Origin of the sequence: Streptomyces sp. NPDC051018, from assembly GCF_044456085.1 — a bacterium.
GTDB lineage: Bacteria > Actinomycetota > Actinomycetes > Streptomycetales > Streptomycetaceae > Streptomyces.
Genome location: NZ_JBITFN010000029.1, coordinates 1 through 83205 on the forward strand (window position 1 = coordinate 1; position 83205 = coordinate 83205).

General features: G+C 71.6%; 61 protein-coding genes, 2 pseudogenes and 2 riboswitches. Of the genes and pseudogenes, 26 read left to right on the forward strand and 37 right to left on the reverse strand.

Translation table 11 applies throughout. From position 1 onward, the window contains the following. Positions 1–529 precede the first annotated feature (529 nt). Positions 530–1291, forward strand: a complete 762-nt coding sequence (locus ACIBCM_RS32310) for a hypothetical protein (RefSeq protein ID WP_399249523.1) — start codon at positions 530–532, stop codon at positions 1289–1291. A gap of 484 nt (positions 1292–1775) precedes the next feature. Here the strand turns inward: ACIBCM_RS32310 and glyA are convergent, their stop codons facing one another. Next, positions 1776–3044 (reverse strand): serine hydroxymethyltransferase, encoded by a 1269-nt coding sequence (gene glyA, locus ACIBCM_RS32315; RefSeq protein WP_399249525.1) that lies wholly within the window; start codon positions 3042–3044, stop codon positions 1776–1778. A gap of 98 nt (positions 3045–3142) precedes the next feature. Then, positions 3143–3235, reverse strand: a riboswitch (ZMP/ZTP riboswitch). A 136-nt stretch (positions 3236–3371) separates the two neighbouring features. Here glyA and rocD point away from each other — a divergent pair. Together rocD and ACIBCM_RS32325 are read left to right on the forward strand one after the other, a co-directional pair. Further along, a complete protein-coding gene (gene rocD, locus ACIBCM_RS32320; protein WP_399249527.1) occupies positions 3372–4577 on the forward strand; it encodes an ornithine--oxo-acid transaminase in 1206 nt (401 codons plus the stop codon). Positions 4578–5200: 623 nt separating this feature from the next. Beyond that, entirely contained in the window at positions 5201–6085 is an 885-nt protein-coding gene (locus tag ACIBCM_RS32325; RefSeq protein ID WP_399249628.1) for a hypothetical protein, read from the forward strand. A gap of 171 nt (positions 6086–6256) precedes the next feature. Here ACIBCM_RS32325 and ACIBCM_RS32330 read toward each other — a convergent pair whose 3' ends face one another. Then, positions 6257–8578 carry a chitinase C-terminal domain-containing protein gene (locus tag ACIBCM_RS32330; protein ID WP_399249529.1) on the reverse strand — a complete coding sequence of 774 codons (2322 nt, stop codon included), beginning with the start codon at positions 8576–8578 and terminating at the stop codon, positions 6257–6259. Positions 8579–9083: 505 nt separating this feature from the next. On the opposite strand from ACIBCM_RS32330, the gene ACIBCM_RS32335 reads away from it, so the two are divergent. After that, a complete protein-coding gene (locus tag ACIBCM_RS32335) occupies positions 9084–10490 on the forward strand; it encodes a WD40 repeat domain-containing protein (RefSeq protein ID WP_399249531.1) in 1407 nt (468 codons plus the stop codon). A 96-nt stretch (positions 10491–10586) separates the two neighbouring features. Here the strand turns inward: ACIBCM_RS32335 and ACIBCM_RS32340 are convergent, their stop codons facing one another. The 4 genes from ACIBCM_RS32340 to ACIBCM_RS32355 form a co-directional block, all read right to left on the reverse strand. Next, positions 10587–11006, reverse strand: a complete 420-nt coding sequence (locus ACIBCM_RS32340) for a hypothetical protein (protein WP_399249533.1) — start codon at positions 11004–11006, stop codon at positions 10587–10589. Between the two features lie 115 nt (positions 11007–11121). Then, complete coding sequence (locus ACIBCM_RS32345) at positions 11122–11583, reverse strand: hypothetical protein (RefSeq protein ID WP_399249535.1); 462 nt, start codon at positions 11581–11583, stop codon at positions 11122–11124. Continuing rightward, a complete protein-coding gene (locus ACIBCM_RS32350; protein WP_399249537.1) occupies positions 11561–11830 on the reverse strand; it encodes a hypothetical protein in 270 nt (89 codons plus the stop codon). The genes ACIBCM_RS32345 and ACIBCM_RS32350 overlap by 23 nt, the downstream gene beginning before the upstream one ends. After that, positions 11827–12015 (reverse strand): hypothetical protein, encoded by a 189-nt coding sequence (locus ACIBCM_RS32355; protein ID WP_399249539.1) that lies wholly within the window; start codon positions 12013–12015, stop codon positions 11827–11829. Before ACIBCM_RS32355 ends, ACIBCM_RS32350 begins: the two co-directional genes overlap by 4 nt. Positions 12016–12170: 155 nt before the next feature. On the opposite strand from ACIBCM_RS32355, the gene ACIBCM_RS32360 reads away from it, so the two are divergent. The 3 genes from ACIBCM_RS32360 to ACIBCM_RS32370 all read left to right on the forward strand — a co-directional run bounded on the left by ACIBCM_RS32360 (position 12171) and on the right by ACIBCM_RS32370 (position 13526). Beyond that, a complete protein-coding gene (locus tag ACIBCM_RS32360; RefSeq protein WP_399249541.1) occupies positions 12171–13001 on the forward strand; it encodes a Scr1 family TA system antitoxin-like transcriptional regulator in 831 nt (276 codons plus the stop codon). Beyond that, on the forward strand, positions 12998–13216 hold the full coding sequence (locus ACIBCM_RS32365) for a DUF397 domain-containing protein (protein WP_399249543.1): 219 nt from the start codon (positions 12998–13000) through the stop codon (positions 13214–13216). Before ACIBCM_RS32360 ends, ACIBCM_RS32365 begins: the two co-directional genes overlap by 4 nt. Before the next feature lie 94 nt (positions 13217–13310). Beyond that, positions 13311–13526 (forward strand): DUF397 domain-containing protein, encoded by a 216-nt coding sequence (locus ACIBCM_RS32370; RefSeq protein ID WP_399249545.1) that lies wholly within the window; start codon positions 13311–13313, stop codon positions 13524–13526. Here the strand turns inward: ACIBCM_RS32370 and ACIBCM_RS32375 are convergent. The 4 genes from ACIBCM_RS32375 to ACIBCM_RS32390 all read right to left on the reverse strand — a co-directional run bounded on the left by ACIBCM_RS32375 (position 13502) and on the right by ACIBCM_RS32390 (position 17359). Continuing rightward, positions 13502–14635: a HEAT repeat domain-containing protein gene (locus ACIBCM_RS32375; RefSeq protein WP_399249547.1), complete on the reverse strand. Its 1134-nt coding sequence runs from the start codon at positions 14633–14635 to the stop codon at positions 13502–13504. The genes ACIBCM_RS32370 and ACIBCM_RS32375 overlap by 25 nt on opposite strands. Next, positions 14625–15437 carry a hypothetical protein gene (locus ACIBCM_RS32380; protein WP_399249548.1) on the reverse strand — a complete coding sequence of 271 codons (813 nt, stop codon included), beginning with the start codon at positions 15435–15437 and terminating at the stop codon, positions 14625–14627. The genes ACIBCM_RS32375 and ACIBCM_RS32380 overlap by 11 nt, the downstream gene beginning before the upstream one ends. Before the next feature lie 24 nt (positions 15438–15461). After that, positions 15462–16235, reverse strand: a complete 774-nt coding sequence (locus ACIBCM_RS32385) for a hypothetical protein (RefSeq protein WP_399249550.1) — start codon at positions 16233–16235, stop codon at positions 15462–15464. A gap of 350 nt (positions 16236–16585) precedes the next feature. Continuing rightward, the gene (locus ACIBCM_RS32390) at positions 16586–17359 is read right to left on the reverse strand and encodes a hypothetical protein (RefSeq protein ID WP_399249552.1); all 774 of its coding nucleotides are present in this window, start codon (positions 17357–17359) and stop codon (positions 16586–16588) included. Positions 17360–18119: 760 nt separating this feature from the next. Here ACIBCM_RS32390 and ACIBCM_RS32395 point away from each other — a divergent pair. The 6 genes and pseudogenes from ACIBCM_RS32395 (at position 18120) to ACIBCM_RS32420 (ending at position 27022) form a co-directional block, all read left to right on the forward strand. Further along, a complete protein-coding gene (locus ACIBCM_RS32395; RefSeq protein WP_399249554.1) occupies positions 18120–19409 on the forward strand; it encodes a glycosyltransferase family 2 protein in 1290 nt (429 codons plus the stop codon). Positions 19410–19471: 62 nt separating this feature from the next. Then, positions 19472–20722 (forward strand): glycoside hydrolase family 113, encoded by a 1251-nt coding sequence (locus ACIBCM_RS32400; protein ID WP_399249557.1) that lies wholly within the window; start codon positions 19472–19474, stop codon positions 20720–20722. Between the two features lie 58 nt (positions 20723–20780). Beyond that, positions 20781–21854, forward strand: a pseudogene (locus tag ACIBCM_RS32405) (sugar phosphate nucleotidyltransferase); the annotation flags it as partial. 49 nt (positions 21855–21903) lie between these two features. Further along, complete coding sequence (locus ACIBCM_RS32410) at positions 21904–24330, forward strand: acyltransferase family protein (protein WP_399249559.1); 2427 nt, start codon at positions 21904–21906, stop codon at positions 24328–24330. Positions 24331–24433: 103 nt separating this feature from the next. Continuing rightward, on the forward strand, positions 24434–25024 hold the full coding sequence (locus ACIBCM_RS32415) for a hypothetical protein (RefSeq protein ID WP_399249561.1): 591 nt from the start codon (positions 24434–24436) through the stop codon (positions 25022–25024). A 537-nt stretch (positions 25025–25561) separates the two neighbouring features. Continuing rightward, positions 25562–27022 carry a S28 family serine protease gene (locus ACIBCM_RS32420; RefSeq protein WP_399249563.1) on the forward strand — a complete coding sequence of 487 codons (1461 nt, stop codon included), beginning with the start codon at positions 25562–25564 and terminating at the stop codon, positions 27020–27022. Positions 27023–27248: 226 nt separating this feature from the next. Here ACIBCM_RS32420 and ACIBCM_RS32425 read toward each other — a convergent pair whose 3' ends face one another. Then, a complete protein-coding gene (locus ACIBCM_RS32425; protein ID WP_399249565.1) occupies positions 27249–28238 on the reverse strand; it encodes a malate dehydrogenase in 990 nt (329 codons plus the stop codon). Between the two features lie 391 nt (positions 28239–28629). On the opposite strand from ACIBCM_RS32425, the gene ACIBCM_RS32430 reads away from it, so the two are divergent. Then, a complete protein-coding gene (locus ACIBCM_RS32430; protein WP_399249567.1) occupies positions 28630–29718 on the forward strand; it encodes an epoxide hydrolase family protein in 1089 nt (362 codons plus the stop codon). Positions 29719–30172: 454 nt separating this feature from the next. On the opposite strand, the gene ACIBCM_RS32435 is transcribed toward ACIBCM_RS32430, so the two are convergent. The 5 genes from ACIBCM_RS32435 to ACIBCM_RS32455 form a co-directional block, all read right to left on the reverse strand. Beyond that, positions 30173–31510, reverse strand: a complete 1338-nt coding sequence (locus ACIBCM_RS32435) for an RNA polymerase sigma factor (protein ID WP_399249569.1) — start codon at positions 31508–31510, stop codon at positions 30173–30175. After that, on the reverse strand, positions 31483–31902 hold the full coding sequence (locus tag ACIBCM_RS32440) for a YciI family protein (protein ID WP_399249571.1): 420 nt from the start codon (positions 31900–31902) through the stop codon (positions 31483–31485). The genes ACIBCM_RS32435 and ACIBCM_RS32440 overlap by 28 nt, the downstream gene beginning before the upstream one ends. A gap of 151 nt (positions 31903–32053) precedes the next feature. Then, positions 32054–33403: a DUF2690 domain-containing protein gene (locus tag ACIBCM_RS32445; RefSeq protein ID WP_399249573.1), complete on the reverse strand. Its 1350-nt coding sequence runs from the start codon at positions 33401–33403 to the stop codon at positions 32054–32056. A 322-nt stretch (positions 33404–33725) separates the two neighbouring features. Continuing rightward, the gene (locus ACIBCM_RS32450) at positions 33726–34280 is read right to left on the reverse strand and encodes a DUF3017 domain-containing protein (RefSeq protein WP_399249575.1); all 555 of its coding nucleotides are present in this window, start codon (positions 34278–34280) and stop codon (positions 33726–33728) included. A gap of 434 nt (positions 34281–34714) precedes the next feature. Beyond that, positions 34715–35566, reverse strand: a complete 852-nt coding sequence (locus ACIBCM_RS32455) for a bifunctional methylenetetrahydrofolate dehydrogenase/methenyltetrahydrofolate cyclohydrolase (protein ID WP_399249577.1) — start codon at positions 35564–35566, stop codon at positions 34715–34717. Between the two features lie 366 nt (positions 35567–35932). On the opposite strand from ACIBCM_RS32455, the gene ACIBCM_RS32460 reads away from it, so the two are divergent. Beyond that, positions 35933–36571, forward strand: a complete 639-nt coding sequence (locus ACIBCM_RS32460; RefSeq protein WP_399249579.1) for an RDD family protein — start codon at positions 35933–35935, stop codon at positions 36569–36571. A gap of 186 nt (positions 36572–36757) precedes the next feature. Here ACIBCM_RS32460 and purH read toward each other — a convergent pair whose 3' ends face one another. Both purH and purN read right to left on the reverse strand, forming a co-directional pair. Beyond that, positions 36758–38329: a bifunctional phosphoribosylaminoimidazolecarboxamide formyltransferase/IMP cyclohydrolase gene (gene purH / locus ACIBCM_RS32465; protein ID WP_399249581.1), complete on the reverse strand. Its 1572-nt coding sequence runs from the start codon at positions 38327–38329 to the stop codon at positions 36758–36760. After that, positions 38326–38925, reverse strand: coding sequence for a phosphoribosylglycinamide formyltransferase (gene purN, locus ACIBCM_RS32470; RefSeq protein ID WP_399249630.1), 600 nt, complete (start codon positions 38923–38925; stop codon positions 38326–38328). The genes purH and purN overlap by 4 nt, the downstream gene beginning before the upstream one ends. A 418-nt stretch (positions 38926–39343) precedes the next feature. Between purN and ACIBCM_RS32475 the strand changes: the two genes are divergently transcribed. Next, positions 39344–40105 (forward strand): hypothetical protein, encoded by a 762-nt coding sequence (locus ACIBCM_RS32475; RefSeq protein WP_399249583.1) that lies wholly within the window; start codon positions 39344–39346, stop codon positions 40103–40105. A gap of 379 nt (positions 40106–40484) precedes the next feature. Here ACIBCM_RS32475 and ACIBCM_RS32480 read toward each other — a convergent pair whose 3' ends face one another. After that, the gene (locus ACIBCM_RS32480; protein WP_399249585.1) at positions 40485–42182 is read right to left on the reverse strand and encodes a DUF6350 family protein; all 1698 of its coding nucleotides are present in this window, start codon (positions 42180–42182) and stop codon (positions 40485–40487) included. A gap of 125 nt (positions 42183–42307) precedes the next feature. Between ACIBCM_RS32480 and ACIBCM_RS32485 the strand changes: the two genes are divergently transcribed. After that, positions 42308–43867: a sigma factor-like helix-turn-helix DNA-binding protein gene (locus ACIBCM_RS32485; RefSeq protein ID WP_399249587.1), complete on the forward strand. Its 1560-nt coding sequence runs from the start codon at positions 42308–42310 to the stop codon at positions 43865–43867. 105 nt (positions 43868–43972) lie between these two features. Here the strand turns inward: ACIBCM_RS32485 and sucD are convergent, their stop codons facing one another. The 5 genes from sucD to ACIBCM_RS32510 all read right to left on the reverse strand — a co-directional run bounded on the left by sucD (position 43973) and on the right by ACIBCM_RS32510 (position 52696). Then, positions 43973–44857, reverse strand: coding sequence for a succinate--CoA ligase subunit alpha (gene sucD / locus ACIBCM_RS32490; protein WP_399249589.1), 885 nt, complete (start codon positions 44855–44857; stop codon positions 43973–43975). A 19-nt stretch (positions 44858–44876) separates the two neighbouring features. Then, positions 44877–46058: an ADP-forming succinate--CoA ligase subunit beta gene (sucC, locus tag ACIBCM_RS32495; RefSeq protein ID WP_399249591.1), complete on the reverse strand. Its 1182-nt coding sequence runs from the start codon at positions 46056–46058 to the stop codon at positions 44877–44879. 1003 nt (positions 46059–47061) lie between these two features. Next, the gene (locus tag ACIBCM_RS32500; protein ID WP_399249631.1) at positions 47062–48204 is read right to left on the reverse strand and encodes a VWA domain-containing protein; all 1143 of its coding nucleotides are present in this window, start codon (positions 48202–48204) and stop codon (positions 47062–47064) included. A gap of 638 nt (positions 48205–48842) precedes the next feature. Next, entirely contained in the window at positions 48843–51587 is a 2745-nt protein-coding gene (locus ACIBCM_RS32505) for a DUF5682 family protein (RefSeq protein WP_399249593.1), read from the reverse strand. After that, positions 51584–52696, reverse strand: coding sequence for an AAA family ATPase (locus tag ACIBCM_RS32510; protein WP_399249595.1), 1113 nt, complete (start codon positions 52694–52696; stop codon positions 51584–51586). The genes ACIBCM_RS32505 and ACIBCM_RS32510 overlap by 4 nt, the downstream gene beginning before the upstream one ends. Before the next feature lie 138 nt (positions 52697–52834). On the opposite strand from ACIBCM_RS32510, the gene ACIBCM_RS32515 reads away from it, so the two are divergent. After that, the gene (locus ACIBCM_RS32515) at positions 52835–54184 is read left to right on the forward strand and encodes an SWIM zinc finger family protein (protein WP_399249597.1); all 1350 of its coding nucleotides are present in this window, start codon (positions 52835–52837) and stop codon (positions 54182–54184) included. 26 nt (positions 54185–54210) lie between these two features. Next, a complete protein-coding gene (locus ACIBCM_RS32520; protein WP_399249599.1) occupies positions 54211–55932 on the forward strand; it encodes a DUF5691 domain-containing protein in 1722 nt (573 codons plus the stop codon). Between the two features lie 175 nt (positions 55933–56107). On the opposite strand, the gene ACIBCM_RS32525 is transcribed toward ACIBCM_RS32520, so the two are convergent. Beyond that, positions 56108–56521 carry a cobalamin B12-binding domain-containing protein gene (locus ACIBCM_RS32525; protein ID WP_389267352.1) on the reverse strand — a complete coding sequence of 138 codons (414 nt, stop codon included), beginning with the start codon at positions 56519–56521 and terminating at the stop codon, positions 56108–56110. Positions 56522–56921: 400 nt separating this feature from the next. Here ACIBCM_RS32525 and ACIBCM_RS32530 point away from each other — a divergent pair, with 400 nt between their 5' ends. Together ACIBCM_RS32530 and ACIBCM_RS32535 are read left to right on the forward strand one after the other, a co-directional pair. Further along, on the forward strand, positions 56922–58076 hold the full coding sequence (locus ACIBCM_RS32530; RefSeq protein WP_399249632.1) for an alpha/beta fold hydrolase: 1155 nt from the start codon (positions 56922–56924) through the stop codon (positions 58074–58076). 351 nt (positions 58077–58427) lie between these two features. Further along, on the forward strand, positions 58428–60215 hold the full coding sequence (locus ACIBCM_RS32535; RefSeq protein ID WP_399249601.1) for a peptidoglycan DD-metalloendopeptidase family protein: 1788 nt from the start codon (positions 58428–58430) through the stop codon (positions 60213–60215). Positions 60216–60530: 315 nt separating this feature from the next. On the opposite strand, the gene pcrA is transcribed toward ACIBCM_RS32535, so the two are convergent. Then, positions 60531–63011, reverse strand: a complete 2481-nt coding sequence (gene pcrA, locus ACIBCM_RS32540) for a DNA helicase PcrA (protein WP_399249603.1) — start codon at positions 63009–63011, stop codon at positions 60531–60533. A gap of 650 nt (positions 63012–63661) precedes the next feature. Continuing rightward, a riboswitch (cyclic di-AMP (ydaO/yuaA leader) is annotated at positions 63662–63829 on the forward strand. Position 63830: 1 nt separating this feature from the next. On the opposite strand from pcrA, the gene ACIBCM_RS32545 reads away from it, so the two are divergent. Continuing rightward, entirely contained in the window at positions 63831–65069 is a 1239-nt protein-coding gene (locus ACIBCM_RS32545) for an NlpC/P60 family protein (RefSeq protein ID WP_399249604.1), read from the forward strand. A 131-nt stretch (positions 65070–65200) separates the two neighbouring features. On the opposite strand, the gene ACIBCM_RS32550 is transcribed toward ACIBCM_RS32545, so the two are convergent. From ACIBCM_RS32550 to ACIBCM_RS32565, 4 genes are all read right to left on the reverse strand, one after another. Continuing rightward, positions 65201–65554: a hypothetical protein gene (locus tag ACIBCM_RS32550; RefSeq protein WP_399249606.1), complete on the reverse strand. Its 354-nt coding sequence runs from the start codon at positions 65552–65554 to the stop codon at positions 65201–65203. Positions 65555–65603: 49 nt separating this feature from the next. Further along, positions 65604–67097 carry an alpha/beta hydrolase gene (locus ACIBCM_RS32555; protein ID WP_399249608.1) on the reverse strand — a complete coding sequence of 498 codons (1494 nt, stop codon included), beginning with the start codon at positions 67095–67097 and terminating at the stop codon, positions 65604–65606. Positions 67098–67260: 163 nt separating this feature from the next. Next, positions 67261–67962, reverse strand: a complete 702-nt coding sequence (locus ACIBCM_RS32560; protein ID WP_399249609.1) for a LuxR C-terminal-related transcriptional regulator — start codon at positions 67960–67962, stop codon at positions 67261–67263. After that, positions 67959–69257: a PspC domain-containing protein gene (locus tag ACIBCM_RS32565; protein WP_399249611.1), complete on the reverse strand. Its 1299-nt coding sequence runs from the start codon at positions 69255–69257 to the stop codon at positions 67959–67961. The genes ACIBCM_RS32560 and ACIBCM_RS32565 overlap by 4 nt, the downstream gene beginning before the upstream one ends. A 520-nt stretch (positions 69258–69777) precedes the next feature. On the opposite strand from ACIBCM_RS32565, the gene ACIBCM_RS32570 reads away from it, so the two are divergent. Next, positions 69778–71094 (forward strand): PspC domain-containing protein, encoded by a 1317-nt coding sequence (locus ACIBCM_RS32570; RefSeq protein ID WP_399249613.1) that lies wholly within the window; start codon positions 69778–69780, stop codon positions 71092–71094. Next, a complete protein-coding gene (locus tag ACIBCM_RS32575; RefSeq protein ID WP_399249614.1) occupies positions 71081–71440 on the forward strand; it encodes a hypothetical protein in 360 nt (119 codons plus the stop codon). The genes ACIBCM_RS32570 and ACIBCM_RS32575 overlap by 14 nt, the downstream gene beginning before the upstream one ends. Here ACIBCM_RS32575 and ACIBCM_RS32580 read toward each other — a convergent pair. The 4 genes from ACIBCM_RS32580 to guaA all read right to left on the reverse strand — a co-directional run bounded on the left by ACIBCM_RS32580 (position 71347) and on the right by guaA (position 75215). Beyond that, positions 71347–71877, reverse strand: coding sequence for a DoxX family protein (locus ACIBCM_RS32580; protein ID WP_399249616.1), 531 nt, complete (start codon positions 71875–71877; stop codon positions 71347–71349). The two genes, ACIBCM_RS32575 and ACIBCM_RS32580, sit on opposite strands and share 94 nt — an antisense overlap. A gap of 103 nt (positions 71878–71980) precedes the next feature. Continuing rightward, positions 71981–72781 carry a class II aldolase/adducin family protein gene (locus ACIBCM_RS32585; RefSeq protein ID WP_399249618.1) on the reverse strand — a complete coding sequence of 267 codons (801 nt, stop codon included), beginning with the start codon at positions 72779–72781 and terminating at the stop codon, positions 71981–71983. Positions 72782–72829: 48 nt separating this feature from the next. Beyond that, positions 72830–73456 carry a Uma2 family endonuclease gene (locus ACIBCM_RS32590; RefSeq protein ID WP_399249620.1) on the reverse strand — a complete coding sequence of 209 codons (627 nt, stop codon included), beginning with the start codon at positions 73454–73456 and terminating at the stop codon, positions 72830–72832. A 139-nt stretch (positions 73457–73595) separates the two neighbouring features. Next, complete coding sequence (gene guaA / locus ACIBCM_RS32595) at positions 73596–75215, reverse strand: glutamine-hydrolyzing GMP synthase (protein WP_399249621.1); 1620 nt, start codon at positions 75213–75215, stop codon at positions 73596–73598. Positions 75216–75826: 611 nt separating this feature from the next. On the opposite strand from guaA, the gene ACIBCM_RS32600 reads away from it, so the two are divergent. After that, entirely contained in the window at positions 75827–76168 is a 342-nt protein-coding gene (locus ACIBCM_RS32600; protein WP_399249634.1) for a chorismate mutase, read from the forward strand. An 896-nt stretch (positions 76169–77064) separates the two neighbouring features. Then, the gene (locus ACIBCM_RS32605; RefSeq protein WP_399249623.1) at positions 77065–78162 is read left to right on the forward strand and encodes an LPXTG cell wall anchor domain-containing protein; all 1098 of its coding nucleotides are present in this window, start codon (positions 77065–77067) and stop codon (positions 78160–78162) included. A 279-nt stretch (positions 78163–78441) separates the two neighbouring features. On the opposite strand, the gene ACIBCM_RS32610 is transcribed toward ACIBCM_RS32605, so the two are convergent. The 3 genes and pseudogenes from ACIBCM_RS32610 to ACIBCM_RS32620 all read right to left on the reverse strand — a co-directional run. Beyond that, complete coding sequence (locus tag ACIBCM_RS32610) at positions 78442–80394, reverse strand: GMC oxidoreductase (RefSeq protein WP_399249625.1); 1953 nt, start codon at positions 80392–80394, stop codon at positions 78442–78444. Positions 80395–80426: 32 nt separating this feature from the next. Next, positions 80427–82298: a succinic semialdehyde dehydrogenase gene (locus ACIBCM_RS32615; protein ID WP_399249626.1), complete on the reverse strand. Its 1872-nt coding sequence runs from the start codon at positions 82296–82298 to the stop codon at positions 80427–80429. Positions 82299–82429: 131 nt separating this feature from the next. After that, positions 82430–83205, reverse strand: a pseudogene (locus tag ACIBCM_RS32620) (serine/threonine protein kinase); the annotation flags it as partial.

The window sequence follows — 83205 nt, forward strand, 5'->3', positions numbered from 1 at the left end:
GACGGGTCATGTCATCGATGTACGGCAGCAGGACCCGACCCGCGGCGCCGGAGAAGCATCCGGCTTCGAACAGGCACTCGCCGCGGTCCTGGACCAACCGGAAGGCATACGGGGATCTGGAGCGGGCGCCCAAGGCATACGGGACTCTGGAGCGGGCGCCCGCTGAATTCCCGCCGCGGGAGCCGGTGCCCGCGCTGGTCAGGGAAGGGCTCCCGATGCCTCCCGTACGGATCCCGCCGGGCCCGCGCGCCCTCGCTGCCCGCGGCATCCGGTCGTACGTGCGGTCCGCGGCCCGGCGACGGAGCCAGGCGGCAGGTCGGCCTCCGGCCCGTGCCGACGGCTCTACCGCGTGCACTCCCCGGGGCACCCCGGCCCGGAATGTCCATGTCCTGGAGGTCCCTCTCCCGGCGGTGGGAAATCGACCGGGCCGAAAGGGGAACCCCGTCGCGGTGGGCGGTGTATCAGAGGTGACGCGGTACGGAGGGACCGTACCGGCGCGTCGGTGATCGACCTATCGATTGGGGGAAGTATGCGACTGCTGCGACGACTTGCCGCGCTGGCGGCCGTGCTGGTGCTCGGCCTCGTGTTCGCGCCGGGCGCGGTGGCGGGTGGCCCGACGAGTGTGCTGCTGGTGTCACCGTCGACCGGTGAGACGGCCTCGCTGTATGCCTCCGACAGCAAGTACACGGCCCTTCAGGAGCAGCTCGGCGGTGGCTTCGAGCAGCCTCGGGGCGAGGCGAAGCCACCGGCCGGACTGGAACTGGACGACCAGCCCCGGCAGATCAATGTGACCTGGATGGCCCACGACGTGGAGCCCTGGCGCTGGGACCGCGTCTACCTCGGCTCCGACCGCGTGGTGTGGATCCACTCGACGGTGAAGCACTCGGACGGGGACACCCGGTCCGGGGCAGGCGCGTGGCACCGGGCCGAGGACCCGCGCGCACTGACCGCGCTGCTCCGCTCGCTGGGGGTCTCGACCGAGAAGACCGCGACCGACAAGGGCGGGATAACCCCGGTGGCGCCCACCTTCGAGCCTCCCCCTGCGGAGAACGAGCCGCCTCCGGCGGCGAACGAGAAGCAGGCCGGCGCGGGTGAACCTCTCAAGGCCACCGAGACGGCCGTCGCGTCCTCGGACGCGACGACCAACTGGTGGTGGGCGATACCGGGTCTGATCACGGGGGCGGTGCTGACCGTCCTGCTGCGCCCCCTGCTCTCCCGGCTCCCGCGCCCGCCGTTCAGGAGTCCCGGCCGCCGGAACAAGGAGCCCCGCGCCGAGCTCCTGGACAGCTGACCGCCACCCGGTCCCCGACGCCCGGGCAGGGGCGCCGGGGACCGGTACCGGGCCCCCGCGGGGGAGGGCCCGGCCACGGTCGGGGCTGGCCCGGGTGCATGTGCCCGACCCGGGGGGAGCCGGACGGACCAGGCCCACGAACCCGCTCCCGGCCGAGCCGGACAGACAGGGGACACGGGCACACCTCCTGTCGGGGCCGGAGGGGCGGGGGCTACGGGCCCGCCCCCGGTGAACGGGACGGCGCGGCGCCGCGAGCACGAACCGGTCCGGAGCCCGGTCAGGGCCACGGTCCCGTCCGGGGCCGGACCGAGGACCAAGAGCCGGGTCATGGCGCACCTGCCGGGCCGGGGAAACGGGCCCCAACCACACGGAACCGGACCGGGCCACAGGCCGGACTCCGGCCCCGGGGGCCGAGCGGACGGCCACGGGCCGGGACCGGGACGCGGGCAAAGGGTGCCTGGCCGGGGTCCGCCCGGGCCACCGGCTACGCGGAGAGCCCCGGCGCGGGATACGCGGACAGCAGCTCGGCGACCTCGGAGCGGATGGCGGTGAGCGCTTCCTCGTCGCCGGAGCCCGCCGCGTTCACGCCCCGGTCGATCCAGTCGGCGACGGCTGCCATGTGCTCCGTACCGAGACCGCGCGAGGTGAGGGAGGGGGTACCGATGCGGATACCGGAGGGGTCGAACGGCTTCCTGGGGTCGTAGGGGACGGTGTTGTAGTTGACGACGATCCCCGCCCGGTCCAGGGCCTTCGCCGCCACCTTGCCGGGCACGTTCTTGGAGGTGAGGTCCATCAGGATCAGATGGTTGTCGGTGCCGCCGGACACCAGGTCGAAACCACGGGCGAGAAGCTCGTCGGCGAGGGCGGCGGCGTTGGCGACGACCGCCTGGGCGTAGCTGCGGAAGGAGGGCTGGGACGCCTCGTGGAGGGCGACCGCGATGGCCGCCGTGGTCTGGTTGTGGGGGCCGCCCTGGAGGCCGGGGAAGACCGCCTTGTCGATGGCCTTGGCGTGCTCGTCCCGGGACATCAGGATCGCGCCGCGCGGACCGCGCAGGGTCTTGTGGGTGGTCGTGGAGATCACATCGGCGTACGGCACGGGCGAAGGGTGGGCGCCGCCCGCGATCAGCCCGGCGATATGGGCGATGTCGGCGACCAGGACCGCGCCGGCCTCCTGGGCGATCTCCCCGAACGCGGCGAAGTCGATGGTGCGGGGCAGGGCCGTCCCCCCACAGAAGATGATCTTCGGTCGCTCCTTGAGGGCCAGCTCACGGACCTCGTCGAAGTCGATGAGCCCGGTGTCGTGGCGTACGCCGTACTGGACGCCCCGGAACCAGGTGCCGGTGGCCGAGACACCCCAGCCGTGGGTGAGGTGGCCGCCCATCGGCAGGGCCATGCCCATCACGGTGTCGCCGGGCTCGGCGAAGGCGAGATAGACGGCGAGGTTGGCCGGGGAGCCGGAGTAGGGCTGGACGTTGGCGTGGTCGACGCCGAAGAGCGTCCGGGCGCGGGCGACGGCGAGCCGTTCGACCTGGTCGATGACCTGCTGGCCCTCGTAGTAGCGGCGGCCCGCGTACCCCTCGCTGTACTTGTTCTGGAGCACGGTCCCGGAGGCTTCCAGCACCGCGCGGGAGACATAGTTCTCGCTGGGGATCAGGCGCAGGGTCGCGGCCTGGAGCTGTTCCTCGGCTCCGACGAGCGCGGCGAGTTCCGGGTCCGCGGCGGAGAGTGCGGGGTGGGGCAGGGGAAGAGTCATGGTGTCCTCCGGGCTCACTGAGACGGTTCCCCGGGAGGACGGCGCCCGGATCACCGTCCGGCGGCGGCCCCGGGCGCGCCCACCCGGGGGCGGGTTCGCCGGGGTACCCAGGCGGGCGGCACCTCGTGTGCTCTCCTGCACACACGGCTCCCTCGGGGTTACTTCCCCGTACGCCAGTCGCCGCGCGTACGGTCAACTTTAGCGCTCGCGGACACAGGAAGGTTTCCTCACACCCCCCGCGAGTGACGATAGGAAAAGGGGCAGGGGGCCGTCTCATCCGGACGACTTTGCCCCACCGGACGCCTGTCACACCTGAACGGAGATCCCGTGTCTGCTTCGGAGAGTGCCATCGCCGCCGCGGAGGCCCACAGCGCGCACAACTACCATCCGCTCCCCATAGTCGTCACCTCGGCCGACGGCGCGTGGATGACCGATGTCGAGGGCCGCCGCTATCTCGACATGCTCGCCGGGTACTCGGCACTCAATTTCGGCCATGGGAACCGCCGGCTGCTCGACGCGGCCAGGGCGCAGCTGGAGAGAGTCACGCTCACCTCACGGGCCTTCTACCACGACCGGTTCGCCGACTTCTGCGCCCAGCTCGCGCAGTTGTGCGACATGGAGATGGTGCTGCCGATGAACACGGGGGCCGAGGCGGTGGAGACCGCGGTGAAGACGGCCCGCAAGTGGGGCTACCGCGTCAAGGGCGTCCCGGACAACATGGCGAAGATCGTCGTCGCCGCGAACAACTTCCACGGCCGGACCACGACGGTCGTCAGCTTCTCCACGGATCCGGAGGCACGGGCGGACTTCGGGCCGTACACCCCGGGGTTCGAGATCGTGCCGTACGGGGACCTCACCGCGATGGAGGCGGCGCTCACGGAGAACACCGTGGCCGTGCTGCTGGAGCCGATCCAGGGCGAGGCCGGGGTGCTGGTGCCGCCGCCGGGTTATCTGCCGGGGGTCCGCCGGCTCACCAGCGACCGGAACGTGCTGTTCATCGCGGATGAGATCCAGTCGGGGCTGGGGCGCACGGGGAAGACCTTCGCCTGTGAGCACGAGGGTGTCGTGCCGGACATGTACGTCCTCGGCAAGGCGCTGGGCGGCGGTGTCGTACCGGTGTCGGCGGTCGTCTCCTCCAGCGAGGTGCTCGGTGTGTACCGTCCCGGCGAGCACGGATCGACCTTCGGGGGCAACCCGCTGGCCTGCGCGGTGGCCCTGGAGGTGATCGCGATGCTGCGGACCGGGGAGTACCAGCAGCGCGCGACCGAACTGGGCGAGCATCTCCATCATGAGCTGGGCCTGCTCACGGGTACGGGCGCGGTGGAGACGGTACGCGGACGCGGGCTGTGGGCGGGTGTGGACATCGCGCCCTCGCGCGGCACCGGCCGGGAGATCTCGGAGCAGTTGCTGGACCGCGGTGTGCTGGTCAAGGACACACACGGTTCGACGATCCGGATCGCCCCGCCGCTGGTGATCAGCAAGGAGGACCTCGACTGGGGCCTGGACCAGTTGAGGGCGGTGCTCACGGGCTGACCTCCGCGGAGGTCTCCCGCGGTCCCGGCGCGGCGGCTGCCCCGGAGCGGGCGGCCACCCCGCCCCGGCCCCGGGGCCGGCCCCGCGCCGCGCCCCGGCCGGTTCCGGTCACCCCGGGGCCGTGTCCCGCGACCAGCACCCCGGGGCTCCGCCCGTGAGCGGCCGGCACGTGAGCGGTATCCCGGGTCCGACTCCCGTAGCCATGCCCGGGCCCCGGGCCGAACCGCCCTCCCTTAGCCGTGCCCCGGCCCGGGCGGGACCGCCCTTCCGTAGCCGTCACCCGGCCCGGTCGGGACCGCACTGCAATCGGCCGCCAAAGGCCCGGCCCCCGGGCCGCACCACGTAGGCGCAACCCGGGCCGGCACCCGCGGCCGTCTCCCGGGCCGCGAACCGGGACCCGCCCGCGACCGCCGGACCGGAGCCGGTCATCGGGCCCGCCCGTCCGCTGCGACAGGGCGGGCCTTCAACGCGGTCAGGGGCCTTGGACCCGGCGGGCAGGCGGTCAGGTCAGGCCGGGCCGGTGAGCAGGTGCGCAGGCCAGGCCGAGGGACAGGCGGGGCGGTCAAGACCGGTCGACCGGTTGGGCGAGCGGGCTGATCTACAGTCAGTTTGTGCTCTTTGGGATGATTTGCGCGTTGGCTTCGGCGGTCTGCTACGGCACCGCCTCCGTACTCCAGGCCGCCGCCGCCCGCGCAGCCGAACCCGGAACCGGGTCGGGCGTCGACGCGGCGCTGCTGCTGCGCGCCCTCCGGCAGTGGCGGTATCTCGCCGGGCTCGCGCTCGACGGGCTCGGCTTCGTCCTCCAGATCCTCGCCCTGCGCTCCATCCCCATCTACGCGGTGGGCGCGGCCCTCGCCGCCAGTCTCGCGGTCACCGCAGTGGTCGCCTCCCGGATCCTGCGCGTCCGTCTCAGCGGCGCGGAGTGGGGCGCGGTCGGGGTGGTCTGCGCGGGTCTGGCGATGCTCGGGCTGGCATCCGGTACGGAGGGCTCCGGCACCGGTTCGCCCGCGCTGCGCTGGTCCATGCTGGGCATCGCCCTCGCCGTCCTGGTGGTCGGCGCGCTCGGGGGCCGCCTCCCGGAGGGGCCCCGCGCCCTGGTCCTCGGCCTCGGCGCGGGCGCGGGCTTCGGCGTCGTGGAGGTCTCGGTCCGGCTGATCGACTCGCTCGCGGTGCCGGAGGTGTTCGGCAACCCGGCGCTGTACGCGCTGCTGCTCGGCGGAGGCGCGGCCTTCCTGCTGCTCACCTCGGCGTTCCAGCGGGGCTCGGTGACGGTGGCGACGGCGGGCCTGGTGATCGGCGAGACGATCGGCCCGGCGCTGGTGGGGGTGATCTGGCTGGGCGACCGTACCCGTGAGGGCCTGGAGTGGCTGGCCGTCACGGGCTTCGCGGTGGCGGTCGCGGGAGCCCTGGCCCTGGCACGTTTCGGCGAACCGCCCGCCGAACCGCCCGCCGGGGCGTCCGGCCCCGGGAGGGGAACGCGGGCGAAGGCACCTGACAGCCCGGCCTAGTGCTGTGACCCGAGCGCCGGACCCGCCGCTCACCCCGACGGGACCCGAGCCCACAGACCCGCCCGGTCCGCCCCGCCCCGCGCCCCCGGGCATGGAAGAACCCGACGGCGCAGGGTCAGGGACTGCGCCGCCGGGTTGTCAGGGGAAGTACCCGGTGTCAGGTCTCAGATGTCAGCAGGCACCCAGGTCCTGCCAGACACCCCATTCACCGGTGGATCCGGGCTCCTCGCCCTTCGTCCACCACTTGGACTTCCAGTTGTGGCCCTTGTGGGACACGGTGGTGCCGCCGCCGTACTCGGTACCGGCGTTCCAGGGGGCCGCGGTGCAGGTGCCACCCGTGGTGTTGCCGGTGGTTCCGGTCGTACCGGTGGTTCCCGTGGTTCCCGTCGTACCGGTGGTGCCCGTGCCGCCGCCCGGCTCGACGATCTTCGCGCCGCGCGTCAGGTCACTGGCCACGGCGTACGTCTTGCCGCCGAAGGTGACCGTCCAGTTCGACGGGGTCGAGGTCGGCAGGTAGTACACGAAGTCCAGCTCGACCGAGGCTCCCGGAGCCAGCGTCTGCCACGCGGGCAGCTTCAGCGAGACGCGGTTGAAGTCGCCCTTCAGACCACCCACGTTGTTGCCCGTGTGGTCGCTGCGGACGATCGTCGCGCCGAAGCCCGACTGGTCCTTGGCGTTGGCGGGCGCGGAGGTCGCGTAGTCGAACTGGAACTCCGTGCCGCCGGGCAGCGTCGCCTTGGTGTTGTTGGTGATCTTCAGCTTGGGGCTGATCGGGTAGTTCGAGTCACCCAGGGGGAACTGGCCGAAGTCGAAGTCGACGTTGATCGCCTCGGTCGGCAGCGTGATGCTCGACTTCTTCGCGCCGTACGGGGCCGCCGCCTTGTACTTGTTGTACATCAGCGTGGTCAGGGTGTCCCCGGGCTCGTACTGGCCCTTGGCGGTGTTGTACTGGTAGTCACCCGCCAGCTCCCAGATCATGGTGCCGCCGAGGCCGTTGTTGACGACGTAGTCGGCCTTGGCCCCGATGGACTGCTCGTCCTCGGTGGAGATGAAGACCTTCTTCTGCGCGTTCCAGAGCCACGGCGCGACGAGCGTGGAGTCGTACTTGCGGGCGTACGTGCCGGTCAGCTGGGTGTTGGCAGGCAGCCCGAACTTGGTGATGTAGTCGCCGACGACACCCTTTTCCAGGTTCTTGGCGTGCCACATGGGGTTGAACCCCGCCGGGGCCTCCTGGCCGCTGGTGTCCTTGTCGTGCCAGACGTTGTCGATGCCGACCGCGCCGTCACCGCACTTGGTGAGCCCCGATCCGGGCGGGCAGGTGGTCGCCGCCGCCTTGCCCCACAGTCCGTCCGTGCCGCCCTGGACGTTCTTCCAGCCGCGCGTGTAGTACGGCAGACCGGCGTTGATACGGCCGGCCGGCATCGAGCCGCGGAAGTAGTGGTACGCCCAGTCGGTGTTCAGGTAGCCGATTCCCCCGTACTGCGAGGTCGTGTAGACGCCCGCGGCGGCCAGCTCCGAGTCCTTGCCGTCGTCGTAGAGAGCGGCGTTGGGACCGACGTGCTCGTTCCAGGTGCCGTGCAGGTCGTACGACATGATGTTGACGTAGTCCAGGTACTTCTGGACCTGGAACGTCTCCATGCCGCGCAGCAGATAGCCGGACGACGGCGCGGCCACGGTCAGCAGGTAGTGCTTGCCGTCGGCGGCACTCGCGCGGTCGAGCTTCTCGCGCAGGGTCTTCATCAGGGCCGCGTAGCCCTTGACGAGCCCGGGGCGGCGGGCGTTGGCGACCGGCCAGTCGACCGGGTTGCCCGCGTCCTTCATCGACGTCGGGTACTCGTAGTCGATATCGACGCCGTTGAAGCCGTACTGCTTGATGAACGCGACGGCCGAGTCGGCGAACGTGTCGATACCGGCCTGGTTCACCGAACCGTCGGCGTTGGTGGCCATCTTGTAGAAGCCGCCGCTGTCCGCCCAGCCGCCGACGGAGATCAGCGTCTTGACGTTCGGGTGAGCCTTCTTGAACTTCGTCAGCAGGTTGAAGTGGCCCTTGTAGGGGAGGGCCGGGTCCATCTCGGCTCCCGCCACGCCCGGCCAGGTCATCCCGGTGTTGGCGTTCTCCGGACCGTCGGCGCCCACGCTGATCTTGTTGGCCGAGTCGATGCCCGCGAACGCGTAGTTGATGTGGGTGATCTTGTCCCACGGAATCTGGTTGGCGAGGTAGGCGGGCCTGCCGTCCTTGCCGGTACGCCAGTTGGCGAAGTAGCCGATGATGCGGCGCTGGTGGTCCGCGCCCATCTTCTCGCGGCCGTCGGTGTCGTAGACCGAGCAGTACGGCACATCGACACCCGGCGTCGAGTACAGACCATCGGGGCGACAGGCCTCCTGCGAGGCGGCCTGTGACACGCCTGACGTGAGCGTCCCTGCCAGCAGTCCGCCGACGGCGGCGGCGCCGGCGGCGAACAGCAGCACTCTCGTTTTCTTGGGGGACAGCACGTTCGGATCCTCCAGGTGGGGGGTCCCGCGCCCACCGGGGCGCAGGGTGTTCTGCCTCGCACGACTTGCATGGGGGGTGGGCGCGTTGACACCGGGTGTGCGTATGTCCCGGAGCCGGATCCGCAGAGGTGTCGCAGACATTAAGAGGACTAGACCAGTCAGTCAATAGGTCTGGACCTTGCCGCCGCGTTTTCTCATGTCCGGATCACGTGGCCGGTTCCGTTCCGTCCGAGGTGGCCGACCGGGCGGGGGGTCGTACGGCGCTTCCCGCCGCGAAACCTCCGGTGAGAGAACCCTCACCGGAGAATGAGCCGAATGAGCACGGCGCCCTCCGTTCCTCTCATCCACTGCGTGCCTCGGCACGGAGACGGCCGGGGCGCAGCGTGATACCGCCGACGATCGGCCGGATGTCGGACCTCCCTGGAAACATCGTCGGTGTCCGGGAGAAAGCAGCCGCCCCGCCTGTGCCGGACTCCTCTGCGGGTCACCACTTGAAAGGGCGACGATGTCGACCGACACGTACGGCGTACGGGTTCTGGACGTCGACCCGGACCGGCTCCGTATCAGATTCAAGGTGTTCACCGTCTGCTACGACACCGAGTCGCGTATGCACATCCCGCTGCCGGGCGAGGAACCGGGCACCTTTCTGCACTTCCTCTGGGAGAGCGCGAGGGGCTGGATGAGCGGCGATGACGACGACAAGGGGCCCCTGGGCAGGGTGCTCAGCAGCGACGACATCATCAACTACGAATGGGTCGACACCCACGCACGCCGCTTCATCTCCGAGGTCCGGTGCACCGAGACGCTCAACGACCCGCCCACAGAGGAACAGTGGACAGAGCTCCACGACTTCTACTACGCGCGGGACGGCGCCTGGAAGGACGAGGACCTGCTGGTCCAGCGCGAATACGAGATACGGGTCACGGACCGCCGGTGGCTGGAGCACCTGAGCGAGGGGCAGGCGTGGGGCTCGGCCGCCTTCCCGCTGAACGGCGACACATGGACGGCCGACGACGCGCCGCACATACCCGACCTGGACCGGCCGGCTGTCCGCCTGCGGCCGTTCGAGACGACAACGGGCAGCGTCGAGTACGAGGCCGTCCAGCGGATGGAGTTCTCGGACGACGGCAAGTATCTGGCGGTGTGCAGCCAACAGGGGCGGGTGTGGGTGTACGACACCGCGCACTGGAGCGAGACGGTGCACACCCACGCCGGCGAGTGGAACGTGCCGCAGATGATGTGGGCGCCCGGCGGGCATGTGCTCGTGGTCAAGGGCTACCACAGCGGGCGCGAACCCGAGGAGGAATCGCAGTGGGCCTATGACGTGGACCAGGGCACGGAGGTCGAGGTGCCCTTCCAGCGCGGGCTACGGCGCTCGGGTGACGGCGCGTACCGGATCAGCGGGAACGACGCGGGCGAGGGCGGTTTCGACCTGCACGGCCAGGAGCGCGAGCCCTACCGGCGGGTGTCCCATGCCGGTGCCTGGGACCCGATCCAGTGCCACACCTTCGCCGGTGACTCCTCAAGGCTGTTCCTCGGCGCTCAGCAGAACCTGTACGTGGTCGCCCCGGCGAAGGGCGAGGTGGTCGACAAGGTCATCGACGCGTCGGAGCGGTTGTTCAAGCTTGCCTCCAACCCGGACGGGAGTTACCTGGCGATCGCCGGTTTCAGCCGGAAGCTGGGCTATCTGGGATTGAGCGAGCACCGGCCGCACGAGTTGTGCGTCTGGCGGATGGCCGACAAGAAGATCATCGTCGGCCACCAGTTCAGGACGTACATCAACGACCTCGCCTGGTCACCGAACGACGGGCGCTTGCTCGCCGTCGCCCTGGAGCCCATCGGCAAGGGGAAGTTCCACCGTGGCGGAACCGAGATCGCCGTCTTCCCGATGGGGCCGGACGCGAGCCGCTGAAACAGGGTGACGCCGGGCCCGTACGGCACAGGCGGGGGACTGCGGCCCCTCGCACGGACGGGTCCCCTGGAGTGCTGCCCGGGTCATGGGCAGGGTTCATTCCACCCAGGTGATGGCGTTGCTCTCCCGTTCGACTCCGTAGGCGAGCAGATCACACAGGGCGCGCAGGACCGTCAGCACGGTCTCGGGGGGCGGGCGGTCGTCCTCCACGAGTTGGGGGTGCAGCACGACGTTCCCCGTCTCCATCACATCGGCGATGGTCAGCGGGAGCACGCCGAGCAGTTCCACCGCGCCGGCCACCGGCAGCGAGCCCCGCCCCTGCACCAGCCAGTCCCGGACGGCACCCTCCGTCCCCTGCGCGCACACCGTCGCGGCCACGCTCATCCATGTCGGCTCGCGTACTCGGATGACGCCGCCGATCACATACGGCGGAGTGCCGAACGGAAGGTACTCGTCGAAATCCATACCCTCCAGCCTCAGATACCGCCACTGGTGCCAGCAGTCAATCTTCATCACAGCACCGAGGGAAGCACCCGAGCGGACGGAACCCAAGGTTCAGCCCTCCATCACGGCTCCCTCGCCCACGCGAACACTTCCGCGTGGGCCGGAACCAGCGCTCCGAACGGGCAGCCTATTCGCCCTCGTTCCGCCCAGGGGGCGCGGAAAGGCGCTCGTCCCATTCGGCTGTGAACCGCTCGTATTCGGGGCTCACGCGAACAGCGTCGTACTCCGGGTCCGAGAACTCGAAGCAGTGTCCTCCGGGATGCGACGCGAAGAGCGTGCAGGCGTCCACTTCCGCGCCCGGCCGGGAATTGACCGCCGGGCAGTCCGGCAGCACGACCACCGAATCGGGTTCCTCGTCGTGCTCCCAATGCACCCACACCTCGCCCCGGCTCGCGTCCTTCAGTTCGCGTACGAGATCGAAATGCGGCCCGCTCCCATGTGCTTCGAGACCGCACCGGAGTCGGGTGACTATCTCCATCGGATGTACGTCGTCGTCGGGGACGATGTCCAGTACGAGAACCAGCGTGCGCAGCGGCAGACTCGCCGTCGCGGCACAGATGTACCGCTCACCATCCGGGCGACCGGACATCGCACCTCCCCCGCCTGCTCAGCGCGTTCGCCTCCGCCACGGCCTCGCTCATCGCGTCCGACTGGGCCGCCGGGCGCAGATCCGAGGGCAGCGCGTCCCACTCCCGGCCCCCGTTCAGCGGTCTGAGCTGCACTCGCGACCCCATCCGGTCCATCACCCGGCCCACCTTGCGGGTGGCAGCGTCGTGCACCACCTCACCCGGCTCGGGTTCATACGGATGCTCCCGCGCGGTCTCCTCCGTACTCACGCGCGCCACCTCCGCAACCCCGCCGCTACGGCCGCCAGAATCTCCGGCGTCGCCTCCGCGTATCCCCCGCGCGGCACCCATTCCGGAGCGATCCCCCAGAATCCTCCGCGCCGTAACAGCGCGACCAGCTCACCCGTCTCACCGGCCCCCGGCGTTCGCCCGGAGAGCTTTTCCCGATCGGTCATGGTCCCTCTTGCCGCCGCCCTCGTATCGCTGTCCGATTCACCATTCGCATCGTCAATTACCGTGTGAGGTCATATCGTTGCGTTCGGCAGCGCGGGAGCGGCAGTACTTCATGTCCCGGCCCGCGTCACGGGAAACAATCAGGGAGGCAGCAATCGTGGTCGCACGTTCGCGCGAATTGACACCCGACCGCTCGGCGCGGGATCTGTTCGGCTCGGAGATGCGCCGGTTACGCACGGCGGCGGGCATGAGCCTGGAGCGTCTCGCCGACGTCCTCAAGTACGGCAAGAGTTCCCTGGCCCGCTTCGAGACAGCGGAGGCGATGATCCCCCCGGACCTCCCGGCGAAGCTGGACGCGGCGTTCGGGACGGATCAGCTGTTCGAGAAGTTGTACGGTTTGGCGCGGAAGGAGATCCATCCGGACGAGTTCCGCCGTCGTATGGAACTGGAATCCCAAGCCCGGCTGATCCAAGAGTTCAGCGGGCAACTGGTCCCTGGCCTGGTGCAGACGGAGGCCTACGCCCGGGCACTGTTCAGAACGTTCAACCCCAAGGTCACTCCAGAGCAGGCAGAGGACCTTCTGACTGCCCGCATGAGCAGGCAAGCTGTCCTAAGCGGCGAGAACCCCCCTGACCTCAACGTCATCATCGACGAAGGCGTACTCCACCGCTTGCTCGGTGGGCCGGGCGTCGTACGGGAACAGCTCGCCCACCTCGCATCGCTGACCGAAACCCCCAATTCCTTGCTGCAGATCTTCCCGTTTGAGCTCGGGGGATACTCGCTCATGGGCGGGTCAATGGCGACCTTCACGCTGGACAACGGATCACAGTTCGTGTGGGAAGAGAGCATTTCCACGGGCAGACTGTTGGACGATCAGGACACCGTGACGGCGCGCCTACGGGCATACGATCGCTTGAGGGCATATGCCCTGTCGCCGACGGACTCGGCGGCGATGATTCGCTCCGTGATGGAGGCATTACCAGAATGATCAGCCCACCCGCCCTCTCCAATGCCAAGTGGTCCAAGTCCACGTATAGCGGCAACGGAGGCGGCAATTGCGTCGAGCACGCCCCCTCGTTCGCCGCATCCGGCATGGTCCCGGTCCGGGACAGCAAGGACCCCCAAGGTCCGGCGCTCGTCTTCTCCGTCAATGGATGGCGTGGCTTCATATCCGCCGTCAAGGACGGCACATTCGACGCCTGACCTGCCCCGGCCCCGATGCACGCCCCGCCGCCTCCTCTTCTTCGGAGCGGCGGGGCTCCCCTCTCACCCGGTCCCTTATGGAGGCACTACTGACATGAGCGCCGAACTGAACCTCCCCCGCACCGCATGGGTCAAGTCGTCCTACAGCGGCGACGGTGGCGGGAATTGCGTCGAGTGGGCCCCCAGCCACGCACAGGCCCACGGTCTCGTCCCCGTGCGGGACAGCAAGGTCACCGACGGGCCCGTACTTCTGCTCTCTCCGCGCAGTTGGGGGGACCTGGTCGGCTACGCCCGGGGCAGCGGGATGTGACCCGCCACCGGTGACGGCATGGGGCGGAGATGGCCCCACTTGTGGATCCGTCCGGTCGTGAACGGGACATCGCGTACGGAGCGCAGGGCCGCGTCGAGGCCGTGCCGGGCGTACGCGGTAGGGACGTCGACGCCGGTGAGCAGGCGCAGCTCCTCGGCGACGGACGTCCGCAGGAGCTCTTCGTCGGTGAACTCCTCGACCAGGTCGGCCAGGGTGATGGGCACCCCGAAGCGGTGGCAGACCGCCGGGTCCAGGGTGTCCCGCAGCTCCCGCCACCGTTCGTCCGCGAACGGCAGGTTCTCCGGGTCGCCGCCGAGCGCGAGGCCCGCGATGTCGCCGAAGCGGATGAGGGCGTTGTAGCGGACCTGGTCGTCCAGGTCCTCCCGCGCGCTCCGAAGGAGCAGGTCGGCGGCGGCGGGTGACCCGATGAGGAAGACGGGGTCGACGGCCTCCCGGCGCACTTCGATGCCGGGGTCGGCCAGCGCACGGGCGAGCAGGCGCAGCGAGTCCTCGTCCAGGACCAGACGGTACGCGCCAACGGCCATCGCGCGGGCGAGCTCATGGGGGCTCGCGAGGAGGGAGCGGAGGGCCGCCGCGCCGCTGTGGTCGCCCGTCGTGGCGAGGGCGACGGCCGTGGCGACCAGCAGCAGGGGCCACTCCGGGTTCTCCGGCTCCCGGTGCTGCTCGGCGAGAACCTCGCGGAGAACCTCGCCCGCCGCGGGACGGGCCGCCCCCTGGAGGGCTTCGGCCGCCGCCGCCCGGGTCGTGTACAGCGCCGTGCGGTCGGCGAGGATGGCCTCGACCTGGTCCGGTCCCTCGTCCCCGTCGCTGCGGGCCAGTGCGTACAGGACGGCCGCCTCCAGAGCGTGGGGTCCCGCGCCGGTATGGGCGAGCAGCACGGGGACCGCCTCGGGACCGGTGCTGCGGCGGACGACCTCGTACAGCGACGGGTGGTGGCGGTCGGCCCGTTCGACGGCGGCTGAGAGGACGCAGCGCAGCGCCTGCGGTCCGGCGGCGAGCAGGTCGTGGACGGCACGCTCGGCACGCTCGGATTCGTCCGCGTCCTCGGCCGCCAGGGCTTCCTGAATCAGCAGCTCGTCAGATGTCATACCGTGCCGCTTCCTCTCCCTCGCCGTCGAGGCGTTCCCCGTCGCCGTTCAGCAGTTCCTCGTCCTCTTCGTAGAAGGCGTCTCCCCCGCCGAACTCCATGTCATTGCGGCCCGCGTAGAGCGTGATGTCCTCGATCTTCCAGCTTTCCTCCGACAGATAACTGTCCGGGATCTGCTCCACGCCCTCGGCCCAGCGGAAGTTCAGCCCCCCGGGCCCCAGAAGCGGTTCCTCCAGGCGGGGTGCCGTGCGGGCGATGGCGTCCCAGTCGAGGGACAGCCTCAGTCGGACGCCCTCGTCCTCCAGCCCCGAGAAGTCCTCTTCGTCGATTTGTTCGAGAAGTCGCTCGTACTCGGCCCGCACCGACTCCCCCGGATCCGCGCCGGGCGCGGTGACCTTGTCGTGCAGCGTGAGGAGGCGGGTGGCCAAGGGCAGGGGTTCGCCGCGCAGTCCGCCGATGAAGGACTGCTTCAGGATCGCGCCGATCTGGTTCCAGGGATCCTCGGGGTACTCCGGTGTACGTCCGAGGTTCACGCAGCCGGCGAGAGTCCGGTCGTGCTCGGGGCTGCCCGTGCGCAGGAACGGGTGCAGATCGATGCCGTGGGTGATCTCACCCCGCCGGACCACCCACAGATGCAGGACCACCGGCTGGTGGAGGAGCACCAGATCCAGATCGATGTCAACGGGCTGTTCCCGGAGCCCGGCCAGGGTGCCATGAGCGTACACATCGGCCCGGAACTCGGGGTTGGGCGCCACCGAGAACTCCAGGAGGTAGCAACTGGGTTGGGGCTCGTCGTCCGTCACGGGGTGTCCTCTACTCGGCTTCCGTCAGGAGGAGAAACGGTCGAGGCCCTTGTCCTCCTCGTAGAGACGATCGTCGTCGTGCCATGCCAGGTCGGTCCGGCCCGCGTAGAGCCTGACGTCCTTGTTCCCCATGCCGTTCTCCGAAAGGTAACTTTCCTCGTTCTGCTCCACACCCTCTGCCCAGCGGACATCCCATCCGCCGGGCCCGAGCAGCGGTTCCTCCAGCCGGGGTGCCACGTCGGCGATGGCATCCCAGTCGAGGAACAGATCATCGTCCTCGTCGTCGTCCGGCTCCGGAAGGTCCCCGTTCCCGATCTGTTCGAGAAGTCGCGCGTACTCGGCCCGTACCGACTCCCCCGGATCCGCGCCGGGCGCGGTGACCTTGTCGTGCAGCGTGAGGAGCCGGGTGAGCACGGACAGTCCGGCGCGGAAGATCCCCCAGTCCCAGTAGAAGTTCAGGACATCCGAGATCGCCTTCGTGGGCTCGTCCCTCGGCACCTCCGTACGCCCCACCGCCAAGACGCGTGGCAGCATCCGGTCGTCCTCCGGACTGCCCGTCCGCAGCAATGGGTACAGGTCGATGCCCTGCGTGATCTCACCCCGCCGGACCACCCACAGATACAGGAACGGAAAGCCCATGAACACATCCTCCGCGGGCAGACAGGGGGACTTCTCCCACTGCTCCCGGAGGCCGGCCAGGGTGCCATGGGCGTACGCGTTCGCCCGCGTGCGTTCTCGGGCCGAATGCACCACGTACTCCAGCAGATAGAAACTGGGCAGGCGTTCGTTCTGTGTCACCGGTGTCCTCCGTCCTCGGCTTCACCGCGGACGACACCCTAGGACCGGGGTCCGACATCACCCCGGCTATCACGTGACATGGCAGACAGGGGAAGGCCACCGGCATCGTGCCGCAGGGCACCGACACAGGGTTCACGGTCGGCGGACGGCTAGGACGATGACGTGACTCCTGAACACGCGGGGCTTCCCGTCCCACGCCCGTCGTCCGCAACCCTCTTTCCTCATTGGAATGAACGCTCTATCCAATCCACAACACCCCCGCCGAACGACGGACATACGGCCCGCCGACCGCAGGGCCCCGGAGAGCGAGGTCGTACGGAGGACCCGGGCGGCTCCCCGGCCGACGGCCCTCACTCCAGGTCGTCGTCCTCTTCGTAGAGGCGTTCGTTGTCGCCGTTCTCCAGGTCGTTCCGGCCCGCGTAGATCATGGTGCCTCCGTCCTCCCCGACGGCGGCGAAGTAGCCGTTGGTGAGATAGCTGTCCGGGTGCGGTACGACGCCCTCGGCCCATCGGACGGCCACCCCACCGGGCCCCAGGAGCGGTTCCTCCAGCCGGGGTACGACGGAGGCGAGGGCGTCCCAGTCGAGGTCCAGCCCCTCCCAGGGGGAGCCATCGGCTGACGGAAGGTCACCCTCCCCGCCGTCCTCCCCGCCCCCTCCGAGGGGTCGCGCGGGCCCCGACAGGTCGTCCGGCCCGGATTCCCTACCGGCCCCGGATTCCGCGCCGGCCCCGGTGGCGCCGTCGTGTGACGCGAGGAACCGGGTGAGCAGCACAAGCGCCGCGCGCGGATCGTCGGGGTGGCTCTCCAGGATCTCCAGGACCTGGGGCGAGTCCCGCGCCTCCCCCGCCAGCAGGCGCGCGAGCGTGCGGTCGCTGTCCGGGCTGCCCGTCCGCAGGAAGGGGTGGAGGTCGATGCCCTGGGTGATCTCCCCCCGCCGGACCACCCACAGGTGCAGTACCGCGCCGTACGTCACCAGAAGGTCCAAGTCGACGAGAGGCGTGGCCTCCACACCCTGGAGACCGGCGAGCGTCCCATGTGCGCAGACCTCTCCCAGCCGGGCGCCGCCCGGTTTCACCGAGAACTCCAGGAGATAGCAACTGGGTTGCGGCTTGTCGTGCGTCACGTGTGTCCTCCGCTCGGCGGCTTCCATCGGGGGAGACACCGTAGGGCTGAGGCCCAAAATCGCCCCTTATCACGTGATACGAAGGCAAGGGCATCACGGGGGGATCCGGCGAGTACGCGCCCGACGGCCCCCTGAATGCGGGGCGCCCGCGAGGCGACCGGGCGGCGCATGGACAGCCGGACGAAGGAGGCCGGAAGCGCTCATCCGGTCGCACGGATCACGTACGGCAGCGTCGACCGGCGACCACGAAAGCGCCCGAGATGACCGTTTTAGGGGAGGTATTCATCCTAGCTTTTGGCTTGAAGTGCCCTTGCGTCAAGGCCGGACAGCCTGTCCGCCCGGGCCGGCGCAGGGCACCATGGACTGCGCCGCGACGACGCGTGCGACCACCCCCGACCACCCCGGCGATCCACTGGTGACGAAACCCACACAACCGTCACGGTGCGGACACATCCTTGGCCATGGCTTTACTCTAGGTTGGTTGGCGTGTGAAGATACACGGCCTATTCGCCGAAACGTAAACAGGGTGCCGGGGGCTGAGCGAGTACGCAGTTCTCACCACACAAGGGGACCCGCTACTCAGGGAAGCTGAATCTCAATGGCATCGACAACGGCCCCCATAAGCCGCTCCCAATCGCGTCAGGACGCGAAGCTGGCGCGGCGGACCGCCGAATGGAAGCCGGGTGTTCTCCCCTTCCTGCTGCCCTTTGTGATTCTCCTCGCATTCGGTCTCTGGGCTTATCGGCCGAGCAGTTCCCCGATGAGCTGGGCCCTGTCCGTCGTCTGGTCGCTTCCCGTGGTCGGTGTGCTCGTGGGGATCCAGGGGGCCTGGCTGATCCGAAGACGGGTCCGCCGCAGCGAACGGATGGTTCCGCCCGCGCCGGCCGAGCAGGACTTCCTGATCGTGCTCGTCCCGACGATCGGGCGGCATGACACCTACCCTGCGCTGAAACGTTCCGTCCTCTCCTATGCCGAGCATCTGCCGGAGTACTTCCCCCATCTGCGCATCGACGTGCTCACCGAGGAGGGCTGCGAAGCCGCCGAGTCCATCGACGGACTCGCGGCCTCCAACCCGCTGATCCGCGTGGTGACCGTGCCGAAGGCGTATCAGACCCCCAACGGGACGCGCTTCAAGGCACGCGCCAACAACTACGCGCACGAACTGCGGATCGAGGAGGGCGAGGCCCTCGACCATGTGTGGGTCCTCCACATGGACGACGACACCGGAGTGGGCCCGGACACGGCCGCCTCGCTCGCCCAGTTCATCAACCGTCAGCGCAGGGCCCATCCCGACCAGGCCAAACACATGGCCCAGGGCATCCTGACGTACCCCCGTGAGAACGCCGTCAATCTCTTCACCTGGCTCGCCGACGCCGTCAGGCCCGCCGACGACATCGCCCGCTTCCGCGCGCTCACCGGACTCGGTACGCCGGCCGCCGGAGTGCACGGGGAGCTGCTGGTCCTGCGTGCCTCGATCGAGGCGACCATCGGCTGGGACTTCGGGCCGAAGGCCATCGTCGAGGACGCCCAGCTCGCCCTCACCTTCTGCCGCCGCTACCCCGGCCGCAGCGACTGGTTCAACGGGCGCTGCTACGGCGCCTCGCCGGCCACCACCAAGGACTTCGTCAAGCAGCGGGACCGCTGGGCCTGGGGGCTCGTGGCGCTGTGCTTCAACCGCACCATCCCGCTTCGCTACCGCTGGTTCCTCTCGGTCTGTGTGGCGACCTGGATCCTCGGACCGTTGCAGCACATCGTGGCCGTTCTCTGTATCGGCCTGATGACGGGTGATCTCAACACCTCGCCCGTCACCCAGTCCATCGTCGTGTTCTGGTCCCTGAACTTCGCCTATGTCATCTGGACTTACTGGGAGGGGCTGCGGCTCAACGCCATCGCGTCCGCCAACGGCAGGCGGAAATGGTGGGAGCCGATCGTGGTGGTGGCACTCATCCCGGTCTTCTCGGTTCTGGAGGGCCTCGGAGGCTTCAAGGGATTCCTGAAGTTCGTCCGCCGCGAAGAGAACAAGTTCGTCGTGATCGCCAAGCCCGCCTGACGGCCCGGCCCGGCCAGATCCCCCACGAACCGGTCGCACGACTCAGCAGGAAAGCACCCCACATGAAGCGCTCACGATCCCGGCTGCCGCTGCTCGCGGTCTTCCCCCTCTCCATTCTCCTCGTCGTTGTCGCGACTCCCCTCGTCCTGGGCGACCATCCGGTCCGCTGGGAGTCCGGCTCCGCACTGCCCGAGATCGTCTGGCGGGAGGACGAGGAGCGCCCCGCGACCGATGTCCCCGGCACTGTGCCGGGGGACACCGCCGGGAAGCCGGACGCCACGGCGCCCGCCGCCCCGCCGGTCGACCGGGTGGCCAAGAAGTGGAAGCCGGGCATGCCCCAGTGGGGCGTACAGATCTACTGGGAGGAGAACCCGAAGCACTCCGACCGGTTCATCGAGGGCCAGGCGCGCAAGCACGCCCGTTACCTGGTGGGGCTCGGAGCGAACTCGGTCTCGGTCTCCTTCCCCTTCTACACCGGGGGAAAGACCTCGACGAGGATCACGGACGGGCCGAAGACCCCCTCGCCGCAGCGCCTGGAGCGGGTGCTGACGGTGTTCCAGGAGGCGGGGCTGCGCACCACCGTACGCCCGCTCATGGACGAGAAGTCGCTCGATCCGCCCGAGGGCTGGCGGGGCAACATCGAGCCGTCGAGCAGGACGGCCTGGTTCACCTCGTACCGGAAGTTCCTCACGCCCTACCTCGAGGTCGCCGAGAGGCGGAAGGCGACCACCTTCGTGGTGGGCACCGAGCTGAACTCCATGGAGGGTGCCGCCGGGTGGAGCGGTCTCGTGGCAGCGGCCGAGAAGATCTACTCGGGTGAGATCTCGTACGACGCGAACTGGGACAGCTATGTCAGGGGCCGGATCGACATGCCGGTGAAGCACCTCGGTGTGGACGCCTACTTCCCGGTCAAGGTGCCCGACAGCGCCTCGGTCGACACCCTCGTCGACGGCTGGGACACCTGGCTGGACAAGAAGGCCGCCGGGCCCCTCCCGAAGATCGTGATCGCGGAGGCGGGCATCGGCGCCATGAACGGCGCCTACCACGCCCCCGGTGACTTCTACAACAAGCGCAGGCTCAACCCCGCAGTGCAGGCCACCTGGTACACGGCGGTCTGCCGTGTCGTCGAGGAACGCCGTATGGCCGGCGTCTACTGGTGGTCGATCTACTTCGAGGACGACCCCTTCACGGCGCCGGACGACCGCACGGCCTCCCGCCTCGACTTCGCGGGCCGGCCGAAGTCCGAGAAGGCCATCAAGGACTGTTTCACCTCCGACTACCGAGGGCCCGGCAGCACCGCCGCCACCCCGTGAGGGGACGCCCTCCCCGTCGGCCCGTCATCTCCTTCCCGCGACCCAAGATGGACCTTTCATGTCTGAAGCGATCCTCCTCGTCGGCGGCCAGGGCACCCGGCTCCGGCCCCTGACCAGCCATACCCCCAAGCCGCTGCTCCCGGTGGCCGGAGTCCCCTTCCTGGCACACCAGTTGGCGCGCGCGGCCGCCGCCGGTGTGACCCGGATCGTCTTCGCGACGTCCTATCTCGCCGCGCACTTCGAGGAGGCGTTCGGCGACGGCCGGGGCTTCGGCCTGGAGCTGGTCTACGTCACCGAACGCGAACCCCTGGGCACGGGCGGCGCGGTCCGCAACGCCGCCGGACACCTCACCTGCGGCCCCGGCGAACCGGTGCTCGTCTTCAACGGCGACATCCTCTCCGGAGCGGACATCGCGGGCCTGCGGGACACCCACCGTGACTCGGGGGCCGATGTCACCCTCCATCTGACCCGTGTCGAGGATCCGCGCGCCTTCGGTCTGGTGCCCACGGACCCCGACGGCCGGGTGACGGCGTTCCTGGAGAAGCCGACGACGCCGGAACAGATCGTGACCGACCAGATCAACGCGGGCTGCTATGTCTTCACCCGCTCGGTCATCGACCGCGTACCGGCGGGGCGGGTCGTCTCCGTCGAGCGCGAGACCTTCCCGGAGCTGCTGGCCGACGGCGCCGTGCTCCGGGGCGTCGTGGACGACACGTACTGGCTCGATCTCGGCACCCCGGCCGCCTTCGTCAAGGGGTCCGCCGACCTCGTACGGGGTCTGATCGCCTCCCCGGCCCTGCCCGGGCCGACCGGGGACGCCCTCGTGCTGCCGGGTGCCCTTATCGACCCCGGGGCGGTGCTCGGCGGGGGCACGACCGTCGGGGCGGGCGCGCGGGTGGCGGCGGGCGCGGTGGTGGAGGGAAGCGTCGTGATGCCCGGCGCCCGTATCGCCGCCGGTGCCCTGGTCCACCGCTCGGTCGTCGGCCGTGACGCCGGGATCGGGGCGGACACCACTCTGAACTCCGTGGTCGTCGGTGACGGCGCGCGGATCGGGGCGGGCAATGAGCTGCCGCCCGGGCTGCGCATCGGCTGCGGAGCCTCCGTCGCCGACGAGAGCGTACGCGTCTCCGCCGCCCCGACCGCGTGCACCGTCCACACCATCCCGCACCCAGGAGTACCTCATGCATCGTCAGCCGCCCACTGACTCCTCGGGGCACCACGGCGACGAGCGGCGGTACGGAGACGAGCGCGGTCACGGGGGCCCGGACGCATACCGCCCGCAGCCGTACCCGGGCGGTCCCGGTGAGCCGGCACCGCAGGCGCGGGCGTACCCGGGGCCGTACCACGAGGACGGGACCCAGCCCTACGTCCCGGAGCCGTACCACGGGGACGGAACGCAGCCGTACACCCCCCGGCCGCACCAGGGCGGCGGGACCCAGCCGTACACCCCGCAGCCGCACCAGGGCGGCGGGACCCAGCCCTACGTTCCGCAGCCGCACGTGCCCAGGCAGCGCCACGACGACGGGACGCGGCCGCACGTGCCGGAGGCGTACCACGGGGACGGAACGCAGGTGTACGTCCCACAGCCGTACCACGGGGACGGGACGCAGCCGTACGTTCCCGAGCAGTACCACCAGGGCGGAACGCAGCCGTACGCGCCCAGGCAGCGCCCCGAGGGCGCACCGGCCCCGGAGCCGGCACCCGCGCCCGTGGCGGAGCCGGATCCCGGGCCCGGACCGGAGCCGGAGCGGGAGCCGGAATCCGGGCGGGGGTCCGTGCCCCTGAAGTCCCGGTTCGCGGCCGTCGACGGACTGCGCGGTATAGCGATCCTCTCCGTGCTGCTGTACCACACCAACTGGTTCAGCAACGGCCTGTTCGGCGTGGACGCCTTCTTCGTGCTCTCGGGCTTCCTCACCACCCTGCTGCTGATCAGAGAGGTCCAGCGCAACGGCCGGATCCGCATCGGACGCTTCTACCGGCGCCGCGCCAAGCGGCTGCTGCCCGGCCTGATGGTCACGCTCGGCGCGGTGGTGGTCATCTCCTATCTCGCCAGCCCGCTCAAGGAGGCCCGGTCCGTCTCCGAGCAGGCCCTCGGCTCGCTGCTCCAGATCGCCAACTGGGCCCAGATCGCCCGCGGGGACGCCTACTGGGACCACTTCGGCAGCATCCAGCCGCTGTCGGCGATGTGGTCGCTCAGCATCACCGAGCAGTTCTACGTGGTGTGGCCGCTGGTCATGGTGGTGGCGTTCGCCGTCTTCCGCAGGCGGGTTCTGCCGGTGGCGGTGCTCACCGTGATCCTCTTCGGCGGCTCCGCCCTGGTGGCGCCGCTGCTGTGGAACGGGAGCAACAGCGATCTGCTGTATCTCGCCACCCACACCCGTGCCGTCGCGTTCATGGCGGGCGCCGCCGCGGCCTTCGCCGTCCATCTCGTCCAGGTGCGCGTGAGCGAGCGCGGCCGGGGCGCGGGCAGCACGGGCACGGCCCTGGCCTCCGTCGTCTCCATCGTCTGCCTGGCCGCCATCCTCTACGTCAGCGTCAAGGTCAGCACCTACCACGAGCCGTGGCTCTACCAGGGCGGCCTCGCCGTCGTCGCGCTCCTGGTCGCCGTCCTCGCCGCCACGCTGTGCACTGACCGGGGACCGCTGGCCAAGGTGCTCTCCTTCAAACCGCTGATGGAGATCGGGCAGATCTCGTACAGCATGTATCTGCTGCATCTGCCGGTGTACTGGCTGCTCCTGATGGCGTGGCCGGAGCTGAAGCCGTACTTCCTGTTCGTCCTCGGTACCGGTTTCACCTGGCTGCTGGCGATGATCATGCACTACTCGATCGAGCAGGTCCGGGTCAGGGACTGGCGCCCGTCGCGCGCCGTGCCCGCGCTCACCGCCGCGGCTGCCGTCATCGGCGCCGGCGCGTACTACCTGCCGGTCTACATCGCCGACAGCATGCGTCCCGACGGCAAGCAACTGGTGCTGACGCTCGGCGACTCGATGGCGGAGGACTTCGCCACGGTGCTCAGCAGGCACGGGAACGGTTACGCCGTCATCGACGGAGGCCAGCGGGGCTGCGGGGTCATGTCACCGGACGCGATCCGCGACCGCGAGGACAAGGTGCTGGAGAACTGGGACGCGTGCCGCGCCTGGCCGGAGTTCTGGAAGGACCAGGTGGAGGCCGCCGAACCGGACGCGGTGCTCATCCACGTCGGCCGGGACGCGGCCGAGCAGCGCATCGGGGGTGCCTGGATGACCGCGTGCGACCCGGCGTACCGGACCCGGTATCTCAAGCAGCTGCGTTCCTCGGTCGCCATCGTGAACCGGGCCGCGCCCGAGGCCAAGGTGCTCCTCCTGAACACGCGCCGGACCACCGGAGCCGTCACCGCCGACTGGGGCAAGTGCTTCAACGATGTGGTGGGCGACTACGTCAAGGCGTCCGCGGGCAAGGTCGGGCTCGTGGACCTCGACGGGTTCCTGTGCCCCGGCGGCGGCTGCGCGAGCAGCACACCGGAGGGCAAGCGCCTGTACCCGGAGGCCGACGGGGTGCATCTCACCGATGCCGGTATGGGATATGTGCGGCCCTGGCTGGAGAAGGAACTCGCCTCGGCCCTGAAGTGAGCGACGGGCCGCCCCCGTACCCCGGCGGGCGTCTAAGGTTCTCGCCGGGGGCGCCCCGGGGCGCCGCTCCTTCACAGACGGCTGGGGGCCGAGCATGGCGGAGATGACGGTCCGACAGCGCCGGAGGCTCGCGCGGGGGCTCGTCGCGGCCTCGGGGGTCCTGATGGCGGCCATGGCGGTCGGCTGGTGGTCCAGCTGGTCCGGCGGGCTGCTGATGGTGGCTCAAGTGCTGCACCATCCGCTGCTGTTCGGCCTGTCGGTCGTGGCGGCTCTGACGGCCGCCGTGTTCCTCGGCGTCCGGAACGTCGTCATCCGGGTCCTGTCGGCGGTGACGGCGGGCCTCATCGCCTTCTTCGCGGTGCCGCTCGCCCTCTTCGCCTCTTCCGGTCAGGAGGTGACGACGGACGAGGCGGCGCCCGGCCGCTCCGACCGGCGGCTCGTGGTGGAGGAGGGGGCCGATCTGATCGACCCGTTGTGGTGGGTCTATGTCGACGAGGGCTCCGGGCTCGCCAAACGCCGCTGGCAGGTGGGCTACTTCAACGGCGACGTAGGCGCCAACGTCCTGGTCGAGGCGGCCTGGGAGGGGCCCGACCGGATACGTCTGGTAACGGGCGAGGAGGAGGAAGCCCGGGTCCACCTCGTCGATCTGCGCCCGGGGACGGGTGAGCCGCTGCGCACGATCTCCATGGACTGACCCACGGGACCAAAGGCTCCCGGGCCCGGTCACCCACGCGCGAACCCCCGGTCTCCAGCACGCGAACCCCGGTCGCCAACGCCCGGGCCGTGTTCTCCCGCCCCCGGACCCCCGGTCACCCGCGCCCGAACCCCGGCTCACTCACGGCCGAACCCCTGTCCGCCGCGCCCTGGAACCCCGGGTCGCCCGCGCCCGAACCCCGGCCATCCGCGCCCCCGGCCCGGGTTGCGCGTGGCGCAATGGCGGTACCACCGGCCGGAATCCGAGGGTCCGCACCTACGGCCATGCCGTCGTGGCACCGGCGTGACCTGCGCGAACTCCAGCGCGCCGAACGGACACTGGCGCGATTCGCATCGATCGGGGACCCGCTCACAACCAGCCGGGGGAAGGGGCGCACAATATGCCCTGCAAGTTGCTCGGAACAACCAGTGCAGTCGGCCGGTAGCGCACCACGGACGCGTCCGGCCGGGCGGTCGGGCCTTGCCTCCGGACGCACCCCGGAGGGCCGATCGCACCCCCCACGATACGGAGCAAGCAATGCGCAGAGCGCTCACCGGACTCTTATCGCTGGCCGTGCTACTGGGCACGGCGACGGCCACGGCGGCAGGAGCCATCAGCCCGGAGTCACTTACCCCGCCGGGCATGAGCACAGCACAGCCGACGGACATCAAAGACCTCATCCTCGCGATACCGGGGATGCGGCTGATCAAGGAGACCCCCCACGAGGAGTACCGTTTCTTCACGCTGAGCTACCAACAGCCCGTCGACCACCGGGACCCGTCGAAAGGAACATTCCAGCAGCGGCTGACGCTGCTGCACCGCGACACCGCCAGGCCGACGGTCTTCCACACCAGCGGCTACAGCCTCTACCCGTCCCTCTACCGCACCGAGCCGGCCCGGATCATCGACGGCAACGAGGTGTCGCTGGAGCACCGGTTCTTCTCCCAGTCACGGCCCGAACCCGGGGACTGGACCACTATGACGATCCGTCAGGCGGCCGATGACCAGCACCGGCTGTTCACCGAGCTGAAGAAGATCTACAGCAGGAAGTGGATCTCCACCGGTAGTTCCAAGGGCGGGATGACGGCCGTCTTCTACGAGCGCTTCCACCCGAAGGACATGGACGGCGTGGTCGCCTACGCGGCGCCCAACGACGTCGACAACGGCGAGGACTCCGCCTACGACCGCTTCTTCAGCTCGATCGGCACCCCGGAGTGCCGTGACAGGCTCAAGAGCCTCCAGCAGGAGGCGCTCGTACGCCGGGTGCCGATGGAGAGGCGGCTGGACGACTGGGCGGTGGCCAACCGCGCCTCGTTCAAGACGCTCGGCTCTCTCTCGGAGGCGTACGAGGCGGCCGTCCGGGATCTGGCCTGGAACTACTGGCAGAGCGGGGCGCGGGACAACTGCGCCTCGGTGCCCGATCCCACCACCGCGTCCGATCAGGATCTGTACGAGGCGATCAGCTGGATCACCCAGTTCTCGTCGCTCTCCGACCGGGGCCTGAGGGACACCAGCCCGTATTACTACCAGGCCGGCACGGAACTCGGCTCCCCCGCGCTCGACCTCCCGCACCTCAAGGGGCTCACCCACTTCGCGCCCCCCTCGCCCAGGACGTTCGTACCGCGGCACATCCCCATGGCCTTCAAGCCGGGGGTGATGAAGGACATCGACCGCTGGGTGCGGCACAACGCCCGGCGGATGCTGTTCGTCAACGGTGAGTTCGACCCCTGGAGCGCCGAGCCCTTCCGGCTCGGGGAGGACACGGAGGACAGCTATGTCCTGACCGCGCCCGGCGCCAATCACTACACCGAGATCTCCCGGCTGAAGGCCGGGGACAAGGCCCTGGCGACGGCCCGGATCCAGAAGTGGGCGGGGGTCGCGCCCGCGTCGGAGAGCGACGACACGGCGGAGGCCGAGGCCCTCGCACCGTACGACGCCGCGCTGGACCGGCGGGTCCCGGATGACCGGCACCGGGGGTCCAGGCTGCTCGGGCCGTGACGCGGACCGCCCCCGGGTGCGGTGGGAGCACCCGGGGGCGGTTCCTGCCGTACGAACCCGCCGTACGAGACGCCTTACCGACGCCCTACGAAACACTGTGCCGACGCCGCAGGCACGCCGTACGAAACGCTGTACGCACGCCGTACGGGCGGAGGCGGTCCGCCCGGGCGGGCGCCCGGCCCGGGCGGGCCGCCGTCTCACCGGGCGGGCGGGGCGGACGGGGAGATCAGATGAGGCCGAGCGCGCGGACCGCCTCGCGCTCCTCCGCCAGCTCCTGCACGGACGCGTCGATCCGGGCGCGGGAGAACTCATTGACGTCCAGGCCCTGGACGATCTCGTACACCCCGTCCTTCGCGGTGACCGGGAAGGAGGAGATCAGGCCCTCCGGCACACCGTAGGAGCCGTCCGACGGGATGCCCATGGAGGTCCAGTCGCCGTCGGCGGTGCCGTTGACCCAGGTGTGGATGTGGTCGATCGCGGCGTTCGCGGCGGAGGCCGCCGAGGAGGCGCCACGGGCCTCGATGATCGCGGCGCCGCGCTTGGCGACGGTGGGGATGAAGGCGTCGGCGAGCCACTTCTCGTCGTTCACGACCTCGGCGGCGTTCTTGCCGGCGATCTCCGCGTGGAAGATGTCCGGGTACTGGGTGGCCGAGTGGTTGCCCCAGATCGTCAGACGCTTGATGTCGGAGACGGCGGTGCCGGTCTTCGCGGCGAGCTGCGAGATCGCGCGGTTGTGGTCCAGCCGGGTCATCGCGGTGAAGCGGTCGGCCGGTACGTCCGGGGCGGCGGCCTGGGCGATCAGGGCGTTGGTGTTGGCCGGGTTGCCCACGACGAGGACCTTGACGTCGTCGGCCGCGTGGTCGTTGATGGCCTTGCCCTGGGGCTTGAAGATGCCGCCGTTGGCCTCCAGGAGGTCACCGCGCTCCATGCCCTTGGTACGGGGGCGGGCACCGACGAGCAGGGCCACGTTGGCGCCGTCGAACGCGACGTTCGGGTCGTCCGTGATGTCGATGCCGCGCAGCAGCGGGAACGCGCAGTCGTCCAGCTCCATCGCGGTGCCCTGGGCCGCGCCCAGCGCCGGGGTGATCTCAAGAAGACGCAGCTTGACCGGCACGTCCGGGCCGAGGAGGTGGCCGGACGCGATGCGGAACAGCAGCGCGTAGCCGATCTGGCCGGCCGCGCCGGTCACGGTGACGTTGACGGGAGTGCGGGTCATGGCGATCTCCGTAAGACAGCTGTCGGTGGGGGCCCTGCCCCTGGGGTGGGAGCCCCTTCGCGGTTCCTCGCGGGGGACGGTCACGCGCCGCCGATCACACCGATCGCCGATCACGGATCGCCCTCACGAATCTTGATGTGAAGAGACATCCGCGGTCAGGCTATCCGACCCACGGCGCCGCCATCCTTCGCCCCCTCGTTGGGCGCCTCACGGCTGGTCACCGGTCGGTTACCCGGTGGTACCGGGCGGGCGGCGGGTTCGGGGGCGCCGGATGCGCGCCCCGGGTACCGGCAAAAATCATTAGTGACACCAACGAATATGCTACCGTTAGCCACTCAAACGTTAGGTGACTCAACATTCGGCGACCGAACGAATGGGTGGGAGCAGAGCCATGATCAAACCGTTCCGTATCGACATCCCCCAGGCCGACCTCGACGATCTGAACGACCGGCTCTCGCGCACCCGCTGGCCCAACGAGGTCACCGGCGCCGGGTCGGACTACGGCTTCCCGCTGGCACGGCTTCGGGAACTGGCCGAGTACTGGCGCACCGGTTACGACTGGCGCGCCCACGAGGCCGAGCTGAACGAGCTGCCGCACTTCACCACCGAGATCGAGGGCCAGAACATCCACTTCGTCCACGTCCGGTCCCCGAAGCCGGACGCGCTCGCGCTGATCCTCACCCACGGCTGGCCCGGTTCGTTCCTGGAGTTCCTCGATGTGATCGAGCCGCTGTCGCGCGACTTCCACCTGGTGATCCCGTCCATCCCGGGCTACGGCTTCTCCGGGCCGACCCACGAGCGCGGCTGGGACATCGTCCGGGTCGCGCGCGCCTGGGCCGAGCTGATGCGCCGGCTCGGATACGAGCGCTACGGCGCGCAGGGCGGTGACTTCGGCGCGGGCATCTCCACGGCGCTCGGCGCGGTGGCGCCCGGGCAGGTCGTCGGAGTGCACGTCAACTACCTGCCGACCGCGCCGGTCCAGGACGCCGGCGTCGAGCTGTCGGAGACGGAGGAGGCCCGGCTGGACAAGGTCAGACAGCTGATGGCGAACCGTCCACCCTACCAGGCTCTCCAGGCCCTCACCCCGCAGACCATCGGCTACGCGCTGACCGACTCGCCGGTCGGCCAGCTGGTCTGGATCGCCGAGCGCTTCGCCCAGTGGACGGACCCCCGCACGCCGGTCGGCGACGACCGGATGCTCACCGACGTCTCGCTGTACTGGCTGACCGCCACCGCGGCTTCCTCGGCACGGCTGCACCACGACGGCCCGGGACGGATCGAGCCGTGCCCGGTACCGCTCGGCGTGGCCGTGTTCGCGCACGACATCACACAGTCGGTGCGACCACTGGCCGAGCGGCTGTACGACATCAGGCACTGGTCGGAGTTCGACCGCGGCGGCCACTTCGCCGCGATGGAGGTCCCCGAGCTGCTCGCCGGGGACATCCGGGACTTCTTCCTCACCCGCCTCAAGGACGGCTGAGGGCTCGCAGGGAATCAAGGTGTTGCTTCCCTGCAAGCCCTTAAGGCTGGAAAGGACGGCAAGTGCGGTGACCGGAACGGTCCCGCCGGTGAGCCCCGAGACGACCGGTGCGGCGCGAGGCGGGCCGTGCAGCCCTACGCGCCGTGATCCCGGTCCCACAACGCCGCTCGGGGCGCCCCCGGCCCCGCGGGGTGCCGTACGGAATCCCCCAGCCCGGTGAACGCTCCCGGTCACCGCACCGGGAGTCCGCCACGGGCAGCGGACTCCCGGTGCGCCCGGAATCCCACGGCGAACAGGCGGTCCCCACCGCCCGGCCGCCGCTCCCCGGATACCGGCCCCCCGGTTGCGCGAACGGGGTTGCCCGCCCTCCGCGTCACCGCCCCCTGGCCCCCGGGTCCTGAACTCGGCCGCGGGGCCGGTCCGCCTCCCCGGGCAGCGGGGAGGCGGACCGGTGTCACTCCAGCGCCGCCGCCTTGCGCAGCAGCACCGACCGCTCGCGGACGTTATCGCACAGCCGGGCGGCGAACTCCAGCTCCTCCCGGGCCTCGACGGTCCGGCCGAGGCGCGCGAGCAGTTCGCCGCGCACGCTCGGGAGCAGATGCGACCCCGACAGACGGCCGGACGCGGCCAGCTCGTCCACGAGGTCGAGCGCCATCAGGGGCCCGTTCGCCATCGCGACGGCGACCGCCCGGTTGAGCTCGACCACGGGTGAGGGAGCCACCCGGCCCAGCGCCTCGTACAGGATCACGATCCGTTCCCAGTCGGTCTCGGCCACCGAGGGCGCCGAGGTGTGGCAGGCCGCGATCGCCGCCTGGAGACCGTACGGCCCGAGGCCGCGCCCGGCGGCGGTCGCCCCGCCGAGCGCGGCCAGGCCGCGGCGGATCGCCGCCCGGTCCCACAGACGCCGGTTCTGGTGCTCCAGGAGCACGGCCTCGCCGTCCGGGCCGGTACGGGCCGGAAAGCGCGCAGCCGTGAGCTCGAACAGGGCGACCTGCCCGTACACCTCCGGCTCGTCCGGCAGCAGGGCGGCCAGCATCCGGGCCAGCCGGATCGCCTCGTACGCGAGATCGGGGCGCAGCAGAGTGTCGCCCGTCGTCGCCGTCGAGCCCTCCGTGAAGATCACGTAGAGCACGCTGAGGACCCCGCCGAGCCGCTCGCGCCGTTCCCCCGACGGTGGCAGCTCGAACGGCACTCCCGCAGCGGCGATCGTCTTCTTCGCCCGGGTGATCCGCGCCTGGACCGTCGGCACGGGTACGAGGAACGCCCTGGCGATCTCCTCGCTCGACAGTCCGCCGACCACCCGCAGCGTCAGGGCCACCCGGGCCTCGGGCGAGAGCACCGGATGACAGGCCACGAACATCAGCGCGAGGATGTCGTCGTCGACCCGGTCGGGATCCCACAGCAGGTCCTCCGACCGGCCCCCCGTGGCCGTCTCGTCCCCGGCGGACCGGTCGGCGATCAGGGCGTACCGCTCGTCGAGTGCCGAGCGGCGGCGGAAGCCGTCGATGGCACGCCGCCGGGCGGTCGCGAGCAGCCAGTTCACCGGGTTCACCGGCTCGCCGTCGCGTGCCCAGGTGACGAGGGCCTCCGCCAGCGCCTCCTGAGCGACATCCTCGGCGAGCCCGAAGTCCCCGGTGTAGCGGGCCAGCGCGCTGACGATCCGCGCGGACTCGATACGCCAGACGGCCTCGACGGCCCGCCGCGCCGACTCGGCGCCCGGCCGCGCCGGCCCGGTGGCCGACGGGCCGCCGGCGCCCGGAGGGGTCAGAGCTGGCCGGTCCGCTCGCGCCACGCCCGCTCCTTGATGACCCACTCGTTGTCCTGGGGGAACTCGTCGATGCCGGGCACCCGGCGGACCTCGCACTTCGCGCCGGCCATCGCCGGGATCCGCTTGGCCCACTCGACCGCCTCCTCCTTCGAGGCGACCTCGACGACGTAGTAGCCGCCGAACAGCTCCTTCGTCTCGCCGTAGGGGCCGTCGGTCACCACCGGCGTCTCACCGCTGTAGTCGACCACCACACCCTGGGCCGGATCCTCCAGGCCCTCGGCGGCGACGAGCACTCCGGCGCGGATCATCTCGTCGTTGAAGCGGCCCATCGTTTCGAGCATCTGCTCGAAGGGCGTGTCCTGCATCTTCGCGAGGCACTCGTCATTGCCCCGCATGATCAGCATGTACTTCGCCATCTTCGATCTCCTTGACATCGGATCGCTTCCCGACCCTCTCACTCCAAGGTCGAACGGCGCGGGCGCGGATCGACACGGCCGGCAGACGGACCCGTTTCTTTTTTCATCCTGTCGGGTCACCCCGGGCAGAGCCCGGCCGGGGGCGCGGCGCTCACGGCTCCACGGCGGTGCATGCGGTCGCCCCCGAGGCCAGCGTGGCGCACGCCTTCGCGTCCGTCCCCTTCTTCGACGGGGTCATCGGTGTGTACGCGTCGCTGTCCGCGTTGACCAGCCCCTTCTGGAGGCCCTTGCCGCCGACGCTGATCCGTACGGAGTCTCCCGGCGCCGCCTTGGTGATCCGCGCCCAGGCGGCCTGGCAGACCTGGCTGAAACGGACCTCCACCCGGGCCGTCCCGACCGTCGCCCGGGACACGGTCCTGGCGAACTCCCCGCCGCAGCCCATCGCCTCCGGGTCCTGGCCCGCGCAGGTGTCGCCGGTGCACTTCACCCCCGGGGGCGGGACCGGGGCCGTGGTGGTCGGGGCCGGGGGCGGCGTCCTCGCGACGGGCTGGGTCTTGTCACCGCCGGAGCCGCCCAGCTCGGTCAGGAAGACCGCCGCTCCGATGACCACCAGGGCACCGACCACGCCCGACAGGAACATGATGATCCTGCGCTTGCCGCCCTCGGACCCCCCGCTCCCGGCAGGCGGGGACGGCGGACCGGGCCGGGCCGGGCGGTGCCCGCCGCCGGACGGGGCGCCCTGCCCGCCGGACTCGCCCGGCACGGACCGGGACGCCCGGGCCTTCTTCGGTCCGCGCCCCGGACGGGAGCCGCCGGGGCTCCGGGTTCCCTGCCCGGCCGGGAGCCCCGGTCCCTCCGGGGATCCGTGCGCGGTCCGGGTGCCGGGACCCGCCGGTGCGCCCGGCGCGGTGCCGCCCGCCCGGGGCGCTCCCTGGCCGGGAGCGGGGTACGGGCCCTGGGGCGTGGTCAGCGGCCCCTGATCCCCCAGGACGGCGTTCCAGCTCGGCTTCGAGGTGCCCGGGCGCGCTCCGCCGCCCCCGGAACGGTCCCTGTTCTCGCCCCGGGAACGGTCCTCGTCCCCGCCCCGGGGGCCGTCCTCGTCCCCGGCTCGGTCGCGGTCCCGGTCCCCGCTGCTGCCGTGCCCGTCCCCCACGGGCTCGTGTCCGGCCGCCTTCCCGGGGCCGGACCTGGGTATGTGCAGTTCCTCGGTCACCTGGTCGAGGGGCTCCTCGTCATGGCGCCGTATCTGGTCCGCGAGTTCCCACAGGCTCACCAGGCGGGCCGAGTCGGTGCCGGTCACCTCGGCGAGGGCGACGATCGCGTCCTTGGGCGCGAGGTTCCGCCCGTTGAGACAGCGCTCCCACGACGTCCGGGCGTAATCGGTGCGATCGGCGATCGCGTCCAGGTCCAGCCCGCTCCGGTCCACGATGCGGCGCAACTGCTCGGCAAGATCCCGGGCCTCCGGGTCCAGCCCGTCCGGCAGTGCCTTCCAGCGTGGCATCTACGTTTCCCCCCTCGTCCCCCGCACATCATTCCGGCACCACGGTCCGGACGGGAGCTTTCCGGGACGGCCCCGGCGCCCCAGCCGTACGCCTCCCGATGGACGCTCCAGTCTCCCATCCGCGGTCCAACGATCACACCGTGCCGGAATGGTCACCTCCGTGCCACAGGGCCCTGCCGTCCCTTGAACCCGCATCGGCCCGTCCCCGAACCTGGACAGCGAGGCGGCGCCCGTCCTCCCTCGGGGGAGGGGACGGGCGCCGCCTGTGTCCCGTACCGCGCTCGCCACCGGCCGCCGGCCGGGGCTACTCCTTGCCGCGTATCTATTCCTTGCCGCGTATGGCGAACTCGACCACGCGCTCCAGGAACGGAACCTCCAGCCAGGGTTCGGGCTGCGCCATCAGGGCCAGAAGAGTGATGACGGTGCCCAGGACGCCGTAGGTGACCATGTCGGTGAAGCGCGAGCGCACCGCGAGCATGCCGACGGACGGCAGGGTCCTGCGGAGCACCGCGCCGACGATCAGCGCGGCGCCGATGACGAGGGTGCCGACCCGGAACGCGTCGGCGAAGGGATCCGCGCCGACGATCACCAGGCCGAGCCCGACGAGCGCGACCACCGTGAGCAGGGGCCACTGCCGCGCGGGCGCGGGCGCGTCCCCGGGGGCCGCCCGGCCGCCGCCCTCGGGCCGGGCGGTGTCGGTGGTCATGGACGGCGGCCGGCGCGAGGCGCTCCGCACGGGGCCGAGGCCGGTGTCGGAGCCGATACCGGGGGCGGTGTCGCCGGGGGCGCCGTCGCTCTCCCCGCCGGTGATCGTCCCGGCCGGGCCCGGCGACGGGCGCCCGACGGCGTCCGGGTCGTCATTGGTGCCTACGCCCATGGGGCAAGCCTTCCTTGTTCAGCCGTGCGAGTAGCGGTGTTACGGGGAGCCCGTGCCCCCGCCCCTTCCGTCCACCCCGTGGGCTTGGCGGCTGAGCTGAAGGGGGCCTGTGCCCTTCCCTTCGCCCGTTGTGCCTGGCGAGTGAGCCGAAGGGGGCCGTGGGTGTCGAAAGGGAGAACGCGCGGAGGCCGCGAGGAACGAGTGGTCGAGCACGATCGACCGTCGACACACACTTGAGGCCCCCGGTGGGGGTCCCCCCGGACGGAGTCTGGGGGAGAGAACCGAGCCACAAAAAAATACCGCGCGTCGGTCACCGTCCGGAGACCCCCCGCCCGGCCCACCGGTCGAGCACGATCGACCGTCGACGCACACTTGAGGCCCCCGGTGGGGGCCCCCGGACGGAGTCTGGGGGAGAGAACCGAGCCACAAAGAAATCAGCCCGCGCGCTCCGCCGCCTCGACCACGTTCACGAGCAGCTGCGCACGGGTCATGGGGCCGACGCCGCCCGGGTTGGGGGCCACCCAGCCCGCGACCTCGGTGACTCCGGGGTGGACATCCCCGACGATCTTGCCGTGCTCGTCCCGGCTGACGCCGACGTCGAGCACCGCCGCGCCCGGCTTCACGTCCTCCGGCTTGACCAGATGCGGCACACCGGCCGCCGCCACGATGATGTCCGCCTGCCGCAGATGCGCGGCCAGATCACGCGTACCCGTGTGGCACTGCGTCACCGTCGCGTTCTCGGACTTGCGGGTCAGTACCAGCGGCATCGGGCGCCCGATGGTGATACCGCGCCCGACGACGACCACATGCGCGCCGTTGATCTCGACGTCGTGGTGGCGGAGCAGCTGGATGATGCCGTACGGGGTGCAGGGCAGCGGGCCCTCGATGCCGAGTACCAGCCGGCCGAGGCTCATCGGGTGGAGGCCGTCCGCGTCCTTGGCCGGGTCCATCAGTTCCAGGATGCGGTTGGCGTCGATGCCCCGGGGAAGCGGGAGTTGGACGATGTAGCCGGTGCACTCGGGGTTGTCGTTGAGTTCCCGGACGACCGCCTCGATCTCCTCCTGGGTGGCGGTGTCGGGCAGCTCGCGCTGGATCGAGGCGATGCCGACCTGCGCGCAGTCACGGTGCTTGCCGTTGACGTACCAGCGGCTGCCCGGATCGTCGCCGACGAGCAGGGTCCCGAGACCGGGTACGACTCCCTTCTCCTTGAGGGCCGCCACGCGGGCGGTCAGATCGGACTTGATCGCTGCGGCGGTGGCCTTGCCATCGAGAATCTGGGCAGTCATAGCCCCATCCTCGCGGATGACCCCGTCCCGGTTCCAATCCCGCCCCCGGCCCGCCCCCGCGAGGGGCCGCCCGGCCGCCCCGTCCCTCGCGCCCGCCCGGGGCGTCCACCGGCCCGCCCGGCCCCGCCGTCGGCTCCCGTCCGGATGCGGTCCCGTGCCCCGCCGAGCGGCCCGGGGCGCTCCGGTGGAGGTTGCACTTGCACAACACCTACGGTTTCCGGACTGGACAAAGAGTCGATGTCAATACCACGATGAATCGCACAGTGCCGCGGCAGTGTTTTGGGGGGACAGCTCGCTGATGCTGGTTTGACGTTCCTCCGCCCGGACCGCGCAGTCCCCGAGCACGTTCAACGGAGGAACCTCGCCATGAGCTTCGGCGATCCCAACAATCCCTACGGCCAGCAGCCCGGCGGCCCCCAGCCGGGTGGGCAGCAGCCCGGGTACGGCTACCCGGGCCAGCAGCCGGGCGCTCAGCCGGGCTACGGCTACCCCCAGCAGGGACAGCAGGACCCGCAGGCCGCCTACGGATACCCGCAGGCCCCGCCCGTCCAGCCGTACGGTGGCGGGATCCCGCCGCAGGCCGGTTACGGGGGCGGTATGCCCCCGCTGGCGCACTGGGGGCTCCGGGTCGGCGCGTACCTCATCGACATGCTGATCCTCCTGGTCCCGTACATGGCCCTGTCGTTCATCGGCGGTGCCATGGGCACGGAGGCGGCGCTCATCTTCGTGCTCATCGCCATCGTGTACCTGATCGCCGCGTTCCTGTGGCTGCGCCACCAGGAGGGCACCACCGGTCAGACCCCCGGCAAGAAGGCCGTGGGCATCCGGGTGCTGCGGGAGCGCGACGGCCAGACGCTCGGCTTCGGCATGGCCTTCGTCCGCCAGCTGGCGCACTTCCTCGACGGCCTCCCCTGCTACATCGGATGGCTGTGGCCGCTGTGGGACGACAAGAAGCAGACCTTCGCCGACAAGATCTGCTCCACCGTGGTCGTCAAGACCGACTGAACGGTACTGCCGAGCACCACGCTCACGCGGAAGGCCGCGCACCCCGGGAGGGTGCGCGGCCTTCCGCGTACGGATGCGCCCGGCTGCCCGGCTTCCCGGACGGCCGCCGGCCGGTGCGAGCGCTGATCATGACCCCGCAGCCCCGCTCGGCGGCTCAGGGGCCCGGTGGCCCAGGGGCTCAGCGGCTCAGTGGAAGAAGTGGCGCGTGCCCGTGAAGTACATCGTCACGCCGGCCTTCTTCGCGGCCTCGACCACCTGCTCGTCGCGGACCGAACCGCCGGGCTGGGCGATCGCCTTCACGCCCGCCTCCATCAGGATCTCGGCGCCGTCCGGGAACGGGAAGAACGCGTCGGATGCGGCGTACGCGCCCCGCGCCCGCTCCTCGCCCGCCCGCTCCACCGCGAGCTTCGCCGAGTCGACGCGGTTGACCTGGCCCATGCCGACGCCGACGGAGGCGCCGTCCTTGGCCAGCAGGATCGCATTGGACTTCACGGCGCGGCAGGCCCGCCAGGCGAAGGCCAGCTCGGCCAGCTCCCCGGCGGACAGGGCCTCGCCGGTCGCCAGGGTCCAGTTCGCGGGGTCGTCGCCCTCGGCCTGGAGCCGGTCCGTTTCCTGGAGCAGCGCACCGCCCTGGATATAGGTGATCTCGGCCGGGGACGCGGGCGCCTCGGCACAGCGCAGGACGCGGATGTTCTTCTTCCGTGCCAGCACCTCGACCGCGCCTTCCTCGTACGCCGGGGCGACGATCACCTCGGTGAAGATCTCGGCCACCTGCTCGGCCATCGTGACCGACACGGGACGGTTGACCGCGATGACGCCGCCGAACGCGGAGAGCGGATCGCAGGCGTGCGCCTTGCGGTGCGCCTCGGCGACGTCCGCGCCGATCGCGATCCCGCAGGGATTGGCGTGCTTGATGATCGCGACGCACGGCTCGGCGTGGTCGTGCGCGGCGCGCCAGGCGGCCTCGGTGTCCGTGTAGTTGTTGTACGACATCTCCTTGCCGTGCAGCTGCTCGGCACCGGGGAGCCCGCCCTCGCCGCTGACGTACAGCGCGGCGCCCTGATGCGGGTTCTCGCCGTAGCGCAGGACGTTCGAGCGCCGGTAGGTGGCGCCCAGGAAGTCCGGGAAGCCCGTGTCGTCGGCAGGGGCCTGGGAGGCGAACCAGGAGGCCACATCCACGTCGTACGCGGCGGTGTGGGCGAACGCCTCGGCCGCGAGCCGGCGGCGCGCGGCCAGGTCGAACCCGCCGTCCCGTACGGCGCCGAGGACGTCGGCGTACCGCTCGGGGCTGGTGACGACCGCGACCGACGGGTGGTTCTTGGCGGCGGCGCGGACCATCGAGGGGCCGCCGATGTCGATCTGCTCGACACACTCGTCCGGGGAGGCGCCGGAGGCGACGGTCTCCCGGAACGGGTAGAGATTGACGACCACGAGGTCGAACGGCTCGACGCCCAGCTCCGCGAGCTGCTCGCGGTGGGATTCGAGGCGCAGGTCGGCGAGGATGCCCGCGTGGACGCGCGGGTGCAGGGTCTTGACCCGGCCGTCCAGGCACTCGGGGAAGCCGGTCAGCTCCTCGACCGGGGTGACCGGCACCCCGGTGGCGGCGATCCTCGCGGCGGTCGAGCCGGTGGAGACCAGCTGGACACCGGCGTCGTGCAGGCCGCGGGCGAGATCTTCGAGGCCCGTCTTGTCGTACACGCTGACCAGCGCTCGCCGGATGGGCCGCCTGGCAGTCGCCTCAGCAGGCTGAGCAGTCACGGGAAAACAACCTTTCGTCCCTCGATGCGGTAGCCGTGACGGGCGAGACGCCCCACGACCTCGACGAGCAGCGCTCGCTCGACTTCCTTGATGCGCTCGTGCAGAGCGGCTTCGTCGTCCTGCTCCCGGACCTCGACCACGCCCTGGGCGATGATCGGTCCGGTGTCGACGCCGTCGTCGACGAAGTGGACGGTGCACCCGGTGACCTTCGCGCCGTACGCGAGAGCGTCGCGCACTCCGTGGGCGCCGGGAAAGCTGGGCAGCAGGGCGGGATGCGTATTGACGCAGCGTCCGCCGAAGCGGGCGAGGAACTCCTTGCCCACGATCTTCATGAACCCGGCCGACACCACCAGATCGGGCTCGTAGGCGGCGGTGGCGTCGGTGAGCGCGCGGTCCCAGGCCTCCCGGGACGGGTGGTCCTTCACCCGGCACACGAAGGTCGGCAGCCCGGCGCGCTCGGCGCGCTCCAGACCGGCGATCGCCCCGCGGTCCGCCCCGACGGCGACGACCTCGGCGCCGAAGCCCGCGGGGTCGTCGCCGATGGCGTCGAGCAGGGCCTGGAGATTGGTGCCGGAGCCGGAGACCAGGACCACCAGCCGGGCCGGGCGGCCCTCCCGGGCCGGCGCGTCCTCGCGCGCCGGAAGGTCCGGGCGGTCCTGGCTGCCGGGTCGGGCGGGAGGAGGCGGGGAGGCCACGGCGGGTCTCTTTCTCTTTCTGTCCGGGTGGGTCCCGCGGCTCTTCGCGTGTGCGTACGGAGCCACGGGGCCGCCGGCGGGCGTGCGGATGACGGGGGTGTACGGGCTTTGTGTGGTCGTACGAACGGATCGCGCCCCCGGATACGGGGAACTCTACGAAGAAGCCGACCGTCAGCAACGATACCGGCATACAGGAAGGCCCCCACGGGACGGGGGCGTGGCCGGGAGGTAGCGTCAGGGGACAGCACCCGTCCCCTGACGGGCACAGACGACACTAGACCCCGTGTGCGAACGGGTCTGAGGGGAAGACGTTCACCAGATGCGGGACCGACGCCGCCGTACGGACCTCCTGTTGCCGCGGGAGCGCCAGTCCACCGATGACAACAACCCCTTCGCGCCGCCGCCGGAGGGCAGGCCGGACCAGCCGTGGCAGCCGCGTCGACCGGAGGACGAACCGTCCGGCCCTCCGGATTCCGACGGGTCGGGGGCTTCCGGTTCCGGCGGTGACTCCTCCGGGGCGCCGGACGACCGCTCCGGCTGGGGCAGCCAGTGGAGCAGCCGGCAGCCCGGACGCTCCTCGGGCGGGGGCTTCGGCGGCCGTCCCGGCGGCCAGAACAACCCGAACAACGGCCAGCAGGGCCCCGGAGGCCCTCCCTCCGGCCTCCGCTGGGACCCGACCGACCCGGCCCAGCGCCGGGCGCGGTACGCGCTGCTCGCGGGCATGTGGGCGTTCTTCTTCGCACTGTTCGACTTCCCGGAGATCGCCCTCCTCCTGGGCGCGCTGGCGCTCTACTGGGCGATCAGCTCGCTGCGCGCCAAGCCCCGCCGCCCGGACCCGACGACCCCGGCCCAGCCCGCCTCCCCAACCCCTTCCGCCCACCGCTCCCAGCGCACCTCGGCGGTGACCGGCCTGGTCATGGCCTCGATCGCCCTGCTGATCGTCGCCTCGACCTTCGCCGCGCAACTGGTCTACCGCGACTTCTACACCTGCGAACGGGACGCCCTCACCAAGGCGGGCCAACTCTCCTGCAACGCCAAACTCCCGGAACCTCTCCGCGACCTCATCGGCGTCAAGGAGTAACCACACCAGCCCCGCCGACCAACCCCACAGGGCAACCCGCGCAAAAACAGCCTCGCCGGGCAACCCGGGCAAAAACAGCCTCGCCGGCGATTGAGGCGCGGGGGCTCGGGGGCAGCGCCCCCGACACGACCCGCTGGGCACCCTCAGCCCCGCCGGGCAACCCGAGCAAAATCAGCCCCGCCGGCGATTGAGGCGCAGGGCCTCGGGGGCAGCGCCCCCGACACGACCCCGCACCCGCGAACAACCAGAACGCACAAGCCCCCGCCGGGCAACCACACCCACCCCCAACCCCGCGGAGCAACCTGACGCACCCCCAACGCCGCCAGGCAACCCGCACCAAATCAGCCCCGCGGAGCACCCCGCAGGGCACCCCGCGCCCTCACGTATCCCCAGGGCTCTCGGGCCAAGGACTCGCAGGCGCGGCCCAAGGCTTCCCACCTCCCGCCACAGCATCATCCGCCCCGGGCTCAGGCCCGGACCCGGCCTCGGGCTCCCCTTGAGGCCGGGCCTCCGCCCCGGGCCCGGTCCGAACCTCGGGCGCCACCCCGGCCCCCCGCCCGGCCAACCGCCCCGAATCGTCCCGTTTACGCTCCACCCACGCCCCCAGCGGCACATAGTCGTACGGCTCTGACACCGCATCGAGCGCGTCCAACGCGTCCAGCGCGTCCGTACGGGACCCCCCGTCGGCCACCCCGGCCGAGACCGGACCGGCATCCGGCGCAACGCCCGCCCCGGCACCCGTACCCGAGGCCGCCACGGAACCCGAACCCACGGCCGACCCCGCCGCCGGAGCCACGCCCGGCTCCGCCCCCCGCAGCCGCCACGCCCGTACCCCCAACGCCCCCGGCACCCCGACCGCCGCCGCCCAGACGAACGCCGCCGCCCCCGTCAGCCACCACACCGGCCCGAAGTCCGCGAGCCGGTGCGTGCCCATCGGACCGCCCGAGACCGCCGCCATCAGGGCCGTCAGTCCCCCGCAGCAGACCGCGCCCAGCAACGCCGTGAGCACGGTCTCCCGCATGCTCCACACGCTCTCTCCCCGCGCGGGTGCCGCCTTCGCCACCGTGAACCAGGCGATCACGCCCGCCGCCGCCACCGGCACGGCCAGGGACACCCAGTTCAGCGCGGTGCCCGGCCCCTGTGGTGGAATCGCCGCGACCAGCGGGAAGGGCGGCATCGCGGGATCCCCGAGGACCCCGGCGGGCGTCGCGGTCGCCGCCGTGCCGAGCGCGAACCCGGGCCCGAGGCCGTATGCCGCCCCCCACACCGCCGCGTTCGGCACCAGCGCGATCCCCAGCAGCAGCACCGCGAGCCGCCCCGACCACACATCGGACAGATGCAGGAAGGAGTCCTGGGTGGCGTCCGCGTGCCACACCAGGGAGGACGCGACGAGGAGTGCCCCGCCCCCGAGCAGGACGAGCGCCCCGGCCGTCCCGGCCCGTAGCGCCACGGCCACCCGGGTACGGGCCAGCCCCACCCGTACCGCCTCGGGCAGCCACCCCGGCAGCGGACCGGTGGGACGGCCGCTCGCCGTCCACACCCCGGCCGCCGCCGCGAGCAGGATCACCAGCGGCACATGCAGCACCGCGCTCAGCGGCTCCGCGGCGAACGGCCCGCGCGCCGCGTAGACGATCACGGCCGCCGCGACCAGCAGATATCCGGCGCTCACCGTGCACAGCGCCCCCCAGGGCGACGGCCGTGGCCGCCGCCCCTCCGGGTCCGGCAGCAGCCCGTCGCGCACGGCCCGGTGCGTCAGCCACGCGGGCACGGCGACGAGCAGCAGCGGTACGACCCCGACCGGCGCGGGCCCGCCGTACAGGGTGTCCGTACGGACGAGTTCGGTGCCGTGGGCCAGCAGCCACAGCGAGGCGGCGACGTGCAGCGCGCCGTCAGGACCGCTGTCCGGGTACGGGGAGCTGATCCACATCGCCATCACCAGGACGGTGAGCGCACCGAGCCCGAGCCCCGCGGCGGTCGCCCCGCGTACGAGGCACGCGGCCAGCGCCACCCGGCTGCCCCCCTGGACCAGAACCGGGGCGGATACGTACGAGGTGCCGTGATCGGTCGTCTGAGTCACGCGGCCATGCTCCCAACGACACGCGCTTTAGCCGCGTAACAGGCGAAGGGCCGTTGTGTCGCTCAATATACGTTTATGTACTTCTATGCCGAGTGCAGCTATCCGGGGACTCCCGGGGGCCCTTCATGACCCAGAGCACGACCCATTCCGCTTCCGAGGTCCCTCTGCCGTCTCCCAAGGAACGGCGCAGGCTGCGTGAGGCCATGTCCATGAGCGAGGAGCAGGTCGCCAGGGCGGTCGGTGTGACCAGGGCGACCGTCCGCGCCTGGGAGACCGGCCGCAGCGATCCGCGGGGCCGCCGGCGTGAGACGTACGGGAAGCTGCTGGCCGCCCTGGACCCGGCCGAACGCACGGACACCCGGACCGGTGACGGGCCCTCATTCCGTATCGGTGCCGGAGCGGGTCCAGGAGTACGCAGCACCAGCACCAGCACCAATCAGACCAGTTCCGTATCCGGCGCCGAGGCAGGCGCGAAGACCGAGGCCGAGGCACGTGCCATGCCCGAGACGAAGCCCGAGACCCAGGCCGGTGCCACGCCGGAGCCCCCACCGGGGACTTCCTCCGGGGCCGGATCCCCACCCGAGTCCGCGACCGCGACCACCGCGAGCCGTTCCGGTACGGGGCCCGGGACCGGCCCCGCGACCGGATCCGCGACTGAGCGGGACGCCCGGGCGGACACCGCCGCCGGCGCGGGGACCGATACGAACGCCGGCGGGAAGGCCGCGCCGGCACCTGAGGACGCATCGCGGGCCGCACCGAAGACGGATCCGGGGCACCGGCCCGCGCCGCCGCAGCATCCCCCGAAGAGCGCCGCCCCGGCCGCGTCCGCCGCGCGGACCGCCACGGGCACGGCGTCCCCCGCCCCGCCCGTTCCGGATCACCCGCCGCTCACTCCCGAGGAGGCGTTCGACGCGCTGTACACGTTCGCCGCGCCCCCTCTCGTACGCCAGGCGTATCTGTTGACCGGACGGCGGCGGCTGGCGCACGAATCCGTGGAACGGGCGTTCCATCACGCCTGGCAGCACTGGCCGGACGTCGCCCAGGACCGGGATCCGGTGGGGTGGGTACGGGCGGCGGCGTACGAGTACGCCATGTCCCCCTGGCAGCGGCTGCGGCCGGTGCACCGCCACCGGGACCGCCCGCCGCTCGACCAGGCCCGGCTGGACCTGCTCGACGTACTGCTGGAGCTGCCGCCTCCGTATCGCCGTACGGTCCTCCTCTACGACGGCCTGGGCCTGGATCTGCCCGAGACGGCCGCCGAGACGGAGGCGAGCACTCCGGCCGCGGCGAACCGGGTACTGCACGCGCGTGAGGCCATCGCCGACCGGCTGCCGCAGCTGAACTCGCCCGAGGCACTGCACGATCAGCTCGTCGCCCTCACGGCGGCCGTTCCGCTGCCGCAGCCCGCCGCGGCCCCCGCGGTGCGGCGCAGCAGTGAGCGGCGCGGCTGGTTCTGGACGCGGTTCGCGCTGGGCGCCGGAGTGCTGATCATCGGCGCGACGGGCTTCACCCTCGCGACCGCGCCGACCCGGTATGTACCGGAGGTCGCCCCCGGGCAGCAGGTAGGCGGGGTCCCGGGGCACGCGGGCCCCGAGCGGCTGTCACCGCAGGACGAGGAGCTGCGGCGGAGCCTGCTCTCCGAACCGGCGAGCGGCCCCGGACGTCTGGTGCCCGACCCCCGCTAGGAGCCCGAGTGCCCCCGGCTCGCGGTGCGAAGAAGAGCAGGTCGGGGCAGACGTACGGGCCCGCGCTCCATTCCGGAGCGCGGGCCCGTAGGCGATACGGCCGGGTCAGCCGCCCAGGATCTCCCGGGCCAGCTTCGCGGTCTCGGTCGGCGTCTTGCCGACCTTGACTCCCGCCGCCTCCAGGGCCTCCTTCTTCGCCTGCGCGGTGCCGGACGAACCGGACACGATCGCACCGGCGTGGCCCATCGTCTTGCCCTCGGGGGCGGTGAAGCCCGCGACGTAACCGACGACCGGCTTGGTGACATTGGCCTTGATGAAGTCGGCCGCGCGCTCCTCGGCGTCGCCGCCGATCTCACCGATCATCACGATCAACTCGGTCTCGGGGTCGGCCTCGAAGGCCGCGAGCGCGTCGATGTGGGTGGTGCCGATGACCGGGTCGCCACCGATGCCGACGGCCGAGGAGAAGCCGATGTCCCGCAGCTCGTACATCATCTGGTAGGTCAGCGTGCCGGACTTGGACACCAGTCCGATACGGCCGGGCTTGGTGATGTCGCCCGGGATGATGCCGGCGTTGGACTGGCCGGGGGTGATCAGTCCGGGGCAGTTCGGGCCGATGATCCGGGTCTTGTTGCCCTTGCTGACGGCGTACGCCCAGAAGGCGGCGGAGTCGTGCACCGCGATGCCCTCGGTGATGACGACCGCGAGCGGGATCTCGGCGTCGATGGCCTCGACGACGGCGGCCTTGGCGAACGCCGGGGGTACGAAGAGTACGGAGACGTCGGCTCCGGTCTCCTTCATCGCCTCGGCCACGGAGCCGAAGACCGGCACCTCGGTGCCCTGGAAGTCGACCTTCGTACCGGCCTTGCGCGGGTTCACACCGCCGACGATGTTGGTGCCGTCACCCAGCATGAGCTTGGTGTGCTTCATGCCCGTGGCACCGGTCATGCCCTGGACGATGACCTTGCTGTCCTTGGTCAGGAAGATAGCCATGGTGTCTGTCCCGAATCCCTTACTTCGCAGCCGCGGCGAGCTCGGCGGCCTTGTCTGCCGCACCGTCCATGGTGTCCACGCGCTGCACGAGCGGGTGGTTGGCGTCGGAGAGGATCTTGCGACCCAACTCCGCGTTGTTGCCGTCGAGGCGCACGACCAGGGGCTTGGTGACGTCCTCGCCCTTGGACTTGAGCAGCTCCAAGGCCTGGACGATGCCGTTGGCGACCTCGTCGCAGGCGGTGATGCCGCCGAAGACGTTGACGAAGACGGACTTGACGTCCGTGTCGCCGAGGATGATCTCCAGGCCGTTGGCCATGACCTCGGCGGAGGCGCCGCCGCCGATGTCGAGGAAGTTGGCGGGCTTCACCCCGCCGTGGGCCTCACCGGCGTAGGCGACCACGTCAAGCGTGGACATGACCAGACCGGCGCCGTTGCCGATGATGCCGACCTCGCCGTCGAGCTTGACGTAGTTGAGGTTCTTGGCCTTGGCGGCGGCCTCCAGCGGGTTGGCCGCGGCCTTGTCCTCCAGGGCCTCGTGCTCCGGCTGGCGGAAGTCGGCGTTGGCGTCGAGGGATACCTTGCCGTCGAGCGCGATCACCCGGCCGTCGGCGACCTTGGCGAGCGGGTTGACCTCGACGAGGAGAGCGTCCTCGGCGATGAAGGTCTTCCACAGCGTCACCAGGATGTCGGCGACCTGGTCGGCGACCTCGGCCGGGAACTTCGCGGCGGCGACGATCTCGGCGGCCTTCTCCGGGGTGACCCCCTCGTTGGCGTCGACCGGGATCTTCGCGAGGGCCTCGGGCTTGGTGGCCGCGACCTCCTCGATGTCCATACCGCCCTCGACGGACGCCATGGCCAGGAAGGTGCGGTTGGTGCGGTCGAGGAGGTACGAGACGTAGTACTCCTCGGCGATGTCGGGCGCGGTCTCCGCGAGCATGACCTTGTGGACCGTGTGGCCCTTGATGTCCATGCCCAGGATCTGCCCGGCCTTCTCGACCGCGTCATCCGGGGTGGAGGCGAGCTTGACGCCGCCGGCCTTGCCTCGGCCGCCGACCTTCACCTGCGCCTTGACGACCGACTTGCCGCCCAGCCGCTCCGTCACCTCGCGCGCCGCCTCAGGCGTGTCGATGACTTCACCGGCCAGCACCGGTACACCGTGCTTGGCGAAGAGGTCCCTCGCCTGGTACTCGAACAGGTCCACGCGCGTCCGTCCCTTTTCTGATGATCGCGGTTCGTTGTCTGCGTGGGCGTGCCGCGAAGGGCAACGTGACTGCGATGTCACAAGGAAGGCGCACACGGTGACCGGGCACGCGGCATGTCCGTCTCGCAGGTTATCCCCGTGGAAGGTGGCTCCCTAAATCGGAGCTCACAGAACGGTCGTGAGAACAGTCACAGACCGCACACCCGCCCGCACCCCGTCAGACACCCCGTCCCCACGGCCTCCGCCCGCCCCGGAACCCCCTGAACGGCGAGACACCGAGGTCGGAGGCGGTACGGGTCCCGGGGTCCCGGGAGGGGTGGTACGGGTCTCGGGGACGGTACGGGACCTGAGGGCGCGGGCGCGGTAGATGGGGCTGTGGGGGCGTTGAGGCCGTGGGCACGCTGCGGGACGCGTGGGGCGGGTGCGCCTGCCGAGCGCGGATGCCCACCGGGCGGAGACGCGACGCATGCCGGGAGCCGGGTGCCGCCGCGCGGACTCCGGGTCCCTGCCAGGTGCGGGCGCCTGTGGTGCGGGCACGTGCGGTGCGGGCGCCTGTGGTGCGGGCACGTGGCCGGCCCGCACGGGGATGCGGGCCGGCCCCCGGGGCCGGATGCGAGGCCGGGGCCGCATCCGGGTGCGGGCCGCACAAGGTGCTGGCGCAATAGGCCCCGGGTGCCCGCCAGGCGCGGGCACATGCGGTGGCGGGCACCCGGCCGACCCGCACGGAGACGCAGGCCGGGTGCGGGCCGCACACGGCGCTGGCGCAATAGGCCCCGGGTGCCCGCCAGGCGCGGGCACATGCGGCGCACGTGACGGCCCGGCCCGTACGGGATGCAGGTCGCTGCCGGGCGCGGGCATGTGCCCTGCGCGTGCGGTGCGGGCACCTCTGGTACAGGCACCCGGCCGACCCGTACGAGGATGCGAGCCGGGCGGCCGCGCGAGGTGCCTGCGCACTGGGCCCTGGGTGCCGGCCGGGCGCGGGGCACGTGGCCGGCGCGGGCGGTCAGGTTCGCGCCGGGTCCGGTATCGGGGGCGGGCGCTTCTCGATCGCCGCCGCCATGACGTCCGGGAACAGGTCCGGCGTACAGGCGAAGGCGGGCGCCCCCAGCGCGGCGAGCGCCGCCGCATGGTCCCTGTCGTACGCCGGGGTCCCCTCGTCCGAGAGCGCCAGCAGCGCGACGAACTGCACCCCGGACGCCTTCATCGCCGCCACCCGCTTCAGCATCTCGTCCCGGATCCCGCCCTCGTACAGATCGCTGATCAGTACGACCACGGTGTCGGCCGGGCGCGTGATCTGCGACTGGCAGTAGGCCAGGGCCCGGTTGATGTCCGTGCCGCCGCCGAGCTGGGTCCCGAAGAGGACGTCGACCGGGTCGTCGAGCTGGTCGGTGAGGTCGACGACTGCGGTGTCGAAGACGACGAGCCGGGTGGCGATGGAACGCATGGAGGCGAGAACCGCGCCGAAGACCGAGGCGTAGACGACGGACGCCGCCATGGATCCCGACTGGTCGATGCAGAGCACCACCTCCTTCTTGACCGACTGGGACGCCCGTCCGTAACCGATGAGGCGCTCGGGAACGACCGTGCCGAACTCCGGGAGGTAGTTCTTGAGGTTCGCCCGGATCGTGCGGTCCCAGTCGATGTCCCGGTGTCTGGGCCTGCTGATCCTCGCCGAACGGTCGAGCGCGCCCGTCAGCGTCGACCTCGTCCGCGTGGCCAGCCGCTTCTCCAGGTCCTCGACGACCTTCCGTACGACGGCCCGGGCCGTCTCCTTGGTCGTCTCGGGCATCGCCTTGTTGAGGGAGAGCAGGGTGCCGACGAGATGGACGTCCGCCTCGACGGCCTCCAGCATCTCCGGCTCCAGGAGCAGGGTCGACAGTCCGAGGCGCTCGATGGCGTCGCGCTGCATGACCTGGACGACGGAGCTGGGGAAGTACGTCCTGATGTCGCCGAGCCAGCGCGCGACCGAGGGGGCGGAGGCTCCGAGTCCGGCCGAGCGGTTCCGTCCGGCGGTCCGGCCGCCCCGGGAGTCCGGACCGTCGTAGAGCGCGGTGAGCGCCCCGTCGACACGGGCGTCCGTCCCGTCGAGGGTGCAGCCCGTGCCGTCGGCGGCCTCCCCGCCGAGGACGAGCCGCCATCGGCGCAGCCGCTCGTCCCCGGCGGCCCGGCCCCCGGCACCCGGCGGGCCGCCCTCGCCCGCCCCGTCCGGGAAGCCCGGCGCGATCCGGGTGTCCGACGGGTCCGGAGCACGTGACCGGTCCAGAGAGTCCGACAGATCCGGCGAGTCCGACGCGAGGCCCCGCACCGCCGGGCCGCCGAGAGGCCGGGGCTCGTCCAGGTCGACCGCGTGCCGGAATTCCGACGGGTCCGGGAAGCCCGACGGGTCGCCGGATGCGGGTGGCGGCTCAAGACCCGAGGAGACCCCCGTCCCCTCAGCTGCACCCGGCCGCCCCCCGGAGGCCGAACGGCCCGGGTCACCTGGCGAGTCCTGGGAGCCCGAACGGACCCCGGTGCCCTGCGAGGCTCCCGCACCGGTCCGCCCGGGGGCGACCGCCCGCCCCTCCCCGCGCCCGACCGGTTCCCCGCCCGTGCCGGTGCGGCCAGTGGCCGCGCCCGTACCGGCCGACGCTGCCGCCCCGAGCCGCCCGCCCGTGCCGACCCCGTCCATGGCCATACCCGTACCGTTCTCCCGTACCGCCCCGGGCCGCCCGTCCGTCACGGCCCGTGCGCGCGCGTCCGCCCGTGCGCCCGCGCCGCCCGGCACATCCTGTGGTGTCGTCGAAGTCATCGCCCCGCCCCCGCAAGGTCGTCCGTACGGTCGCCGCCGTCGATTCCGAGGAGCAGCCGGAGCACCGGTAGCACCGCGTCCGCTCGCCGCTCGTCCAGTCCTGGTCCGAAGCCGGGTGCCGTGATCCCGGGGGCGCTCGGCGCGCCGCCTCCCGGCGCCGCCGAGGGTCCCCGGCGGACCAGCTCGCCGAGAGTGCGGCGCACTCCCGGTTCATACGCGGAGAAGGTGCGGCGCAGCAGCGGCAGTACGTCGGTGAACGCGTCCGCCGTCACCCCCATGAGCCAGGCGTCGACCAGCCCGAGCAGGCGCTCGTCGTGCACGAGGAGCAGTCCCCCTCCCGACGCCCCGCCGACGAAGCCCTCGATCCAGGCCGCCGCCTCGGTGGGCGGGGTTCCCGGCGAGAGCGCGAGGCTCATCAGCCGCGCGGCCTCGTCGACCCCGAGCCGTCCGTCGTCGAGCAGGAGGCGGGCGGCCCGGCCCCGTATGACTCCGGGCACGGTGTCGCGGGCGGCGAGCCGGTGCAGGACGGTCCCCCAGCGTCCGGCGAGTTCGTCCGCCGCGGGCAGCAGCCCGATCGCGGTGTGGACGGCGTCCAGATGACGGCGCATCGCCTCCGCGCCGTCCGTGTCCAGTCCCGTGCAGGCGGGTGGCAGCCCGACGCAGATCCGCTCGGCGAGCCCGGTCGCGACCTCGGCCAGGGCCCCGGTGTCGGTGGACCGCACATCGCCGTACCGCAGGGAGCGCGCCAGGGCGGGCAGGGCCTGGGCGAGATGGCCGACGTCCGTGTCGAGCGCGGCGCGGTCGGCGAGCGCGCGCATCACGACGGGGAGCGCGTCGGTCAGTTCGGCCGGCAGACACTCCTCGGCGAGCGCGGTGATCTCGGAGAGAGCGGTGGCCGTGAGGGCCTTGTGCTCGGCCTTGGCCGTGGCGGCGGAGAGCACGGTGGTGCCCCAGACACCCGCCTCGGCGACCCGGACGAAGAGCTCGGGTTCCCAGCGCAGCCGCCAGGTCTCCCGGAACGTCCCGGTGCTCCCCCGCCCCGTGACCGGCTCGCCCCAGCCGATGGAGAGCAGCCTCAGCCGGTGCAGCAGCCGGCTCCTGGCCGCGTCGTTCTCCTTGCGCAGATCCAGCTCCAGCTCGCGCTCCAGGGCCTCCGGCCTGAGCCGCATGCTCCGCTGGGAGCGGCCGAGGTCCCGCTGCAACGGCACCGCGGGCGCGGCGTCCGGCACCTCCCCGAGCACGTCCCCGACGACGAGCCGGTCCCGGATCAGATCCAGCGGCACATCGGAGCCGTCGCACATCACCGCCCGGATGGCGTCGGTCGTCTCCGTCAGCCCGGCCAGGGGTCTGCCGCGCATGGCGGCGAGGGTATCCGCGAGCCGTACGGCCTCGATGACATGGGCCGACGACACCATCCGGTCCTCGTCGCGCAGCAGTCCCGCGACCTTGGTCATCCAGCGCTCGATCGGGCGGTCCGGGGCCCGGAAGAGATGTCCGTACCACCCGGGGGAGTCGATCCCCGCGCCGTACCCGCTGCGGCGGGCCAGCCTGCGGTGGGTCCAGGGCACCCAGGTCATCTCGGCCTTGACCTTGGGCAGTCCCTTGATCAGCGCCTTGTCGGCGGCGATGGTCGTCTTCTCCGCGAGCGCGGGCACATGCCACGCCCCGCAGACGACGGCGACGTCGTCCCCGAACTCCTTGCGCGCGGCCCGCAGCTGGAGCCGCATATACGCCTCGCGGACGAGATCCCGCTCATGCCCCCCGTGGCCGTACATCCCCCGCAGTTCGGCCATGGCCTCCCCGAGCGCGACGAACGGCTCGTATGCGCCCCGGCCGGGGACAGCCTCGCGGACGTCGTCGATGTCGCTGACATCGCGGACATCATGAATGTCGTGGTCGCGGCCGTCCCGATCACCCCGATCGCCCTGGTCGTCGCGGTCGTGCCGGTCGTCCCCGTCCTCGCCCTCGGCCCGGACCACCAGGTCGTCCCGGCCGGACGGACCGCCCCGGGAGTCCCGGTCGGCGTACGCTCCGTCCTCCGGGCGGGCGCCTCCCCCGGCCGCCCCGTCTGCTCCCCGACCGGTCCGGTCGGGGCGGGCGCCGGGGCCGCGGTGCTCGACCACGTCCTCCCACCAGCGCTCGGGATCGTCATATCCCGCGGCCCCGGCGAGCACGGCGACCGGGTCGATCCGCACATCGCCGCCGGGGCCTCCCGCCTCGCCGCCGGCGCCCTCACCCTCAGCGCCGTCCGGCTGCTCGGCGGAACCGTCGTGCGGTACGGCCCCCTCCGCACCCGGCTCCCACGGGGGCCCTGGCGCGGGGCGACGCCCGGGGTCCCCGGCGGGTCCCCCGTGAGCCCCGTCCTCCTCCCGGCCGGCCGACGGAGCCCGCCCGGGCGGGGACACCTTGTCCTGCGCCGCCAGTGCCAGCGAGAACGCCGCGGGAAGATCGATGAACCGCACCGGAACCCCCCGACCGAGCGCCCAGCGGATCGCCACCCACTCCGGGGAGAACTCGGCCAGCGGCCAGAACGCGGCCTGACCGGGGTCGTCCACCGCGTGGGCCAGCAGTGCGACCGGCGGGCGCATCTGCTCGTCGGCCGCGAGCGGGAGCAGCGCGTCTCCCTCGGGCGGACCCTCGATCAGAACCACGCGCGGGGCCGCCCCCTCCAGCGCGGCCAGCACCGCCCGCGCGGAACCGGGGCCGTGGTGGCGGACACCGAGCAGCAGGGGTCCGGTCATGCGCTCACCTCACGGCAGGCGCGGTAGAAGTCCTTCCAGCCGTCCCGCTCGCGGACCACCGTCTCCAGATACTCCTGCCAGATGACCCGGTCGGCCGCCGGGTCCCGGACGACGGCGCCGAGGATGCCGGCGGCGACGTCGCCCGCCCGGAGCACGCCGTCCCCGAAGTGCGCGGCGAGGGCGAGACCGCCGGTGACCACGGAGATCGCCTCCGCCGTGGAGAGCGTGCCGGACGGGGATTTGAGCTTGGTGCGCCCGTCGGCAGAGACTCCGTCACGCAGCTCCCGGAAGACGGTGACCACGCGGCGGATCTCCTCGAGTCCCTCGGGCACGGCGGGCAGATCGAGCGAGCGCCCGATCTGGTCGACGCGCCGGGAAACGATGTCGACCTCCGCGTCCGGGGTGGCGGGCAGCGGCAGCACCACGGTGTTGAACCGGCGGCGCAGGGCGCTGGAGAGGTCGTTGACCCCCCGGTCGCGGTCATTGGCGGTGGCGATGAGGTTGAAGCCGCGGACCGCCTGGACCTCCTGGCCGAGCTCGGGGATCGGCAGGTTCTTCTCGGACAGGATCGTGATGAGCGTGTCCTGCACATCGGCGGGGATACGGGTCAGCTCCTCGACCCTCGCCGTCATGCCGTCGGACATGGCGCGCATGACGGGACTGGGCACGAGCGCGTCCCGGCTGGGGCCGTGGGCGAGCAGCTGCGCGTAGTTCCACCCGTAGCGGATTGCCTCTTCAGGGGTGCCCGCCGTGCCCTGCACCAGGAGAGTGGAGTCCCCGCTGACGGCCGCGGCCAGATGCTCGGACACCCATGTCTTGGCGGTGCCGGGCACACCGAGCAGCAGCAGCGCGCGGTCGGTGGCGAGGGTGGTGACGGCGACTTCGACGATACGGCGCGGTCCCACGTACTTCGGGGTGACGACCGTGCCGTCGGGGAGGGTGCCCCCGAGCAGATAGAGGGCGACGGCCCACGGCGACAGCCGCCAGCCGACCGGACGCGGCCGGTCGTCGGCCGCGGCGAGCGCCTTCAACTCGTCGGCGAAGGCGTCCTCGGCATGCGGTCGCAGCGCCTCGGCGCCCGTGGCGGCTGAGGTTTCGGACATGGTCATGGATCCCCCTCCAGATCGTTCGACTCGTTCGATCCGATGTGGCTTCAACCCTGCACCACGCCACTGACAATCGACCGTCCACGCAGGTCAGAGGCCGATCGGAGCCGATTGTCAGTGGTGGCCCGTACGGTCGGTGACATGAATCAGATGGGGGTGCGCTGGACGTCTGAACAGGTGCTGGCACTGGCTCCTGACGACGCATCACGCAGAGCGGGAAACAAACTGGGCACGGCCGGCCCGTGGTCCGACGCGGGCAGCAGCGGCGCGGGTGCCGTGTGGGGTCTGTGCAAGGGCAGCGGGAGCAAGCCGTATCAGACGGTCGTCGACACGGCGGGCCCCGCGTACAAGTGCAGTTGTCCGAGCCGGAAGTTCCCGTGCAAGCACGCGCTGGGGCTGCTGCTGCTCTGGGCGGCGGACGAGGAAGCGGTACGGGCGGGAACCGCGCCGGACTGGGCGGACGAGTGGCTGGAGGGGCGTCGCAGGCGGACCGAGAACAAGCAGACCGTAGCGGGCGAGGGGCAGTCGGCGAAGGCGGCGGACCCCGAGGCGGCCAGGCGCAGGGCGGAGCGCAGGGCCGGGCGGATCACGGCGGGGGCGACGGAGCTGGAGCAGCGCCTGGAGGATCTGGTGCGCGGCGGTCTGGCGTCCGCCGAGCAGTCGGGGTACGGACTGTGGGAGGAGACGGCGGCCCGCATGGTCGACGCGCAGGCGCCGGGACTGGCGGCGCGGGTGCGGGAGTTGGGTGCCATACCGGGGTCGGGGCCGGGGTGGCCGGTGCGGCTGCTGGAGGAGTGCGCGCTGATCCATCTGCTGGACTCGGCGTGGCTGGGGCTGGAGCGGCTGCCGGAGCCGATGGCGGCGACCGTCCGCACCCGGGTGGGCCTCACCTCGCCCGCCGACGGCCCGCCGGTGCGGGACCACTGGCTGGTCCTCTCCCAGTACGACTCGTCCGACGGGAAGATCGTCACACGCCGTATATGGGTGTCGGGCAGGGAGTCGGGGCGCGTCGCGCTGCTGCTGTCCTTCGGGGCCGGAGGCCGCGCCCCGCGGCTGGCGCTGCCGGTGGGGATGTCGATCGACGCCGAGCTGACCCCGTACACGGGGGCGGGGCAGCTCCGGGCGGACATGGGTGAGCCCTTCGGGCCGCCGGTCCCGGGCGGCCGCGCGCCGCGCGGGGGTCCGGTCGCCGCGGCGCTGGAGGCGTACGGGGTGGCGCTGCGCGACGACCCGTGGCTGGAGAGCCGGCCCGTGACGCTGACGGAGGTGATACCCGTCCCGGACGGCGGCGGCTGGCAGCTGGCGGACGCGGATGGCGGGAGCGCGCTGCCCGTGGCACCGGCCGCGCTCTCCCGGCCGGGTCTGTGGAAGCTCGCAGCGGTGTCCGGCGGGGGGCCGGTCACCGTGTTCGGGGAGTGCGGGCATCAGGGTGTGACACCGCTGGCGGCCTGGGAGCCCGGCAGCGACGCCGAGACCGTCCCCCTGGTCTGAATCCGGGCAAGCGAAGGAGGACGCCCATGACCGGTACCACCAACACCTCACCGTCGGCGGAGCACGCCACGCAGTGGGAAGATCTCGTGACCTCGGCCCTTCTCGGCACCGATCGCCGCACCCCGCCGCCCGGGGTCATGGCCCCGGGCCGGGACGCTCCGGCCGCGCTGCTGGACGCGGCGGCGGTGCACACCGTGCGGCGCCGGGCGGGGCTGCTGCCCGCTCCGGCCTCCGCCCGCCCGGAGCCCGCGCCCGGGGATCCGCGGCCCCGGCTGCCGGTGGCAGCCCGGCGGAGGCTGGCCCAGCTGCTGGCCGACCGTTCCGCGCCCTCGTCCGGCGGCCGGCGTGGTACGGCTCCGGATCTGACCGAGCTGCTGCCGCAGTGGCTGACCGCCGCCAACGGGCACGGCTACCAGGCCCCGCCGTCACTGCTGCCCGCGCTGCTGGACGCGGCCCGGGCGAGGACCGATCTGCGGCCGTCCGCGCTCGCCTTCGCCGGGGGACGCGGGCTGTGGCTGGCCCGGTTCAACCCGGAGTGGAAGTTCGCCCTGCGCGGCTCCTCGGCCGGCGGGGTGCTCCTGCCGGACGCCGCCGATGCCGAGGCGGTCCAGCGGCTGTGGGACGAGGGTCTCTTCGCCGAGCGGGTCGCCCTGCTGGGAGCGGTCCGGGCGCGGGACGCGGACCGGGCGCTGGCCCTGCTCGCCGGTACCTGGTCCGGTGAGCGGGCGGAGGACCGGCTGATGTTCCTGGACTCGCTGCGGACGGGGCTGTCGGGTGCGGACGAGCCCTTCCTGGAGCGGGCGCTGGCCGACCGCAGCCGCAATGTCCGTGCCACGGCCGCGGAGCTGCTGTCCGCGCTGCCGGACTCCGCGCTCGCCGGGCGGATGGCGGCCCGGGCCACGGCGTGCGTACGGCTGGACCGGGGCGCTCAGGGCACGATGGCCGCCGTGGAGGCGCCCCGGGAGTGCGATGCGGACATGGAGCGCGACGGTGTCGTCGCGGCGCCGCCCACGGGCCGGGGCAAGCGTTCCTGGTGGCTGGGCCAGCTGGTGGAGGCAGCCCCGCTCTCCGTCTGGCCCCGGCACCTCGGGGGGCGTACGGCGGCGGAGATCGTCGCCCTGCCCGTGACCGACGGCTGGGCCGCCGAACTCCACGCGGCCTGGTGCCGTGCCGCGGTGCGCCAGCGGGACGCGGAGTGGGCCCGGGCCCTGCTGGGCGCCCCGGGCATACCGCCCGAGGTGGGTCCCGGCACCTCCTCCCTGGCGGAGCGGGCGAAACTGCTCGCGACGCTTCCCGGGGAGGAGCGGGCGGTCTGGGTCGCGGACTTCATCGCGGCCCACGGTCTGTCGGAGGCGTTCCAGCTGCTGGGGGTGTGCGCGGTGCCCTGGGCGGAGCCGCTGGGCCGTTCGGTGGTCGACGCCCTGGACATAGCCCGGGAGGCCGGCAGCTATCCGTGGAGCTTCAGCGGCGTGATGGGCCTGGCCGAGCGCTGTCTCTCCCCCGGTGAGGCCACCCGACTCGATCTCCTGACGGCCACCCCCGACGAGACGGAGGGCGCGTCCCCGGGCGCGGGAGCCTACTGGTCGGAGGCGTTCCAGCGGCTGGTCTCCACTCTCCGCCTCCGCGCCGCCATGCACGATGAACTGATACCGGCCGCCGGGCCCGAGAACCCGCGTCGGGCCACAGGGCCCGAGGACCCGCGCCCGGTCGCCGTACACGACGGCCCGAGACCGGCGGCCGCCGTCTGACACCGGGTTCCCGGCGTGGCACCACCACGCCGGGAGACCGGCTGCCGGCCGGAGAGTCCGGCCTTCGGGGACGCACGCGTCTCATGGGCTTCTTCCGGGTCCGGGCGGCGGACCCGGACCCGGAAGAAGGACAGGGACGGAGCAGGACCGGAGGTAAAAGGGCCGGGCGGGCCGGTCAGGCGCCGGCGGGCTGGCGGACGTTCGCGTTGACCCATTCGACGATGGAGGTCGTCGTGGCTCCGGGGGTGAAGATCTCCGCGACCCCCTTCGCCTTCAGGGGCGCGATGTCCGCCTCGGGGATGATGCCGCCGCCGAAGACCTTGATGTCCTCGGCGTCACGGTCCTTGAGGAGGTCCAGGACCTTCGCGAAGAGGGTGTTGTGGGCGCCCGAGAGGATGGAGAGCCCGATCGCGTCCGCGTCCTCCTGGATCGCGGTGTCGACGATCTGCTCGGGGGTCTGGTGCAGACCGGTGTAGATGACCTCCATGCCCGCGTCCCGCAAGGCACGGGCGATCACTTTGGCCCCGCGGTCGTGACCGTCGAGCCCCGGCTTGGCCACTACTACGCGGATCGGACCGGTCACACCCATCTCTGCCTCCACACGACTGACTCCGCACAGTGAACGATCGTTATCTACAGCATCCCGCACCTGACCGTTTCGCGGTGGGCCGGGAGGGGGAAATCACACATGGGACAAGTTCACTGTGCATCGCTCCCGCACCACGCGACACACCAGTCGCGGCGGGGCGAGCGCAAGGGAGCCGCTTCAGGGCCGTTCCACCGGGCCGCCAGCCGGGCGGTACGGCGGGGTGGCGCCCATGTCGTTCGACCCACCGCCGAGCCGTCGGCACCGGGCCGGGGACGAAGGGGCCCCATGAGGGCACGCGGGGGACGAAGACGTCCCCGGGGTGCCGTACGGAGGTCGGCCCATGAAGGTTCTGCCCTTCCTTCCCCTGAGTCTGAGCCCCGTGGGCATGCTGACCGCAAGCATGGAGACCGTGCGCCGGCTGCGGAATGTGTGCGATCTGCGCGTACCGACGGTGTTGCTGCGCGCCACCGCCCTTGAGCTGGCGATCCTCGCCGGGCATGTACTGCTCTACCCCTCCGGCCTCATCCAGGAGCGCCCGGGCGCGGACCTCTCCCAGGACCCGGGCCCGCCCGGAGGTTCCGGTACACCCCGCCCCCTGGGCGCGCCCCGGGCCTCCGGGAGCCCCCGGAAACGTGACCGGGACCAGGGCACGGACCACCTGGACAAGGCCCGGGAAGACAAGCGGGGCTCCGGGGTGACGGCGGACCGGCACCGGGACCAGGACCGGCACCGGGACCAGGACCGGGTCCGGGATGCCGTCCCGGACCGGAGTACGGCCGGGGCCGCGCCCCCGCCCTCCCGTGGCACCGCCCCCGCCGCCCGGAAGCTGAAGACCGCACCTCCCCGGGCCCGCGGCCCGGAGCACCGGACCAGGAAGACCGCTCCCCTGCCCACCCCCCTGGCGGCCGGCGGCCACCCCGGCCATCCGCCCGTGGTCCTTCTGCACGGCTTCGTCGACAACCGCTCCGTGTTCGTCCTGCTCCGCCGCTCCCTCGCCCGGCACGGCTGGCGCCATCTGGAGTGTCTGAACTACTCCCCCCTCACCTGTGACATCCGCGCCGCCGCCGAGTTGCTCGGGCGGCATATCGAGGAGATTTGCGCCCGCACGGGGCGCAGCGAGGTGGACATCGTCGGGCACAGCCTGGGCGGCCTGATCGCACGTTATTACGCACAGTGTCTGGGCGGTGACCTACGGGTGCGTACGATCGTCACCCTCGGCACCCCGCATTCGGGCACCACTGTCGCCCCGCTGGCCAGCGCACACCCGATCGTGCGCCAGATGCGCCCCGACTCGGATGTGATCGAGGAACTGCGCGGGCCCGCCCCCGACTGCCGGACCCGGTTCGTCAGCTTCTGGAGCGATCTGGACCAGCTGATGACCCCGGTGGAGACGGCACGGGTCGAGCATCCGGACCTGATCACGGAGAATGTGCGGGTCAGCGGCATCGGCCATCTCGCCCTTCCGGTCCACCCGGCGGTCGCGGCCCGGATCCGGCAGTCCCTGGAGGGCAGCGGGTCCGGGACGAGCGCCCCGGGAGTCGTCTCGGTCGCCTGACACGCCGCGAGGCACTCCGGGACACCCCGAGGCGCCCCGGAATCGCCCCCGAGACATCTCGCGCCGCCCCACCGACGGGCCCCGATCGGCCCTTCGCCCACGCCAAGGCCCGCCCCTGAGCCTTACCCCAGGTGACAGAAGGTCGAACGCATTTCGAACGTAGGGCCAAAGCTCTCCCTCCGGCCCCCGAAAGACGCTCGAATGCCCGTTTCCTGACCGCCCAGAACCAGGGGAAGATTGTCGCCGTCGCATACCGCCGGGTACAGTCGCCGCCACTGGTTCCCCTCTGGGACCCGTCTGCTCCATGGCCCCAGATCCAGAGGTCCTGCTGCCGAGGCGAGAGAGAAGTTGGTGAACGACCAGCACGCCCACGCCGGGTACGTCGGCCACGACCAGTACCCCACAGGCAGCTTTGACACCGACCCGCTTTTCGGCGCCCTTCCCGGCGGCCCAGGTGGCTATGAGACCGGGCACAGCGGTCAGTACGACTCCACCACGTGGGACACCGGCTCGCACTGCGCCACCACCGCCGGTTACGGCGCCTACGCCGAGCCCCAGGCAGCCCAGCAGACCTCATCGGCACAGCAGCCGCAGCAGACACCGCAGTTCGCCCCGTACGACACATCGGGCCAGTGGGACGCCACCGCCTGGTGCCAGTCGGCCGGAACCGGAGAGTTCGGAACCGGGGAGTTCCAGGCCGGGGAATTCGAGGCCGGTGCGCTCCAAGCCGGGCAGTTCGAGACCGGGCAGTTCGAGACGGCCGCGGCCACCTTCGCGTACGACGCCACGGGCCAGTGGGAGGCGCCCGCCTTCACGACCGGCCAGTTCGAGAGCGGGCAGTTCGACACCGGCCAGTTCGACGCCGACGCCGCCACCGCCTGGACCACGACGGGGGTGGAGCCGCTCCCCCTCGTACCGCAGCAGTACATGCCCGAGCAGGAGTTCACCGAGTACCGCGGAACCGGTGAGTTCGGCGCCGAGTTCTCCCCGGGTCCGCAGGAGTTCGGCGGCACCCAGGAGTTCGGCCCCGAGCTGATGGGGGAACTCGCACAGCAGACCGGCGCGGAAGCACCCGAGTACGCCGAGGTCCCCGAGTACGGGGAGACATCCGGCTACGGAACGGACTTCGGGACCTCCGCTCCCGGACACCCCTCCTACGAGAACGAACTCGACGGCGAGGGCGACACCGGCTCCGACACGGGCAGCGCCTCCGCCGGCACCGAAGCCGCGGCGACGGCGGATGACGGACCGAGCGGACCCGGCACGGGACTCGACCCGGAGTCCGGCTTCCACGACGGACCCGGCGGCGCGCCCGAGGCGGAGCCCGAACCGGACCGGGAGCCCATCAGGGCGGCCACTCCCGTCACCCCCCGCCCCGTGCGCCGCGCGAGTGGCGGAGCCCGCGGCCGTCGCCGTACTCCCGCGAAACGCTCCGCGCTCCTCACCGTCGCCGTCCCCTCCGCCTGTGTCATGGGCGTCGCGGGCATCGCCGCCGCCTCCGTCGGGGGCATGGGCGAGCCGCCGAAGGAAGACACCACCACGCTGGCCGCCGCCGACGCCTCCTCCGTCACGGAGGTCGCCGCGAACAGCAAGATGGACACCCAGCTCGCCGCACTGAGCGCCGAGGCCCGTGACTTCGGCGACCGCGCCTCCCGCACCCAGGAACGCATCGACCTGAAGGCACGCCAGGAGGCGGAGCGCCAGAAGCGCGAGGAAGAGGCCAAGCGGCGTGAGGCCCTGCGGCCCAAGTTCGCGCTCCCGGTGCAGCAGAAGGGCCTCAGTACGTACTACGGCCAGTCCGGTGTCAACTGGATGGCGTTGCACACGGGTATCGACTTCCCGGTGGCCTACGGCTCCGAGGTCATGGCCGCTACGGACGGCACCGTACGCACCCAGTTCAACAGCGCCTACGGCAATATGGTCATCGTGACCGCGCCCGACGGCACCGAGACCTGGTACTGCCATCTGTCGAGCGCCAAAGTCCGCTCCGGCAAGGTGAAGGCCGGTGACGTCATCGCGTACTCCGGCAACTCCGGCAACTCCACCGGCCCCCACCTCCACTTCGAGGTCCGGCCCGGCGGCGGCTCCACGATCAACCCCCTGACCTGGCTCCAGAGCCACGGCCTCAGCCCGGTCTGATCCAGCGCCGTATCGCCCCCGCCGGCCAGGCCCGCGGTCCCCGTCGGCCCAGGCCGAGGGGCCGGCCGCCGACCTCAACAAACCCCGGCGACGACAACACCACCGCACGGCCCTCGCCGCTGGACCGCGTCCGCGCTGCGCCCTCGGCCATGGGCACCCACCGAACCCTTGGACCGCACCCGACGGTACGCATCCGCCCCGCGCCATCGGCCTCCGCCCGGCAACGAGCCGTAGGTCCTCGCACGGCCCGGAGCCGGTGGATCAGCGGGCGGCCCAAAAAGGAGCAGCCCGCGCTCCGGGCGAACGGCCCGCCGCCTACAGCTTCTCGACCGGCGCGTACCGCAGCAGCAGCCGCTTCGGCTTGGCGCCACCGAAGTCGATCATCGCCTCCGCCGTCTCCGCCCTTCCCGAGACCTCGATCACGGTCCCGAGCCCGAACTGGTCGTGCGTCACACGGTCGCCGACCGCGAGGGAGATCACCGGCTTGTCGGACGCCCCCCGCCGGGTGGCGAACCCGGCGGCGCCGGACGTCCCCGAGCGCCGCGACGACGGCATCGACGGCAGCCGGGAGCCGATACCGGCCGTGGGGCCCGCGGGCGCGGCCATCGGGCCCGTACGCTTCCACTCCAGATGCCGGCCCGGGATCTCCTCCAGAAAGCGGGACGGCGGGTTGTACGAGGGCTGGCCCCAGGCGCTCCGCATCGAGGACCGCGTCAGATACAGCCGCTCACGCGCGCGGGTGATGCCGACGTACGCGAGCCGGCGCTCCTCCTCCAGCTCCTTGGTCTGGCCGAGGGCGCGCATGTGCGGGAAGACACCGTCCTCCATGCCGGTCAGGAACACCACCGGGAATTCGAGGCCCTTGGCGGTGTGCAGGGTCATCAGGGTGATGACACCGGAGCCTTCCTCGTCCTCGTCGGGGATCTGGTCCGAGTCTGCGACGAGCGCGACCTGCTCCAGGAACTCGGCGAGGGTGCCCGTGCCCTCCTCCTCGCCCCGCGCCTGCTCGAACTCCAGGGCCACCGCGGCCAGTTCCTGGAGGTTCTCGATCCGGGTCTCGTCCTGCGGGTCGGTCGACGCCTGGAGTTCGGCGAGATAGCCGGTGCGCTCCAGGACGGCCTCCAGGACCACGGCGGGTCCCGCGCCGGACTCGGTGATCGTCCGCAGGTCCTCCATCAGAACGTTGAAGCGCTTGACCGCGTTCGCGGAGCGGGCCGCCATGCCGTACGCCTCGTCCACGCGCCGCAGCGCCTGGGGGAAGGTGATCTTCTCGCGCAGCGCGAGCGCGTCGATCATCGCCTCCGCCCGGTCGCCGATACCGCGCTTGGGCACATTGAGGATGCGGCGCAGCGGGACGTTGTCCTCGGGGTTGGCCAGGACGCGCAGATAGGCGAGAACGTCCCGGACCTCCTTGCGCTCGTAGAAGCGGACACCGCCGACGACCTTGTAGGGCAGGCCGACGCGGATGAAGATCTCCTCGAAGACACGGGACTGGGCGTTCGTACGGTAGAAGACGGCCACGTCGCCCGCCTTCGCGTCGCCCGCGTCGGTGAGCCGGTCGATCTCGTCGGCGACGAACTGGGCCTCGTCGTGCTCGGTGTCGGCGACATAGCCGGTGATCTGCGCGCCCGCGCCCGCGTTGGTCCACAGGTTCTTGGGGCGGCGGCTCTCATTGCGCTCGATGACGGCGTTGGCGGCGGACAGGATCGTCTGTGTGGAGCGGTAGTTCTGCTCCAGCAGGATGGTCGTCGCCTGGGGGTAGTCCTCCTCGAACTGGAGGATGTTCCGGATGGTCGCCCCGCGGAAGGCGTAGATCGACTGGTCGGCGTCGCCGACGACACACAGCTCGGCGGGCGGCAGATCCTCGTATCCGGTGCCCACCAGTTCGCGTACGAGGGTGTACTGGGCGTGGTTGGTGTCCTGGTACTCGTCGACGAGGACATGACGGAAGCGCCGCCGGTAGTGCTCGGCGACGTCCGGGAACGCCTGGAGGAGATGGACGGTCGTCATGATGATGTCGTCGAAGTCCAGGGCGTTGGCCTCACGCAGCCGCGCCTGGTACATCCGGTACGCCTCGGCGAGCGTCTTCTCGAAGCCGCCCCCGGAGCCGGCGGCCTGGTCGGCGTAACTCTCCTCGTCGATCAGCTCGTTCTTCAGATTAGAGATCTGGGCGCTGAAGGACTTGGGCGGGAACTTCTTGGGATCCAGGTCCAGATCACGGCAGACCAGGGCCATCAGCCGCTTGGAGTCGGCCGCGTCGTAGATCGAGAACGACGAGGTGAAGCCGAGCTTCTTGGACTCGCGGCGCAGGATACGGACGCAGGCGCTGTGGAACGTCGAGACCCACATCGCGTTGGCGCGCGGGCCGACGAGCTGCTCGACGCGCTCCTTCATCTCACCGGCGGCCTTGTTGGTGAAGGTGATCGCCAGTATCTGCCCGGGGTGGACGCTGCGGGTCGCCAGGAGGTGGGCGATCCGGTGGGTGAGCACCCGGGTCTTCCCGGATCCGGCCCCGGCGACGATGAGCAGGGGGGAGCCGGTGTGCACGACGGCGGCGCGCTGCTGTTCGTTCAGCCCGTCGAGCAGGGCTTCGGGGTCCACGACCGTCCGGGGCGCGCCGTCGCGGTGGTACGCGCCTCTGGCGGGGGGTACGTCGAACGCGCCCTGGAAGAGATCGTCCGGAATCTCCTCCCGGGCCGGGCCCCCGGGACCCTCGTGGTCCTCGGGCGGCGGCGGGGGCTCCTCCGGGGTGCGCCGGAGGTTCGCCAGGAAGTCTTCGTCAAAGAGGCTGCTCATCGCTCTCCGAGTTTATGCCTCGGCACTGACAGCCCGCCGCCGCATCGGCCGCGGGGCCGCCGGGAGGCGTCAGGACACGGTGATCACACCGGTACGGCCCGGTCGTTGCGTACTGTACGCACCCGGGGACCGTACGGATACGGGCATACGGACATGCCGCCGGCACGGGCCTCGTGGAGCACGGCCCCGCCCCCGGTGACGGGTCCGGTGAGGCGGGCGGGGGGACGCGGGTCCGGTAAGGCGGGCGGGCTCCGGGCGAGGCGCCTCCGGGCGGGGCAGGCGTGCCGGGCGGGACGGCTCCGGGGAGGCGCGACGGGCATACCGCGGCCGGCACCGCGATACGACCGCCATCACGGCTGCCACCACCACCGCCACGGCCGTGACCAGCGGTGATCGTGTCCTCGTCCGGGTCCCCGGAGGGCGGCTCCGCCGTCACGCGGATACGGTTCCGGGAGCCCCCGCGCCCGCGCACCCGGGGTGGCCGGGCGACCTCTTTCGGTCATCGGCCGGGCGTCCCCGCGCCCGTGCACCCTCGACGCCAAGGTCACAGAAAAGTATCGGGAATATCGAACATCGGCCTTCACCGCGGCCACACGGTTGCTAGCGTGCTCGATCAGGCGGCCCGTACCCCCACGGCGATCCACGCCAAGCGGGCGGCCACGTCGAATTCGGGCTTCCCCCAAGGAAGTTCGAAACCGGGGACCCACCATGCACAACCGGGGTGAATCGGACTGGCCTGAAATGACTGGTCCGTAGGGCGACCTTCCGTTCCGCCCGAACCCGACAGCTAACCCGGTAGGCGGTCAACGGAAGAAGGAGATGCCGGCGTTGGCGTCGCATCGCAAGCCCCGCAGTCTTACCGCGCTCACCTCGAAACCCCTGACGGCCGCCGGTATCACCTCCGCGGCACTCGCGTCCGTCGGTCTGCTGTCGGCGGGGAACGCCTCCGCCGCGCCGGACGCGCCGGAGCCGAAGCCCTCCGTCGAGGAGGTGCAGAAGAAGGTCGACGACCTCTACCGGCAGGCGGGGACCGCGACCCAGGAGTTCAACAGGGCCAAGGAGGCGACCGCCGAGAAGCGGCGCGAGGTGGACCGGCTGCTCGACGACACGGCGAAGCGCGCGGACAGACTGAACGAGTCCCGCCGGACACTCGGCTCCTACGCCGCGGCCCAGTACCGCACGGGCGCGGTCAGCCCGACCGCCGCGCTGATGTTCGCGGACAGCCCGCAGCAGTTCTTCGACCAGAACCACTTGATGGACCGGATGACGGACCGTCAGCGCGAGGTCATAGCCGACTACGAGACCCAGCGGACCGAGGCCGCCGAGCAGCGGGAGCGGGCCGCGCGGAGCCTGGAATCACTCGCGGAGTCGCAGGAGACCCTGCGCAACGGCAAGCAGCGGGTGCAGGCGAAGCTGGCCGAGGCGCGCTCGCTGCTGTCGAAGCTGACGGCCGAGGAGAAGGCCCGGCTCGCGGCGATCGAGCGCGAGAAGGAGGCCGAGGCCCGCCGCCGGGCCGAGGCCAAGGCCGAGCAGGAGGCCCGGGAGCGGCAGCGGGCTCAGGAGGAGCGCAAGCGCCTGGAGAAGCAGCGCGAGCAGAGCGGGCAGCCCGGCAGCGGCACGGGCTCCGGCACGGGAAGCGGCTCCGGTACGGGATCCGGCTCGGGTACGGGCCAGGGGTCACGGCCGGGACCGGGCTCCGGCAGCTCCACCGCCAAGGCCGGCAAGGTCCTCTCCTTCGCCCGCGCCCAGCTCGGCAAGCCGTACGTCTGGGGCGCGGCCGGGCCCAGCTCGTACGACTGCTCCGGGCTGACACAGGCGGCCTGGAAGTCGGCGGGCGTGACCCTCCCGCGCACCACCTGGGACCAGGTGAAGACCGGCACCCGGGTGGCGACCAAGGATCTGCGCCCCGGTGACCTGGTCTTCTTCTACGACGACACCAGCCATGTCGGTATCTACACGGGCGGCGGCAAGATGATCCACGCGCCGAAACCCGGCGCGAAGGTCCGCGAGGAGTCGATCTTCTCCATGCCGATCCACAGCAGCGTGCGCCCCGCCTGACGCCGGCGCGTGCCCGGGACCGGTCGCGGTCGGATCCGCCCGTACACCGTCGTCCGTAGATACCCGCGTATGCCCGCGCAGGCCCGCGGACGTCCGTGCCCCTCGCCTCGCCGTGCCCGCGGCGGGGCGGCTCAGGTCCAGAGGGTCGCGATGAAGATGTTCACCATCGTGAGGCCGCCGACCGCGCCGAACAGGGCCTTGTCCACCGTTTCCTCGTCCCGCTTGACGTACACCAGGCCCAGGATCACCACCAGCACCGCCATCTTGACGCCGATCTTGACGTTGTTGACCGTCTGGTCGTCCGCCTGGTTCAGCCCGACCAGCGCCACTCCCGTGACCAGCATCGTCAGCGCGCCGTGGAGCATGCCCGGGGTGAAGCGGGCCGTGCCCTGCCCCATCGTCTTCATCTGGGTGAGGAAGCCGCCCAGCAGGGCCGCGATGCCGATGATGTGCAGGGCCACGAAGACATTGATGAGTACGTCCATGTGGCGGAGCCTAACCTCCCCATTTCGCCCCTCTCAGGGCAGGTGACCCTCAGCCGGGACCTCGGCCGTGGAGCCCGTGACCCTCACCCCGGACATCGGCCCTGGAACCCGTGATCCCCACCGGCGCCCAGGCCCCGGAGCCCGTGGGCCTTCCCGGAGCAACGGCGTCCGGGAGGCCGCCCGGGACATCGGCGGGGCCGCCCCCGGGTGTCCGCCGCGCCCCGCTCCCGCCGCCCCGGTCCGCCAGGCCCATCCGCCGCGTCAGCCACTCGAAGAGATACGGGACCTGCGCCTTCCACACCCAGGTCGAGTGCCCGCCCTTGACGGCCCGCAGATCCACCCTCGTCGGCGGCTCGGCCTCCGCCCTGAGCGCGAGACCGGGCAGATAGCCGTCCGCGCCCTGCCCCACCGCCAGCAGGGAAACGGGAGGCGGTTCCGCCGCCGCCCGCAGAATGTTCAGAACGTCGTTCTCACGGCGCAGCTCCGGATCGTCCCCGGTGAGCGAGGACTGCTCCGCGGCCGGATCGTTGTAGCCGGACAGGCTGACGGCGGCGGAGTAGCGGTCGGGGTGGGCGAGGGCCAGCTCGGCCGCGCCGTGCCCGCCCGAGGAGTAGCCCGCGATGGCCCAGCCTCCGGGGGCCAGGGAGACCCGGAAGTTGTCGGCGACCATCCTGCGTACGTCGACGCTGAGCCAGCTGTCCGCGTTGATCCTGCCCGGGATGTTCGCGTACCCGTGGTCCCGCGCGCCCAGCAGCATCGTGCAGGGCGCGACCAGGATGAACGGCGCGACCCTGCCCGACGCGATCAGCGGCTCGATCTGCTGGGGAGCCTTCAGCTTGGTGAACCAGTTCTTCGAGGAGCCGGGGAAGCCCGGAAGCAGTTCAACGACGGGGAACGTCCTGTTCCGGTGGGCGGGTTCGCCGTACTGCGGCGGCAGCCAGATCTGGACCTCGCCCTCCACACCCGAGATCCCGCCCCGCAGATGGGTGCGGAGCATCTCACCGCCGGTTCCGGAGCCCGTCACCTTCTCGAAGTCCTGGCGCAGCGGCGGCAGCGAGGAGAAGCGCCTGCCGCCGGTTCCGTCCGGCCCGAGGTCGGCGGCCCGGTCCACATGGCTCGACATACCGAGAAGATCCTCCCAGCTGTCGTACAGACCATGGGAGTCGTTGACCGTGACGAAGACCAGCAGCACGGCCGTGGCCTGGGCGAAGACCACCATGAGCAGCCGGTACGCACACCGTACGGGCGCGGGGCCGCGGACCCGGCTCCACAGCGGCAGCGGAAGCAGCACGGCGATCACGGCCAGCGCCGTCGTGATCGCGAAGAAGGTGCTCCCCGTCAGATTCATTGCGTACGACAAGAGGTGATCGGCGGTAGGTGAACGACAGGAGACGAACACCGCGTGGACGGTTGTCCGGCTCCGTCCCGCCCGGCCCGTGCGAACGGGCCGCGCACGCGCGGACACGACCACGACCACCGTGCCGGCCATGGTCGGCACGGCGAGCACGGCGAGCACGGCGAGCACGGTCAGCGCGGCCGACACGGCGCCCGGGCCACGGCGACGACCGCGACCACGGCCCCGGTCACGCGCGTACCCGCACCGCGGCCGCGGTCACGCCGCACATGCCAAACGTGCGACACATGACATACAGCCATTTACGGGATGAAACGGACGGACGCTCCGAAGCGTCGGCCAATTCGCCCCGTCACACCAGCCGACGCGCCGTGGCCCACCTGGTCAGCTCATGACGGTTCGACAGCTGGAGCTTGCGCAGCACCGCCGACACATGGGACTCGACCGTCTTGACGGAGATGAAGAGCTGCTTGGCGATCTCCTTGTACGCGTAGCCACGGGCGATCAGGCGCAGTACTTCCCGTTCGCGCTGGGTGAGCCGGTCGAGATCCTCGTCGACCGGGGGCGCGTCCGTCGACGCGAAGGCGTCGAGCACGAACCCCGCGAGCCGGGGCGAGAACACGGCGTCGCCGTCCTGCACCCGGAAGACGGAGTCCACCAGGTCCGCACCCGTGATCGTCTTGGTGACATAGCCCCGGGCACCGCCCCGGATCACCCCGATCACATCCTCCGCCGCGTCCGACACGGACAGCGCGAGAAACCGTACGGGATTCTCGGAGGCCGCCATCAGCGAGGCGCAGCGCCGCAGCACCTCGACCCCGCCGCCGCCGGGAAGGTGGACGTCCAGCAGGACGACCTCGGGACGGGTCGCCGTGATGACGGTGACCGCCTGGTCCACATCGGCGGCCTCCCCGACGACCTCGACGCCGGTGACGTCGGTCCGGCCGATCTCCGCCTGCACTCCCGTACGGAACATCCGGTGGTCGTCGACGAGCACGACCCGCACCCGCCGTCCGGCCGCGCCCTCGTCCTGTCCGGTCTCTTCGGCCGTCATCCGCCGTCCTCCCTCTCCATCCTCAGCTCCACTTCCGTGCCCTCCCCGGGCGCCGTGGTGAGCCGCGCCGTCCCGCCGTACCGCTGCATCCGGCCGATGATCGATTCCCTGACGCCCATTCTGTCGCGGGGCACGGAGTCCGGATCGAAGCCCGGCCCCCGGTCCCGGACGGAGACGAAGACCGTACGGCCCTCGACCTCGGCGAAAACCTGGACGGCGCCTCCCCGGCCACCGTACTTGGCCGCGTTCACCATCGCCTCACGCGCGGCCTGCATACATGCGGCCAGTTTCTCGTCGAGCGGGCAGTCGCCGACGACCACCACCTCCAGCGGGACGCCGTGCTGGTCCTCGACCTCGGCGGCGGCCTTCTTCACCGCCTCCGCGAGGGTGTCGGGCTCCTCGTCCTCCTCCTTGCCGGTGCCCTCCGGCTTGTACAGCCAGTTCCTCAGCTCGCGCTCCTGGGCACGGGCGAGACGGCGCACCTCCCCGGCGTCGTCCGCGTTCCGCTGGATCAGGGTGAGGGTGTGCAGCACGGAGTCATGGACATGGGCGGCGACCTCGGCGCGCTCCTGGGCGCGGATGCGCATCGTCCGCTCCTCGGTGAGGTCCTGGGTCATCCGTACCAGCCAGGGCCCGGCGAGCAGCGCGACCCCCGCGATGACGGCGATCGCGGCGGTGAGGACATTGCCGAGCTGGGCGGCGGACCCGCGGACGACGATGAAGACCGCGAGGCCCATACCGACCAGCGCCACCCCGGCGAGGCTCCGGGCCAGTTGGAAGAGCCGCAGCCGGCGGGTGTCCGCCTCGGTCCAGCTCGCACGGCGGGCGTTGTCCGCCTGGCGCCAGACCAGGATCACGCCCGCGCCGGTCAGCAGCATCGGCCAGACATAGCGGTTGGCGCTGCTGGAGTTGTCGAGGTCGCCGATGAAGATCGCGCCGCCGATGAGCAGCGCGATCATCGCGACCATCTGGCCCTTGTCGGGCTTGCGGAGCCGCCGTCTGCCGTCGTCCGTGAACTCGAAGAGGGAGCGCGGCTCGGCGGTCCGCCCGCCGACGCCGAGCGGGACGACGACCCAGAACACCGCGTACAGCAGAATGCCGAGACCCTCGGTCATCACCAGAGCGAGGAAGACCAGACGCACCCAGATGACGGGCAGCCCCAGATGACCGGCGAGCCCGCGCGCCACACCGCCGAGAAGCCGGCCGTCGGCGCTGCGGTACAGCTTGCGCAGCGGTACGTCCTCGGACGCGGGAGCGCGCGAGGACGCGGCGGATCGTGGCATGGCGACGGGCATGACCCGATCGTCACACGGGATGACGGGCGCGGGGTATCAGGGTCGCCCCCCAATTGGATATCAGGGAAGCTCCAGGGTCACCTCGGGTGCCGTGCCGCGCGGACGCCCGTCACCATGGGGGTATGACTCAGCCGACCTCCACCGAGACGCTCCGGGCCCCGGCCCCGGGCGGCGGCCCGCGCCGCGCCGCGCCGTCTCACGACGGCCCGCGCCGGATCACCGCAGATCGGATTCCCGTCCGAGGGGTCACGGCACACGGGGTCGCCCTTCGACGGATCACCGCGGCCCCGGAGGCCACCACTGCCCCGGGGGCGGCCGAGCTCACCCGGGCCACCGCCCGCGGGGCAACCGCACATCAGGCCGCCGTACCCGGGCTCACCGTTCGCCGGGCCACCACCGCCCCGGGGGCCACCACCGCCCCGGGGGCCACCACTGCCCCGGGGGCCGCCGAACCCACCCGGGCCACCACCGCCCCGGCGGTCACCGCCCCCCGGCCCCTCGCCCCCCGGCGGGTGTGCGCATGACCGGGCCGACCGCTCCGGCCGGAACCACCGAGGTACGCCCCGACGGACCCGGCGGACCCAGCGCCCCGCCGCTGCGCCGGGATCCCCGCCACAAGGCGCTGGCCGGTGTCTGCGCCGGGCTCGGGCGGCACTGCGACATCGACCCGGTGATCTTCCGGATCGTGATCGGCGTGCTCTCGGTGGCCGGCGGCCTCGGTCTGATCTTCTACGGCTTCGCCTGGCTGCTGATCCCCATGGAGGACGAGGACGAGAGCGAGGTCCGCCGGCTGCTGTCGGGGCGGGTCGACGGCGCGGCGCTCACCGCGGTCTTCCTCGCGCTGATCGGCTGCGGGATCTTCCTGACGATGCTGAACAGCAGAGGAGCGCTCGCGTTCACCGCTCTGCTGTCGCTCGCGATCGCGGGCGCGAGCGTGTGGTCCCAGCGCCGCCGCGGCGCTCCCTCCGACGCCCCGCTGGACCCTGCGACGGCGCACGCCGTGGCCGACGCGCCCCCCGAGACGAAGGCCCCGCCCGCCCCGGACAGCCCGTCGTGGTGGCGGGACCCGATCGTCAAGGACGGTACGACGGGTCCGGTGCCGTCGGGGTATCTGTGGGGCCCCGACGACGCGGCGGACGCGAGTACGGACAAGCCCATGCCCTGGTACCGCAGCGGCGGCCCGCTCCGCCGGGAGCGCGCCCGCGGCCCGCGCGGCATCGGAAGCACGCTCTTCGGCCTCGCGGTCGTCGCCTGCTTCCTGGGCACCCGGCTGAGCTGGGACGGCAACCCGCTGGGCACGAGCCTGCAGATCGGGCTGGCCTGCGCGCTGGGGGTGTTCGGCGCCGGGATGGCCGTCAGCTCGGTGCTGGGCCGCACCGGCGTGGGTACGACGCTGATGACCATGGTCACGGCCGTACTGCTGGCGGGCGCCGCCGCGCTCCCCAAGACCATCAGCACCCAGTGGGTGGACACCTCCTGGGCACCGGCCACCGTCGCCGCCGTCGAGCCGCGGTACGACCTGGGCTCGGGGGTGGCGACCCTCGATCTGTCGGCGCTCAAGGTCCCGGCGGGGCAGACCGTGACCACCCGCGCCGACCTCGGAGCGGGCCAATTGAAGGTCGTCCTGCCGAAGGACGCGCGGGTCACCCTGCTGGCCGAGACGGGCATCGGCGACATCCGGCTGCCCGGGGACACGCCGAACGACATCGACGTCGCCATCGGCCAGGAGCGGAAGCAGACCCTGCCCGCGCCGAAGGGCGCGAAGCCCTCGGGTGTCCTGGATCTGCATCTGGAAGTGAGCCTCGGACAGGTGGAGGTGAGCCGTGAGGCGTCCTGACCCTCTGAAGCGGATCGGCGGACCGACCCGCAGGCGCGGTGCCCCGGTCCGGCCGGGCACGGACCCGGACGACCCCGGCCCCGCGCTCGTCCACGGCTTCAGACCCGGCAAGGTGGTCGCGGGCGCGGCCGCACTCACGGCGGCCCTGCTCTACGCGGGTGACGCGGCCGATGCCTGGGCGATCCCCTGGTACGTGGTCTTCCCGGTGGTCTTCGGCGGACTGTTCCTGGCCGCCGTGGTGGGCGTCGCCGACTACGGCATCCGCCGCCGCCGTTCGGCGATCCACGCGTCGAGCGAGAACATCGGCGCCCCTGCGAGCACCAGCGGCAGCCAGCCCATCAGATAGACAAGATCATTTCCGTAGTAGTACGGATCCGCCTGCCAGCTGATCGTCAGCCACAGGCTCAGCGAGATCAGGGCCCCGCCGAGCGCGGCGATCCGCGCCAGCAGGCCGATGAGGGTGCCGACGCCGACGGCCACCTCGCCGAGGGCGATCGCGTAACCGAAGCCCTCGGGGTTCCTGAGCGCCAGATCGACCAGCTGGGGCACGGCGGAGAGATCGCGCACACCGCGCATCAGCGCCCCGATGGAGTCCTCGCCGGTGGCCGCCAGGAACCGGCTGTCCGTGAGCTTGTCGATCCCGGCGTAGATGAAGGTCACCCCGAGGAAGATGCGCAGGGGGAGCAGGGCGTACCGGCCCGCCCTCTCCCGCAGACCGCCGCCTTCCGGCTGGCCGCCGTCGATCGTGCCGTACCCGGCTGTCGTCCTGTATGTGTGCGCCATCGCTGGTTCCTCCTCCGGTGAGCGCGTCCGACCCGTCGAATGACCATACGTATCGCGGTGCCGTCGGACTCATCGGCCCGGGCGGCGATTCGCTGAAGGGGTCTCAGGGCTGCCCCTGAGCCCCGGGAGTCGCCTGGCACCACTGCTGCCACAGGGGCTGATAGCTGATCCAGGCGACCAGATCGGTGCCGAGCTGCTCCCTGGTCGCCACCGCGTGGCGGTGTTCGATCTGGACTGTCCTGCCCGCCGCGCGTGCCGTCAGCTGTATCTGTGCGCAGCGCTCCATCGAGATGAACCACCACGCCGCCGCGTCGACCGAATCCCCCACGGTCAGCAGCCCGTGATTGCGCAGGACGACGGCTTTGTACGACCCGAGGGCCTCCGCGATCCGCCGCCCCTCCTCCTCGTCGACGGCCACTGAGGTGTACGCGTCGACCAGCGCGTGGTCCTCGTAGAACGCGCACGCCTCCTGGGTGATCGGTTCGATCAGCTCCCCCAGCGCGGCGAGCGCGCGCCCGTGGAGCGAGTGCGTGTGCGCGACGGCGACGACCTCGGGCCGCGCCCGGTGGACCTGGGCGTGTACGGCGAAGGCGGCCTGGTTGATGTGGTGACGCCCGGAGAGGACCCGCCCCCGTTCATCGACGAGGACGAGATCGGCGGCGGTCAGCCCGGCGAAGGGGACGCCGAAGGGGTTCACCCAGAAACAGCCGGTGAACTCGGGGTCCCGTGCGGTGATGTGACCGGACACCCCGTCCTCGTATCCCAGCCGCCCGAAGATCCGCAGCGCCCCGGCGAGCCGCTCCTTGCGGTGGGCACGCTCGTCCTCCGGGGACTCGTGCACGGGTGGCAGGGCGAACCGCAGCTGGTCGACCGGTACCGGGAGGGGGGCTGGCGTCTCAGTCATGCGCGGAAGGTAGCGCGCGTTACCGCAGGTGAACAGAGACGTGCGGGATCAATCGCCCCGGGGGCGGCGCCGGTTGACCGCGGTGAGGTCGATGTCGATGTCGAAGGGGGCGGTGAGCTTGAGCCGGTCGTGGTGGATGCCGTTGGGAACGTACGACTCGGTGGAGGGGTCCAGCTCGTAGACGTACACGATCGGCAGGCCGTCGTTCTCCTCCACCCGCCAGAGGTGGGGAATCCCGGCGGCGGCGTACTTCCGGGGCTTCACCTCGCGGTCACGTGCCTGTGAGTCCGGGGAGACGACCTCGACGGCGAGCACGACGTCCTCGGGGGCGTACCAGGTTTGGCCGGGGCCGGTGTCCGCCTCGGCCCGGTACACCAGGATGTCGGGCTCCGGACGGTTGTGGAGATCCAGCTTGATCGTCATCTCACGGTCGACGTCGAGGTGATCGGGAATCTGCGCCAGGAGGCTGCTCTCCAACAGATACATCATCCGCGCGTGGAACTTGCGTTGCGGACTCCTGAAGACGAGGCTCCCGTCGATCAGCTCCGTATGCGGAGGAAGGTCCAGAAGCCCGTCGAGGTCGTCCGCCGTCCAGCCGCCCGGAGGCGGAACCGGATAGTTCCAGAACCGCTCATCCGGTTCGTTCTCAGGTGCGGCGCTCGTGTTTGCTCCCATGGGACAGAGTTTCGCCTCCGCGGTCGCGCACCCGGCCCATAGGACAATGCCGCCACCCACACGCGTGAGCGACGGCATCGAACATTGACGGCAGTCCCGCAAGAAATCCCGAAGAAATCCCGGAGGGGTTCTTTGGGGACTACTCCCACTCGATCGTGCCCGGCGGCTTGCTGGTCACGTCCAGGACCACGCGGTTCACATCGGCGACCTCGTTGGTGATCCGGGTGGAGATCTTCGCGAGCACGTCGTACGGCATCCGCGTCCAGTCCGCCGTCATCGCGTCCTCGGAGGAGACGGGACGGAGCACGATCGGGTGGCCGTACGTACGGCCGTCGCCCTGGACGCCGACACTGCGGACGTCCGCGAGCAGGACCACCGGGCACTGCCAGATGTCACGGTCGAGACCGGCGGCCGTCAGCTCCTCACGGGCGATGGCGTCGGCCTCGCGCAGCAGGTCCAGCCGCTCGCGCGTGACGTCACCGACGATACGGATGCCGAGGCCGGGGCCCGGGAAGGGCTGGCGCTGGACGATCTCCTCCGGCAGGCCCAGCTCCTGGCCGACCATCCGGACCTCGTCCTTGAAGAGCTTGCGCAGCGGCTCGACGAGCTGGAACTCCAGGTCCTCGGGCAGTCCGCCCACATTGTGGTGGGACTTGATGTTCGCCGTACCGGTGCCGCCGCCGGACTCGACGACGTCCGGGTAGAGCGTGCCCTGGACGAGGAAGGCGACCTCCTCGCCGTCGGCCGCGCCCTCCGCGACGATCTCGGCCTGCGCCTGCTCGAAGACGCGGATGAACTCCCGGCCGATGATCTTCCGCTTCTGCTCCGGGTCGGAGACCCCGGCCAGGGCGGTGAGGAACCGCTCCTCGGCGTCGACGACCTTCAGCTGAACGCCCGTGGCGGCCACGAAGTCCTTCTCGACCTGCTCGGTCTCGCCCTTGCGCATCAGCCCGTGGTCGACGTACACACAGGTCAGCTGGGAGCCGATGGCCTTCTGGACGAGCGCGGCGGCCACGGCGGAGTCGACGCCCCCGGAGAGTCCGCAGATGGCGCGCTTGGTGCCGACCTGCTCGCGGATGGCCGCGACCTGCTCCTCGATGACGTTCCCGGTGGTCCAGTTCGGCTCGATGCCGGCGCCCCGGTAGAGGAAGTGCTCCAGGACCTGCTGGCCGTAGGTGGAGTGCATCACCTCGGGGTGGTGCTGCACGCCGTACAGCTTCTTCTGGTCGTTCTCGAAGGCCGCGACCGGCACGACGTCGGTGGACGCGGTGACGGTGAAGCCCTCGGGCGCGGCGGAGCAGGCGTCGCCGTGCGACATCCACACGGGCTGCTCGGCCGGGGTGCCCTCGAAGAGCGTGGAGTTCGTCCTGGACACGTGCAGCGCGGTACGCCCGTACTCCCGCGCGCCCGTGTTGTCGACCGTGCCGCCGAGCGCCGTCGCCATCAGCTGGAAGCCGTAGCACATGCCGAAGACGGGGACCCCGGCCTCGAAGATCTCCCGGTCCAGGCGGGGTGCGGCCTCCGCGTAGACGGACGAGGGGCCGCCGGAGAGGATGATCGCCCGCGGGTTCCTGGCCAGCATCTCGGCCACGGGCATCGAGGACGGGACGATCTCGCTGTAGACCCGGGCCTCACGGACTCGGCGGGCGATGAGCTGGGCGTACTGCGCGCCGAAGTCGACGACGAGGACGACATCCGGGGTGCCCGGGGTGTCCGGCGTGGTGTTGTCGGGCGCGGCAGCGGGGGACGCTGATGACACTGGCGGCCTTCCGGCGGGATGGGGCGGGGGGTCGGTTTTTCCGATTCTACTTGGGGGCGGGGGGTGACCTCTCCGGGTACGGGAGGTCACCGGGCTCGAACCGGGTCGCGGGCGGACGTCTCGGCGGGGCGGACGTCTCATCGGGTCGGACGTCTCATCGGGTCGGACGTCTTGTCGGGGCGGGAGGCGGTGCGGGGCGGCGGCGGGTGCGGGGCCGGGGGGTGCGGGGCCGGGGGGTGCGTACGGGCGCCGGGTCCGGGTGGGGGGCCAGGCGGTGTGCGGGGCCAGAGCGGTGTGCGCACGGGCGCCGGGCCCGGGTGGGGGCGGTGCGTCGGGCCCCGGGTGGGGCTGCGCGGGTGCGTCTCACGATCCGAACCCCGCTTTGTCCGTAGGGCGGACCCGGGGCCATACTGTCCGCATGCGTCAGCAGCAGAGCTTCGTCTTTACCTATGGCACCCGGCCCGTCCGGCTGCCATGGTCGTGCTGCTTGAGCCACTGACAAGCGACTTCCCAGGCGCCCCGGGCCGACAAGGCCCGGGGCGCTCTGTCGTTTCCGGACCTTGCGACCGGGGGCCGCCCGAGGACCGGATACGAGGAGCCACCCGATGATCATGAACACCGGCACGAACACCAGCGTGAACCCGAGCACCGGCACGGCCTCGGGGAACCCGAGGCCCGCCGCCGCGGACACCGGCGCCCGTACCGAGGAGGCGGCGGACGTGATCGCCTCCGCCCGTGAGCGGATCGACGCGCTCGACGACCGGATCATCGGTCTCGTGCACGAGCGGATGGCGATCTCCTCGGTCGTCCAGGAGGCCCGGATCTCCTCGGGTGGGCGCCGGGTCAGCCTCTCCCGTGAGATGGAGGTCCTCGGCCACTTCCGCGACGCCCTCGGAAAGCCGGGCACCTCGCTGGCCATGACGCTGCTGGAACTGTGCAGGGGCCGGATCTGAGGCCCGGCGGCCGGGGCCGCAACTGAGTTCGGATCCGCTCTCACCCGTACGGAGCGTGACCGCGGGCGACGGGGCTTCGTTGGTCCCGATGTCCGTGCCAGCCAGGGGCGGCCCCGCAGGAAAACCACGCGTGGCTTCGCTGGGGCGTGTGACGTACCCCGTACGTCGTGGGACCTCGCCCCAGCGCACGTGACCGGTCGGCAGGGGACAGCAGCCCGGTCACCCAGGCGGTCGGTTCCGGGGACGCCCGGAACCGACCGCAATCCGTTCCAAACGGTTGCGCAAGCCGCGACTCGTCCAGGACGATGCAAAAACCAGCGCATCCCCCACTGCGCGCCCCCCACACGCCGGGCCGACCGACCCTCCCCCGCGGCGCAACCCCCCGGCGCCGCGCCTCGGCACCGACGCTGCCCTGACGTCGGTGCTGACCACCAAGGGCCCCGCGGCACACATTCCCGCGGGGCCCTTGCCGTGCGTCCCGGCGTCCCGACGTCCCGGCGTACGGAAGCCCGGATGGGCCCGGCGCACCGAAGCCCGGGCCGGGCCCGAGGCCCTCGTGTCCACCGCCGGGATGCGCCTCTGGTGCCTCGCCCTCCGGCACCGAGGCCCCGTCCGCCCGGACCGGCCCCGAGCCCCCGCCGCCCACCGCTCCCGACGGGGGCTCGGGCACGGATTACGGAGCCCGGGACGGGCCTCGGGATGCCCCCGCGAGGGCCGCCCACCGGGACCCGTGACTCATGACACATAAGGTTTTTGTGAAGCCGAGTGCAACCGTTTTGGCCATCCGGGGGTCATTCATGGCGTACCAACGGCCACATCCGTACCTCCGCGTCACGGCGTGGCCCGCTCGATCCGGTACCGCGTGATGCGGTGCCCCTGGATTCACCGAGGTCTTCATGAAGCTCCGCCGCGCCGTGGCCGCCGCCGCCACGACCGCCGTCCTGGCTCCGGCCGCACTCCTTGCCGCCCCGGCCGCGTATGCCACGGAGACCGGCTCCTTGGTGACATCGCCGACGCCGGACGGATCCTCGTCCGTGACGGAGCCCGGCGGGGCGGAGCAGCCCCCGGCCCAGGAGCAGGGGCAGGACGGGACCGGCCGGCAGGACGACACCGGGGAGTCGGGGGCCGGCGAGTCCGGCAGCGACACGCCCGGGACGCCGGAGGGCGGGGCGAAGGAGGGCGCGAAGGACGACAAGGACGCCCCCGCCGGCGGCAAGGACGGCAAGGACACCGCGGTGACCGTGCCGGGCAAGCCGGGTAACCCGGGTAAGGACGACTCCCCCGCCGAGGGCGAGGAGGAGTTCCAGGAGTGCGTCACGGATTCCGACACCGAGGAGATCGTCGCCGGGCTGCGGGGGCTGCCCTCGAAGGTCGTGGCCGGATCCGGCTGGGTCGACTTCACCTACCGCGTGACCAATGAGTCCGAGAAGACGCTGAACTCCGTCGACGCCTATCTGGATCTCGGTGTCTTCACGCCTCAGGGCAAGGACGCCTCCGACTTCCTCACGTTCCAGTGGTGGTACGACGGCGCCTGGGAGGACCTCGACCTCGCGGACGGCTATGTCGGTTCGCCCCAGGAGATCGGGCCGGGCGAGTACGCCGAGGCCAAGATGCGGCTGAAGGTGGACCGGAAGGCACCGGCGGCGCTCGCGGTCCTCATCTCCTCCGCGGTGCACATCGGCGCCGAGGGCGACTGCGAGTACACCGAGGACACGGAGTTCGAGTTCGAGATCCTCGCCGCGGGCAGCAAGCCCGGCAAGGTCGACGACGCCGAGGGCAAGCCGGGCAAGCCCGGTGGGAACACGTCGGGCAAGCCCGCCGCCAAGACCGAGCCGCAGGGCGGACGCAAGGACATGCCGGTCACCGGCAACCTCGCCGCGACCGGTTCCAGCGATGTCCTGCCCACCCTCGGGATCGCCGGCGGTATCGCCGTCCTCGCGGGCGCCGGTGTCGTCTTCGCCGTGAAGCGCCGCCGCTCGGACTCGGTCGCGTAACCGCAGGGCCGCGCACTAGGCGGAAGGCGCCCGGGACCGCGTACGGAACAAGAGCACGCGACAGGGACCGCCAGGAGCAGGACCCACGACCGCCCCTCCCGGGCGGTCCACAAGAACACGGAGAGGCCGCTGCACTCGGAGGGGGGTGCAGCGGCCTCTCTGTCATTCCGTGCGGGTCGTTCCGTACGGATTGTTCCCTCCGCGCCGTTCCGTTCGCGCCGTTCCGTTCGCTCGAACCGATCCTGGGCATGACCGCCCTGAAGCAAGCCGCCCCGACCGTCAGGAGCGGTCACCGGGAAACGCCGGCATCCCCAGGAAGGGGAGCGGCAGCGCCCCGAACGCCTCCGGAGGCACGGCCGGGGACTCGGGGGCGACCGGAGCCGTCCGCCGGTACGGCTCCCCCTGCGCCGGACGGGGATCGGGCTCCCCGCGGTTCGGCCACAGAGACATCGCCCGCTCCGCCTGGGCGGTGATCGTCAGGGACGGGTTGACGCCGAGGTTCGCGCTGACGGCCGCGCCGTCCACCACCGAGATGCCCGGGTGGCCGAACAGCCGGTGGTACGGGTCGATCACCCCGGACTCCGGGCTCGCCCCGATGGGGCAGCCGCCCAGGAAGTGTGCCGTGAGCGGGGTCCCCATCAGCTCCCCGATGTTGGAACCGGCGAACCCGTTGATCTCCTTCGCGAGGAGCGAGGCGGCACGGGTGGCCGTCCGGATCTGGTCCGGGTTGGGGGCGCCGTGGCCCTGCCGGGCGGTGAGCAGCCCCCTGCCCGGGCCGCGCGGTCTGCGGTAGGTGGTCAGGGAGTTGTCCAGCGACTGCATGACCAGACCGATGATGGTCCGCTCCGACCAGCGCCGGTTGGAGAGGGAGCGCGCGGCGAGCAGCGGGTGCCGGACCATCGCGCCCAGCCAGCCGGCCACCCGGCCCCGGGGGCGGTACGGGACCTGGAGGATCGTCAGCCCGCCCATGGCGTTGGAGCCCCTGCCGTAACGGACCGGCTCGATATGGGTGTCGGCGTCGGGGTGGATCGAGGAGGTGATCGCGACTCCCCGCGTGAAGTCGACGCGGTCCCCGCCATGGCGCTCGCGGTAGCGGCGGTCGTCGGTCTGCGCGCCCACCAGCGCCTCGGAGTTCGTACGGGTCAGCTCGCCGAGCCGGGCCGGGATCCGGGGCAGCAGTCCGGTGTCCCGCATCCGGTGGAGCAGGGTCTGGGTGCCGTACGTTCCCGCCGCGAGGACGACACGGCGGGCCGTGAACGTACGTCCGCTGCCCTTGCGCCGGTTGTCGCTGGGCAGGGTTCCGACGGCGAAACCGCCCCGGGCGTCGTCGGTGAGGGTGACGGCCGTGGTCATGGGGTGGACGACGGCGCCCGCCCGCTCGGCGAGATGGAGGTAGTTCTCGTTCAGGGTGTTCTTCGCGCCGTGACGGCAGCCGGTCATGCACTCGCCGCACTCGGTGCACGCCCGGCGGGAGGGACCCGCCCCGCCGAAGTACGGGTCCGGTGTCTCCGTACCCGGCGCGCCCCGGAAGCCGCCGTCACCGTCCCGTCCGTCGCCGAAGAACACCCCCACCGGCGCCATGTGGAAGGTGTCGCCGACGCCCATCGCCTCCGCGGTCGCCTTCAGATGGACGTCGGACGGTGTCATCGTCGGGTTGAGCCGGACGCCGAGCATCCGCCGTGCCTGGTCGTAGTGGGGCCTCAGCTCGTCCTGCCAGTCGGTGATGTCCTTCCACTGCGGGTCCCGGAAGAACGCCTCCGGCGGTACGTAGAGGGTGTTGGCGTAGTTCAGCGAGCCGCCGCCCACCCCGGCGCCCGCCAGCACCATCACCTTGCCGAGGAGATGGATGCGCTGGATGCCGAAGAGCCCGAGGGCGGGGGCCCAGAGGAAGTTCCGCAGGTCCCAGGAGTTCCTGGGCAGCGTCTCGCGGGTGAACCGGCGGCCGGCCTCCAGGACGCCGACCCGGTAACCCTTCTCCGTGAGCCTCAGCGCCGAGACCGCACCGCCGAAACCGGAACCGATGACGATCACGTCGTAGTCGTGGTCACGCTCGGAGTCGGACTTGGAGTCGAAGTCCGAGTCGGGCTCCGAGTCGGGCCCGGAGTCGTACGGGGAGCCGTCACCGGGCCCGGAGTCGCGCTGGTGGTGGAGGGCGGGGTCCGGGTCGTACACCGTCTCGTCGCCCTCCGGCGGAACCTCCCGGCGACCGCGGGCAGGGGGTGTCTGCGGCATGGCTCTCCTCCGTACGGGAAACGGCGGCCGGGTCAGCGCAGGCGCAGCGCCTTCATGGCCCTCAGCGAACGGCTCATCAGCTCCGCGTACGTCCCGTCGTCCATCCCGAACGACGGTGCCAGCGGCATCAGCCGCTGCTGGGCCACCGTCTGCGCCTCGGTGTACTTGAGGATCCCCTCCGAGCCGTGGCGCCTGCCGAGACCGGATTCCTTCATCCCCCCCATCGGGGACCGCACACTGCCGTACGCGGGGGCGTACCCCTCGTTGATGTTGACCGTGCCCGTGCGCAGCCGCGCGGCGATCTCGTGGCCGCGCCGGCCGTCACGCGTCCAGACACTGGAGTTCAGCCCGTACGGGGTGGCGTTGGCCAGCTCGACGGCCTCGTCCTCGTCCGTGAAGCGGTAGACGGACACGACCGGTCCGAAGGTCTCCTCCGTACAGACGGCCATGGGCGGCTCGACTCCGTCGAGGATGGTCGGTTCGTAGAACAGGGGGCCGATGTCGGGGCGGGCCGTACCGCCCGCGACGAGCGTCGCGCCCTTCGCGACGGCCTCGTCGACATGGCGGGCGACGGTCTCCAGCTGGCGTTCGCCGGCGAGGGAGCCCATGTCCGCTCCGTACGACAGCGAGCTGCCGAGGCGCATCGCCCTCGTACGCTCGGCGAACCGCTCCAGGAACCGTTCGGCGACCGATGAGTGGACGTACAGCCGCTCCACGGAGACGCAGAGCTGGCCGGCGGAGGAGAAGCAGGCGCGCACGGCTCCGGCGGCGGCCTTGTCGATGTCGGCGTCGTGCAGGACGAGCATGGCGTTCTTGCCGCCGAGTTCGAGGGAGACGCCGACGAGCCGGGCCGCCGCGCCCCGGGCGACCTCGCGGCCGGTGCGGGTGGACCCGGTGAACGAGACGTAGTCGGCGTGGCGGACGACCTCGGGGCCGACGACCGGGCCCTCGCCGAGGACGATCTGGAAGACGGCCTCGGGCAGACCGGCCTCGATGAGCAGATCACGGGCCCACAGGGCGGTGAGCGCGGTTTCGGTGTCGGGCTTCATCACGACGGCGTTGCCGGCCACGAAAGCGGGCAGGGCGTCGCCGACGGACAGTTCGAGCGGATAGTTCCAGGGGGCGATCTGGCCGACGACTCCGCGCGGATGGCGCAGCTCGGTGGCCTTGGTGAGGACCGGGATCACACCCGTGTGCCGCCGGGGCCGCAGATACGCGCCCGCCCTGCGGCCGTAATGCCGTGCGGCCACGGCGACGGCCTGGACCTCCTCGTGGGCGTGGAGGCGGGCCTTGCCGGTCTCCAGCTGGATGAGGTCGAGGGCCTCGGCCTGCCGCTCCAGAAGGAGATCGTGGAAGCGCAGCAGCACGGCGGCACGGGCGCGGACCGGTGTCGCCGCCCAGACGGGCTGCGCGGCACGGGCGCGGTCGAACGCCTCGGCGACGTCCTCGGGCGTGGACTCGGGCAGATCCGCCAGCTTCTTCCCGGTGAAGGGGGTGTGGTTGGCGGTGCGGCCGGATCCGCCGACTCCCCGGGTGAGCTGGGCGATCACCTCCGGCGTGACCACATCGGCGGCGGTCCGCGCGCCCTCCGGCGAGGGGGCGACCGGGTTGGTGCGGGGGCGGTCGGCGGGGGCGGCCGGCGCTTCCGCCGTCGCGTCGGCCGGGGAGGGCACGAGCACGACCGGTGACGCGTCAGCCGGGGAATCCGGGTCCGCCGGGCCGGTGGAGCCGGCAGGTCCGGCGGTGTCGGCGGAATCGGCAGGTCCGGCGGAGCTGATGGGGCCGGCGGATCCGGGGGAACCCAGGTCGGGAGCGCCGGGGGTGCCGGTGGATCCGGAGGAACCCGGGAAGTCCCTCTCGCTGGTCGAGTCCGCCGCGCCGGTCGAGTCCGTCGAGTCCTTCATGGGGCCGAGGGTATGCCGGGTTCGCCGCTTTGGGTACCCGCCGGTAACAGCTTTCGGCGGCATCGCACCACCGTGCCATCGATCGCTGGCACACAAGCCCTGATCAGCGGCTCCTCAGATGGTACGGACGGCTACAGGCCCTCGATCTTGAGATGCTCGACGACCCGGTCGAACAGCTTGTCGCCCTCCTCGGCGGCCCAGCCCTCGGCCGGTCCGGAGACCCGCAGCCGCCAGTAGACCCCGCTCTTGGCCGAACCGGTCGACACGATGCGCTCCTGCCAGCGGTAGCGGACCTGGTTCTCGTCCGCCGTCGACGAGTAGCTGTACGGCACATAGTCCACGGTCGTGTCGAAGGCGTTCTTGCCCTGGTGCTTCGTCCCCGAGACGGTCACCTTCTGGTCCTCGATCTCCCGGCGGTTGTTGCCGCCGTTGCTGTAGTGCTCCCGCCATGCCTCCTTCGTGGGCTCGATCTCGTTGTCCACGGCCGTCTGCTCGACCCGGTCCAGATGAACCTCGAAGACACCGCTGGGGTCCTTGTAGGTGACACTGGTGCCGTTGTCGTCCTGGGTCCGCCGGTAGTCGGAGGGGACGGCGATGGTGGCGGAGACCACCTCGCGGTCGTTGCGGACCTCCCAGCCCCCGGGAAGCCCGCCCCCGCCGAACGGATCGGTGACGAGCACCGCGACCGCCACCACGACCGCCACCAGCCCGCCGAGAATCCCGTACCGCGCGGGCCGGTTACCGTGCAGCACCGGCGGAACCCACCGACTCCCACCCCCCGCACCCGCACCACTGCCCGTGAACAGCCCTGTCGGGTCCACCACCGGCGGACGCGCCACCGACTCCAGAACCTGCCGGACCTCCTCCACATCCGGCCGCATCCCCGGCTCCTTGCGCAACAACCGCA

What these genes read in the sequence shown, in the direction of transcription:
- ACIBCM_RS32310 (WP_399249523.1), top strand. Translation starts at nt 530, where the DNA reads ATGCGACTGCTGCGACGACTTGCCGCGCTGGCGGCCGTGCTGGTGCTC.
- glyA (WP_399249525.1), bottom strand. Translation starts at nt 3,044, where the DNA reads ATGACTCTTCCCCTGCCCCACCCCGCACTCTCCGCCGCGGACCCGGAA.
- ACIBCM_RS32325 (WP_399249628.1), top strand. Translation starts at nt 5,201, where the DNA reads ATGATTTGCGCGTTGGCTTCGGCGGTCTGCTACGGCACCGCCTCCGTA.
- ACIBCM_RS32335 (WP_399249531.1), top strand. Translation starts at nt 9,084, where the DNA reads ATGTCGACCGACACGTACGGCGTACGGGTTCTGGACGTCGACCCGGAC.
- ACIBCM_RS32345 (WP_399249535.1), bottom strand. Translation starts at nt 11,583, where the DNA reads ATGTCCGGTCGCCCGGATGGTGAGCGGTACATCTGTGCCGCGACGGCG.
- ACIBCM_RS32355 (WP_399249539.1), bottom strand. Translation starts at nt 12,015, where the DNA reads ATGACCGATCGGGAAAAGCTCTCCGGGCGAACGCCGGGGGCCGGTGAG.
- ACIBCM_RS32365 (WP_399249543.1), top strand. Translation starts at nt 12,998, where the DNA reads ATGATCAGCCCACCCGCCCTCTCCAATGCCAAGTGGTCCAAGTCCACG.
- ACIBCM_RS32370 (WP_399249545.1), top strand. Translation starts at nt 13,311, where the DNA reads ATGAGCGCCGAACTGAACCTCCCCCGCACCGCATGGGTCAAGTCGTCC.
- ACIBCM_RS32375 (WP_399249547.1), bottom strand. Translation starts at nt 14,635, where the DNA reads ATGACATCTGACGAGCTGCTGATTCAGGAAGCCCTGGCGGCCGAGGAC.
- ACIBCM_RS32395 (WP_399249554.1), top strand. Translation starts at nt 18,120, where the DNA reads ATGAGCTGGGCCCTGTCCGTCGTCTGGTCGCTTCCCGTGGTCGGTGTG.
- ACIBCM_RS32400 (WP_399249557.1), top strand. Translation starts at nt 19,472, where the DNA reads ATGAAGCGCTCACGATCCCGGCTGCCGCTGCTCGCGGTCTTCCCCCTC.
- ACIBCM_RS32410 (WP_399249559.1), top strand. Translation starts at nt 21,904, where the DNA reads ATGCATCGTCAGCCGCCCACTGACTCCTCGGGGCACCACGGCGACGAG.
- ACIBCM_RS32415 (WP_399249561.1), top strand. Translation starts at nt 24,434, where the DNA reads ATGACGGTCCGACAGCGCCGGAGGCTCGCGCGGGGGCTCGTCGCGGCC.
- ACIBCM_RS32420 (WP_399249563.1), top strand. Translation starts at nt 25,562, where the DNA reads ATGCGCAGAGCGCTCACCGGACTCTTATCGCTGGCCGTGCTACTGGGC.
- ACIBCM_RS32425 (WP_399249565.1), bottom strand. Translation starts at nt 28,238, where the DNA reads ATGACCCGCACTCCCGTCAACGTCACCGTGACCGGCGCGGCCGGCCAG.
- ACIBCM_RS32430 (WP_399249567.1), top strand. Translation starts at nt 28,630, where the DNA reads ATGATCAAACCGTTCCGTATCGACATCCCCCAGGCCGACCTCGACGAT.
- ACIBCM_RS32440 (WP_399249571.1), bottom strand. Translation starts at nt 31,902, where the DNA reads ATGGCGAAGTACATGCTGATCATGCGGGGCAATGACGAGTGCCTCGCG.
- ACIBCM_RS32445 (WP_399249573.1), bottom strand. Translation starts at nt 33,403, where the DNA reads ATGCCACGCTGGAAGGCACTGCCGGACGGGCTGGACCCGGAGGCCCGG.
- ACIBCM_RS32450 (WP_399249575.1), bottom strand. Translation starts at nt 34,280, where the DNA reads ATGGGCGTAGGCACCAATGACGACCCGGACGCCGTCGGGCGCCCGTCG.
- ACIBCM_RS32455 (WP_399249577.1), bottom strand. Translation starts at nt 35,566, where the DNA reads ATGACTGCCCAGATTCTCGATGGCAAGGCCACCGCCGCAGCGATCAAG.
- ACIBCM_RS32460 (WP_399249579.1), top strand. Translation starts at nt 35,933, where the DNA reads ATGAGCTTCGGCGATCCCAACAATCCCTACGGCCAGCAGCCCGGCGGC.
- ACIBCM_RS32475 (WP_399249583.1), top strand. Translation starts at nt 39,344, where the DNA reads ATGCGGGACCGACGCCGCCGTACGGACCTCCTGTTGCCGCGGGAGCGC.
- ACIBCM_RS32485 (WP_399249587.1), top strand. Translation starts at nt 42,308, where the DNA reads ATGACCCAGAGCACGACCCATTCCGCTTCCGAGGTCCCTCTGCCGTCT.
- sucD (WP_399249589.1), bottom strand. Translation starts at nt 44,857, where the DNA reads ATGGCTATCTTCCTGACCAAGGACAGCAAGGTCATCGTCCAGGGCATG.
- ACIBCM_RS32505 (WP_399249593.1), bottom strand. Translation starts at nt 51,587, where the DNA reads ATGACCGGACCCCTGCTGCTCGGTGTCCGCCACCACGGCCCCGGTTCC.
- ACIBCM_RS32510 (WP_399249595.1), bottom strand. Translation starts at nt 52,696, where the DNA reads ATGACCATGTCCGAAACCTCAGCCGCCACGGGCGCCGAGGCGCTGCGA.
- ACIBCM_RS32515 (WP_399249597.1), top strand. Translation starts at nt 52,835, where the DNA reads ATGAATCAGATGGGGGTGCGCTGGACGTCTGAACAGGTGCTGGCACTG.
- ACIBCM_RS32520 (WP_399249599.1), top strand. Translation starts at nt 54,211, where the DNA reads ATGACCGGTACCACCAACACCTCACCGTCGGCGGAGCACGCCACGCAG.
- ACIBCM_RS32525 (WP_389267352.1), bottom strand. Translation starts at nt 56,521, where the DNA reads ATGGGTGTGACCGGTCCGATCCGCGTAGTAGTGGCCAAGCCGGGGCTC.
- ACIBCM_RS32530 (WP_399249632.1), top strand. Translation starts at nt 56,922, where the DNA reads ATGGAGACCGTGCGCCGGCTGCGGAATGTGTGCGATCTGCGCGTACCG.
- pcrA (WP_399249603.1), bottom strand. Translation starts at nt 63,011, where the DNA reads ATGAGCAGCCTCTTTGACGAAGACTTCCTGGCGAACCTCCGGCGCACC.
- ACIBCM_RS32545 (WP_399249604.1), top strand. Translation starts at nt 63,831, where the DNA reads ATGCCGGCGTTGGCGTCGCATCGCAAGCCCCGCAGTCTTACCGCGCTC.
- ACIBCM_RS32550 (WP_399249606.1), bottom strand. Translation starts at nt 65,554, where the DNA reads ATGGACGTACTCATCAATGTCTTCGTGGCCCTGCACATCATCGGCATC.
- ACIBCM_RS32560 (WP_399249609.1), bottom strand. Translation starts at nt 67,962, where the DNA reads ATGACGGCCGAAGAGACCGGACAGGACGAGGGCGCGGCCGGACGGCGG.
- ACIBCM_RS32565 (WP_399249611.1), bottom strand. Translation starts at nt 69,257, where the DNA reads ATGCCCGTCGCCATGCCACGATCCGCCGCGTCCTCGCGCGCTCCCGCG.
- ACIBCM_RS32570 (WP_399249613.1), top strand. Translation starts at nt 69,778, where the DNA reads ATGACCGGGCCGACCGCTCCGGCCGGAACCACCGAGGTACGCCCCGAC.
- ACIBCM_RS32580 (WP_399249616.1), bottom strand. Translation starts at nt 71,877, where the DNA reads ATGGCGCACACATACAGGACGACAGCCGGGTACGGCACGATCGACGGC.
- ACIBCM_RS32585 (WP_399249618.1), bottom strand. Translation starts at nt 72,781, where the DNA reads ATGACTGAGACGCCAGCCCCCCTCCCGGTACCGGTCGACCAGCTGCGG.
- ACIBCM_RS32590 (WP_399249620.1), bottom strand. Translation starts at nt 73,456, where the DNA reads ATGGGAGCAAACACGAGCGCCGCACCTGAGAACGAACCGGATGAGCGG.
- ACIBCM_RS32600 (WP_399249634.1), top strand. Translation starts at nt 75,827, where the DNA reads ATGAACACCGGCACGAACACCAGCGTGAACCCGAGCACCGGCACGGCC.
- ACIBCM_RS32605 (WP_399249623.1), top strand. Translation starts at nt 77,065, where the DNA reads ATGAAGCTCCGCCGCGCCGTGGCCGCCGCCGCCACGACCGCCGTCCTG.
- ACIBCM_RS32610 (WP_399249625.1), bottom strand. Translation starts at nt 80,394, where the DNA reads ATGCCGCAGACACCCCCTGCCCGCGGTCGCCGGGAGGTTCCGCCGGAG.
- ACIBCM_RS32615 (WP_399249626.1), bottom strand. Translation starts at nt 82,298, where the DNA reads ATGAAGGACTCGACGGACTCGACCGGCGCGGCGGACTCGACCAGCGAG.